Below are 115,343 nucleotides of genomic sequence, written 5' to 3' on the forward strand. Positions count from 1 at the left end.
AAATGAATTCAATATGTATAACAGCCTATTTCCTATATCTCTGTCTTTAGATATCCCTTCTATTCAATATAACACTTTCGGTTTTGTTAGATTCTTAGGTGATTCAAAGTTCAGTATTGAAGGAAACTTTTACGAATATAAAAAAACAAATTTTACATTTGATAGAGTTAGTCCTAATACAGGAATATTTAGCAAAGGAAATCTTGGAACTTATTACAGGTCTGAACAAAATCTATTTCTAAATTATCATTTAATTGAAAATAGGATTATACTTAACCTAGGATTACAAAGGTTCCAAAGCGACTTAAGTGATGGACGGTTTGGAAGCTACAATTACAATTTCTCTCAAAATTTCCAAGGAATTGCAGCTGGATTCTTACTTGAATCTCCAAGACTTTACGGGTTATATATTTCAGCAGGATATAGATATTCTATTTTAAATGGATATTCACACATTAATTATTCCGTTGTCACTTCAGGGAGAAACGTAGAAACTTTCGAAGCAAAAGATAACCCCTTCACTAAATCTTTTATTAATGAATTCAAAGTTATACTTGGATTTGAATTAAATGATTCCATTCTACTATCTCTTGGTTTCATTGACCAATCAGCAAAAGTTGTACAAAATAGAAGTCAATTAATGACTAGTGATCCTTTTTCTACAACATTAGTTAGATCAGCTATTGAATATACAGCAACAAATGAATATTTTAGTTCTACATTTGCATCTATTACTTATAAATATTAAAACGTCGTCTCCACTATTTTATTATGCGCAATAGATATGAAAATTTTATGAATAAAATATTAATCAAAAGTATAATTCTTGTATTGATAGTCAATTGTAACGATTCAATTATTCTGAAGCCTAAACAAGTTACTCTTCAAGAAGTAGTCGAAAAATCTGATCTAAGTGAAGGATCTGGATTTCACTCTCTACAATTAAAATTTACAAAACCTGACAAATTTGAATTCTACTATTCATCTGAAGGATGGAATTGGCTTACAAAAGGAAACTACCAAATCAAGGATTCTAAATTAGTTTTAATTGCAAATTTTTGCGAAGATAATTTTGGGAAACAAAATTGTAATGATTCTTTTGGCAATGGGCATTGTAATATTTCTAAGAATCAACAAAGTATCGAATATTTATACAAACTTGATTGCTACTCAGACAATAAATTCATTATTTTCAGCACTTCCGATGAAAAATCTAATCTTATTTCATTTGATATCAAAGAATTCAAAATTAATCCAAATACTGAATTGAGTTATTCAAATATTCCGATTGTTACTCTTGGAAATATTCAAGGGAAAGTATTGGAACCAGTTGTTTTGAGGGAAGGGCCTGGAATTGATTTTAAAAAATTAGATTATATTGTTAATAATTATGATGGCCCATTTTTAAGTAGCTTACCTAAAGACGAAACAGTTATAATTCACGCAAGGACTCGTGAAAAAAAACAAGTTAAAAACTGGAACAATTATTGGTTACTAATAAGTTCAGCAGACAGTAATAAAGTTTGGGTATTCAGTGAATTTATTTCCTATTAACATATCTACTACGCATAACAGCGCATTCTTTTATATTTATTCGTTTTAATAAATTTCATATTTTTTGCTAAATTCTATTAATTTAATTGCAAAATGGTTTCATTATTCATTTGCTACTACGCATAACAGTTTCTTAACGCTCGCTTCGACATATAGGCTTCTGGTAATTCCCTTGTCTGTGCAAGTGTTGTGGCCAGTCTACGTCGATTATCCTATTTCGTTATGCGAAATAGCTAAAATAAACTGAAGGAAAACTATGAAAAAGAAAACAAAATTATTATTAATAACTTCTCTCTTGCTTATTTTTTATTCTAAATGCTCTTTAATGAATGCGTCAGTTGAATATGAATATAAAGATCCTATTTATAACGCTGCACCTTCTCGAAATATCTCTATTTCTTTTACTAAATCAGATGACCATCCTGATGCTTTTAAAGATGGCATGTTTATCGAAGGAATGAAAAAAACAGGATTTGGAATTGACGGGGGATACGTTTTTACTAAACCTAGGGGTCCAGAAATCATTAAAAATGCTTTCATTACTGAGTTAAAAAACTTAGGTTTTCAAGTCTCTGAAGAATCCAAGTCAAATGTTCCAGATATTCAAATTCAAGTGAATCAATTCTTCATGGAACCTGAAGTCGGAATCTTTTTTATTGATATCATTTCAGTTATTGATATAAATGTTCATGTCATACACAAAAATAAAATTTACAAGCGTAGGTTTACATCTATAGGTGAAGTAATGAATATTCAGTGTTATGATATTTTATACCCTATTGCTCTTGATAGAAGTTTAAAAAACCTTTCTAAGAAAACTTTACCTGAAGTTGTAGATCTAATTAACCAAATACAAATGGAGAATAATTTTTTATGAAATTTGTAATTTTTAGTTTATTATTATTTTTACTACAAAATTGCTTCTATGATTTGAGACATATAAGCAGAGTCGATAAGACAGAAAGCCACTGGACGATTGAAGAGAAGAAAGCAGGTAAAAGTAAATAATGCTACTCCAATAAAAATTACGGCCTATAGACTTGCAAAGAAAACCGATATTCCCCAAACAAGAACCAGTCAAATTTTACTCTATAAAAGATCCGGTTCTGCTGATACGGAAATATGTTTATCAAAATTCTTCGGAACTACCTCTCAATTAGTTGTAATTACATAGTCAAGAGGCACATAACACCACCATGAAATACATCGCATTACTTAGAGGAATCAATGTGGGAGGAAACAGAAAGGTCGAAATGAAAAAACTTCGAACACTTTTTGAATCCTTCGGTTACACGGAAGTTTCCACTTATATCAATTCAGGGAATGTTATTTTTGAATCAGAAGATGATACAAAAACAGTTTTATTCAAAATACAAAAGAGTTTTGAAAAAGTTTTCAAATTTGAAATCCCCACTATCGTAAAGACAGAAAAGGAAATGAAAAAAATTGCAAATGCGATCCCAGCGGAATGGCAAAACGACGCCACTCAAAGGACAGATGTGGCTTATTTATTTCCAGAAGCGGATTTCAAAAATATCATTGAGGAACTTCCTCTCAAAAAAGAATTTTTGGAGATTCGTTATAGGAAAGGTGCCATCATCTGGAATATCAAAAGAGAAAATGTGAACAAAAGCCAACTGGCAAAACTCATCAGTCATAAATTATACAAGGTGATGACGATACGAAATGTAAACACAGCCAGGTTTCTAGCAGGAGAAAAAGAGTAAAAAAATCAAAAATGTAGACTTCCAGAGTATGTACGAATCAAGAAGAACTTTTTTGTTATACAATTCAAAGTAATCTAAAGTTTGGAAAAATTAAACATACCTTGTTTTTTAGTGAAAACTAGAAAGTTACGTTTCTAGATAAATCCATCTCAACCTAGTCCCTTCAATACCGCTTCAATCGTATCCACTAACAACGGTTCTCTATTTTCATCCGAATGTTGTGCCACAAGTTTCGGGTGCGTGAAAGCAGTCCCTGCAGAGATCAAAATTTCTGTAATTTGGTTCACATCTCGTTTTTTGATTTTCTTTTGGTTTATCGCTTCTGTGACCAAACTCGACATTTGGGTGTGCATATTGGATAAATGAGTTTGGATGAAAGGTTTGGACTCTTCCGCGGCCATATCGAATGCTTTATACAATTCTGGATCTAGTTTTACTTTTTCCAATTTCATTCGGTGGAGGTTTTGAAACCAAGTGAGGATCTTTTGGATGGGGTCTCGTTTTTCTTTTACAAGCAAATCCTGTTTTTCATCTAACTTCACAAGCCAACGTTCGGAAACAGCATCAAAAAGAGCTGTTTTGTCTTGAAAATGAGAGTAGAGGGCCGCGTGGCTAATCCCCATTTCTTTGGCCACATCTACCAATCGAACCTTTTCAAATCCCTTGGCCCTCATTTGGCCTATGGCAATTTCCACGGCTTTGTCTTGGATTTCCGAGGCTGTAAGACCGGTTCTTGGCATAGGGAAAGGATCGGATTCGGAACCGGGTGGTCAATCTCAAATTACAAAATGAAAAAAATGTTAGTTTTGAAACTTACGGACTTGACTTTTTGTAACTTACAAAATATACTTAATGTAAGTAAGGAAACGGTACAAATTGATGCAATTGAACGGAAATACAATCCTCATCACTGGGGGAACGAGTGGGATCGGTCTTGCTCTCGCGAAACGACTCTCTGATTTAGGAAATCAGATTTTAGTCTGCGGAACCAATGAAAAGAAAATGGAAGAGATTCGGAAATCTTATCCTAGTTGGGGGACTTACCTATTTGATATCTCTCGCCCTGAAGAGAGGGAAAAGTTGTTTGAAAAAACCACAAAAGATTTTCCAGAACTGAATGTATTATTCAACAACGCGGGTATGCAAAGGTATCCTAAACTGGGTGAAGTAGAACCTTGGGCAGATTTGGGAAAGGAAATCGATTTAAATTTTGGAGCTCCCATCCATCTTTCGATGTTATTCGCTAAACACCTGTTTGCAAAGAAAAATGCAGCGATTTTGAATACTACTTCTGGATTGTCACATATCCCTTTGGCTTATGCCCCAGTTTATAGTGCTACCAAAGCGGCTTTACATTCTTTCACATTGACTTTACGATTCCAATTTCGTAACCAACCCATTGAAGTGATTGAAGTTTCTCCACCGATGGTAGATACAGATTTAGGAATCCCTAACACACATACGGCGGGACTGAACTTAGACGAATATGCAGATACTGTGATGGAAGGATTACGAAATGGAGATTTAGAAATCACTACTGGTTTTTCTACCGTCTCCGCCAATGCTAGTCGGGAACAAAAGAATGAACTCTTTTTGTCTATGAACCAAGCAAGGAGTTCCTCAAACTAAAGAGCGACCCACAAAGGCACAAGCGATGGCATCCCAAGAGTCGTCGTGGCCTTTTAGATCTTTAAATCCCAAAATCATTTGGATCGCTGCCCGAACTTCCTTTTTGGTAGCGTTCCCTTTGGCAGAGATTCCTTTTTTGATCTGAGTGGCGGTAAGAGAGACTACAGGTATTTTTTCTTCACCGAGCGAAAGTAAAATGACCCCACGAGATTCCGAAACCTTCATTCCGGTCGTTGTGTTCTGAACAAAGAACAGTTCTTCCACGGCCGCAGCTTCGGGTTGGAATTCAGTGAGGATCTCCATTAGTTCCTTTCGGATTTGGATCAAATTGTCGGGAGAAGGAGTTTTCGGAGCCACTTCAATGGTTCCGTAAGTTAAAAGTTCGGGGTTCCGGCGCAATCCTTCGGGAAAGGACAAAATTGCGTACCCCACACGGTGGGAGCCAGGGTCAATGCCGATGATTTTCAATAATTTCTTTCCTTGGTTTCCACTTTCGCCCAGTTTTGACCTCCCGTACGCAAAACCTAGTCTAAAAATGAAAATGACAAGGTACTTTCCTTCCGTATAGTGGAAGAAAACCACCGCAGGAACGTTAAACACATGACCGCAACGGCAGTGAAACTCGAAAAATCCCAGGCGGAGAAGGCTCTTAGTGCCCAAGCCGCCCTCCTCAATGATGTAACCAAACGACTAGCTCAGAAAAATTCCGATAACGGCAAAGTATCCGTAAGCAAAATGGACAAAACACAACATGTGTTTTACCAATTGGCTTGGATGACGGCTCAACAACGTGTTGCTGAGAACTTTATCGTTTATGCTTGGGATGCTTCCAAGGGAACTGGCGAATTGGAACAAAAAATGGCTCTTACTTTTGTGGCCGAAACTGTTACTAACATTCGTTCTGAACTCGCAGCTCGCCCAGCTGAATATGAACTGACTTACCAAGAACTATTCTCCAAACTTTTTTCTGATGAGATCAATGCTTATGTAGAAGCAGCATCAAAAATGGAAAACTATGAAGCAATTGTAGACAAGATCGTTGATCTTGGACACTTCGGTGCTTACGGTCTTTCCGAAGATCACGAGAACTTTCGTGGAATCTTTAAAGATTTCGCTGAAAACGTAGTGGTTCCTCAAGCAGAACATGTCCATAGACATGACGATTTGATTCCGGCTGAAATCATCAATGGATTAAAAGACATGGGTTGTTTCGGACTTTGTATTCCCGAAAAATTTGGTGGTATCCAACCAGATGATCGTCCGGACAACATTTCCATGTTAGTGGTAACGGAAGAACTTTCTCGTGGATCACTCGGTGCTGCAGGATCACTCATCACAAGACCAGAAATTATGTCCAAGGCTCTCCTCAAAGGGGGAACGGATGAACAAAAAAACAAATGGTTACCACTTCTTGCATCCGGTGAAAAATTCGCTGGGATCATGGTAACAGAACCTAACTACGGTTCCGATGTTGCTGGTGTATCTGTAACAGCGAAAGAAGCAAACGGTGGATTTGTCATCAATGGTGTAAAAACCTGGTGCACATTCGCAGGTTATGCGAATCTTCTTCTTATCCTTTGCAGAACAGAATCTGATCCAAACCTCAAACACAAAGGTCTTTCGATCATTTTAGCTGAAAAACCATCTTTTGATGGTCATGAGTTCAGTTACAAACAAGAAGGTGGTGGAACAATCCAAGGGAAAGCAATCGGAACTATTGGTTACCGAGGAATGCACTCTTACGAAGTATCTTTCGAAGATTACTTTGTTCCAAAAGAAAACCTTCTTGGTGGTGATGCTGGACGTGGTAAAGGATTCTATTTCCAAATGGAAGGATTTGCTGGTGGACGTATCCAAACAGCAGCTCGTGCCAATGGTGTGATGCAAGCCGCTCTTGAAGCTGCTCTTCGTTATTCCCAAGAACGTAAAGTATTCGCAAAACCAATTTACGATTATACTTTAACTAAGTTCAAAATTGCGAAGATGGCAATGATTGTACAAGCAACTCGCCAATACACAAACTATGTAGCAACACTACTCGATAACCACAAAGGCCAAATGGAAGCAACACTTGTTAAGTTGTATGCATCCAAAATTGCTGAGTGGGTGACTCGTGAAGCAATGCAAATTCATGGTGGTATGGGTTATGCAGAAGAGTATCCAGTATCAAGATATTTTGTTGATGCTCGTGTATTCTCTATTTTTGAAGGTGCGGAAGAAGTAATGGCTCTTCGTGTAGTTGCGAAAGACTTACTTGACCAAGCATTAGCTTCTTAATTAGAAACTTAATTTTCTCTGTTGTTAGGGTTCACTCAAACAGCAGAGAATTTGGAAAGTAGAGGCCCGAATTTTCGGGCCTTTTTTTATGCCCGAACACAAACCCAAATTTTTTCACTACAAAAGGATCCATCCAAATAGAAAAAATAAAGTTGGAAACTTTGAATCCAGGGCTAGAAATTAACAGTAATCTATGATCAAAAAATCAATTCCTCAACTCCCATCTTTAGATCTGCAAAAGTCCCAAAAATTTTATGAAGAGAACTTAGGATTTAAAACTCTAAAAGAATATGATGATATTTATTTATTGGAAAAGGATGGATTTGAACTTCATTTATGGTTATGCGATGATCCATCCATCCCACAAAACTCTAGTGTTTACTACCATGTAGAATCTATAGATTCCATGTATGCCGATTACAAAAACAAAGGAATTGTCCATAAAAATGCTCACATTATGGATAAACCTTGGGGAATGAGGGAGTTTTATGTTGTCGATTTAGATGGCAATTTATTAAAATTTGGACAGAATATAAACATATAATTTTGTATCAATTTACAAATTTAATGTCTAATGTTAGTGATATAATCTTATCCATGTTAAGTGTAATTTTATTCTACCGATGGTTACACTGTTCGTTTTATTAGAGTTTAGAAGATTACCAATGGGAAGATTAAAATTTAATTAAATATGAATCTAAAACTAATTTCCATTTTTGTTATTTTTTTGGTTTTGAATCTTTCTTGTAAAACACCAATGCCTGAGTTAAGTTCAGAAGCAAAAATTTCCAAAACTAAAATGATTTCCATTCGATGGACTACTACAGATCCAATTTTAGCAAAAGTGTTTAATGAAATTTTTCCAGTGCCACCTGCCATTCTTTTGGATGAAAATGCGAATGTAGTTGATTTAACAGCAGTTCCTCTAGCGGAACCAAACCCCGATCATGCGCCCAAACCAAAAACAGAAAAACCCATCAATCCTAACGAATTACCAAGATGGGATCGTGGATTTGAGTTATCCAATATAGAAAACCTTACCATTGTCATCAGAAAAGAAAGTCAAAAACCCTTTTATAGTATTGGAGCCAGTCTTCTCGCATTGACTATGTTATATTATGGAACAATGGAAACAGAAGCAGAACTAGTTTGGACATCAGGTGAGACCAATTTACATAGAATTTCATTTTTATCTACTTATGAAACCATTTGGGCCCCCATGCCATTTTATATTGGGACTGTGTCGAGTATCCTTTCCCCTGCCTTAAATTCCAACCGTTACCCTTCCGTTTTACAGAGATATTGTACGCAAGAAAAACCAACAAAACTAAGAGAGTCATTAAACCAATCACAGGCAGAAAACTGTAAAGAATACGAATCTTTTCTAAAAAGATTACTCCTCCAAAATTATGACACCATCCATTTACAATTAAAGGAATGGGAAAAAAGAAACCAAGATTGGTTTCAACCATAAACAAGGAACTATCTCATTTGATTCAGATAAAAAAATTAGTTTCCCCAAACATTCGTAAATTTGTTCTGATTGGATCTTTCGTTTTATTAAGTACGGCTCTTCCGTTAAAGGATCTAAACTCAGTTTCTATTCCAAAAGAAAATTGGAACTTAGTGATGTATGGAGGGATTTTTACCACTACTGATTTGATCCCGATTGTGTTTCGTCAAAAAACTGACTATAAAGAATCGTATATAGGTAGTTTGGGAGTTTCACGACCTTTTGATTACCGAATTCGATGGTTCGATTTTTTATGGGAAGGAAATGTTACTAAACATTTTGGTGAAATGAATCATTGGGAAGTGAATGGGTTTTATATTGTAAAAATTGATCGGATGTATGGTTCTCCATTCAGTTTATCGTTAGGAGAAGGTTTGTCTCTTGCCTCGGAAAATCCAAAAATGGAAAATAAAGCCAAAGGATATTATCTAGATGGTTTACAAAAAAATGCAATTGAATCCAGAGCTTTACTGAACTATATGATGGTGGAATTTAGTTCTTATTTACCTTTCGAAAGAAAAACAGAAATATTCATACGAGTCCATCATAGGTCAGGAATTTTTGGTCTGTATTGCCCGCCCGATCCAAATTGTGGATCAAATTTTGTCAGTTATGGATTTCGAACTGCATTTTGATTCAGCAGCACAACAGACTCACATTGCACTGCAGAACCAATTCCGTCGATTGAAGATAGATAACTAATTTGAATTTGTTTTGATTGGTTCTTTAATCCAATCAAATTTTGCGTCTTTATGTTTCCCTTCCTCCACTAACTTTTGTACGTTAAGAAGTGATTCATAAGGAGTGTCTGTTAAAACCAAATTGATTACTGATTGGGGAACCGATCCACCTGGTTCAAAATGAGCTTGGTATTCGATTTTTAGTTTTCCATTGGCTTGTGGAATGATTCGCCAAACACCTTCAAAGTTTTCCATACGGGTGACACCGGAGGGTGTAGGTCGTGCATTGGAATCAAGTCGTTTGATTTTCATGACTGTTGCCAAAGTTTTTTCGTTCTGTTCAAACCCGCGGTCCATAATCAAATCACGGTCATTGACTGGCCATGGGGCACCGTTACGAAGATAAACCACTGATTTTTTTTCTGTCCCAGAAAGTACAGTGAGTTCTTTACATTGGTGGTACAGATTTTTGCAAGAAGCAGGGTCTGTGAGTAGGGCAATGATTTGAGAGATCGAGGCATCCACTTCCGTTCTACCTAAAAATTCATCTAGATTAGAACCAGCAAAGGGACGAGTTAGGACTTGGATCCCTTTTTTACGTTTAGACTCCGACCATTCTGATGACTGGGCAACAAGATTGGATATGTTAGATAGAAGGGAAACTCCTATCAATGTGAATAGAACAAATTGTTTTTTTGTCATGGTTACTTACCTATTTGTAAATGTATGAGAGGCCTTACTGTTTCTGCGAAGAATAATGAGGTTGAGGAAGCTGGTAACAAACTCAATCCATTTTTTCTTCCGATATTATTGACTGCTAAGATGGCCATATAACTTCGATTTTTATCCACCCATGGATAAAATCCATTGATTCCAATGCTATGAGAAATGAGATCTTTGTCACATTCTGCGGGAATCTCCGTATTGGTGCAAAATCTCCAGTTGCCGAGACCATACTGCCATTTGTATCCAAATGCAGAGAATTGGGAATATCCAATCTTCGCACCTTGGTATTGGTCTGCTAAAATTTCAGTCACCGAAGTTGTGGAAAGAAAGTTAGCAATGTTTGCACCTGATGCATTTTTTGCTGTTCCATTGGTCAGAAGTGCATTTAACATTCTAGCATAATGTTCTGGTGAGATAGAAAGACCAAAGGCTCCAGACAAACTTCCATCAGTGGCTTCAGTAGAACGAATGTTACCACTCCAAACAGCTTGGTTAACATCCCATCCCAAAGGAGTGACAATGAGTTGTGTGAAAATTGTATTCCAAGTTTTTCCACAAGATACCTCTAACATACGTTGTGCAACTGCCATGTGATTGGAATTGTATTGGAATAAAGCTCCCGGTGTTCCTGTGGATTGGTCCCGGATTTCATTCACACAGGTATCTTTTTGTGTACCTGTGGCACCGACGGGTAAGGTAGAAATACAACTGGCTTGCCCTGATCCGCTTGATCCACCAGCGTTAAGACCTGAAGTAAAAGATAATAATTGGCGAAGAGTGATGGTACCTTTGGTCCCAGTCCATCCAAGAATTTCACCAGTGGTTCGACTTAAGGATAAAGTCCCTCCTGTCGCACAAGTCCCTGTTGTCACGGTTCCACATCCAGCATAGGTTCCACTATTGGCATTACAATCAATCGCACGCATGGCGGTAATTGCAGTGACCCATTTGGATCCAGAAGCAATGGGACGGTAAGTATTATAATCTAATATAGATTGTCTCGCATAAATCCTGTTACCTGACCCATCAAAAACCTGGAAACTAGCACCTTCGTCTGTGGTTTTAGCATATTGATCAAAACAAGTATCCATACTAAAACAGGATCCAAAGATTCCTGCGGTAAGTATAGATTGTGCTCCCTTATCTGTTGAAACTGATTTTTGGCAATTCGCAAAAAGATAAAGCTGTAGAAGAGATACTAAAATTATAAAAAAATTAGATTTCATAAGGTTCCTCATTTAAAAACGAATTGGTTCGATGGTTATGATTTTTCCTGTTTTTTCTAAATCACAGGAGGCAAATTCAGGTAGTAACAATCCATCGCGAGTGACTCCCCCAACAGTTGTTAAACCATCGTAAACACTTCCTAAAACCAATGCACCTTTGGTACGAATGTCAGATTCACATTGTAAAACAGAAGATTCCATAAACGATTCGTTATCTTCGATGTTTGATAGATAGGAGTAGATGATTTTGGCCAAAAGTCCATTGACCAGTAGAAGAGGAGAGATTGGACCCTGTCCGCCCTTCATCCCTGTTTGGGCTAGCCAAAATGAGGAAGCAGTGGATTCGGCCTCAAATATAGCTTCAGAAATTCTTTTTTTGGCTTCTGAACCTTTGACGGCACCATAAGTCGGAATACCAATTCCTTCTGTTAGCATACAATTTGTCAGAAAGACAAAGAAAAGAATGGATAGAAAAATTTGTCTCATGAGAATTTTATCCTTAATAGAGAATGAAACGATCTGTAAACTTTTCCTTTCACCAGATGGTTCGGATTCCTGAACCAGAACTTATGGAAGACCCTACACAAGTAGAGTCTTATGCCAAAGCTGATTTTGAAACGGCTCATTCGTTTCTCATTCGCAAATTTCAAGATAGACTTCCCCAAAGGTTTACACCTGAATCCATTCTGGATTTAGGTTGTGGGCCAGGTGATATGTCTTTTCGATTGTATTCACAATTTCCGAATGCAAATTTTACGTTTCTAGATGGTTCCGAATTCATGTTGGATCTTTGTAAGAAGCGTATTGACACATTTGTGTCAAAAAAAAGAAACAATAAAATTGTTTTTAAAAAAGAACTCGTTCAGGGCTTTGTTCCCGAATCACCCTATGATTTAGTGTTTTCGAATTCTTTATTACATCATTTGTTAGATCCTTTTGAGTTTTGGGGTGCGATTCAAAGATCTATTCATAACGATAGTTTTATTTTCATCTCTGATTTGATGCGTCCTGATTCTCTGAACCAGGCAAACCACCTAGTTGAACGTTATGCGAATGATGAACCGGAGGTTCTCAAAACAGATTTTTATAATAGTTTGCTTGCTGCTTATCGGATAGAAGAAGTGAAAGAAATGTTAGAGATTGTTCGTTTGGATCAAAAATTAAATTTGGAACCAATCACAGACCGTCATTGGATTTGTTATTCTAAACCAAGGCTTTAAATCATAACTAAAAAAAGGAGACTCTCTACCTTGGTTTGGGAATAAAATTCTCGTTAAGAAAGATATTTTTTTTCGACTCTAACTTTGTCCATATGGTTGATTTTTAATTCGTTTGCTAAATCCTCTAAAAATCGAATTTCTTCCTGATTGAGAGAACCATCGGAGGCAACGATACAAACTGCATCTTCAAAAAAATTCAATGCATACTCATCGTTATCCGAAACTACCTTGGTAATGGTTTTCATGGGGAGTGGATTTTCAAATGTTTTTGATAAGATTTCTAAAACTTGTTTTTTCTGAGTTTGGAACCCACTTAAGAGGCAGTCGGGTTCAAAAAGTACGTTCACCAGTTCTCCCACGATCTCCCCTTCTTTCTTTTTGAACTGCCCGTCGGCATGGCAAGCATAGGACCATAAACTAAGAAGGACTTTGGCATATTCAATATGAAGGTCACTTTCGATGTCCAGAGTCGATTGGATGGATTCTGGATGTTTCTTTTTGTTTCCCTTGACTTGTTTCAAATTTTGAACGATTTTCTTTGCCATAACAAACAGAAATTTTATTGGTTTGAATTCTCCCGTAACTTCATTTTTTTACTCTTTTCTTGATTTTTCCCAAAAATGGGCTGAATTGGAACTTCGAATCAGGAAACTGGAATTAATCTATGCCGAAAAACATACTCGTTACAAGTGCTCTTCCCTATGCCAACGGTTCCATCCATCTCGGCCATGTTTTGGAAGCAGTCCAAACAGATATTTGGGTACGTTTCCAAAAGTTAGTTGGGAACAACTGTTATTTATTTTGTGCTGATGACACACATGGAACTCCCATTATGATTGCCGCTAAAAAAGCAGGCAAAACTCCTGAGTCCATGATTGAGGAAGTGCAGAAAGAACATTACAGGGATTTATCTTCTTTTGGAGTTTCGTATGATAACTATTATACGACTAATTCAGAAGAAAATAAAAAACTATCTGAATCCATTTATCTTACTTTGAAGAAAAAAGGACATATTGCTGCACGAAACATTGAACAGTCGTATTGTGAACATGATAAAATGTTTTTACCTGACAGATTCATCAAAGGAACTTGCCCCAAATGTGGTGCCAAAGACCAATATGGCGACTCCTGTGAAGTATGTGGTAGTAGTTATACTCCAAAAGATTTAAAAGATTCTTATTGTTCTATTTGTGGAACAACACCGGTACTCAAAGAATCCAAACATTTGTTTTTTAAACTCCAAGACTTCCAATCCCAACTCCAAACTTGGATTGAAGAGGGAAGTCGTATGAATGAAGGAGCACAGAAAAAACTAAAGGAATGGTTTACTTCTGGATTACAAGAATGGGATATCAGTCGCGATGGCCCTTACTTTGGGTTTGCGATTCCCGAAGAAGAAAATAAATATTTTTATGTTTGGTTGGATGCACCTATCGGTTATATGGCTTCCGCTCTAAACTTCTTAAAAGATGAGAAGAAGTTCAACGAGTTTTGGAAAGATGGGAAAGGTGAAATTGTTCACTTCATCGGAAAGGACATTTTGTACTTTCATGGACTTTTTTGGCCAGCAATGCTTATGGGAGCAGATTACCAAACTCCTTCCCAATTGAATGTTCATGGATTTTTAACTGTGAACGGAGAAAAAATGTCCAAATCAAGAGGGACATTTGTCAATGCTTCTACTTTTGCCAAGTATTTGGATGTAGAACACTTCCGCTTTTACCTTGCCTGTCGTTTGGGTTCAGGAATGGAAGATGTGGATATTTCTTTTGATGATTTTGTTTCAAGAGTCAATTCCGATCTTATTGGAAATCTTGTGAATTTGGTCTCTCGAGTTTCTACGTCCATCTTAGACAAAATGGACCGTAAATTAGGTAGTCTTTCTGCAGAAGGAAAATCCTTAGTTTCGGAACTATTATCCAAAGAAGAAGAAATTCGTGAAGCTTACGAATCACGTAACTATTCTAAGGTGATGAGAGAGATTACAGGGCTTGGTGATAAGGTTAATAAGTATGTAAATGATTATGCTCCTTGGAACCTTATCAAAACCGATGTAGAAAAAGCAAGAGAGGTGGTGACTACTTCTCTCAACTGTGCAAAGATTCTATTTACTTATTTAGCACCAGTAACTCCCAAAATAGCCAGTTCGGTTGCTCACCTGTTCCAAGTGGAAAATTTAAGTTTTTTAAATTTGAAAGAAACACTTGAGGGTAAGGTTCTTGGGCCATACCAAATGTTATCAAAACGTGTAGAGGAAAAAAATATTTCGCTTATGATAGAGGAAACTAAAGAAGCATTTCTAAAAGCAAATCCAGAGAAATCTAAATCGGAGCCAAATAAATCCACAACTTCGGAATCGAGCGCTTCTACGGTTTCAGAAGATGGATTCATCACCATTGATGAACTTTCCAAAGTTGAACTTCGTGTAGGGTTAATTTTGGAAGCTAATCCAGTAGAAGGCGCCGACAAACTTTTGTTTGTAAAAGTTAACCTCGGAGATAAAGGAATCAAAAATGTTTTTGCTGGAATCAAAGCAAGTTATACAGCGGAAGAGTTGGTTGGGAAAAAAGTAGTTGTGGTTGCAAATTTAAAACCAAGACAAATGAAATTCGGCCTCTCGGAAGCAATGTTACTCGCATCAGGAAAAGATAAAACGTTATCTTTATTTGTTCCTGACCGAGATGCAAATCCAGGTGATCTTTTAAAATAAACCAATGGCAACAAAGTCTGAACAAATTTTAAGGGAGAAGGAAATAGAAGGGATTAAATTTAGCCTATATGGAAAAATTATAATCTTTTCCCTTCTTACCATTGCCACTTTCTTTGTTGCTCAGACTCTATATGAATTGTTAACGATTGCCTCTATATCGTTAGCTCTAATCGTAGTTTTGTACATTTTGTCCAAGTTTTTGAAAAAAGGGAAGTTCGTTTCCTTTGTTGGATTGTTTTGTGTAGTCATTGATTTATTCATCATCACCATCCTTCCGTTCATTTGGTACAATGCGGTTGGGGGTGAGTCACAAGTTCCCAGAACTTATTTAATCAAAACCTATTTACATTTTATCATCGCAGCAACCTTGGTGATGAATGCCTTTAGTATCCAACCTATTTACCCAATGATTTATGCATTGGGAGTTGTTATTAGCCAAGCCGGGATTTTGGTGTATGCGCAACAAGATCCACGTTTTATCAGCACCGAAAATTTTAAAGAAGCCTTTCTTGGGCCTGCAGCCCATGTAAATAATTACATTATGTCCATGGGAATCATTGGTGTTCTTGGCTTTTTTTTGGCATACCTCACCTATCGTGTTAGGCGAACAGTTCTTATGGCTGTTACGAATGAGATCAAAATGTCTCAACTCTCGAGATATTTTTCACCCAATGTCGTGAGTCAAATGGGTCAGGCTGAGGATGATTTTTTCAAACCAGGAGGAAAGGAATCTACAGTAGCTGTTTTATTTTGTGATATTGCAAATTTCACGCAGATTTCAGAATCTTTAGGCCCTGAAAAAACTATGTCCTTACTTTCCGAATATCATAGTTTTATGTTGGATATTGTTTTTGATCACAATGGCACACTGGATAAATTTATCGGCGATGGGATGATGGTGACTTTTGGAACTCCACTCCCTTCAAAAGATGATGCGACTAGTGCAGTCAAAGCAGGAATTGCTATGTTAGAAGCTTTGTCTGTATGGAATCAAAAAAGGGAATCCAATGGCGAAAAATCTATATCCATTCGTTTGGGAATTCACTATGGACCAGTCATTGTTGGTAACGTTGGTGTAGAGAAACGATTGGAATACACAGTCATTGGAGATACGGTGAATGCAGCAAGCCGATTGGAAACCTTAGGAAAAGAATTAAGACGAAACTTTCTTATCTCAAAAGAATTGTATGATCAAATTTCTTTGGAAATGAAACAGAACTTAAAAACCAAATCTATGGGCACTTTGTCCCTTCGAGGAAAAACAAAAACTACAGAAATTTTATCTGTGGAGACAAATTTATGATCCAACTTCCGAAAGAAAAAGAGATCACAATCATATCCAAACCAACACTGAACTCAAAAGACGTAAGTTTAAAAGTAATGAGCTCTCCACTTGCGCAGGAATTTGTAAACCAATTTGATTTTGGCAAAAAACAATTATTTGTTGATTGTGATGAAGATGCCCTACTTGAAATCAATCCTAATTTAGACATTTCCAACAAACTTCTGTTATGGGAATCTGGAAGTTTGAAAATAACAGACGAAGAATGGATTTCTTTTCAAAAAACAATTCCCCCTCTTTCCCCATTTTTAGCCCAAGACATTTCAGGGAAAGATTTGATGTTGGCTTGGGGTAAAAAAGAAAGTTTACTTTCGGCAGTGGAATCAGGCCTTGGAACTTATTTCAGTAGATCCAGAAATGGAAAGTGGGTGAAGGGAGAAGAGTCTGGCCACCTTCAAAATTTATCTGCGATTTATGTACATTCTAATCCCTTTTTCATCCAGTATATTACAGGTCAAATTGGTGCGGCTTGTCATACAGGTTATTATTCTTGTTTTTTTCGTGAACTTGGTCTGAATGATTCTATTTCCTTCGTCTATCCTAACAAAGTAGGAGAGTAGTTTTTGAATCGTATCGTTATCATTGTTTTAGTTGTTGTTTGTGTTATTTTTATTATTTATAAATTAAAATCTGTACTTGGTGTAAACCAAACACAATTGAAAGAAAAAATTGATTCTGGTGCTTTGGTTGTCGATGTAAGAACCGTTGCCGAATTCCAATCTGGTCATTTCCCTGGTGCCATCAATATTCCTGTCGACCAAGTTTCAAAGCGATTGGATGAATTTGGAGATAAAAACAAATCCATCATTGTGTATTGTGCTTCTGGCGGTCGTAGTGGGAGTGCAAAATCATTTTTGGAATCAGTAGGATACTCTGATGTTACCAACGCAGGTGGACTTTCCAATATGCCAAATCCATAATAGGCATATAAAGTGGACACCAAATAGGGAAAACAATTTGGTATGAATTTGAAACCAATTTGAATTCCCTATTTCACCAACTAACAAACTACATACGTTTTCTTTTCATATACAATTGTAATCCAGTCACTGCTTCTTTACGAACTTTATTTCCAAGAGCCGGCCACCAACCGAGAAAATAACCAACAGGACCCATTGCCATGCCGAGCCACTTCCACATGGAAAAATGATCTTTGTGAATGAGGATCTTCCCATCCTTGAAAGTAAAATTTGCATGGATTTTGTTTTGAACTGTTCGGCCAGTTTTACTAAAACTATAATCGGCTTCCCAATCGGCGGAACCTTTTGTGTCATCTGCTTTGATATTAGAAAATCGAATCGTTAAGTTTTGACTTTTTTCGATTAACATAAGCCACATTGCGACCGCTTCTTTCCCTTTCAATTGACCAAAGGCAGGATCTTTGAATTCAATCTCGGGATGGTAGAGAGAGACCATGGTTTGTCCATCTTTGTTTTGGAAGGCCGTATAAAACTTCTGAATTAACTCTTCATTTGCATGCATTGTGGAAAGATTATGATTGATCAATCCAAGACTAAGCAAGAAAAAAAGTTATGAAACGAATTGTTCTTTTTGCTTTTGGAACCAGTTTTTTACTCATCGGTCTCGTTGTTCTTTTTTTAGCAGTAGGTTATTTCCAAGATCCGAAATTCCATTCGGAAACCAGTGAATGGTTGAAAGCAGAACCAGAAGACATCTGGGCTTACGTCACTGACGTTCGTGACCTTCCGAATCGTCGAAAGGAAGTGGTTGCTATTAAAATTTTAGAAACTAAACCCGATGGTACGATTACAAAATGGGAAGAAACACCAGATATGGGCGGGTACATGATTTTTGAACTTCGTGAATCCATTCCAAACAAACTTTGGAAAATAGAACTAACGGATGCGAGTTTTAAAATGCGTGGTTCTTGGACTTACACCTTGGCACCAAAGATTCCCGGAACCGTTGTGACAATTACGGAAGATTCTGAAATCACAAGCATCCCAGTGAGAGGGGCTTATTTCCTCGCCGGTCGTGATGCCACTCTCCAAAAAGAGATGGAACTTATTCACAACCGGTTTAGCGGGCGTTAGGGGAATGTTGGGATTATTTTAATCCCTGGATCCATTCATCGATCCCTTTACAAATTTTTCTAACAGTTTCTCCATGAAAGATGATTCCAAGGTGGCCCTGTTCGTAATAAGTGATCACCTTGTTTTCTGATTTGAGATCTTTAAGTTCTGTGAGGCTTTCTTCTGGAACAATTTTATCAACAGTGCCAACTACACTATAAATTGGCATATTGAAGTTGTTTAGAAAGTTTTCGGTATAATTGATTCGACCATCATTTGACCAGAAACTTCGTTCGTTGGAGATCTGACTTTGGAAAAATTGCATAATCACAGAGACAGATTCTTCGCAAAACACATCTTCCATGAGGAAATACCATTCAGGAGGAGTGATTTCTTTATAACCCACAAAGTCTTTGATGGTTAAAACTTTCGTTCCAATATTATAACTGAAACTTCTCAAACTGGAGTGAAGGTTCAAAATCAATTTAAAGAATTTTTTTAGGTCAATGGTTTGGATGGTGGCTTGCATGGAAAAACTAGCCATACTCAAAATCATATCCGATATCATTTTGTGTGGAAGCATACTAAATCCGCGTTTCAAAGTATCCAGGCCAATGAAGTTGGATTTTAAACTGATATAGTTAGGTGAAGTAATGGAAACAATCCCTGCAATATATTCTTCCGGTTGCGGTAAATTGAATTCTTCTTTGAGTTCTTTGATTTTATCGTAAGAAGATACATAAAATCGAGGAATCATTCCCCCCATACTGTGACCAAGAACCACTGTCCTTTCACTTGGGTAGTGCCAACGAATCCAACGAAGAATTTCTGGAAAGTCATCTTGGATGTAATTATCAACCGTCCATCCTTCTTTTTTTCCATGTTTAGGCATGGTTTGTCTGGACCTTCCTCGCATATCCATGAGGAAAACTCGGTATCCATATTTGAGTGCGAGTTCCTTTGCGAGTTTGTCCATTACGGAACGTCTGCAGAAAAATCCAGGAATGAGTAAAAGGTTTTTACCAGTATTGTTTAATTTTTCAGGAGTAAAACTTTTTAATGAGACCGCATAACCATCAGTAGTTGGGATGATGAAAGATGCATCCATTCTATATTCAATATTGTACTGATGGGATTTGAAGATAATGGACGTGACCGGTTCTTTTTGGTCTTTGGTGGTCGTATAAAACAAGTTTCTAGAATTAGAAACTGTATCTGCCTTTTCGATATTTTTTTGAGCAATATAATGGTCGTTACCCGATTCCATTTCTTTTGCTACCACAAACTCAATCACATCAAACAAAGAATAAAGTTGGAGGGTGAGGGGCCGAATTTTGTCTTCAGGAATTGGATCTTTGGTAATCCCCCACAAAATCCCGATAGGATTTTCGTTCACAAAGAGGGGAATCCCGATGGCATGGTTCATGGTTTCTGAGAGTAATACTTTTTTCTCAGGATGGATTTCTTCCTCTTTCAAATTAACAAAGGTAACTTCCGGTCTAAGGCCTTTATTAAAATCAATGATGGATTTACGGATAAAACCTGCGGATTCATTACGAGGGTCGGCTAGATGGATGGGGCGAGATTTTTTGATGTATTCTTCGATCCCAGGAATTCGACGGCGTTCCGCAATTTCTTTGAGTTTGAAGTGGGTGGCCGTGGCCACAATTTTCATTTCATCTTGGTCAATGACTTCAAAAATCGAAAAATTGAAAATGGGGTCATCGTTGAAATCCACGAGAGAAACCATTTTATTTGTGAAAGATTGCCAAATATTTTCCAAAAATTGGAACGTAGGTTTTGGTACCGGAAAAATATAAATTTTATCCGGGTTTACCATGAGACTTTTATTGCTGTCTCGGGAGGAAATTTTGATCAGACGATCTTCCTGTGAATTTTCTTCAAGTGCCATTTAGCATCCTTTCTATTTATAAGGCAATACAGTCCGTTATAACTCTATTTTCGACTTTTCATATGCCTGTGAACTAAAAAATAAAGCTAATATGCAACAATCTGATTTCGAATCCATTTCAAGAGTTTCCGTTCCCGAATTAGACTCCATTTTAGGAAAACCATTTCCGGTTTTGGATGATGGGTTTGTCAGACTCGTTGATTACATGGGATCTGATGAATCAATCGTTCAAGCAGCACGCGTTTCGTACGGAAAAGGCACAAAAAAGGTAAATGAAGACCGAGGCCTGATTCGTTATTTGATGCGCCACCGCCACAGCACTCCTTTCGAAATGTGCGAACTAAAGCTACATGTTCGAGTTCCTATGGACACTTGGCGCCAGTGGATTCGACACCGAATGGCAAATGTCAATGAATACTCTACGCGTTACTCCGTAGCCATTGACTCTGCACAAACCACTCTACCAGGTGAATGGCGAGTCCAATCCGTTGGTAACAAACAAGGTAGCGATGGATTTTTAGAATTATCCAAAGGTGACCACCTAACAAAAAGAGAAACTGAATTTCAAAAGTTTGCGAATGACCTTTATAATGAAAGATTAGAAATGGGTGTGGCTCGCGAACAAGCAAGGAAAGATTTACCACTTGCAACTTATACGGAAGCGTATTGGAAAGTTGACCTACACAACTTACTTCACTTTTTAGCACTTCGTATGGATGATCATGCCCAATTGGAAGTTCGTCTCTTTGCAAAAACCATTGGAGAACAGATTGTTAAAAAATGGGTTCCAAACGCTTGGGAAGCATTTGTCGACTACCGTTTGTCTGCGCTCAATTTGACTAAATATGACACACTAATCATCAATGCGCTCAACACTTCTGGCAAAGAAGGTGCTATAAAGAAGGCAATCGAACTAGGTTTGTTAGACGAACAAGGTTCCACAGCTAAAAAAAGCCGAGAACGTGAGGAATTGGAGTACAAATTGAAAGATATGGGTTTCGCCATTCCCTGGTAGGTAAACCCGCTGAAAACAAAATCAAATTTGATAAATTTGATTGATAATTTATTTCATCGTGTTTGTTAGAGGGATTATGAGCCTCAGAATCCTTCTAACAGTTTTTTCCATCCTCCTAACTTCCGTTTCCCTTTTTGCAGAAGAGTTTGCTGTAGCTACCTTCACTCGCGGTAAAGTCAGTTTTATCTCCGCTTCTGACACTTCCAAACTTTGGAAAACACTCAAAGTCAATGATGTGCTAAAACCAGGCGATAGAATCAAAACTGGGAATGGATCTAAAGTGGATTTTTTCTACAAAGAAACAGAGATACGCATCCAACCAAACACAGACTTTACGCTAAAAGAATGGGATTCCGATAAAAAAATTGCAAAAGCTTATATAGAAAAAGGAGCCGCTTGGTTCCGAGTCAGCAATTTTAAAAAAGGAAGTTTTGAGGCATCTACTCCCACAACGACAGCCGGTGTACGTGGAACCGCTTTCGGAGTGTTCTACGAAGAAAAAGAAAAAACAGGATACACTTGTGTTTGTGAAGGTCTCGTAAATGTGAATGGAACCGAATTTGCAAAAGGAAGTGGCGGTGCTATGAAAGTGGGAGCTACTGAAATTTCTAAAAACGATTACAAAGAACTCATCACCGAAGACGGTGCCACTCTCAAGTTTAAAGAAAAACGTAAAGACAATCCTATGTTATCTCGTTGCCTTCCATGCCATAAACCTGTAGGTTGGGAAGATACAAGTTTTACTCCGGATGAAACTTATGGTAAAAAGTGAAATTTTTTTTTAGACTATTTTTATTAACAATACTCATCACCAATTCTTTATTTGGTGATGAGGTCATCACCACAAAAAAAGACGAACCTGATGGTTACTATGGATTAAAACTAGGTGCCATCCTCACTCCAACACTTTCTTATCGAGTTCGAGACAAAGCCTCTGGAACCACTGATTTAACTCCTTCTGACAAAGCCGGATTTTCACTCCCTTGGACAATGATTACCATGTCGAAAGAATGGGAAGAAACTGGAATCAAAGCAGAGTTCTGGGGAGAAATCCTTCGTAACGATGCTCTTACAAATGACACTTTAGCAGGCACTGGTAATAAATCCAACCCATATGTATTTCTCGTTAGGCGAGCAAATTTAGCTAAAACCTTTGAAATAGGAAACACAAAACACCAAATCCAATTGGGAATGTTTGAATTGCCACATATGTTTTCTGTTTGGTCAGGGAACTATGATTGGCGTTATTTTGATAAATCTCCATTGGAGTCTATGGGTTTTTCCAAAGATCCTGTAGATCTTGGAATCAATTATATCCTTCGTTGGAATTCATTTTCTGTACAAACTGCTATCGTCAACGGAGAAGGGTATCGAAATACCCAAAACACAACCAATACAGGATACGATGTGATTGGAAAACTAGGTTGGGATCCAACCTGGTCAGAAAATCTTAAAACAGGGCTCCATATTTTAGGAAGAGCTTCGAATGCTTTTGGTTATGCGAGCGATGAATGTCGAGAAGGAAAAACAAGTTGTCTAGCAAGTGATGGAAATCCGCTCACAAGAAAACAAGGAACAGTTTCACTCAACCAAGAACAAGTTGTTGCTGTCGAGTCACACCTAGTTTGGAGAGAGATCCTAAACTTAGGGCTTGGCGGAATGGCAAAAAAACGTTTGGGTGGGGAAATTGTGGATCGGATGTCTCCTTATGCGCCTGCTACGAAAGTTCCAGAAGCAACTGGTCGAGGAGCCTACTTTTGGGCCGGCCTTGGGAACGGAACTTTGCGTATTGTAACCCGAGGCGAGATTGCCACTGGCGGACCGGCTCCTGGTCTCCAAGCTACGGAAACAGTGGAAAAGGAACCTTGGCTCTGGTTCAAACCTGGAACTGTAGACCCTCTCTATTCTAATCAATCTTATTACATCACTCGTCAAATCTTTGGGGAATGGTTAATCACCCCATCAGCACGACTTGCTTTGGGATATACGGAGGTACGTTCGTATGATTCTAAAGGAGACCCAAATAAATGGTATGTAGACAGTACCGGCGAGGCATCAAATCGTGTCGAATATATAGAACAGTTTTCAAAACCTGCAGTGCATCCGATCTCCGAATATGGTAGATTGGATCGGAGCATTGTTTTGAAAGCCACAGCTACGTTCTAAGACAGAGAGTATGGTATCTGAAATCCAAATCTTTATAGAATCCCAATTGTCTTCTGGGTCTTTTTCTATTTTTAGTTTTTTCTTTTTAGCCTTTGGCGGTTTGCTCGCGGGGCTATTGCCTTGTGTTTATCCTTTGTATCCCATCACTGCGGGGATTTTAAAGTCCCGTGTTTCGAAACACAAATGGTCGCATCCGCTAGTTTATTATGTGGGTCTTGCGAGTATGTACGCAGTATTTGGACTGGTCGCTGGATTTAGTGGAGGGGCGTTCAATTCTTTTTTACGTTTCCCTGAAACCCAAGTTGTACTTTCCGTTTTATTATTTATCTTGGGGCTGAGTGTTGCTGAATTTTTATATTTTCCTTTTTTCTCTGGTGACCTTAGAAATTCGGTAAACGTAAGTTATGCGAATACTTTTTTTCTGGGTGCAGGGGCTGGGTTACTTTCTTCTCCTTGTGTTGGTCCCGTAGTTGTATCCATTCTTGTCCAACTGATAACCTACCAAACCGAAGGGTTTAGTATTCTACCTATTCTATTCACTTCATTAAAAATGTTCGTATTTGGATTGGGGCTTGGGATTCCTTTTCTCTTGATTGGTGTATTTGGTTTTGCCTTACCAAAATCTGGAAAGTGGATGAAGTCGATCCAATGGGTTCTTGCTTTGATGATTTTGTATTTTTCATATACTTATTTAGAAAAAGCCTTTGGTCTTTGGGGATTTGATTCCAGACTTTCTATCAAAGTATTTCTCATTTGGACTTTGACTTTGGTCTTTTTGTACTTACAAAAGAAAGAAGGCCTTCCTTATGAGAAAATGAAACTCTCTCTTTTACAATTGGGTGTCTATACATCGCTACTTGTTTTGATCCTACTTTTACAATCGGGAGTTTCTAAATTTTCCTCAGCGTCACCTGGTGCGGGATTAAGTTCAATTCCCATAGAAGTTCATGGAAATTTAGAATGGCAAAGGTCAGAAAAGGAAGCATATCGGATTGCTAAAGAAACCGGAAAACCGATATTCATCGATTTTTATGCGGACTGGTGTACGAATTGTAAAGAGTTCCAAAAACTAACTCTCACTCATAAGGAATGGAATGAAACCTTTAAAAACAAGGCTGTCCTTTGGAAGGTTTATGATACAGATCCCATTTTTGAAGAGTTTGCAAATCATCCCAATTATCCTGAATTGAAGATTGGTTTGCCATTTTTTCTAATCTTAGATGCAGAAGGAAAGATGATCTATAAATCGAATGATTATTTAGATATGAAAGGAATGATCGAAGCCGTTCGAAAATGATAAGATTGTTAATTCAATTTTGAATTGGTTGATTTTGCTTAGAGAACCGAAAGAAATTTAAATCCGTTTTAAGGCTTCCTAATGCGAACCGATTTGTCTAATCGATTCGCATTATATTTGTTTAGCGAGGAAGATTGTTTAGAGTGGCCAAGTATTCACTGGCAATTTCTTTTACAATTTCTCCGGCAGGTTTTACTTCTTCGATCTGTGCTACCCCTTGGCCAGCAGACCAAATATCTCTCCAACGTTTGTATTCTTGTTCGATGGCTTTTTCCCCGCCGGCATGACCAGCAGCAATTTTTTTAGGGCCATCTTCTAGAATTTCAGGAGATCGTTCTACGGATTTTGCCAACCAATTGGCCGGAATTCCTGAAATTTTTTCTGTATAAACAATTTCGTCTGGATTTGAATCAATTAACATTTGTTTGTATTCGTTTTGCGCTCTTGACTCTGGGGTGGCAATGAAACGAGTTCCAATGTAAACTGCATCTGCCCCTAAAGACAAAGCCGCAGCCATTTGTGAACCGGTAGAGATGGCACCAGCAGCGATCACCGGTAGTCCTACTTCTTTTTTTAAATAAGGAATGAGAGCAAAAGGGGTAATGGCTCCAGCATGCCCGCCAGCTCCTTGGGAAACAGCAATGAGAGCATCGGCTCCCGACTTTGCTACGATGTTCGCATGTTTCAGTGTGGTCACATCACAAAACAATGTGGATCCATTGGATTTGATTTCTTTCGCAATGGTTCGTGGAGTTCCAAGACTCGTAATGATGAGTTCTACTTTTAAATCCATAACCACTTCGAATTGTTTTGCCCAGTTCGGGTTGTGTTCTTTGTGTAGGATCAAATTGACTCCGATGGGTTTTTTGGTTTTGGAACGAATTTCAAGGATTCCTTCCCGCAATTGTTCTGGCGTCCTGTAGTTCAAAGACGGGAAACAACCAATCCCCCCAGCCTCGGAAACTGCCACCACTAACTCCGGATAGGATACGAGGAACATAGGTGCTGCGATGATCGGTAGATCAATTTTCAACATTTCACTGATTTTTGTTTTGATTTTCATAAATCTCCTGTTATACGATTATGGTTGAGTCGGTTTTGGAATCAGATTGGGCATTTCCAGAGGGTATCTTCCTGTACGAGGAATACAACTCATCGCAAAACCTTGGATAATGTAACAGATGGAATCTTTAGAAATACATTTTAAAGATTTCTGGTATTCTTGTCCGTCAATGTCCGTGGCGATGGAATAACATTCCAGTTTGTCTTCCACGAATAGTTCTTGGGGAGTTTTCTCTTGGGCCATAAGCGCCGTAAGAGACAATAATAGAAAGGTGAGTAGGTAAAAAAATGATAGGAATCGATTGCGATTCATTGAACGTATCCTGCTAGTCCTATAGGAATCAAATTTTGAAAGAAGTCAAATCATATAAATCGATTCATACTCTCTTACGGTTTGTTCTTTATTTAGGGTTTGTGATTTTCTTTTGCGGATGTTTGGATTTACATTCGGAAACCAAATCGGATGAGAAATTCCAACAATCCATTTATCTATTGGATAGGTATTATTTTTGGTCTTTAGAGGAGATACCAGACCCAAATTCGATTCCAAACAATGTTTGGCGAAAATTGGAACCCAATCAGTTGGGATTAAACCCACAAGAGAATCAATTTCTCTATATTAAATTTAGTGATCAGTTTGTTAGACAACTGAAAATCCCTGTCCTTTCTATTGGGATTGCCTTGGAACAATTTAAACTTTTTCAAGGAGAGGAGTTGATTTTTGAATCAAAACTTCAGGATCATATTTTTCCTTATATCATTCCACTCCATCAAAACCCTTCTGGTTCCATTATCATCCAGTTCCAATCAAGATACAAAAGTTTTATTGGAATGGATCGTGAAGTATATTTTAAAGACCATTCGCAAGCTTTAGTGGATTTGTTTTTAGATAATTTTTCGGAAACTTTTTTTGCTCCAATACTCCTTATCCTTTCTGTTATTTTTTTTGGATTTTATTTTTTAAGAAAAAGGGAAATTATTTTTCTTAATTTTTCGATTCTGTTATTTTCTGCCTCATTGATTGAAGTTTTGAATGGTTTTGTTGGTTTTTCATTGAGTCAGTTTTCTTATTTTGTGATACCACTTACCTTTTTTAATTTTGCATTTTTTCCTTTTGCCCTTTTATTATTTTTAATTGGAATTTTTCCTCCATTCTTTCGGAATTTATTTAAGATACTCGCAGCTCTTCATCTATTTGTATTTTTTATCTCCCTAGTGAATAATTATGAAAATGGAATCTCTTTTCTTAATAGTGAAAATGATTATGATTGGATCATTATTTTTGAAGGGATTGTGGCAATTTTTTCTTCTGTTTATGTTTTAATCAAAGGAAACAAAAATCTTCGCACCATTACTTTAGGATTACTTTTCATCGTTGTTGGCGGACTTCATGATATTTTAGTGGATCTTGAATTTTTAGATTATGGTGTTCGACTCATCCATTATAGTTTTATAATGATGATGGTATTGTTTGGGTTTTATGTTTTCAAACATTATTGGCAACTTCTACAATCCATCAGCCGGATGAATGCCGAATTACGAAATAAAAATAAAGAACTACAAAGGTTAATCCAAATCGATAAGGATTTGGCTTTGGCTCACGCACTCCAAAAATCATTGTTATCACCGAAATACAATGAGGATGAACGAATTCGGATCATTGGTTTTTCGCAAAACTTAGAGTCGGTGGGTGGTGATTATTTTGACCATACAAAAGATAGTATGGGAAATTGGGCCATTCTCATGGCAGATGTTTCTGGGCATGGAATTTCTTCTGCTATGGTCGCTGCTATGTCAAAAATGGCCTTCGTTGGAGCGAGTGCTTATTTGCAGTTTCCTTCGCGTGTTTTTCATTCGATGAATAGGCATTTGGTTGGAAAAACAAAAAATCTTTTTATCACAGCCTCTTATGTATTCATTGATACAGAATCTTATACAGCCACATTCAGTAACGCAGGCCATCCTGGTTTTTTTCTGATTCGAAATTCCGAACCAGATATCATTCATTTGAATGTAAAAGGAAAACCATTAGGATTATTCTCTCATATACCTTATGCCGAGGAGATGGTAAAACTCGAACCAGGTGATAAAATTTTACTCTATACAGATGGAATTTTTGATCTATTGAATGAGGATGGCGATAGTTTTGGTGAAGAAAGACTCAAAGCATTGTTATGGGACAATCGATACCAAAAATTTCAAGACCTGGCAAAGGTAGTTCAAGATTCTCTGTTTAAATTCTCAGTTGGATGGAAATACCAAATGGACGATTTGAGTTTCCTTCTCGTGGAAATAAAATAAATTAAAACTTCAGAATCATGAAACCAACAAAGGAATCAATGTTTCAACGATTCAAAAATCCAAATTCAGTAAATCTGCCATCAATCCAAAATTTATAATTCTGGATTGATGATGAATCGAATTGGGTTTCCTTTTTTTTCTTCCAAAGCATGTAAAAATTCATTAGTATCTTCTAGTTTATGAATCCCACTGATGGACTTGGTAAGGCTTAACTTTTTATCTTGATAGAGTTGGATGAGTTCGGGGATTGCTCTTCTATCAGAACCATAAGAACCTGTGATACGAATTTGTCTTTCGATTAGAAAAAACGGCATAGGAATTTCTAGTTTGTTTCTGCCAATTCCCACAAGGACAATGCGGCCCCCTCGGTTCATTGCGCGGACCGAATTTTCGATGTTAGGCATATATCCAGAAAAGTCGCATAACAGATCTATACCGCCCGATTTTTCCTTTAATACCTTACCCACTTGCATATTTTTTTCAACAAGTATCAGTTCATCGGCTCCATATGCCTTAGCATTTTCCAAAGAACCACTATCAATATCGACAGCAAAAATTCGGCCAGCTCCTAATGCTTTTGCAATAGCGACTCCATGGATTCCAAGTCCTCCACATCCAATGATAGCAACACTGTCACCAGGTTTGATTTCTCCTTGGTATTTGACGGCGTGGTAAGGAGTGGAGACTGCATCCGCAAGAATGGCTCCTTCGGTAAATGGAATTTCATCTGGTAACTGATGAAGGTAACGTTCTTCGATTTGTAAGTATTCCGCAAACCCGCCACGTTGATTGAATCCAAGAACCCCTATCTCTTCACAAAGGTTTTCTCGTCCCACTAAACAATGTTTACACTTTCCACAGGAAGTTCCCGCGCTAACGACCACTCGGTCGCCTTTTTTGAATTTGGTGGTTTGTTCTCCAATTTCTTCCACAACTCCAGAAGTTTCATGTCCTGGGACACAAGGACTGTAACTAGCTTTCATTTTACCATGAAGAACCAAATGGATGTCTGACCCACAGATACCACAGGCTTTGACTTTGATTTTTACTTGGTTGGGAAGAAGAGGAGGGAGATCTAATTCTTGAATTTCAAGAGATCTTGACCCTTGTGGAAGAACTGCTGCTTTCATTGAAAGATTCCATCTAACTCTGATAACATGTCGCTCGCATCCGTTTCATTTAATTGTTCTAACGTGATTTCGATTGTATCAGTGAGGTAGTATTTATAATTTTTATAAGTAGATAAAAACTCTTTTAGTTTTTCTTTTTCATCATCGGAAAGTCTATTTTCCATATTGAGTTTGCATAGAGCTAAAACTCCAAAGGCAGACTTAAGTTCATCTGTGTTCGAAGCGATGATAAACAATTCGCGGATGTCCAATTCTTCAAATGTAGGAAGTAAATCGGAAATGAGTTCCATGGCACCGATAGGAATGGCTCGGTCGAGAGATTTGACATAATTCAGTAAAACGCGATAACTTTTTGAATCACCTACATAGGATAGAAGGTAAACCATTCCAGAAAGTAAAGATTTATGATACCCCCAACTCAGTCGACCAGAGTCGGCTTCTCGGATGATTTGATAGATCAAAGTCCATGTATTTTTATCACCATCGGCAGCAAGTTTCATCAAATCTAAAAGACGTGATTCCCAGACCGGTTGGTTCATTTCGGATTTAAGGAGGTCAATGGCTTCCAAGGGGGAAGTTGGTAGTGATCCTAACTTTTGCACAGGTTCCTCTCGACATAATTCTAGAATATGAGACGTATGTGTCTTTTCTTTTTTATCATGCTAATGTTTTCTGTGTACGACCGAAACTATTTTCATAGATGAAACGTTTTTCGGTAATACTATTACTCTTTCTCACTGCAATCGGAGAGATGACACCGGACCAGTCCAGTTCCAAAGCGACTCAGTTAATTCGTGTTAGCTATGGACTTAAGGATAACTACGAGTTTCTACGCATTTTGAATTCCACAATCAGCAACAGAGGAACGGAAGACCAAAAAAAATACTTCAAACGTTGTGTTCAACACCATATCGAATCAGAAATTCTCCATTTGCAAATGGACTTGGGAAGATCCTATTCAGAACTCAGAAGGACACAAGGGCTTCTCATTCAACTTTATATTTATGTTTTAGAAGATGAAATTGAAGAATTGGAAATTGAATTGGGTCGGCTTGCTCGACTTGCCAACGGAAAAGAAAAAACAGAAACCAAACTCTATCTTCGTTTGGGGTATCGCGAAATTGCTGTTGCCAAACAGAAATTACTCGTGGGTAAAAATATCAGACCTTATTTATATCTAATGAAACTCCAAGAGTTGGCCTATTCTTTAAAATCACTCAAACAATCCGAAAAGTATATTGTCCTTCTCGGGTTGTTACATGATTCCGTTGATGAATTTGATAAAGAAACTCGAACTTTTACAGATATGGTGCATGAAGTAAATCGTATCATTTTTAATGATCGTGAAAAGTATTTACGTTTGCTTTATGATAGTCATTTTGATTCCTATGGATCCTTGGACTATTACGAACTTATTTGGAAACAACCAGATTTACATGAATTGGCGACAGGGATTCCCGGATTCGATCCGTCTTATGTAAGAAACCCAGAAGAAGCCACACCTCCTAGTTTTAAATAGTTATGCGATCATTCATTTGGGAATTTCCCCTCACCGCCGGATTTTCATTATTTCTTTTTGTTTTGTACCCTGTTGTTTCTATTTTTTTTCCAGATTTGATTGGTGTTTATTTTATAGCAACACCCGGTGAATTCGAACCCATCAACTGGATACTTTCTACTTTCTTTCACGGATCAGGCGCCCATTTACTTTCTAATCTATTTTTTCTATTACTCCTCGGTAGAGTTGTGGAAAATCGAGTTGGTAAAGAGAAATGGTTATTGTTTTATTTTATGGCAGGAATATTGTCCGTGTTAGGTGATGCTATCGTTCGGGGTTTGATTTTAGGTGATCGAACTCCGATTGTAGGAGCCAGTGGGGCCATTTCTGGTTTGGCATCAGCAGCAACATTACTTTCTCCTTTTCGTTTTCCAATATCAAAAACAAAATCCATTCCTTTTCCCGTATTTCTTTTCGGTTGGATGATGGTATATTCTGATGTGACCAATTTGTTTGCTAGGGATCAGGTGGCGCACTGGGCTCATCTCGGTGGTTTTTTCTCGGTCTTCGTAACGAGTTACTTACTCGGTGACAAAGAAAGGCGAGAAATCAGACAGGGCTTTCTTCTAAACTTTACCTTTTTTACATTGACTATCATTCTTCTTTTTTTTATCAACAATAGGTAATGAACTTAAAATTTCGAGCGAAGGATTACACATCCGATGACTCGTTTGAATCAGCAGAATACGAGTATTTTGGGAATGAAACTGAAGGATGGGAGATCAAAAGGAATGGTACACCTTACCTACATTTAGGCCCAGGTTACATCCCTCTCAAAACCATTTCTTGTGGTGTTTGTTCCACTGATATAGACCGACGTTTTTTACCTTTTCCTTTGCCTCAAATCATTGGGCATGAAGTCCTAGCGGAAGGTCTCGGTGAAAACCAAGGCAAACAATTTGTAGTCGAAATCAACGATACCTACGAAGCTCGCGGAGACCAAAACTCAGACCAATTTTGCAAAGAAGGAATTCCTACGCATTCCCCAGAAAGACGAGTGCTTGGAATTGACAGACTTCCTGGTGGGTTCGGACCTTATATTCTCGCCCCAGTCCATGCGGCAATTTCACTCGAGGGAGTTTCTCCCAAAGCAGCGGTTCTGATGGAACCTTTTGCCGCCGCCTTACAGGCCATCCTTGCTTCTCCTCCAAAACCAGGAGACCATGTGGCGGTTCTTGGCCCCCGTCGTTTAGGTAGTTTGATTTTAGCAGCACTTGCATCCTACCGAAAAACCAATAATTCTGATTTTCGCATAACGGCCATCACAAGACATGATCATTTGGTGGCCTTATCTAAGTCTATGGGAGCTGATGAAGTTGTTGATCTTCGCAAAACGGACATTAGTCAGTTGAAGAGTCAATTTGATATTGTTTACGATACTACTTCTACGACTTCAGGATTTGAATCTGCTTTACAAATTGCCAAAAGGGAAGTCCATTTAAAAACCACGAATGGCCAAGTAATGGCCGGGATCGCCCATTTGACAGAACTTGTAGTGGATGAACTTTCCATCCTTCCTTACACAGAATCAAATGTTTTGTTTCATTGGAAAAAGGAAAACCGAACCAACCAGAATGTATTTGTGTTTGGTGGTGTTTCAGAGTCCGTTAAAGAAAATCTAAAAAAACAATTCACAGTTTTTGAAGGGAGTGTTTCTGAAGCAGAGAACATTTTAAATTCAGAAAAATTTTCCAATCATTTGCCTCGATTTGATCTAGTGGTTGTTTCCAACCCAGAAGAATTGAGTTTGGCAATTCGTCCGAACCCAAACCATGAAAATTCTTTGGTTCGTCCTAGAGGAGCTATTCTTGTGGATTCTAGTACTGGAAACTTATGGTCAGAAGAGGCAAACCTTGTGGCAAAGTTTTTTATCGACGGAAAAGAAATTCATAGTTCTCGTTGTGGAGATTTTCATATGGCAATCTCTTTACTTCGTGACAATCCCGATATCACAAAGGCATTAGAAACCAATTTGATTTCTCATCGATTTCCTTCTGACCAGTTGGAATTGGCATATACAACAGCAAAAGATCCATCAAGCGTTAAGGTAGTAGTCGACTTTACATAAGTTTATGACAGAAGAGAAACAAATCCACACCTCCCTTGGTCCCGTCCTCGTTCCCGTAGAAGCTGGACTTTGGGAGATTGACCTCACACATCTTAGGATCTTTTTTGGGCTTTCCATTTTATCTCGCACCATTGGGGAAGAGATTGGAAACCAGTTACATTCCCTTCCTGGTGATTTGTCTTTCACATACAAAATCAATCCTAACATCAACCATGAGTTGGTGGATATGCACATCCAACATGTGCAAGTGTTTGCAAGGGCAGGGATTCTAAAAGATTGGGTTTTGTTTCGCGAACAATTTGAAGAAAACTTACGTTTTGTATTTGGTTCTTTCCAACAACAATCAGTTGCTAAAAAAATTCACCCAGAGTTTTACGGAGAAGATCCTAATCGAAATTCCTCGGTAGCATTATTATTTCCCTTTGAAACTGAATTTGTTCATGATTCTGGTTATTACATACTCATGGAAAGAGTCGCTAGCCAATATAGGATCGGTGATTTTTTTCTTCGCATAACAATTGATACTAGAGAAGATGGATGTTTGAATTTAAATAATATCAAACATGAAATCATTAGTGATGCGCATACAAGAACTTATATCGCCGGTGCCTCGAAAATCAGTGAGTCACTTAGCACTGGAATTATCAATGCGGCCCAAAAAGGGGAAACTTTTTACGAAGAGGAAAATAGTCATTTTAGTAAGGTATTTTCGCAAATTGAAAAAACTCCATTAGGAAAGCTAACGAATATTAGTTTTTATTGGGAAGAACAATACCGAAATTTAATTTTGAGTTCGGATCCTAGTGTTCCATTATCCATTCTTAAAAAACTTTTTCTTTTGTTGGAAGATTCCTCAGCTTCAAAAAAAATCAAAGAAGGAAATACCATCCGTGCCGTGATCGGAAAGGTTTCTGTTTATGTGGATCTTTCCCGTTTGGATCGTGTTCTCAATTTTAGTATCAACCAAAAAAGAACCTTACTTGATTCTAATTTTTATTTAAAACGGATGCCCCTTTTGGAAGAGATTGCCAATGGAAAGGGACATACTTTTAATTTTGATGGTGTTCATATTTTTTTGATCCATCATATTACTTCGGAAATCATTTCGTTGATTGAAACATTCAGAAGATTAAAAGTTAGTTCGTTGGACGTCGCCTTTGTTAAGTATGGTGGTAATATTCCGCCTGTTTATTTAGACATTTTATTAGACATCCCAACGGAAACGTTTTTTATGGCAGGTCTTGAATTCAAACTCACGCAAAACAATACTCCTTATTATGGCGTATCTCCTTTGTACAGTGACTTTGAAAACCATTCTACGTTTCGCCACAAACTCGAAGATGCTAAATTAGGATTTTTTGATGCCATGAGAAGGTTGGCAATATTTTTGTTTTTAAACAAACTATTGTCTATCATATCCAAAAATGAAAAATTACTTTTAATTGAAGATGGTGGTTATGTAGCACCAATATTAAACGAACGTGCATTAGATGGTATTTCGTTTGGTGCTGTTTTGGATGAGTTTTGGGTAGAATCTAAAGATAGTTCGTTAAGAGACAAACCATTCGGTGAAATTCTAAAATCGTATGTGATCGGAACTGTTGAACATACACGAAATGGATACGATCGTTTGGTCAAAGTGAAAGAAGAGAAAAAAACATTATTTTTACCGGCTTTTTCCATTGCCATTTCGAATGAAAAAACTAAGGAAGAATCTAAGGAAGTAGCTCGTTCTATTTTGAATGCCTTAGACAATACCCTGCATGGAATTGGAAAGGTATTGTCTAAGAGAAAACTTCTTCTACTTGGATCCAAAGGGAACATCGGTGGGTTTTTAAAAAAATACCTAATCGGTGGATTCCTTCACGAAAACAATTTAGATATTTTAGAAGTAGATCGAAAGTTCGAATTAAAATCCGAAGGGAAGTTTGTCAAATCTGATTTCAATCGCGTATCTGAACTTGAATTTGCCGAAATAGATTTAATCATTGGTGTGACTGGAGAATCTATCATTTCGCCAAAAACATGGGAATCTTGGATTCTGAATAGTAAACACAAACAATTGTTTATTGCTTCTGGTTCTACAAAAACAGTTGAGTTTGCAGATTTTATCAAATGGACAAATGAACTCAATCTTTCAGCGAATCCAAAGTTAGGTGGAGAAAATTTAAAAGTTTCCTTTCATCGGATTTTAGACCCGCAAACCCAGATGGATTTAGGTTCTAAGATCCTTTTTCAATTACCTGAAAAAAACATTCAAAAGGAAGTGTTTCTGGTCAGTGATGGGAGTCCGGTAAACTTTTTGTTTTTTGGTGTTCCTACAGAATCAATGGATCCAATCATTTCACAACTTGCAAGTGTCTCTTTGGGAATGGTCAATTATTATAAATCTAAAAACCTCCCAAACCCAGATTTATATGCAGTTGATCACCAAATCAATGTTTGGGGAAATTTTTTGTGAGCAAACACGGTTTTTTTCAAATCACCCAGAAATTGTTTCTTCGTAATGGCGAAAACTTATTGGTTATGCGAGATAGAAAGTCTGGCCATGGTGATTTACCCGGTGGCAGAATGAATGAAGACGAATTCTTTTCTGATTGGTCAGAAAGTATCTTTCGTGAAGTAACAGAAGAATTAGGCGAAGAAGTTAAAGTTACCGTTAATCCTGAACCAATTTTTATTCATAAACATCTGGTAAATGAAGGAAATATCCCCTGCGTAATCATCGCATATACCGCAAATTTAGTGAGTGGTGAAATTCAATTATCAGATGAACATGACTTTATGGACTGGGTAAATATAAGAACCTTTGATCCATCAAAACTTTTTTCGGAGTACATGTTGGATGCAGTCCAACTCTATTTAAAGAAATATGCATAATTTATATGTTCCACCTTATAAAATTCTTCTTTTTATTGTTTTGTTTGGATTTGGTTTTTTTTCTGCTTCTATTCTCAAAGACGACCAAACCACCTTACCAAAGTTTGATATACCAAAACCGGATATCAGTTTCGATTTTAATATAAATTTAGATTTCAATTTTAGTAAACCAGAGGTTGATGAAGAAATTCAAAAACCCAATAAACCTTGGAACGAAGTTTTCATCCAAACAAACGGAACAGATCGTAAATATGGTAATTTAGTTGGGATTCAATTGGTTTTACAACCGGAAGACTTTGTAAAAGAAGAATGGTGGAAAGAAAAAATTGAAGAAACTCTAAATAAAGGAAAATCATCTGGGATATTTGACCGAAAAACAATTGTTATATTCCCTGAACATACAGGAACTGGATTAGTATTTTTAGATGAAAAATCTAGATTTTTGAATGCAGAATCTTTGGAAAAAGCACTAAAAACCAAAGGTGAGAATTTTTCAGTTTCAGATTTGATTTATTTGAAATCGGAAAAAATGGCAGAAGTTTATGTTAGAACTTTTTCTGAATTAGCAAAACAATACAATGTCCCTATTTTGGGTGGTACCATTATTTTACCGAATCCAAAAATTGTGAAAGGTAACTTGGTTCTTGATCTGAAAGGTCCATTGTACAATGTAGCCATTCCTTTTTCAGCTGATGGAAAGTTAATGGATCCACTCGTTAAAAAATCAGTTCTAACAGAAGAAGAAGTTTCCATTCTTACGCCTGGGGAACCAACTCAGGATCGTGTTTGGGTGGTTCCTGGATGGAAAGTTGCTATTTTCATTGGGCAGGAAGTTTTTGATTCTAATCTTTATAACCGCCTTGCCGGAAAACCGATTGATGGTTTGATTTCCCCTTCTGCATCCTATCCAAATATGAAATGGCAAAACCTTGATTTAGAAGATTCTAATGTTTGGAAAGGGGAAGGTTTGCCAAAATATATAAAATCAACAAAAGCCCAAGACCTTGTCCAAGTGTTTATGTCTGGGCATTTATTTGGGAAAAGTTGGAACGGAAAAACATTTAACTTAAGAGACTTTTCCAATGAGGATCAGGTGGGATCGGTAGAAAGCCCTACAATCTTAAATTTGTACTTTTAGTTTTCTCGGGATTGTTCTGGTTTTTCGAATTTTTAATTTTGTGGTCAGGCCTAAAATCGATTTGACAGGGCGTTCCTTTCCTCAAAAATTTTCAGAGTTATGCCACAGAAGTCCCTTCCAAAAAATGAGTTCTATGTAAAATGCCCTTTGTATTCTAAAGGACTCTCCATTTGTCCTAGTTCCAAAGATCGTTTACAAACGGAAGATCTGGAAAGGCTCACTTCCCATTGTATTACTGACACTTACAAAACTTGTGATATCTTTTCCGCGAAAAAAGAAAAGGAACAGGCTGCTTAACCATCATTCATTTTTCTAACTTTTTTGAAATAATCGTAAATCATCCAGTCATCTGCTGAAAAATTAAGATCATCTAACACAAGTTCCCCTCGTTTACTTTCGTAAACGATTCTGTCACCTGCGACTCCCCACAACCTTTCGATAAAAAATGGAAAATGTTCCTTTTTCCCTGAGACCTTCCATTTCATAGGTTGGTTGGGATCATTCTGGTTGGTGGCAATAAATTCGTCTTTCCCACTCATCCGCCAGGAAAAAGCTTCACGGGTTACAATGGGAATCCCTCGATTGATGGAAGGATTTTTACCCTGATGGTAAACGACTTCTTTTAGATAAAGATCACCAATTTTTCCCCCAACAACATATCCTGAAATACCGTTGTTGTAATAAAATCTTGGTAATACTATGTCTTTGGAAAGAAGTGCCACTCGTTTGGATTCTAAGTTTAAAAAGAATAAATTGTATGATCCTCCAATTCCAGACCAGACCAAAAATTCATTTCCAATCGATGTTATATGATAATGTGTTTTTAATTTTGGATAGGGAGTCGGAAAAAGATCTCCAACTATGTACTTTTCTGGTTTGGAATTATTTCCTGTTTTTTCAACGAAGAGTTGGTTTTCAAAAAAATATAATAACAAATCACCTGAATTGGTAATTGCCATTCCTGTTTTACAAGGGATATGTACAATGGATTCATGTTCCAGCGATGAGTCTGTGGTTGAATAACCAAACAAAGCACAACCACCGTATTGTTTGAGTGGGTATTGAACCGCCACAAAATTTCCGTTAGCTGAAATTTGAATCGAATCAGGTCTTAATTTTAGTTCAATAGAATTTCGACTGTCGTTTACTAAATCTTTGAAAAATAGTGTTTTGTTTTCTGTCCAAATGATTTTGGTTCTGTCTTCTGAAAGTGCAAATAAACGAGGTTGGTTTGGTTTATTTTTGGAAAGTATTTCTGAAGTGGGACGATTGGATGACAGTCTATCTTGTAAAAGAGCAAGTGCTTTTTCGTATTTTTCTTTTGAGATTAAATCTTCTATCTCTGAGACTAACGATTCATGTTTTGATTGGCAAGAGAAAAGTAATAAAACTAAAACTGATATAAAAAAAGAAAATAATTTCACTGAGACTCCAAAAACTCTCGAATTTCTTCTGCATGGATTTCTTTAGAAAAAAGTTCCATCGCGGTTTTGCCAACACGTTTTGTATCATAATAGGCGAAGGTTCCAGTCACTACGGCCCCACCGATCGGGATCCAACGCGCAAATTGTTTACGAATGATAGACTTGGAAATCAATAATCCTAATTTTTCCAACATCGTTTGAAATACTCTAACAGTCGTTGGGCGAATCAAAATTTTTAAAGAAGATTCTTCAATAATTTTCCGGAACACTTGAGATCCGCCATGTTTAAACAGACAGTAAAGTAACAATTCCTTTGTGACTTGCACTTCCTTTCCGTACAGAGCAGCAATGTCTAAAATTAAATGCCCTTGGATACGATACACCAAAAGTAATTCGGGAAGGATACTAAGAATTCCCAGAGGGCCAGGAGGGAGGGAAAAAGTGGCGCTGATGAGTCCTGATTTAAACGATGCGTTTTGAACCAAATCTTGGATTAGATTGTCTGGAGGTTGGATTGTGGGTGCGTAGGGACTTCTGTAATCCTCTAAGCCGGCAAATAATTCGATAAGGCCGTCTAAAAAACCTTCGGATTTGACCTGAGATGGTGTTTCGTTCACGGGTTTCTGAAATCCTCGTTAGATTTTGGTTTATCAAAAACAGGCATTCTATATCCTTTCCATAGACATGATAGATAGATTGAAAAAAATTCAAGAAAAATACCTGCGTATCGAGGATGAGCTCGCCAAAGCCACCGCATCCGATACTTTGAAGAATCTATCGAAAGAAAGATCTCGCCTAACGCCAGTATATACAAAAGCAGATGAGTATTTAAAAATAACTAAAGATTGTGAAGACGCAAAATTACTCTTAGAGTCCGAAAATGATCCAGACATGCATTCCATGTTGAAGTCAGAAATTGAAGAGGGTGAAAAAAAACTCGAGGAACTTGCGAAAGAACTCGAAATCATGTTGTTACCACCAGATCCAAATTCTGGAAAAAGTATCCTCGTAGAAATTCGTGCTGGAACTGGTGGGGAAGAGTCTGGATTATTTTGTGCACATCTATTTCGAATGTATAACAAGTATGCAGATAAAAAAGGAATCAGAACAGAAATTATCGATGCAAGTCCCACTGGGATCGGGGGTTTCAAAGAAGTTGTATTTTCTTTAGATGACGATAAAGCATACGATTTATTTAAATTTGAATCTGGAACCCACCGAGTACAAAGGATTCCTGAAACAGAATCTGGGGGAAGGATTCACACTTCTGCAGTAACTGTTGCTATACTTCCTGAAGCAGAGGAAAAAGAAGTAGAAATCAGAGAAAGTGACTTAAGAATTGACGTTTATCGGTCGTCAGGTGCTGGTGGTCAGCACGTTAACACAACTGACTCTGCGGTTAGGATTACACATATTCCTACCGGTATTGTTGTAGCTTCACAGGAAGAACGTTCTCAAATCAAAAACCGTGACAAAGCAATGCGAGTTTTACGAGCAAGAATTGTTGATCAAATGGCAGATGCCGCAAAACAAAGCGCAGATGCTTTGAAAAAAGCACAAGTAGGGTCTGGGGATAGATCAGAACGAATTCGAACTTATAACTTTCCTCAAGGACGTTGTACAGACCACCGAATTGGTTTTACGAGTCATAATTTACCTGCCATTATGGAAGGTGATTTGGACGAATTGATTGATGCTTTAGTACAAGAAGATAGATCAAAAAGATTGGCAGAAGCAAAAGCATAAAAAGTTTCTAAATTTTGTAGGAATTCGATTGATTCAGGCCGTTCGAATGTTATAAAAAATAGGTCAGGAATTTTCTTCAAATGAATCAATTGAAAACTACAGTTTCCATTCTCCTTTTCGTAAGTTTTTTATTTGGAAATTGTAAACCAGTCGATGATAACGATCCGCTAAGCGACAATCTATTTTACATTTTATTGTTTTCTGCCCTAGCCAATGCGAAAGAGGAATACTGCTCTTTTTCTCCGAATACAAACGGAGACGTTCTTTATAACGACCAGTGGCATTTACGAAACTTGGGTCAATTTGGGGGAACGATTGGTGAGGATGCCAACGTTTTTCCTGTTTGGAACCAAGGAGCATCTGGAAATCAAGTTATTGTCAGTGTTGTGGACGATGGCCTTGACATTCGGCATGAGGATCTCTCCTCAAATATTTCTGTCACTGCTCGTGGATTAAATCTTTTAAACAATACTATATATCCAACTCATACTTATTCGACTAGTTTCCACGGAACTGCTGTTGGAGGAGTGATTGCTGCTAGAGCGAACAATGGAGTTGGTGTTCGTGGAGCTGCCCCCTGTTCAAAGTTAGTTGGTGTTAATATTTTAGAAAAGTCTACAATTTATACTTCTGATGAATATAGAGCTATGGTCAACGAATCGGCTCGAGTTTCTATTTCCAATAATAGTTGGGGATCTCCAGATGGATATGGTTGGCTTTGGCCTTCCAGTTCCCTTTGGCAACAAGGTGTGAAAGAAGGTCTGCAAACAGGGAAAGCTGGAAAAGGATCCGTGTATGTTTGGGCTGCCGGAAATGGCGCGAACGGGGGGACAATTTCTGCACCAGTTCTCGTAGACAATGCAAATTACGACGGTCAGGCGAACTATTACGGAGTGATGGCAATTGGTGGAATTGGTGAAGATGGTAAAAAAGCAAATTATTCAGAATCTGGTGCCAATGTATGGGTAGTTGCTCATACCCAAGGTAACAATACAACATCTTATACGACTGCTATTTCTACTACGGATGCTTCTGGATCCTTTGGACTGAATACAGGAAATATTGCTGGCGATTATTCACAATCTAGCTACACAAAAAGGTTTAATGGAACATCATCATCTACTCCGTTAGCAGCAGGAGTCATTGGATTATTGTTAAGTCAATATCCAAATTTATCTTGGCGCGACGTACGAGAGTTAGTTGCTTATTCTGCAAGAAAAAACGATCCAGCAGATGCTGATTGGTCAGTAAATGGGGCTGGTTTAAATATCAATCATAAATACGGTTTTGGTGCAGTCGATGCGACAAGTTTACTCTCAATGTCCAATAATTGGCCTCTCATTACCGCTAGTCAAATTATAGATACAAGAAATGCACTTACACCAAATGTACCAATTCCAGACAATGATCTAATGACTGGTGCCACAGTGAATTATTCTGTGACTTCACCAATTTCTTATATTGAATATGTTGATCTTGAATTTACTTCGAATCATACTTATTTTCCAGAATTATATATACTTGTTATTTCCCCTAATGGAACCATTAGTTTCTTAGCAGAACCACATGGATGTGCTAATCCTTATAGTAATTCCTTTTGTACATCTGGTAACACCTCAATTGCTGCTATGACAGGATCTTCAACCTATCGTTTTGGAATGGCACGTAATTTAGGAGAAAATCCGAATGGAACTTGGATCATCAGAGTTTATGACGCAAGTGCCACAGATACTGGATCTATTAACTCAGTTCAATTAAGATTTTACGGTAGGTAAACAATGAACAGACATAAAAAAGGAAATTCTTTCAATCGTATCTACTTGTTAACGTTAGTTTGTTGCCTATCTGTTTCTGTGAGTGCAGAACCAAAAGAACCACCAAGTTCTATTACTTTTGTAGAGGGTGGAGTAAAAAAAACTTTCTACAGAAATCCAAATGTAATGGCAGAATTCGTTAACCCACAACAATCCTTGGCGAACCAACAAAAAAATCAGGGAAAACAAGGAATCAAAACAGGATGGAACGTACGGCCCGCAGGAAAGGAACTGTTTCCAAAATCGACGAAATCCTCACTGACTGCTAACGTAACAGAGGTGTACTCTACTTCGTTTGGTTCAGGTCCGAGTATAGTTTTACCAGGGATCATCATTGTGACTTTTTCTAGTGATCAATCTCAAGATTCATTGGAACGAATTTCTAAAAAGTATGGAATTCAAATTCAGAATAAATTTTCTCCAAGATTAGTGAGTTTTCAAACAGAACCAGGGTTTTTATCTGTGGAAAAAGCAAATGAAGTTCTTACGGAATCGAATGTATTGGAAGCTTATCCAGATACAGCCGTTGAAAAAAGTTTAAAGTAAAATTCGCATAACAAGTGTAGTTGATTACATCGCTAGAAAAAAATATATCAATTTTAAGATTTCCTGTTTCCTCACTGGTTTAGAAAGATAAGATGTAATTCCTGCTAAAAAACTTTTGCTGATATCTTCTTTTTGTACGTTTGCTGAAATTGCAATGATAGGAATAGAGTTTGTGGCACTAGTTTGATTGGCCACTTCCATTTTTCGTATTTCCCTTGTCGCTTCTAACCCATCCATTTCAGGCATTTGCATATCCATTAAAATGATGTCGAATTTTTGTGTTTTGTAATTTTCTAAAGCTTGTTTTCCATTATAAGCAGTAACAATTTCGATTGGGTATTTTCGAAAAAATGTTTTAATGATAAAAATATTTTCTTCTGAATCTTCTGCTAATAGAACTCTGCAGGTTGGGAAATTTTCTGGTTCAGGGAGTTCTAAATTCAACCAGTGTTGGTTGATTCCCGAAATGCGTTTGATAAAACCTTCATAGGGAATTTCAAAGATAAAATTAGATCCTAAACCAACTTCACTGACTACAGAAATATCTCCACCCATGAGTTGGATTAATTTTTTTGTAATTGTGAGTCCAAGACCGGTTCCACCATACTTTCTAGTGGTAGAACTATCTACTTGTGTAAAACTTTCAAAGATTGATGTTAGTTTTTCTTTCGGTATTCCAATTCCGGTATCTTTTACTGAAATTTTTAAATTTTTCTTATTTTCGCATAACGAAGCAGTTACGGTTATTTTTCCTTTTTCCGTAAACTTCATTGCATTACCTAATAAATTGATGAGAACCTGTTGTAATCGTGTAGAATCTCCAGCTATACTTTCCGCGATATCGTCTTCCACATGAAATTCAACTTCGATTCCTTTTACTTTTGCTTTCATAAAAAACAAAGAAATGGTTTCCGTCATTAGGTTTCGAATCGAGAAATGGATATGTTCCATCTCAAATTTTCCAGATTCGATTCTCGATAAATCCAAAATATCGTTTATGATGTTGAATAGGGCTTTTCCGGAGTTGCGAAGTACAGTTAAGTATTCTTGTTGTTCTTCTGTTAACTTCGTTTCATTTAGTGTGTCAGTCATTCCGAGAATTGCGTTTAAAGGAGTTCTGATTTCATGACTCATGGATGCCAAAAAATCAGTTTTTGCCTGTGATGCTTTTTGTGCTTCACCTTCTCTTTGATTTGCTAAAGTCATTTGTTCTCGCAAAAGTTTTTCTCGAACCACTTGTTGTGAGACATCGGAAATTTGAATCATACAAAAATGATCTGTTTCGTTTTCGATAGTAATTGGAATGATATGTAGGTATTGATAAATTCTTTCGTTTAGTTCTCTTTTTTTTTCGTTATCATAAAGTGGAAACGGAAATGGATTTAGAGTATGGGTTAATATAGAATATTGAGAATATTGTAAACAAAGTTCAATGGATTGGAATGTTCTGGTATCTTTTAATTCGGGGAATTTATCTAAAAAAGAAGAATGTGTTAGTTCAGATTCTTGGAATCCTGAACTTTTTAAAAACCAACTATTGGCTAAAACAATATTGAGATTTTGATCTAGAATTAAGATCCCTATTCCAGATTTTTTCACAATTGCCAGTAGATGTTTTTCGCTTAAAGAATTCACTGTTTCAACTTTTCAATCAGCACTCTTGAGAGATTTTTAATACTATCGAAATTCAGAATAAAAAAGATATACCCTTTGATATCTTTACCTTTCAGTTTATAATCGATAAAAACTAAAAGGATTGAGTTGTCTTTTTGAGGACTTCTTTGGATGATTAGATCCTCATATTTACCAGCGAAAAATTCTGGAACATGTGTTTCTATTTTATAATTAGAAAGTTTGGCTAAATTGGATAAAACCGCATTTAGTATGATGTTTCCAATTTCACTCAGTGCATCTTTTTCGAACTGAGAAACTTCGTTTAATGCAATATAGTCTTTCATCATCATTTTGACTATTTCCAAACTTGCACTTTTATGAAACAAAAGAAACGCAGAACCATCTCCAATTTCGCCGATAAACTTTTGTTCGATGGTGCAAACGTCATGATTTGCAAGATGGGCTATGTTTTTTGCTTCTTCCGCGGTAATGAGTTGTAGGCTTGGGACTGTGAGTAAAATTTCATCGGAAATCATTTCCCCCATTAATTTTGCGGCACCACCCAAACTGATATTGAATAGTTCGCATAACGAGTCTTTTTCTAGTGGTGATAAGGAATTCATATTAGTCCAAATGTGGGAGAATTTTTTCTGGAGATACAGGTTTTTCTACAAAATCAATTCCTAATGATTTTGCTCTATTTTTGATTGCATCTTGAATGTTAGCAGTAATCAAAACTATCTTTGTGTCTTTGTAATTCTTTTTAAGTTCTTCTGCCAAATCCAATCCAGACAGATTTCCTGGCATATTCTGGTCTAAAGTGAAAAAATCGATATCTTGGTGGTCAGTCAAAATAGATTTAGCCGCATCAGCAGAATCAGCTTCTAGGATTTCCCAATTAGGGAATTTTTCTAAAATTATTTTTCGGATCATCAAACGAGTGACCGTGCTATCGTCTACGATTAGCGCTTTTTTTTGTGACATATAGATTGCCTTAAATTCGAACTAGATTATATATGAAATTGCACCTATTAACTGACGGAAAAAACTATCTAATCCCCGACCATACATGCGATCCAAATACTTTATATTTTTATTTTTATACATTTTTTGCTTCTGCAAGTCGAACCAAAAAATCTGCGAAGGAGAAAATTGCAGAACTGGAAAATTTCAGGTAACCTACAAAAATGGTGATCATTTCGATGGAGATTTTTTAGAGGATACGAAACACGGATCAGGAATTTATCAATATTCTAATGGTGATATTTTCGAAGGTGAATACCAGTTTGGATATAAAGAGGGGTCTGGAACTTATCGCTATGCTAACGGGGATAAATTTACCGGATTGTATTCCAAAGGGAAAAGAAATGGTCCTGGAAAATACACTTTCGCAGATGGACTTGTTTTGGAAGGGAATTGGGAAAACAACCAATTGCAGGGTCAAGCAAAGATAGTGAATGCAAAAGGTAGTTTGGTACTCGAAGGAATTTGGAAAGACAGTCAGTGGACTGGAATCACACCGACTTCTGCTTCAACCAATGGTATCGAAATTTCGAACCCCGAGTGATTCGTAAATTTTCCTAGTCGCCTTAGATTTGTTAAGTGTATACATGTGAATGCCCGCAACTTTATGATCTAACAAATCCCTGACTTGTTCTGTTGCCCAATGGATTCCCACATTTTCTGCATAAGAATCATCTTCTGCGCGGGAAAGAGATTTTAATAATTTTGCTGGGAAATTGGTTCCTAAAGACAACTCCGCCATTCTTGCCATTCCTTTTCGGGAAGTGACAGGCATAATTCCGGCAATGATGGGAACTTTGATTCCTGCAATTTCACATCGCTCTACAAAATCATAAAAGTAGTTATTGTTAAAAAACATTTGAGTGCAAATGTAATCGGCACCTTGGTCTACTTTCCATTTTAGGTATTCAATTTCTTTTAAACGATTGGGAGTAGAAGGATGTCCTTCCGGAAATCCAGCGATTCCAATTCCCATTTCAGGATATTCTTTTTTGATAAACGATACCAATTCACCAGCGTAAGCAAAACCGTTTTCGGTTTGTTTGAATTCTGTTTGTCCTTTCGGTGGATCTCCGCGTAGAGCCATGATATTGTGGATTCCACTTTTTTCGTATCGTTTGAGGATTTCTTTAATTTCATCTTTGGTAGAACCGACGCAGGTAAGATGACTAACAATCGTTAAACCAGTCTCTTTTTGGAGTTTTACAACTAAGTCATGGGTGAGGTCTCTTGTTGATCCACCAGCCCCATAAGTTACACTTACATAAGCCGGGTTCATTTGGGACAATTCTTGGATGTTTTGGAACAAATCCGCCGAGGCTTCCTCATTTTTTGGAGGGAAAAACTCGAAGCTGATGGTTGTTTGTTTTTTACCGAGAATCTGAGAGATATGCATAAAACCTATCCTCTAAACAGGAATATTTTTCTCAAGTCCCTTGTTTGCCAGAAGCCAACCTTTTGATGCTTTTGTTTTCACCGCCAACCACAGGGAAAATTTTGGAAACAAGGCTGGAAGGATGACAATCGAAGCTCGTAAATAAGAAGGAACCATAACTTCTCCAGGATTCTTTTTGATGGCATAAACAATGGCGTCTGCTACCTTAGGGGGTTCAATGACAGGGGTGAAAAGAGAAGGTTTGACACCATCAATCATCCTTGTATTTACCATTGTCGGACAAATCCAACTAACACCGATTTGTGTTTCATAAAGTTCCATTTTCAGAGCTTGGGAAAATCCAACCATTGCATGTTTGGTTGCGGAATAGGTTACCGTTCCTTCTGTACCAAATTTACCTGCGATACTTGCTAAATTGATAATTGCGGCTTCTTTCTGATTTTTTAAGATGGGTAGGGAAAGATAAACCAATTTCATCGGCGCATTCACATTGATTTGGATGGCCTTACTCCAAACAGAAAAATCCTTTCCTTCGTAAAGACCACTTGGTGCAATCCCTGCGTTGTTGATTAAAATTTGATATTCTAAACGTTTTTTTTGGATTTGTTTGATTAGAGATTCGATATCAGATTCTTTAGAAAGATCACAAGCAAATCCGTAAAATTTCCTTCCGAGAGATTCGACTTTGTTTTGGATTTCTTTTAATAACGGTAATTTAATATCAACACCAATGATATCATTCCCTTCTTTTGCCAATCGTTCCGCCGTCAAAGCACCGATTCCCATACCACATCCAGTGATTAATATTGTATTTCCAGAAAGTTTCATATCTTAAAACTAAGTGATTTTTTACTTTCGTCAATCGGAATCGAATGAGAAATAGACCCATGGAATATAGATTGTTAAAAACGGAATTGGGTCACAGGCTTGTCACTGTCACTTCCACAAACGAATGGATTCGTGATCTGTCCATTCCCTTTGGTTCCTGGGTAATTGCTGATGAACAAACGGCAGGAAAAGGTCGTGGGCAAAATGTTTGGCAATCGTTAGGCGAAGATCCTTTAATTTTTTCAGGTAAAATAAGGATTTCTGCTGCGGAAATTTCCCTGCCCCTGTTATCTATTTTTGTTTCTTCTGCTGTATTAAAAACAATCTTTCATTTTTTCCCAGAACGAGAAACCGATACCACAGTGAAGTGGCCCAATGATATCTATCGCGGTGATAAAAAAGTCGGAGGGATTTTGGTTCAGTCCGAGTTTATCAACGGTGTTTTTGATGTGGTTGTGGGGATTGGTCTTAATTTTTTTGGAACTAATGTTCCTGAAACCTTAAAAGACAAAGCAACTTTTTTATGTGAGAAACCACTCGAGGAAGGAGTTCTAGAACGATTTGCAAATCAGCTAATTCTTGATCTAAACCAATCAGTGATTTCGTTACTCGACCAAGGACAAGTATTGAGAGATTTAGTTTGGATTGAGGATCATTCCTTATTAAAACACAAAGTCATTGAAACGGAATGGCAATCCAGAATGGTTCGCGGTCGTGTTTTGGGAATTGATGAATTAGGATTCCTTCTCATTATGACGGAAACCGGCGAAAAGATTGAACTCATGGACACTTCACCAAAATTTCGGATTATATAAATGTCAGAATCACCATTATTATTAGTTATAGATGTGGGAAACACCAACACTGTGTTTGGTGTGTTTCGTGAGGGAGAAGACACTCCTGATTTTCATAAAAGAACCGTAACTCGAAAAGACCGAACATCAGATGAACTCGGACTTTTTCTAAAAGGATTTTTAACACAAGAAAATGTAAAAGCAGATCGTGTAAAAAAAGCCATCTACTCGAGTGTTGTTCCATCGTTAAATCCGATCGTTGAAAGAATGTTAGAAGATTGGTTTGACGTAAATCCTCTTCGTGTTCACTACCAAATGAATCTCAACTTTGGAATTAGTTATCCAAGACCTTTTGAAATTGGTGCAGATCGATTGGTAAACGCAGCTTATTGCGCCAAAACATATCCTGGAAAAAAAGCCATTCTTGTGGATTTAGGAACTGCTACCACCTTTTGTGTGATCAGTGAAAAACCGGAATATGTCGGCGGTGTGATTGCGCCAGGCCTTAAAATTTCAATGGATGCCTTAACTCGTAATACAGCGCAACTTCCTCCTATCGTCTTTGGTTCTCCGAAACGAGTTTTAGGCGAATCAACGGTAGAATCCATCCAAGCAGGATTTTTCTTTGGTTGGATTGGTCTTTTGAAAGAAATCGTTCGAGCTATCAAAGAAGAACACCCTGGAGATTACGTTGTTGTTGGAACAGGTGGGCTTGTCACAACCATTCACGCTTCGCATAACCAAGTGTTTGACGAAATAGATCCTATGATGACCTTAAAAGGACTCAAAATCCTCGCCGATTTAAATTCCTAATATTTTTTTGTGTAAACAATGGTTTTATAGTGTAACCAATGATTGCCGGGAACCGGAATTTCCCATTCTTCTCGATTCCAAGATGATTTTTTTAAATAATCTTTTATGACTGAGTTCATCAATTGGTCATCATAAAAAACAAAACTATCTCTTGACTGAATGGTTTGGATGTATGATTCGGAAGGAATGTCTAATTCCCCTGGAATGAATTCTAAAATATCGAGATCAGGTCTTTTGTTTCTTAAATCGAAATAGGGATCGGGTAAAGCTTGTAAATAAACTGATTTTGAGTGAGCCAAACTCATTTCTAAATGTTGGAAATGTGATTCGAAAACTTTTTTAGAATCAGTTTGAAACCAATGGATATGATTTGTATAGAGCAAACTAGAAAGAGATAATAATACTCCGATGATTGCGAACTTCCAACCATTTCCTTTGGTGTCGTATAACAAGGCCATTCCGAATGCTAAAGGAAATAAAATATGAAAGACATACCATCCTTCCGAAGAAGTGTAAAGAGACAACAAAACCGAAAGAATCCAAATCCAAAACAAAATCCATTTTTGGTTTAGTTTTCCCGAGTTTTTCCATAACTGATAGGAAAGGGAAATGAGTAGAACGATTTCTGCTAGGATCAAAATCAAACGAAACTTTGCAAAACCAAACCCAAAGGAAAATACTTTCACTTTATCAATTAGTGTGAAGTTTCCGAGTAAATTTCGTTTCCTCGTGAGTTGGGCTCCAAATTGGATTTCAAACCAATTCCAATCAGGATGGATGTAATAGAACCAACATAGTAAGGGTAAAATTCCACCTAAGATGAACCAAGGAAATGATTTAAGGCCAAAGTTTTTCCAAACTAAAAATGCGGTGACAAGTCCAAAGGAGGCACCTATAGGATGCGATAAAGAAGAAAGAGAAAGTGAGATTCCCGTCAAAAAAACAAAGTATAGTTTCGATTTATCTTTGTTAGTTGCAAAAAGTAGACTGATGATAAAGAAAAATGCTGTCAGACCTTCCATTCTGGCAGCAGTTCCAAAACGAAAGAGGAGTGGTTCCCATAATACACTTGCAAAGGCAATTTGGCTTGCGATTGGCGAAATTGATTCTCGACGCAGCAGCATATAAAAACCAATTGCTGTTAGGTAAACGATCAAAACATTTGCCAGGCGAACTGTTGTTAGAGTGTCAGGAAAAACGGATAAGGAAAATCCAGAGAAAAGGAAATATACTGGTGGCATCCAGAGGGTTTTGGATTCCATTCCTGGAATGAGGCCTTTCAAAACATCGGTTTGTAAGCGACCGTCATTGGCAAAAGATAGGGCAGGTGAAAAAAACAAAACTTCGTCCGGCCAAACAACAGGGAATACATCCAAGTTGATCCAAACCTGGAAAAAAAACAAAGCGGAGATAATGAAAAACGAGGCGTAAGCCACGTGAGATTTATTTAGAAAGGGAATTAACGGCTTCTTGTTCCGTTTCAAAGACTTCAAACAAATCCAAAAGTTCCACTACATCGAATACCTTTTTGACAGGTGGTGTGATGCAGCAAAGTTTTAACTTTCTACCTTGTTTGTCTAATTCTCGAACCATCCCAACAAAGATGCGAATTCCAGAAGAAGAGATGTAGGAGATGAGCTCTAGGTTGATGATGATGTCACCTTCACCGTTTTGCACGTCGTCGGCCAATTTGGCCTCCACTTCATCCGAATGGGTAATGTCCAAACGACCGTTAAGGTGAACGAGTGTGTGCTTTCCGATTTTTTTGGTCTTTATTTCCAAAGCGAGCCTACTTGGTGACTAGAATCTCTGAAAACACCAAAGGTTCAAGAAATTTTTACGCTGCCTGGTTTTTGTTTCGGTTAAAAAGTCGCGGATCTGTTCGTTCTTCGACCGGAATGTGTAATAATATTCGTAGCTTGGTGGAACGAGCAGTTCTATGTCCCAAAAACTCTTGAATTTCCCACACAGGAAAACCTTTTTTAAAAAGGTCTAAAGCAATGACATCTCGAAGGAAGGGAATATGAATTTCTTTTGAGATCAGGCGGCTTGCAGTCTTCAGAATTTTTTGAATGGTTCTTGTTCTGAGTTTTCCATAACGACCAGGAAATAGATAATCGGAAGGTGAAAATTCTGAGGAATACCGATAGAGTTCTAATGCTAAATTAGGTTCGAGGAAGATTTTGCGTCTACGCAAGCGACCACCGTTCTTTAATTTGAATAGTGTTCTTTCTGGATTAAAGTCGGAGACTTTAAGGTGAATGATTTCGGGGAGTGATAGACCCGTACAGACTAAAAATTTGATGATTAAATAATGCAGGTAATTTTTCGCCCGAAGTCGAAAGAGCAAGGTGCGTACTTCCACTTGGTCAATCAAACGATTGTCCAGTGTCATGGCATCAACCGTTAATACTTGTGGGAGGAGGATTGGTAGATTCAAATCTTTATTTAGCATATTTTTTCTCGCAGGAATGTATCAGTTATAACAATCTATGCAATCAAATTGTCACCAAACTGTGGTTTTGGATCAAAAATTCTAAGAAATAAATTTACTTGTTCATGTTTTCACACCTTACCGTTTTCTGCTTGATTCATATCCCAAAAACGATCCTATCTTTGTGAGAAAAGGTAAAGGATAGATAAATATGGACTCTTTGGAACTGAAAACGAATGACCCGGAACTGCAACTGACAAAGGAAGATTTACAAAAAGTTGAGGAACTGACTGGGCAGATACAACTCAACAATCCCAATGATATCGTTTCTTATGGAGCCTCGGCCCAAGCTAAAGTTTCTGAATTTGCAGATAAAGTTTTATCAGAAATCAAAACCAAGGATTCTGGATACGCTGGGGAACTTTTAAATAATCTTTTATTCAAAATCACTGATTTGAATTTGGATAGTTTTGCGGGAGAAGGGAACTCTTTGTCCAAAATTCCGCTCATCGGTGGTCTTTTTGACGCTTCTCGGAAATTTCTAGCTAAGTTTGAAGACTTACAAACCCAAATCGAAAAGATAGTCGAAGAACTTCACACTGCTCGAACCAACCTAACAAAAGACATAACATTATTACAGGCATTATACGAAAAAAACTTGGAGTATTTTAAAGAAGTTCAAGTATACATTGCTGCCGGTGATAAGAAGGTTCAAGAACTAAGAGACAAAATCCTTCCCGATATGCTCGAAAAGGCAAAAGCACAAGGGGACACTCTTGCTTCCCAACAGTACCAAGATATGGTGCAAATGGTGGATCGGTTTGAGAAAAAAATCCACGATCTAAAACTCACCCGCATCCTTTCCTTACAAACAGGACCACAAATTCGACTCATCCAAAACGGGAACCAGGTTCTTGTTGAAAAAATTCAAAGTTCGATTTTGAATACAATCCCACTTTGGAAAAATCAAATCGTAATCGCATTAGGTTTGTTACGCCAAAGAAAAGCATTGGAAGCGCAAAAACAAGTTTCCAAAACAACAAACGATCTAATCCAAAAAAATGCAGAAATGTTAAAAACGGGAACTGTTGAAATTGCGAGAGAGTCCGAAAAAGGGATCATTGAAATTGAAACTTTAAAAACAGTAAACCAACAGCTGATCACTACGATTACAGAAACTCTAAAGATTCAAGAAGAAGGTCGTCAGAAACGAAAAGTTGCAGAACAAGAAATGATCAAAATCGAATCTGAAATCAAACAAAAACTTTTGGAATCAAAATAGAATGACTGAAGTGCAATTAGAACAAAATCAAGAGGAGAAAAAATGGGCAAGACGTGCCCATCTTTCTACTATTTTAACGTATCCTATGGCATTATTGCCATTTCCATTTTTTATCTCTTCTCTTGGGGCAATGGTTTATCCCTTTGTCATGTGGCTTTCAAGAAATAAGTCTTCTTATTCCGCCAAACAATCGCTAGAGGCAATGTACTTGCAGGCTTTGTTATCGCTTGGATTCTTTGGGTTTGGAGCAAAGTTTGGAGAGGATCGAGTTTTACTTGTGTTTTCCTATGTGTTAATGGCATTCCTTCATGTAGTTTTTTTGGGAATTGCTATTTATCGAACTACAATTGGAAAAGCTCACCACTATCCATTTAGTTTTTTTCCACTTCTTTTTTCCTCTAACCAAACAAAAGAGAATTGGAATGAACTAAAGAAAAAATTTGAAGATAAAGTAGAATTCACCGAATATAAATCCCAAATGGAACGATTGGATGGATTTCGTCTATCTACTGAAAAAGAATCCAAATCTCTCTCGGATGGATCACTACAAGGTTTATGTAATGAATACTTACATTCTTTATCTGATCTACGCGTGAACCTTGCGGAAGACCCGCTATCTTATAGAAAGGCAAAACAGTTTTTAAATTATTTTCCAGAGACTGTTTCCAAAATTTTAGGCCAGTACAATAAATTGAGTGTTGGTTCCCCGGAATCAGAAAAAAGAAAAACGGAATTAAATTCCTTACTGAGTGAAGTGATCAAAACCACGGAACAAGTCAGAAATAAACTCAAAGCAGATGAAACCCTAAATTTAGATGTTGAGATCACCGCGATGAAGAAAAACATCGAATTTGGTGGGTATTGATGCAATCTGAGTTACTGGATAGATCTTATCATTTTCTAAATTTCCTTCCGACAGTTTCCGACTTCCTTGTGCAAAAACACAAAGAGTCCGGCCTCAAGGTAGATGAAAAAAGTTTATACAATCTTGTGACGGAAGCGGATTTAAAAGCAGAGTCTATGATTTTGGATGAGATCCAAAAAAACTATCCAGGAGATGGAATCCTATCGGAAGAACGAGGAAAAATTGACGGTAACTCAGGATACACTTGGGTTGTGGATCCTTTAGATGGAACTACCAATTATACCCATGGACTTCCGTTATACGGTGTTTCTGTTGGGGTTGTCGAAACAGATACGATGACCCCACTCATAGGGATGGTTTTTTTTCCAGAGTTAAACACTTATTATCATGCCATCAGAGGCCAAGGGGCTTTTCGAGAAAAAACTCCCATCCAAGTTTCTCGGACAAGTTCTTTGAAAGATTCGTTATTTGTTACAGGATTTCCTTATGATCGAAATTTATCTTTAGACACACTCATGCAATATTATAAATCCATATTGCAAAAATCTAGAGGCATTCGCAGAACAGGGGCAGCAACACTCGATCTATGTTGGTTAGCCGAAGGGAAGTTTGAAGGATATTATGAACTTGGCCTTAAACCTTGGGATATGGCAGCGGCTGGTCTTATTGTTTTAGAGGCTAAAGGAAGAATCACATCCATGGATGGTAATGATTTTTCAATTTTGATTCCGAGTTTACTCGCAACCAATGGTCTTGTGCATGAATATCTTTTAGCAGAATTTGAAGGGCAAATCAATCGAGTAGTTTACTAACCATTTGATTTAGTTTTTTTCGAATTACGTCTTTGGTAAAGTTTGCCAAAACATATTCCCTTCCATTTTTACCAAGCCTTTGGGATATTTCACGATTTTCTAATAAAAAATCCAAAGTTCGTTGGAAAGAGAGAGAATCTGAATAATATAACCCACCTTGGCTTCGTAAACAATGTCCTCGCATAACAGATGATTTTGCATTGACGAGTACAGTTTTTTCCTGAATCCAAGCTTCCATAATGGAAATCGAAAAACTTTCAAAAGCGGATGGATTGAGTAGAAGAAAAGATTTTTGAATTTCTGAAAGTTTTTCTTCTTCGCTGACAAAACCAGTAAAACAGATCAAAGGATCTGTTGGTACTTCCATAGAAGAAACTGACCCCAGAGATTTTATACTAACATCTGTTCTATGAGAATATAGTTTCCAATCTCTAAAATATTGAAAAAGTTCTGGATATCCTTTTGCAGGTTCAATTCGACCAACAGTGATCAATTGATTCGAGTTCGAGTTCGAGTTCGAAAGTTTGGGATCTAGGTTTGCAAAATGATCATTAATATAAGTACCAATTAAAAAGTAAGAACTAACTTTTTGTTTTGTGTACGTTTCATAAACAGAAACTTCTTCTGGCGCATTGAAACTATAAATATACCGGTTTGAATATGTTTTGCGATACATGGGGAGACGAAATGGTGGTTCGTCATGAAATGTTGGCACAATGACAAATGGAATTTTTAAATTAGGGATACTTGCAACAACTGGGTAATATAAATATCCGATAAGGATCGCTAAATCATAGGAGTTTTGTTCTTTGGAAATGTATTTAACTAATTCGGGACAATAAGGTCCTTGTTCTTTTAGAAATTCAAATTGTTCTTTGTCTGAAACGGAATCCCCTTTTTCCAAACATTGATTTAGAATGTGATTCATCTTAGTGATGTTTCTTGTTTGTGTTACTGGAAATCGTAGAATACGAATGGAGTTTTCTTTGGATTCTCCTTTAGGTAATTCGTTTTTCCAACTTACATAATCTTTAGCGGAAGATGTACAAACCGTCACATCATTTGATTCTGATAGAATAGAAGCATAGTCGTAGGCTAATTTTTCAGCTCCACCGGAAGCATGTTCTAAAAACCGTGCAGTGATGATTAGAATTTTTGCCACAACTAACCTCTCACGACTTCAAGAAGTGGTAAGATACTCGTTGATTGTAAATATTCATCCAGCCTAATATTTTGAGCTCCAATGATAGAATTTCTAAAGTCTTGTTTTTTAAAAACGGAATCAACCAAGGGAACTATGGAATCAAAGTTTTTAGATTCAAATAGGATTCCAGAATGATTTAGGGTTTCAGGTACGGCACCGGCTGCAAAGGCAACCACGGGCAAATGAAAATAAATGGCTTCCATAAGAGGAACACAAAAACCTTCATGTTCACTCATCGATAGAAACATATTACTTTCAGAGTAGATCTTTTTTAACATCGATTCATCAACATAAGAAATGATTTTTACTTCATTTGTAAGATCCAAGTGGTGGATCATAAAATTGAGTTCATCAAGGTAGGATTGTTGGTTGGGATTACAGAAACCCAACATTCGCATAGAAAATTGGTTTCCCATTTTTGATTTCCATGTTCTGGCAAAACGAATCAAATCATCTTGTCGTTTATTTGGCGCAATGCGACCAACAAATAGGAAAGAAGGATGATCAAATGATTTAGATTTGAAATCTCTTGGCACATCCTTCCATTTTTGGAAATTCAAATGTAGGGGAAGTAACCTAGCATGTTTAAATCCTATTTCTTGAAGTTCATTCAAATTAAAATTAGAAACAGCAAAGGAATGATGGAATGTATCACGAATGGTTTCTAAGTCTTCACGACCCTTACGTAACAAATAAGAAAACTTAAGATCGTATCCGGAGAAAAAATCCTCAGGTGTTACGTTATGATAGATAAGAATTTTTCGATTGGGAAATTTTAAAACAAAATCTAAAACATCACTATGAATAGAGTGGTGGTAAACCAATACGTCGTTTGGTTTGATTTTTGCTTTAGTAAGTTTTTCTGCATATTTTCTATCGTAAGAAAAAACGTTTTCTGTAAAAATTTTTCCGTTATAACCCTCTTTGGCGAGTAAACGTTTTATCTCTAACATTTCTTGAGAGATGGCATCGCCTAATTGGAATCCTGCAGAAAATTGATGTATGTTCATTGGATACCAGTATTCAAAATTCCAGAAACCACTTCCGAGAAAGGAAATTGATTGTATGATTCCAATACTTGGGATTGGTGAGAAATCAAGGAAGTCCGTTTTTCTTTATCAGATAAAATCTCTTTCATTTGTTTTATAATTTTTGGAAATTCCTTTGAATCGAACAGTATACCTGCTCCTTTCATTGTACCAGGAATCGCTCCTTTTGCATAAGCAAATACGGGAATCTTCGATCCGAATGCTTCCAAAATTGGCAAACAAAAACCTTCATGTTCACTCATCGAAACAAAGGCTCCCGATTCTTTTAAAATCGATAAAACTTCTGCATCGGATTTGCCTGTTAAAAACTGAACCTTACCTTCCAAATCAAACCTTCGCACAAGATTTGTTAGTTTATCAAAATATCCATCAAAAGCACCAATTACAGATCCAATACAGATACATTTGGCATCAGGGAATTCTTTTATCCAATAGGAGAATAATTCAATGAAATCTTCCCATTTTTTTTGTGGAGAATATCTCCCTACAAAGACCAAAGATGAGTTTCGTAACTCTGATTCTAATTTTGTATTAGTTACATAAGATTTACAAATAGGGATCACATAAGGATTTTTGAATTGGTATTCTGAAATGGTTTGAAAATTAAATTCTGAATCACACCAAATGGAATCACAAAAGACTGATAAACTGGCAATTTCCAAATAAGACAAAGATTCGAATTTTTCCATCGCTGAAAAAATATCAGGAGTTGTTGTGTCTTTATAATAAGAGGCAGGGGTAATGTTATGAAATCTTAAAATTTTGCGGCCAGGTAAATTTTGGAACAAGTGGTAGGGGTAACCGGCTCCACCATAATGTAAAATGTGAATGTCCTCTGCTGAGGTGGGATGTTGAAAGGAATTTACCAAATGGAACTGGCTTTCCAAGGGTTTTCCTTTTCTTTCAATCCTGGTAACAAAATGAGATTTGTAACCTAATGAAATAAAAACTTCAGAAAGACCTATTGCATCATTTCCAACACCATCAGAATCTTTTAGTTCATCTAAATGTTGGAAAACATTCATGTAGCGAGTTTTGTGTATCTGTAAACTTTCGTATCTTCCGTTGCAGAAAGATCTCGAACTTGTTTGAAACCAAGTGTTTCCAAATAGTTTGGTAATAGTTCCAAATTAATTTCAGAAACTTGTAGATCGCGGAACGGACGATTGGCGTTTGTCGGTTTTGTGGAAACGGAAAAATACAAATGTTTTCCATTTTGTATGGAATTTGAAATTTCAGCAAAAATTCTTTCTATCCAAAAAGAAGGAAACCGGTTGAGAGGAAGGTAAACTAAGACATCGGCTGATGGATTTAGAATTTGTTTTAATGGAAAAAGTCTTTTTTCCAACCGAACGGTTGTTGTGATTTTGTTTTGAATGAATCTGAATTCATCTTCATGTGAAGTGATACATTGAAATGGAATTTGACTTATGGATAGTTGTTTGAGAATATCTCCCCACTCAGGAAATAATACCGTTACTGCATTAGATTTAGAAAAATCTTCTAATGCAAATTTCCAACTAGGGTTTGATCCAGCATCTGTAAAATAAGAATTTACCGCCCAACCAAAGTTAGGCAGTTCATTGGAAGATCCATGTAACAAATGGTCTCTATAAAATCCATCAAATCGATTTTCTATTTGTTCGATTCTTTTCCCCAAACGAACAAGTTCATGCAAAACTGAGAAAAATGCTCGAATTCTATTTTCCGAAAGTTTTTTGTCGATTAATCCATAAACAGAAATTAGGCGATTGACGATGAATTTAACTGGTCCACGAATGAACCAAAATTTTGGGTTTGAGAATTTGGGACTAGAAATCCCTTTTTCAAACAGATGAGCAGTTCCTGCCGGGTCAAATTTTCGAAATCCTTGGGGGGATTCTGGTTTATAGCTGATTTTTGTGAGTTCTAACCAATTGGGAGTCTGAGATGGATCCAAGGGGATCTTGGATTCAATTTTTTGTATCAATTCCGATACATTTAACTGTGGGTCTCGAACTTCGACAAAGGGGGAGGGATTGAATTTCTTTTTGTCTTCCACAGTTTTCTTTCTTTTGTTGAGAGGATTTGAAAAATTGGAAGAATGGCAACTAAATCTTAGGGCCGAATCGGAAATTTCCCTTTTCTATGAAAAAAAAACAAATTTTAGTCACTGGAGCCAGCGGATTTGTCGGAAGTTATCTACTTCCTGCTCTGGAATCCCAAGGTGAATCCCAAATCCATTGTTTTCAAGGTGACATTCGTGACCGGAAGGCCGTCACAAGAAATTTAGAAGCAGTGCAACCTGATGTCCTCATCCATTTGGCAGCCCAAGCATTTGTTCCGATAGCCATTGAAAATCCTTGGGAAACTGAAGAAATCAATGTTGGAGGAACACTTAACTTTCTAGAAACTTTACACCGTCTACAAAGGCCTTGTAAAATGTTGTACGTTTCTTCAGCAGATGTCTATGGAAAACAGGATCCTTCTCTTCTTCCTTTAAAAGAATCATTTTTGCCCAATCCAGTAAATCCTTATGCTGGTAGTAAATTGGCAGCCGAATCTTATTGCAGGCAGTACGCACAGTATAGTCAGTATGTATCGGTAGTGATTGCAAGACCTTTCAATCATATTGGAATCGGACAACGTAAGGAGTTTGTCATTCCTAACTTTTGTTCTCAAATCATCGAGGTTAAATATTCGGGAAAGTCAACTATTGCTGTTGGTGATTTAGAACCTACTAGAGATTTTTCCCATGTTGAAGATATTGTGAGTGGGTATTTGACCTTAGTGGAAAAGGGGCAATCAGGCGAAATTTATAATATCTGTTCTGGTGAAGAACGAAGTATCCGTTATATGTTAGAAGAATTAGTTAAATTTTCTGGTAAGGACATTCGATTTGAAGTGGATGCCGGTCGAGTTAGAGCGTCTGAAACATCCAAAGTTTATGGTGACAATTCCAAACTAAAAAATCTAGGTTGGAAAAACAAACATAGCTTAAGCGAAACTTTACAACAAATTTACAATCACTTAGAATCTGATTTTTTAAAATCCAAACAAACAGACTGAACTTCTTTCCAAGTTTTATCTGAAACAATTTTTTTGATGGATCCTTTTTTGCCAGTTCGAATGAGAGATTCTAAAGTTTTCATTCTTTCATCGGTAGCAGGGTGAGTACTTAAAAAATCGGTAATTGATTTTGTTATCACTTGATCGTCCTTGGCTTTTGGATCAGGTGATTTTCCTTCAGGTTTCAATATTTCTTTCTCTAATTCTTGCATTCTTTTAAAAAATGTAAGGAGTCCTGATGATGAGATATTTTGGTTTTTTAAATATTCTATAGAAGTGATGTCAGCTTCTGTTTCAAAATCTCTAGAAAACTTTAATACCAGAATTGTAGAACCAATCTCCGTAAACGTTTCTAAAAATTCCATGTTTCCGAGTCCAGGACCAACCACCAAACTGATCGCAAGCGAAGTCCCTCCTGCTTTCACAAGATTTCTCATATGGTGTCTTTTTTCCACGTGTGCAATTTCGTGTGCTAAAACCCCAATCACTTCTTCTTGTGATTGGGCATCATTGAGAAGTCCGGAAAAAAAATAAATTTTGCCGTTAGAGAGAGCAAAGGCATTCGGAATGGTAGAAGCAATGACAGAAACGGAAAATTCGTGAGGACTACCTTTGGGTACGATTCTTTTAAGAGCTTCTGCAAAGAATCTGTCTGTGGCTTTGGTATTACAAGCTTCAAACTGAGCATCCATTTTGAGTTGGACAGATTCGCCTAACGTTTTGTCGGCGGATAAGGGAATGAAGTTCGTTACAAGCTCTAGCCCTTTAAAATAGAAAAAACCAATAATAGCAACAATGAGAATGGATAGAGTCCCAAGGACAAGGGGATTCATTTCTCTGATGGAGTAAAAAAATGCATGGGTTTTGCTTTGTGATTTTTTTGTTTGGATCCAAATGGATTCTATTTTTTTTGCTTCTTCTTTGGAGCAAAAAATTTCCAAAACAGGACTTTCTTTTACTTCGTCCGGCAGTAAAACAAGCTTACAGCCATTATGCGTTAAATTAAATTCTGTAAATTGGGAAATTACAAGTTTGTGAGCGGTTTCTCTAGAAGAAAACTCAAGAGATTGACCATGGATCAGAATAGTCCCCTCTTCGGGGACCGCTGATACTCCGTTAAAATATCGGGATGTAAATGTTTGATTTTGAAACAATGTTTATGATAGGAAGGCTTCTAAAGTATCTGCAAGTGCTTCCAATCCTTCTGCCGTAGCGTTTGCAGTTGAATCTGTTTGTGCTGAGATGGAAGAAAAATCAACTTCTGCCTCCAAACTAACCGACTCAAAAAAAAGTTTGGTCAATCGGACTACAGCCCAAGCAAATCCAATTCCTAAAGTAAATATGATAATTAAATAGGCGATGATAAAATTTCCAAAAATTTTTCCACCTGTGATATCTGATCTAAACTTTTTCCCTTGGAAACTAGTTCGGTTCCAAATGTAATTTTGAACATCTGCTAAAAACCAAGAATAGTAAATTCCAAGAGTCACAATGCTTAAAAAGAATCCTTTTAAGTAGAGGAAAAAAATCTCCTTACCTTCTGCTGAAAATCCAAAGTTTGTATTCCCGTATCTTGTTTTACTTTGTATGTAAGCTTCTTTTTCAGCAAAAAACCATGGATAGTAGATTCCCAGTGTAATGATAGTTAGGAGAATCCCTTTGCCGTAAAGTTTTGCTACTTCTAAAATTTTTCCATCAAATCCGAAACGAAGGTTGCGGTATCCAGTACGCGAAGTGAGGTATTTTCTGCCACCTACCAAGATGATAGGAACAAGAGCCAAAATTACTGCTAAAGATAGAAGAGACCCTACGATTGATGCAAAGTATGGGATCGGAATGAATGTCAGGATGGTCTGAATGATGTAGATCCCTATATAAAGAACTATGAATATTCCTAATGCTTTGAGAAATCCAATGAACCTCTCTTTTCCTGTTCCGTGGAAGGAAAAACGTTCTCCTGCCCATTCTAAGTTCTCTGCCATAAATTTTTGGACATTGGTTCTGGCCCAAAAGCTATAAATCCCTAATGTTACTACGGTTAGAAACATATTCTTCAGTAGAAGAATGAAGAGTTGCCCTCCCGTTGCGTGGTATTGTAGTCTCGTATTGTTCATTGATGTCCCCGAATGATGATTAGTGGAGAGATTATATAGATTTAACAAATGGGTAAAGAAAAATATTTCCTATCCATTAGAAATACAGATTGCACGATTGATCCTACGTCATCAATTTTAGAGGAATCACTGAACTTGTCCATCACTCAGTCTGTCTATTTATATAGAATGCGAACTACCTTCCTAATCTTCTTGTTTTTTCTGATCTTTGTATCAGATGGGTTTGCTGATTCACGACAAGAATTACCTCCTACATTGGGGGATTTGAAAGGGCAGGACAAATCGGTGCGGCAACCTCCCGATAGAAAGGACAAAAAAGGATGTTGTAAAATCAAATATCCTGCTGGTGGATATGATTTCTTTCTTGCGACAGAAGACGATTGTCGTGCTAGTTTATACTTTGACAGATTTTTAGGAGAGAACAACACTCTATGCTTTCGATGGGAAGGGGAATAGAATTTGTCGATTTTATGGGCGTTAGAGAACAAGTTTTACAAACATTAGTTAAAATATTTCCTTCTTATGATGTTTCGCTTGCGATTGCTGGTGGTGGTTGTAAGGCCTTTTATGCATTAGGTGTTGGGAAAACCCTTCGGGAATGGGGAGTGCGTTTTACAGAACTTTCTGGTGTTTCTGCCGGCGCTGCTATGGCACTTTGTATCCTTTCCCAAACAGAAGAAGAATCCGTAGAATACTTTGAAGAAATCACAAAACGGAATTCGCGTAACTTCCATTTTTCGAACTTTCTTCGGGGAGAGTCTACTTTCCCTCATGAAGATATGTACCGTCGTACCATTCGTTTTGGAATGAAGTTTGATAAGGTTTTGGAATCAGGTGCCAAAATCTGGATCCATTCGGTAAAGGCTCATCCTAAGGAAGACTCGTTAAAGAATAAGTTCCGTTTGGCGAGACTCATTTCTGAAACCGGACGAGCTTTTATTTTGGATGATCGGGACCGGTCAGAAGGAATTCCTGCCAATCGAACCGCCGAAATGATTAAAAAATGGAATATGGAAGATGTTGATTTTACAGAAAAAGATTTTGTGAACTCAGAAACCATCGAACAATTCATTATGAACTCTTCTTCCATTCCGCCTATCGTTGACTTTCAGTCGGTGGGGAATGAATATTATTTGGATGGGGGACTAACCAATAATATGTTTATTGAAGCTTTTTCCTCGAAGGCAAAAATTATTGGAATTCATTATGAACACAATACCATTGTGGGCAAAGATCCAGAACTTTTAGCCAAGTCGTATTTGATCACTCCTTCAAAACCGTTACCAATCACCTCTTTTGATTATACAAATCCCAAAGGGGTTAGAGAAACTTATGAATTGGGTAAAGCCGATGCTTTGGCACAAAAAACTGCCATTATAGATTATTTGAGAAAGGATTGAAGAGCCGAAAGTCCACTTCGCAAAACTTCTTCATCGGAAATCAAACTAATCACAAGAATACACCTGTTATGCGAAAATCCATACCATGACCCAGGGTGGACAAAAACCTTGGTTTGGGTCAAAATTTCTAAAACCATTTCTTCGTCCTTTTTTTCCAAATCCAATTCGAATAAAAAATACCAACCGGCTTCCACTGCCGGTTTGTTTAGGATTTTAGGATTCTCTTCGGAAAATAAAATACACTGCGCCAAGTTTCGCATAATTCTTGTTCGTATTCGATTTTGAACCATGGTTTTCCAAGGGATGAGTTCTAACGTTGCTAATTGTACTGGTGCGTTGACGGAAAGGTATGTATCGGCAATGAAACTTAAATTTTTTTGAATTTCTGATCTATATAGTTCTGGGCTTTGGATGAGAATCCATCCAAGTTTGAGTCCAGGAAGGGCCAACATTTTGGAAAACCCATTACAAATCAAAAGAGGGAAACTAGGGGAAACTGGAATTTGGTGTGGTTCACCAGAGAACTCATAACCTACAAAAACTTCATCTAGTAGGATGGGAATTTTGATTCCGAGTGCCTCCCATTCTTTCCAAAACTGGGCGGTGGTTCTAGAACCTGTTGGGTTTGCGGGACTGACTAGAACAATGAGTTTTGTTTTTGTGCTGATACAATTGGCTATGGTTTCAGCAGAATATATCCATTTTCCCGTTTCTTTTTCTTCCTGCAGTGGATAATGCACTTCTTTTAGATTTTCGAGTCCAATGAGAAAACTAAATAACGGATAACCAGGATTTGGTGTTAATACTTCATCGCCGGGGTTTGTAAATAGTTTGAAAATATAGGAATAAGCTTCTGAAGTACTCGCCGTCAAAACCAAATGGGACAAGTCGGTTTGGATGCCTCGATTTTTGTAATCAGAAATAATTGCCTGTCTAGCGGATTCCAACCCTTCGGCTTGGGGTTCATATTGGCTAAGATCCAAATTTGAAAATATATGAGATAAGGCAGAAGGTGGAAATTCCAACCCTAGTTTTGTAGGATTGGAACCAGTAAGATCAAAAATCTCAAGTCCTGTTTTTTCCAAATTTTGTTTGGTTTGGTAAATTTTGTTTTCTGAATTCAAATCACCTAACAACTGAAATCGATTGGAAAATAAAAGATCTGAATTGGTCAAATTAAGCTGCTTGGTGTAAAAATTTTGCAATTTTACGAACGAGAAACTTAGGTGAGAATCGAACCGATTGTGCGACGAGAAAATTCATAAAACCTGGAATTTTGACCACTTTTTTACTAAATAAAGCATCGAGTCCAATATCCACCACTTCTCTAGATTGCATAATGAGAAAGGAAGATTTTACTAAATTGATTTTAGTCATATTGGCTCTTTCAAAAAATTCAGTTTGAGTTGGTCCTGGACAAAAACATGTTACTGTTACACCGTAATCTCTCACTTCTTCTGCAAGCCCTTCACTAAGAGAAAGAACATATGCTTTTGATGCATAGTAATTTGACATCAGTGGACCTGGTTGGTAGGCAGCAGTGGAGGCAACATTTAGGATGTATCCGTCTTTTTCAGCAACCATATCTTGCAAAAACAAATGGCAAAGTTCTGCGAGAGTTGTGACATTCAATTGGATTAGTTGGGATTCTTTTTCAAAAGAATTTTTATGGAATTCTCCGTTGAGACCAAAACCAGCATTGTTCACCAAACAGTGAATCGATAACTTTAGTTTTTTGACTGCTTTGTATAAAACTTCACTTGAGTTTGGTTTTGCTAAATCTTGAGCAATGACGACACTTTGTAGTCCGTGTTTGTTTTTGATCTCTGCGGCCAAAGCCTTCAATCGATCTGCGCTCCTTGCAACTAAAACAGGAGTGTATCCCTTTTCAGCCAATGCAAAAGCAAAATCCTTTCCGAGTCCAGTGGAAGCACCTGTAATTAACGCGTATTTCATAGAGGGAAATTTATTACGGAATGTAAAAGTTGGCAATTCGAAACTAAATAGTTTTGGAAATTTTGAATGCCTGGTCAATATTAGTTTTATGAGCCAACCTCTCACCCATCCGCTTCATACCATCCAAAAAGAAAGAGCCATCATCTTCATCCTTGCTGCCCTCCAATTTTTACACATTTTGGATTTTGTCATCATGATGCCCCTGGGCCCGGTATTTATGGAGAGCTTCAAAATCAATTCCGCCGCTTTTGGATTACTTGTTTCTTCTTATTCCATTAGTGCTGGATTGTTTGGACTCATTGGTGCATTGTTTTTGGATTCATATGATCGCAAATTAAGCCTTCTCGTCTTATTTTTTGGATTTTCCTTTGGAACCTTACTTTGTGCATTTGCTCCCAATTATGGATTTTTACTTTTTGCTAGGGTTGTTGCCGGTGGATTCGGCGGAATGATCGGCGCCACTGTCCTTTCCATCATCGGAGACATCATTCCTGTTTTTAGAAGAGGAACTGCTACTGGTGTTGTGATGAGTTCGTTTTCAGTGGCTTCCGTCATTGGAATCCCAATTGGTTTGTCTTTGGCTAATAAGTTTGGATGGCATTTCCCATTCCTTTCTTTGGCAATTGCAGGTTTTTTAATTTTACCAATTGGTTATAAAGTATTACCTTCGATTCGTTACCATTTGGATTCAGATGTTCATCCGAAACAATCTCAACTTAAATCTTTACAACAAGTGATTACCAAAAAAGATCATTTTGCCCCCTTTATTTTTATGGTGTTTTTGATGTTTGGTGGATTTACCATCATTCCTTTTCTTAGTCCATTTCTAGTGTCTAACGTTGGTTTAGCGATTGATGAACTTCCTTATATTTACTTTTTTGGTGGATTGTTTACTTTTTTTACAAGTCGATTCATTGGAAAATTATCAGATCGTTATGGAAAATTGAAAGTTTACCAAATCATTTCGATTGTGGCAGTGATTCCCATTGTGATTGTTGTTACTTTGACAAAAACTTCATTACCTGTTGTGCTTACTGTCACAACATTATTTATGATTTTGGTTTCAGGGCGAATGGTTCCTGCATTTGCAATGATCACTTCTGCTGTGGAACCAAGAATTCGTGGTAGTTTTATGTCTGTCAATTCTGCCATCCAGCAGATTTCTTCGGGTGCTGCTTCGTACATTGCGGGATTGATATTGGTACAATCTGCTGATAACCAACTCATCAATTACGAACTCGTAGGAATGATTTCTGTATTTAGTTTGTTGTTTAGTGTTTACTTAGCGAAAAAAGTTAAAATTGCAGGATAAATATGAAATTCTGTAGAATAAACTGACGAACGTTAGCTTATTCTACAATTCTAATTTACCGGTGTCAAGAAAATCGATGATCATTAGTTTTTGAGATATAGTGATCATCTTTTTTTCGAGAAGTTGGTTTAAAATTTCTGCAGCGGTTCCAATTTCCATACCATTCAGTTCCGAAAAAATGTATTGGAAGTTTTTATCGATTCGATTTTCACCAATATAGTTAATCAATTTTTCACTTGTTTCTAAAATCAATTGTTGTCTATGGATGAGCCCTTCCATTGTGGAAAGGATAATTGAAACTTCTGGATCTTCTGCAAAGAGTTGCATCATATGATCATAGATTTTTGGTGATTGGAGCGGTAGTTCGTAAATGGAATCCCCAAGTGCGGTATATAAAGATTTTTCTTCTTCGAAATCTAGGCCGGTGTATTTATTCAGATTGGAAACAATTTCTGACGGTAAAATTACAATGAACTGACAGCCATATTCTGGTTCTTTTAAGTAACGAACAAAATATTGAATCAAATCACAAATACGTAAATAACTAACAAAAGTCCAGTATTTGAAACTTCGAATATCAAACATATGTTTGATAGATTTTTCTCTTTTGATTGATTCTCGAATGTTCATATAGTTTTCGAAATCACATTTAAAAAGATAACTGAGAGTATGATTTGAAAACGATTCGATGATTTCCCTTACGAGTGTTGGTTCACCAATATAAAGAAAATAAGAAATTAATTCTAAATTGTCTTTGGAAGTCCAAATAAACTTTTCTAAAGTTTTTGCAGGGATCTGCGAAAATGCAGAAATACCAATTTTGAATGTAACCTTATCTTGTAAAAATGCTTCGAGTTTTTCCTTGGCAATACAATCTTCGTCAACGTCTTGTTTTGCGAATGATAGCCTGCAACTAGGGGGACAGGCTTCATATAAGGATGTACCGAGAAAACATTTTGGCATAGACTACTGTAATAATTCTCCACAATCTCTCATTTCAGGAGCGTATGGATTTTTTACTTCTTTTCCTGTCATTAACCAAGATTTATCAACCATTGGACAGTAAAATCGATTGTACTTAGATTGGTTGGGAACTTCTGTTTTGATTTGAATCAATATTTCTTGAATTTTAGAAATTTTTTCATAGTTAGATTCTAGATCTGCACCCGCAACAGGGAGGAGGGGACGTAAAGTCTCAGACCAGGCCTTCAATTTCGGATGTCCGCTGGTTACGAAAGCATCAATTGCTTCTGAAAAAGTTTTCCAATTGGGTTTTGGATCGTCTTTTAGATACTCTTCCAGAAGAATTTGGTTCTCCGCCAGGAGTTTTGCCGCTAGGTTTTCATGGGCAGTTTCAAATGGAACGACCTCTTCCTTACAAGAAAGGGCAAAAATGGCTAAAACGATGAGTGAAATCCGAAATACATTCATATTTTGATTCTTTTTACCCAAGTGGGAATTGGAATTCAAATTTTAGTTTCGAGTTTGTTGGAGGACGTTGCTTTTTTCTCGACAAAGCCGGTTTTTCAAGCATGATGACAGAAAAGTTCACGAAGGTGTAATTCCATTATGATTATTGTAGAAGGCATTGGCCACGTCAGTATCCCCGTCTCCCAACTCGACACCTCTATTGATTTTTACCGGGACATTTTTGACTTCGAAGTGGAGACAAAGAAGGCTACTGAGGCAATTCTTTCTCTGGATTCCTTTCGTATCCGATTGGTAAAAGCAGAAGTTTCCGACAGATCTCTTCCTCTCCTTAGTTTTGTGATGGATGTGGATGATTTCACAGAAGCTATCAGCGAACTTGAGGAAAAGAACGTAAAGATCATCAAAGGACCAGAAGGAACAGATTCTGGAGAGTGTTTAACCTTTGCAGATCCTAGCCAAAATTTAATCGAGATTTTCTATTCCAATTAAATCCTGTTGATTTTTTAAAAATCATACTTACTATCCTCTTGGTATGTCTGTAGAGAACCAAGGGGATGGGAACGAATTAGAACAACTTACCGATTTTAAAAAAGGGTATGTTTATTTCCTCACCAGCTTCCAGAATTTGGTGGGAAGTTTCCTCCAATTTCTTAGCACCGGCCTCACTGAAGCCAACAAACGCGAAATCCTTCCATTTCGAAAGAACCTCGATCAAGAATTAGATAAAGCACAAAAAAAAATCAAAGAGATCATCTTTAATTTAGATGAAAAACATATATATGCCCAAGTGCGGAAGGAATACTCTCGCTACTTTTCACGTAACTTAGATGAGGTGAATCGGGATGATTTTATCCAATTTCATTTAATCTTTGAAATGCTTCGTTACTTCTATATCGAAAGTAAAGAAGCTTGGGTTTATTTACGTGAAGCAGTTTTAAATACAAAGTTTAGCGATCCAGATTTCCAAACTAATGCTTTATTAAACTACAGAATTTTACCCGCTTTGGAAAGATTAAACCAATTAGAAATTTTTCTCAAACGGATGTGTTTTATCTTACAAATTGACAATCCAAATTATCTAACTGAGTATAAACCCACCAAACCAAAGTTCCGTGATCGTATTATTTATCGTTTGTCTTCCGTTTTTGATGAATCTTTATATAATAAACCGACTTCTGTAGAACCAGAAGATTCGGGAATTGTATACAAAGCAGATGAAGTAATCCAAAAAAATGCTGAAGATCCGAATCAAAAAAAAGAATGGGCCAATCAAAAAGCCAAACTGAAAGAAGAAAGTGCGGCAAATTACATCCAAGCCTATGGTAAGTATACTTGGAACTCAGACCAACATTATTTCTTTAGATATGAATTGGATAAATTCTTAGCTGAAAAAAGTTTGTTTAAGTCTGCAATTAGTTTGGATTTACATCTTGGTGCTGATGAACAAGTGCTTCGTGCGGAACTCATTCGATCCATGACAAGTACGGAAAAGAAAAATAAATCAGCGGAAGATTTTGAATTGGAATACCAAAATTTCCTAAAACAATTCTTTCAGTTTTGTGAGAACATTATCCTCATGAACATGTCAATTCCTAACCAAGTAAAATATGTATTTTTATTTCACTTAGGACCCTCCCATTTTTATATGATTGCTAAAAAGTTCTTAATGGAAGTGAATACTGGGTATATCCATGCACGCGGAACAGATGGTAAAAAGGTAATTCGTGTGATACCTGGGGAATATGTAAAAAAACACGTCATCGACTACTGGAACGAAGTTATTTTGCCAAATGTAGGTGAAGAAAAAAACAATCTGGCTTTATTAAAAAAATTAACGGAAATGATTGAAGAGAAATATAAAGAAATCTCTAAATTAACCATTCAAAAGTATGATGAATTGGATGAGGAAATTAAAAATTCAAAACCAAGAGATCTAATCTTTCGAGAACATATGAATGAGTGGATGGGTGCTGCAAATATAATTATATTCAAAAGATTTGTAAAAAATAAATCTTATTAAAGAGCTAAACTGCAGGTCGCAGCATTTGCTGTTAGATAAAACTGTGTCGCAACTCCTACCGGAAACGGAATGGCAGGATCATTTTGTAATACATAATCAGTGGCTTTACAAGACCGATCAAAAACTCTCACGGTCACCGTACTTTGGCAACCAATCGTCAGAGTACGAGAAGATAATAATGTATCTGTATGGAAAGCTTTCGTTTCTTGGCCGTCAAATTCAACAGACAAACTTTGTCCTTGTTTTAATTCAATCTCTGGGCCATATTGTTTGTTTGTTACCGCATAACAGTCAATAAAGTATTCCATTCCGGCACAATTGACTCCTGTTTTTGAATTCGGCAAACAAGAACCACCTGATTTGGAAACGGTGATAAATCCAGAATAAGCGCCATCGGGAACCTTTGTATAGAGTTCGGTTCCAGTATTTAAGGTGACCGCTGCAAGAATATCATTGAACCGAACCACAGGTTCGATACCAAAGTTTTCCCCTTTGATCACAACTTCTGTGGCAGAATATAATGCATTGGAATTGTTTTGTGCAGGTGTTCCGATTTGTGGGGTCACTGACGAAACCACTGGTGGTGACGTGAGGAGCGCTGCTAGAGGATCCTCAGAGGAAGAAGATATGCAGGAAAAACTGCTTCCAAGTACTAGTGAGAATCCGATTGTGTATAAAATCCTTCTCATGACGGCTACTTCCATTATCGGAAATTCAAATCTGTTTTCATTTCTATTTTTTTGCCCAGAGGAAATTCTATGAACACTGTCACTCTTCAAACTCACCATACTTATGTAGCATTAATCGAACTAAACCGTCCTGAGGCAAAGAATGCGATCTCCATCCAGCTTCTTTCCGAACTAAGAGAAAAAATCCAGGAAGTAAAAAGGAGTTCGGCACGGGCACTTGTGCTGATTGGAAAAGGAGATTCTTTCTCTTCTGGTGCTGATTTAAAAGAAAGAAAGTCAATGTCTGATTTGCAGGTAAAACACTTCCTAAAAGACATCAATTTATGTTTTTCTGAACTGGCAAATCTTCCCATTCCCACAATTGCGGCCATCAATGGATTTGCTTTTGGTGGAGGTTTGGAAATGGCATTATCATGTGATATTCGTTATGCGAGTGATTCGGCACAAATGGGACTCACGGAAACCAAACTCGGAATCATTCCGGGAGCCGGGGGAACACAAAGACTTTCTCGAATTGTAGGGGAGTCAAAAGCCATGGAATGGATATTTTCTGGAAAAAAACTTACCGGAAAAGAAGCTATGGCTGGTGGTTTGGTTTCACAATGCTTTGAACTAGATCGTTTAAGGGAATCTTCTCTTGCCTTAGCACGAGAGATATCGGAATCTGCACCTATCGCTGTTTCTGCTGCCAAAAAAGCAGTTCGTCGTGGAATGGAATTACCGATGGAATCCGCTCTTGAATGGGAAAGATTGTGTTATTTTGAAACAATAGGCACTAAAGACCGAATAGAAGCCTTGCAAGCGTTTGCTGAAAAAAGAAAACCTAATTTTAAGGGAGAATGATCCGTGATTTTAACCGGAAAAGAAATTTTAAAAAGACTAGGAAATGATATCAAAATCGAACCTTACGATGCGAATTTATTAAACCCAAATTCGTATAACTTACGTTTGCACGAAGACCTTTTGGTGTATTCAGAATTTCCTTTGGATATGAAAAAACCAAATCCTGTACAGAATCTAAAGATTCCAGAAGAAGGTTTATTATTAGAACCGGGTAAACTCTATTTAGGAAGAACGATTGAATTTACCGAAACGCATAACTTAGTGCCAATGTTAGAAGGTCGATCTTCCATTGGACGACTTGGAATGTTTGTTCATATCACTGCTGGGTTTGGGGATGTAGGATTCAAAGGATTTTGGACATTAGAAATCCAAGTAACACATCCACTTCGTGTGTATTCTGGCGTTCAGATTTGCCAAATTTTTTACCATACGGTAGAAGGGGAAATCAGCGAATACAAATCAGGAAAGTACCAAGCAAACCAAGGCATCCAACCTTCTTTGTTGTACAAAGACTTTGAAAAGAAATAAATTCTAAGAATTTTTTGAAGAAGTAAAAAGATAAATTGAGAACCTGCTTCCGACTTGGAAGCAGGTTTGTTTAAGAATGATTATTTTTTAGCTTTGAAAGTACAGTCCCATTTCGGGTCATCAAGATTCAAACCACCAAGTTTCACCCAGTTGTTAGTTTTTCCGATAAAGGTAATGGAACAAAGAGTACCTTTTAAATCCAAACGGTTTCCACCTTCAAGAGAAGTGAATTTTCCACAGTAGGTTTTTCCATCACGTGGGTTGTAGATTGTTCCATTTTTATAAACACCTTCTCCAACATAATCAAATCCATTGATAAACACCATACCAAGGTTTGGTCGGTTCCGTAACTTTGGATCTTCGTTGTTATGGTCTAGATAAGGAGTTCCTGGAACACCTTTGTCTTTTTCTTTTTCCTGGTAAGCATTGTCTTTGATACAAACTGTTTTTCCGCAGTATTTATTACCACATTTGAAAATCTCGATGACTGAGTCTTTTTCAGGTGGAAGGTATTTTCCCACTGCAACGTCAGCCTCTTGGGCAAGTAGAGAACTTCCTGTGAAGAGGATGGCCGTCCATACACTTAAAACAAGTTTTTGATTCATATAGATCCTTATTCTATAAAATTGGGTTCGCTCATTTTGACAGAAATTTTTTCTCTGGCAAGCTGGTTTTTTGAAATTCTCAGCAACAATTCAGGAAAATACCAAATTGAAACAAAATGGTAAAAGATATAAAAGTATTATGTTTCTTATTCGATCGAAAGATCCTGTTAGAGTATTTCTAACAGGAAGGTAGCAGGAATGTAGAAGTTCTGTGGACTAACCTCAATTAATTGAGGCTAGTCGCTTTTTCTAACAACTTGGAAAGTTTGAGAACGTTTTTGTTTGTTGGATCGATGGATTGTGCTCGAGTTACATAAGTAACAGCGCGGTCCACATTTCCAAGTAGTCGACTAACATCCGCAAGGTTTATTAAGTTTTGAAAATTTTCAGAGTCATACTTCAGAGCTTCTTGAGCAGCTTTCAGTGCACTTTCGTAATTCCCAAGTTTTTTCTCTGACATTGCTAAGTAATACCAGTATTCTCCTGAACCTTCGTTTTCTTTTAGGAACTCGGTCAGAACTTTTGCGGCAATATCGTATTCTTTCCCTTTGTAACTGACAAGTCCAAGAAACTTGTTGAGTTTTTGGTTGGATGGATCTCCGAGGAAGGCTTTTTTCATCACAGTGATGGCCCTTTCAATTTCACCATTTTGGTAAAGAATCTTTCCTTCTTCAAAGGCACCAGTTGCGGTGAGGGCTTCGTCCCAATCATCACCTGGAGTATCAAAGAAATCATCAACGGGTTGTTGTGAAAGATCGTCTTTTTCTGGACTATGTGAAATAGGAGATTTTTCACTTTTAAAGATAACACTTAACATTGAGATATCATCTGTGATATCGCCAGTTTTTTTAACGAGTTTCTCAATTTCGTAAATATCACCGTCAGCCTCTTCAACAAATCGAAGAACCATCGTTTCATCTTCATTGATGGTTCTTACATCTTCATCTGGAGTTAAATCGATATCATCACGTCCATCGGAACCAAGAATCAATTGGTCACCAGGAAGGAGTTGGAAGGTTTGCACTTCAAACGGATATTCAGAATCCAATCCTAGTTTACGTAGTTTCAATTCTTCTTCAATGAAACTAGCTTTTCCATCTCGGTAAAGAATACTATAAGGGTGTTCGGCGTTGAAATACCAAGTTTTTCCTGATTCATCTTCAATCAACATTACAGTTGCTGAGATCACCATTGTACCACTAAACGATTTGAATACAGCATTCACTTCTTCGTAAACATCTGTGAGCCATTCTTCTGGAGTTCGATTGAGAATTCGTTTGTTACCAGCAGAGCGAGCCACAATTGAATTCATAACCACACCCATAACAAGGGATCCACCAGCACCTTGCATCGATTTTCCCATGGCATCGCCGTTCATCACCATGGTGTAACGACGGAAATCATCAGGTTTTCCTAGTTTTAGATTTCCTGTGATACAAATATCACCACCAAGATCGCCGGTTTTGTTACGGAATTCGAAGGTTTTCTTTTGGTGAACAAAGAAATCACAACGGATGTTATCTGATTTATTGGCATTAAAAAATAGAGGTTTTGCAAGTAGAGATGTAAGGAAGTAGTCACCATCTTGTTGCACTTTCAAACGATGGATCTCATCCATCTTTTCTTGAAGTTCTTTGGTTCTTTCTTTAACTTTTTCTTCCAAATTTTCTGCGTAGTCTTGGAGTTCTCTTCTCGCATCGCGAATGGAAGATACCATCCCGTTAAACGATTCTGCTAAATAACCGATTTCATCATTTACTTTGATGGGAACTTCTACTTCTAAATTTCCTTGGTTTACTTTTTCAACCCCCGCAAGCAATGCATAGAGTGGATTGACTAGTGCTGACCTGAAGAATAAAGGAAAAATGATAAGCAAAACAAACATCACGATAGCAAGAATGATAAGTTCTAACTTTGCAGACTTGTGCATATAAGCGCGGTAGTCGCGGTAATTAAAACCAACTTCTCTGTTGATTTTTTTCTTCGCATCATAAGTCATGTAAGCAATGTAATGCGAAACTCCATCTAAATCTTTTCTATAGTGTCTTGTTAGGTCTGGTTTGAAATAACGGAAGAACTTCAACATTTCAACCCGAAGATCCCTTCCCGAAATTTCCTTTCCGTCCCATTTACAATCATTCACATGTTTGAGAATGGCATCACGGAAAGTATCTACGTTTTTGACTTTTTCAACGTATTTGACACCTTCTTCACAAAACTGTTCCGGTAAAATGTCCCCAAGTTTGTTTGTATTAATGAAGGTTCTACGGTTGAGTTTTTCGATGAGTTTGGAAACTTCTGATTTTAGTTCCGCACCTTCTGAATCTGGATTTTCATCCAAAAACTGAATGATCGCGTTTTTATAACCTTCAAAATAATAAGGTGTTTTTGCTAAACTAGATCTAAGTGAATTTCTATATTCCGCTTCACTAATGGTAACCACTTCGTCGTACAAAGCTGTGTTATAAAGATCTGCCTGGACTAGAGGTAAATCCACATTTACGGAGGAAGGTAAATACGCTTTTTTGAGATTCTGACTCGAAAGATCATATTCGATGACAAATAATATATCCTTCGACCTTTCTCCACCTTCGGCAACACGAAGAGCCTTTTGGATGGCAGTACTGTCATACGAAGTTTCTTTTTCTTGGTCCACTAAGTAACTGAAAGCTTGCATGATGAGTAGAATTGTTACAAAGGAAATTCCTACAATTTTCACCATAAAGGTAGTTCGTTCACTACTATTGTTGATAAAGGTAATTGTAATAATGAAAAAGGTTAAAGTGAAAAGTAATACAAGTGCTGTGAGGTAAGTGGAACGTTCCATCGCTCCATCACGACTCATCACGTTAGTAATGTTTGGTACAACAGCTGCGATGAGTGCTGCAATCAACATAATAAAAAGAGTTCCTCGTTTATCTTTCTTTAAATGGAGAATTCGATAACCCGGTAAAACGAGGAAGTTGATGAATGAATATGCTGCGATGAATAAACTTAAGATTCGACTGGCACCTTCGGAGTTAAAATCCCAGTGGTGCGCTGTGAAGTGGTATTTTCTTTCACCTTGCGATACAGTAACAAGAAACCAAAGAACAACTACAATGGCGATTGCATGAAGGATCGCAAGCATGATGGATGCTGCTTTTTTATCTTCGTTGTCAGGAAATCGAAAGAAGAACTGACCAAAGTGGGTGATCCCAAAGATAATAAATCCTCCGGTGATCCAACGATGGTAGGATGCAATGGGATGGTAATAAAACGCACCGAGTAGATATCCAAATTGGAAAAGGCACAAAAACAAACAGGCAAGAGCCATATGTTTAGTGGCGACAGTTTTGTCTTTTAGTGTGAAAAAGAATGTAGTCAAGACCGCAAGGAGGACAGTGACAATTAAACTACCGAATGTATAATAATTTGTTAGTATGTGGTCAACGGATAATATGCTTTCACTCATAGGGTCTTCTAGTTGCTAATTTAATACAGAATCGTAACAGGCGCAAGTAACGAAATCAATTCATTTTCCAACCTTTCCGAGCAATTCGGTGGAACCACCAAATGCCCGGAAAAAGAGGAATTCTAACGATTTGCAATAAAACAATCAATCCCATCGTACTTCAATTTTGATTTGAGAGATTCTGCTTTTGTGCGGTCTGCAAAATCCCCAACTTGAACTACGAACTTTCCATCTCTAGGAGTCACGAACACAGCTTGGTTGTATTCGGATTTCATGTTTTCTTGGTATTTGATTGCTCTTTCTTTTTCCTGAAACACTCCCACTTGCACTGTAAAACCTTTCCCAGCTGCGATTGGTTTTACGGCACCAGGTTTTACTGGTGTGAGTTTTTCTGGTTTGGCTGGAGCATCATCCAAAAGGTCAGCGTCATCCAAATCATCTGCCAGATCGTCTTCCCCTTTTTTGAGAACTTTGATTCCGACTTTTGTAATCCCTTTGTCCTTAAACTCTAAAAGCTCAGCGGTTTTTTCAGATACATCAACAATCCTTTCATCCACAAAAGGTCCACGATCATTGATACGGACAACGGCTTCTTTATTGTTTTCTAAGTTTTGGATTTTGATCACACTTCCAATAGGGAGCGTTCTATGAGCACCAGTCATTTTCATTCGATCAAAAGGTTCTCCACTCGCAGTAGGGCGACCTTGAAACTTTTGTCCATACCAAGATGACAATCCAACTTCATCAAACTGATCCGCTGGTTTTTTTGTTGGAAGCGCCGCTGCCGTAACAGGTGCTGCTGTTTTGGAATTGGAATCTAAATCATCAATAATAGAGCGGGCAACAGGGTCTTCCGACTTACCGTTACTCGCTGGTTTTGACTTCTGAGAGCGTTCAAAAAATATATCTTCCGGATCGCCGGAAGCGCTATAATCTCTTCGGGTAGCATCTGCCGAACTGCAGGACGCTAGCCACAATATCATGGATATAAGTATGAGTCTTTGCATAACTTTCCCCTTTCCTCTGGACTCTTGTGTGTACCTTTCGGAAGGTTTTTCCATTCTCCTGATAAATTTTCTTTGGGGAGATTCATTTCTGAAACGATAATGGGTCTGTATGGCACAAGAAATCCAATCTCTATTCAATGAGGCTGTCCGTTTGGAGCGAAACGGAGAGTGGGATCGTGCCGAGGCCCAATACAAGGTTTTACTAGAAAAAGATCCTAGTTATCATTTGGCCTTACAAAACTTAGGGGTGATTTACGCCAAACAAGGAAAACATGCAGAAGCCATTCCGATGTTTTCTAAAGCTTACAAACTCCATACAAATGTTAAAAATTGTTATAATTTAGCTGTTTCCCTTTACAAACATGAAGAAACAGAAAAAGCGATTAGTTTTCTAAAACAAACACTCACTTTTGAAAAGAAGTTTATTTCTGCACATCTACTGCTCGCGCAAGCCTATCAGAAGTTAGGCAATGATGAAAAAACCGAAGTATATCTCACCAATGTCATTAAAATCGAACCAGACCACAAATCAGCTTTAGGAGGGCTTGCGATGTTTTATTATGAAAGGAATCGTTTTCCAGAAAGTTTAAAAATGATTGAACGTTATTTGATTCTTTATCCTGGAAATGCACAATTAAAAATCATCCAATCCGAAATCCTTTCTAAACAAGGAAATTATAAAGCATCTGCCACTTTACTTGCTACCATGGTAAAAGAAGATGTAGGATTTACAAATTTTAATGATAGTTTGTCTGCTGCTTGGAAAGAAGAAGATGGAGTGGCTCACGAAAGTTTGGCTCGAATCCAAACCAAAGCAAAAAAGAAATTAAAAGAATTTCAAACCAAATTAGAACTTTCGAAAGAGAACCCAGAAGAGTTTTCTCCTCCCGATGCACAGGAAGCTTTGGATTTAAGTTTGTTGTATCTTTTCAACGGCAATCCAGAAAAAGCGATGCAATATTTGGTATTTGCGCAAAAGATGAAGGAAACCACAGATCCCGACAGGTCATCCTAGATTGAAATTTCGTATTTTCTCTATTCTATTTCTTTGTTATCTTTTGTTTTTATTTGGATGTAGATATCCTATTGTCAAACAAGATGAATTGGAAACCGACACTTTGTTTTTAGAAGTATCTGGTTCCAAAGCCAGCGATTGTAATGCGGAAGGGATTCGGCTTTCCAAAACCATTCAGTTGGACCAAGCGGAAACAGTTTGGGATCAGTGTATCCAAACCAATCCAAACGAAGTGGTTGTTCATTTGAACCGCCTTCGGTTTTATTTTTTATTAGATGAATACGAAATCCTGAAACAAAAAATTACTAAAGAAGCTCCTTCGCGTTCCTCAGTAACCTATACAACAATTTTAAAAGAACTAGAACTGCGATTGCGAAACGAGGAAAGGATTGTATTGTTAGATGCACTTTCTCGGTTGAAAGGTTGGGAATTGTATTCCTATGAAGAACTTGCTAATTACTATTTACAAATAGGTAACTTTGCTTATGCGGAAGGTTATTTTAATCAGATTTTAGAAGTGGTTCCTTTTCACGAAAATGCTTTGTATGGAATGGCAGACATCCAAGTCCAAAAAAATAATTGGTATAGTTTGCTTGATTATGCAAAATCTCTAGAAGTTGCAGCCAAAAAGAATCAGGATTTTCATTTTTATTTTGTAAAAGCCAATTATGAATTAGGACGTTACGAAACCGCACTCAAATGGGCGGAGTCGGCGACACCAAACGAAAAAACCCAGATTAGTTTTTTAGAAGTTTGGCGTGATACATTACTTGTTTTAAAAGATTTTCCGAAATGGGACGGCCTTTTGCCTTACTACCGTAAGGCGGTTGAAAAGGGATATGCGGTCCCTGAATCGGTTTTTTTCCCCACTTTGTCCAAAGAAGGAAAAGATATTCGAAAGGCCTCTCGTTCGGGAAGAAGTTAATCTAATACCTTTAAATTCGGTTCTAAAGAAAGAATTTAATCCTTTTCCTGACATAAATTCCAAATCTTTTCGGCTTGTCTCAGCTTCAGTACGTTATGCGTCCGAATGAATGGAATTTTGTATCTTAACAAATGAAGTTCACAGGCCAAAGTGGCAAACTCTCGATCTGCGATTGGTAATTCTCCGAGAACATTTCCAAGAAAAGATTTTCTAGAAACTCCTACCATAAGTTGGGGGAATTCTAGTTTTAAAATTTCTAATTCTTGCAGGACTCTAAAAGAAACCATTGGATCCTCACTCAAGAAAAAACCCATACCTGGATCGAAATAGAGAATGGATTCTGGAATGTCCATGGCAACTAAATCAGAGCGGCGATCCCGAAAGAAAGTTTGAATTTTTCTGACTACTTTTTCGGGTGTTAGATTGGATTTACTTTTCGCAATATTTCTGTTATGCGAATGCATGATGATGAGTTTTAGTTCTGGGTGTTTTTTTACATAGGAACTGAGAAAACTTCGGTCACCTTCATAGGTAAATCCAGTGATGTCGTTGATACACCGAACTCCTGCCTCAATCCCTTTTTTCTGCACTGACGGTCGGAAACTATCCAAACTGATCCGAACACCCTTGGGAACAAAATGTCGGATCACTGGTTCCACTCGTTTCCATTCTTCTTCTTCGGAAACTAAACTTGCATTGATGTTAGATGACTGGCCAGATACGTCCAACCAATCCGCTCCTTCTTGTAAGAGTTTGGTTCCTTGTTGGATTGCGTCGTCTGGGTTCAGGAACTTTCCCCCGTCACTAAATGAGTCTGTGGTAATGTTTAAGATTCCGAAGATTTCGGCCATGAATGAGAAGGATTATCGGTAAACCTACCCCTAAAAGCCTTATTTTTCCCTTGGCAGAAAATTCCGATTGGCCGATACATAGGAGAGACGGCAGATGAAAAAATACCTTATTTCCTTAATCATTTTGGCATTCCCAATTCTGGCCCAACCTTTACCGAAAGTGAAGGACGTAAGGTTTTATCAGCCTCTTAACACTCAAAATGTGGAATACAACCCCGTCATTTCTCCAACGGGACGGTATTTAGTATTCCAATCCAACCGCCCAGGTGGTGAGGGAGGGATGGACATTTGGATTTCAGAAAATTTAAGTTTTCCTGACCGAATGAAATTGCCTGTTTGGTCTCCTCCCAAAAATTTTCGTGAACTCAACACTACCAATTTTGAAGGCATGTTTTCGATCCTTTTTGATGAAGAAGAGAAGCCGTACGAATTGTACTTCACTTCTGTTCGTGATAAATCACAAGCCGATCCTAAAAAAAACCGTGAAGGATATGATGGCCTCAACTTATATTATACAAAAATAAATCCTAGAACTGGGCTTTGGTCCGTACCCATTCATTTGAATGAGGTGAACTCTCATTTTGAAGATAAAATGCCTGCCGTTTCGCCTGATGGTTGTTCGATGGTATTTTCATCCAACCGCCCTGGGGGGATAGGAGGATTTGACCTTTGGATTTCCAAACGAGAGCCAACAACGGTAACAAAAGAAACGAACCCGGATAAACCTAAAATTAGATGTAAGGATGGGGTTTGGCAAAAACCTATTTCTCTGGGAACGACCATCAATACAAAAGATGATGAAATTAGTCCTAATTACCATTGGGATGGTTTACGATTGTATTTTAGTTCCAATCGGGAAGATAAAAATCGTAAATTTAGTTTTTACTATAGTGAGTACAATAGTTCGCAAAATTATTTTGAAACACCAATAGTTTTGGGTTCACCATTTAATACCAAACAACAGTTGTCAGGCGAATCAACGGGGTTTCCTTTTGATACTCCGGCAGATTATTCTACTTATAGCCTTTGGGAAGAAAGTGATAATGAAGGAATTTCTGTCACTTATGATGATCTATGGTTTTATTTTTCTTCTAACCGCCCTGGGGGAGAAGGCCAATTTGATATTTATAGAACCATGGTTCCCGAAGATCTGCGTCGTACTTATGAATTTGTTTTCCGTGGTCTAGTTTTGGATGGATCTGAAGCCATTATGATTGGTCTGGATTCCACACTCAAAATTTATGATGATACAAGACCCATTCAAGTGATTACTTCCAAACGGATTGGTGGGGATCTTAGCACAGCTGATGCAGAGAATTTTAGAACCACAATCAAAACTGGGAAATTGTACCGAGTGGAAGTTTCTTCGCCTGGATTCCATCCAACAGAAGTTCTTTTGGATTTGAGAGGGAATGTAGGAAAGGATAAAGAACAATATTCTCAAATCATCCTACAACCCATTCGTCCTACGAAAGACGAACGACCAGACAAAACCATCCAAGGAATTCGATTTATCGTAAAAGATAAAAAAACGGATTTGGTGATTCCGAATGCTATTTGTTATTATTTTGATGACCTAACTCGAAAAGGAAAATCCTTAGAATCGAAGGATAGCCGATTTGATTTAGAAAAATCTCCGACCATGGATTTTGAAATTTTAGTAAGGGCTAAGGGATTTAAAGAAGAAACCTTTCTCTTTTCGAAAGACAAAATTGCCAACATGGAAGGGAAAGAAACTGTCCTTTACCTCAGAAATTTAAATGACTTTGACAGTTTGTACAATACAATTATTTATTTCCCGTTCAATGAACGAACGTTGAGTGATGAAGATAAGAAAAAATTGGATCTTTTAGCCGACTTCCTCATCCAACATAAAAATGAAAAAGTTGAAATTGGTGGACATACTGATAATGTAGGGAATAAGGAATACAATATCAGTTTGAGCGAAGATAGGGCTCTTTCTGTGTATCAGTATTTGAGACAGAAAAGTGTTCCAAAGGAACGGATGAAGGTGCAAGCATACCATTATTCGCAGCCGATCGCAGAGAACGAAACAGAAGAAGGAAGATCACGAAATAGACGTGTGAATTTCAAAAAAATAGATTAGTTATGATCAATCGCGTAAAAATTCATTTCGACCAAGAAAGAGAGTACCTTCCATTAGAGGCAGTACGGGCTCTACCTGAATTTTTTAAACAAATGATGGGTGGAAACGGATTGTTTCTAAAAGGTTATGATACTTTGATCCGCGTAAAGTTCAAAGGGGAACGACCGGACGGGGCACATATTTGGGAATTGGAAACCATTCCTGAGTTAATCGAAACAATTTTTACAATCCAGGCAACGACAGAATTTCATGTCGAAGTGGATTATGAACTGATCAATCAAAAAGACAACCTTCTTCTTGGCAAAATCATTGATAGAAGACAAACCTATGCAACTAGGCAAGACCCACGAAATGAAAAGGTTCGAGGGAATGCTGTGGCGTCCAACTTTTTAGTTGCAAAAACGGATATTGATTTCTCAAAACTAACGGGAGTTAGTTCTCAGGTAATTCTTTCCGATATCCAACGTAATGTTTTAAAAAATTATCCACAATCAAAAGTGATATTTCTTTCGGGATCAACTCACAGTGATGAAATTGATTTGATGAAAGAACATAAAAAACCAATTTTTATTTTAGATACAGAAACATTTGAATCTTTCTCTTCTGAGGATGTATTCGATCCTAAAAAAACTTTTGAAGATGAGTTTTTGTTGGATGATAAAGTCCAAGAATACAAAAAGAAAAAAATAGGTTCCTATATTTATTATCCACTATTCATCCAAATGAAAGACATGCATTTTTTTGCATATCTTTCGTTAGAAACGGAAAGACCAGGGATTCCTAGTGAAGTATTGGATTTGTTTAAAGAGGTTGAACGTACGTTTCAAGAAAGAATTATGGATTCAAACACCCATATTCTTGATATCAAACAAAATGTACTCAACGTTTCCAGGGGTGGAGTTGCCTTGGAAGTTAACGATATGGAAATTATCAAAGCACTGAAAGTGAAACCAACGTTTACCCTGGATATCAATTTCAAATTGCAGGCACCGATTCGGATGGCGATAGAATTACGACATCTAGAAGAGGTGAATGATTATTATCGATTGGGTGGAAGGATCACAGGTGTCAGCGGAGATAAAAAAGCCAAAGAGATTTACCACAGTCTCATTGAATTTTTTGGCTGATCTCACGCGGGTTCAATAGGGGCCAAGATTGAAAGAACAAAAACTAACAACAGAAAACTATAAAGGCACTCGGGATTTTTATCCTGAGGATATGCGCCTTCGCAATTATCTATTTTCGGTGATGAAAGATGTCGCCAGATCCTACGGTTATGAAGAATATGATGGCCCCATGGTGGAATCTCTAGACCTTTATAGAGCTAAAACTGGGGAAGAAATCGTCGGAAAACAAATTTATAATTTTATCGATAAGGGTGATCGCGAGGTTGCAATTCGTCCTGAAATGACACCAACGGTTGCAAGGATGGTTGCTAAAAAATTGCGGGATCTTCCTCGTCCCATTCGTTGGTTTTCCATTCCTAACCTTTGGAGATATGAACAACCAGGTCACGGTCGCCTCAGAGAACATTGGCAACTGAATGTGGATATGTTTGGTGTCACAAGTGGCAGAGCCGAATTAGAAATTTTATCTTTAGCATGTGATATACTTTTTGCATTCGGTGCTCCCAGAAATAGTTTTAAGGTAACAATTTCTCATAGATCACTTCTCGATGAATTTTTGTTAGATGGTTTGAAAGTAAATCCTAATCAGGCACATGAAGTTTCCAAAATTTTAGATAAAAAAAATAAAATTACGGAAGATGAATATACCGCACTTGTCTCGAAAACCATTCCTGACGATTCAACAGCTGTTTCTAAGATAAACTTATTTCTTGCCGCAACTACAGAAACTCTCGGCCAAATTCCTGGGATCAAAGAAGAAACAAGAAAAACAATCCAAACATTGTTTGAAGAACTAAAAACCATTGGATTAGAAGATATTGTATATTTTGATCCTTCTGTGGTGCGAGGTTTTGATTACTATACTGGTTTTATTTTTGAAATTTTTGACACTTCTCCGCAGAATAAACGTTCGTTATACGGTGGTGGAAGGTATGACAATTTGATTGGTTTGTTTTCCAATGAAGAACTTTCTGGAATTGGGTTTGGGCTTGGTGATGTTACCCTTCAGAATTTTTTAACCGCACACAATTTGTTACCAAATTTTGTGAATGATTCCACCGTTTACATCCCTCTCTTAGATGAATCTTCTTTTGCAGAGAATCATAACTTTGCAAGGGAACTTCGAAAGGAAAAGATTGCCGTCGAAGTATCTTTACTTTCTCAAAAAATGGGAAAACAACTTTCTTATGCAGAGAAAAAGGGATACCGCTGGATTTTACTTCGTGGTGAAGACGAAATCAAAGCAGGCACTGTGACATTAAAAGATATGGCCACTCGTAATCAATGGACTTCCTCTTTTTCTGAAGCACTTCAAAAGATAAAAGAAGAGCTTTCTAAATGAATTTGATTTCTGCTATTGATTTAAAGTTTTCGACTTGGATCCAAAAAAATCTTCACCACCCACGTTTGAGTTGGGTTTTGTCTCGGGTCAATCGTGGGGAAATGTTTGCCCTTGTTTTGTTGCCACTTATGTTTTTAAGTGATCTATACAAGCCGGTTTACATTAGTTTGCCCTTTGTTTTGGTTTTTACTTATCTAACCGATCGATTGGTTTTGGTTTTAAAAAAGTACTTCGCTAGAAAACGTCCCCTAGTCAGTGTTATGGGAAAAGTGGATTCCAATCCAGATATGAAACATTCCTTTCCTTCGGCACATAGTGCAAATTCCATTGTTGTATCTACAATTTTAGTTTTTGCCTTTCATGAGACTCCGTATTTCTTTTTCTTCAGTTTGTTTGCTGGTGTGGGTAGACTTGTTACCTTACATCATTTTGTGAGTGATATTGTGGGAGGATGGATCATTGGTTTTGGAATTGGACTCAGCGCAGTTTTAATTCATTATTATCTTTGGCCTTTTGTTTTAACGTTATGAAACAGATTGGATATTTTATTTCATTTTTAATTGTTTATTTGTTTTATTTTCCATTTAAGGTTCTTCCGTATAAATGGTGTTTGGCGTATGGAATCTTTTTAACCAAACTCATTTATCCTCTTGATAAAAAACATAGAAAGGTTGCTGCCGATAACATTCGTTTTGCCTTTCCGGCTTATACTGAAGAACAAATTTTTAACTTGGTGAAGGCTCACTATCGTCATTTGGGTATCCTTCTTGCTCATACACTTTGGGCACCACGAATGACTCGAAAGTGGTTACAAGAAAACTTAATTGTTGATGCTGAAAGTTTACAAATTGAAGAAGAAACTAAAAAACAAGGAGTCGGAGTGATTTTGATTTCTGGTCACTTTGGCACTTGGGAAATTTTAGTTCAATTTTTAGGAATTCGTATGAAGGGTGGGGGAATCTACAAAAAAGTAAGAAACCCTTTTGTAGACTGGTTACTCCGTCGGATGAGATCCAAAAATGGTGTGGTTCTTGTTCCTGTACAAGAGTCCACGCAAGTCATCAAACTTCTCAAACAAGGATATTGGATTGGATTTGGTGCCGACCAAAATGCAGGTAAGGCAGGAATCTTTGTTCCGTTTATGAATAGACAAGCATCTACTTTTGTTGGCCCGGCCCTTATGGCTTACTTAACTGGTGCTAAGATGTTGTATTATTCTGTGTTAGCTGGCCAGGATGGGAAGGTGATTGTTCGTGTTAAGGATTTGGGTTTTGTAGATAAAAAACTATATCCATCAAAAGACGATGTGATTCGACATTATACAGAACTTTGGACGAAAACTTTGGAAGAGGAAGTGAAATTGTTTCCAGAGCAGTACTTTTGGGTGCACCGTCGTTGGAGAACCCAACCGCAGGCCATCGAAAACAATCAGTAATGGAAAGATTAGAAATTTAAAAGTAAAAGCCTAATCTTTCCAATGTTAATCTTAAATCTCGGAGTTATTCTCCGAGAAGTGCTAGTGTAGGTTTGTGACGAACCGCTCCATTTTCTGCAATCATACATGCATTAATGATTTCGTCTTCTAAGTTGATGTTGAATTGTTTTTCCTTATTCACAAAAAGTTTTAAGAAGTTCACAATATTCTTAGCATACATTTTACTTGCGTCCATTGGTTGGGTACTTTGAAGATTTGAATTTCCAATCACTGTGATACCTTTATAAACAATAGTTTTATCGTTTTCAGTCACTTCACAGTTACCACCATTTACGGCTGCTAAGTCAACAATCACAGAACCTTGTCTCATTTTATCTACCATATCTTTTGTGATGAGTAGAGGAGCTTTTTTTCCAGGAATGAGTGCTGTTGTGATAATGATGTCTGCTTTTTCAGCATACTTGGCAATGGCTTCTTTTTGACGGCGTTGGTAATCTTCTGATTGTTCAACCGCATAACCACCGGTATTTGATGCATCGGCTGCACCTTCTACTTCCACAAATTTTGCACCAAGTGACATACACTGTTCTTTGACTTCTGGTCTTGTATCAAATACGTCTACCACTGCTCCTAAACGGCGAGAAGTTGCAATGGCTTGGAGTCCTGCAACACCAGCTCCCAAAATAAGAACTCTTGCTGGAGTGATCGTTCCCGCAGCAGTCGTTAACATTGGGAAAAATCGGCTATAGTTGGAAGCGGCAAGTAAAACTGCTTTATATCCAGAAACAGTTGCTTGGCTACTGAGAACATCCATGGATTGTGCCCGAGTGATTCGTGGGATTGTGTCCATTGAGAAAATTTTAAAAGAAACGTTTGCGATTTCTTTTACTTTTTTAGGGAAAGCAAGAGGAGAAAGTGTAGCAATGTAGATTTTATCTTTGCCAATTTTTTTAGCGCTGGCTTCATCCAATGTATGGATGGATACAACGATATCTGATCCAGATAAAATTGAATCTCTTGATTCTACGGAAGCACCAACATCTTTATAATCTTGGTCGGAGAAAAACGCATTGTCCCCTGCAGTAGTTTCAACTGAAACAGTGAAACCTAACTTTTTTAGAGGGTCAACAACATCCGGAGTGATTGCCACTCTGTTTTCGTAAGATGGTTCTTTGATTACGCCTATTTTCATTTTATACTCTTTTGCTAAAATATTCGATGGTTTTTTTTACGCCTTCCACAAGAGGGACGGTCGTTGAATAATTCAATTTTTCTTTCGCCAAACCTAGGTTTGGTTTTCTTCTGGTTGGATCATCTTGCGGAAGCGGAAGGTAAATGATTTTAGATTTACTTCCAGTTTCTTTGATCACAAGTTCAGCCAATTCCTTTACAGTAAATTCTCCGTCGTTTCCTAAGTTGACTGGTCCAATGAAGTTGTCTGTGTTCATCATGGTAATGATCCCACGAACTAAATCATCTACATAACAAAAGGAACGAGTTTGGCTTCCATCACCGTAAATGGTTATGTTCTCTCCGCGTAACGCTTGTACAATAAAGTTACTCACAACACGTCCATCATCAGGAATCATTCTTGGCCCATACGTATTAAAAATACGAATCACTCGAATGTCTACCCCATGTTGGCGGTGGTAATCGAAACATAAAGTTTCGGCCACTCGTTTTCCTTCATCATAACAACTTCGAATGCCAATGGTATTTACATTCCCCCAATAGGATTCCGTTTGCGGGTGTTCAAGTGGATTTCCATAAACTTCCGAAGTACTTGCCTGGAGGATCCGAGCTTTTACTCGTTTGGCAAGACCAAGCATGTTTGTCATACCTAATACATTGGTTTTGATCGTTTTGATAGGGTTACTTTGGTAGTGAACAGGGGAGGCAGGACATGCCATATTGTAGATCTCGTCTACTTCCAACTTGATGGGATCCGTAATATCGTGGCGGATCAGTTCAAAATTCGGATGGGAAAGAAGGTGAATTAAGTTTTCTTTTCGTCCGGTGTGGAAATTGTCCAAGACGATGATTTGATTCCCCTCGTTCAGAAGTGTTTCTGCGAGATGGGAACCGATGAATCCGGCTCCGCCTGTGATAAGGATTCTTTTTGCCATTGAGATTCTATATTTATGAAGTCGGTGTCCTCGGCAAATGAAAATTTGCGTAAAGGACTAGGGGCCGTTGTCTTTAGGAGGGAAGTCTTGGAACAAATTTGGGGGCAAAACAATCCCACTTTCGGGATCTACGCCGCGTTTTTCCAACCAAAGTTTTGCTTCTGGGGAAAGTTCACCAGGGAACCTTTCAAATGACTCCTCCATTTCTGGAAAATCATGGGTTTCTTCATGACTAAGCGAACTTCGTAGAGACATAAAGATAATTCCGATACTGAGGAGAGACCAAAGGGTAGCAATCATGTAACCAAGGACTACAACAACGGTGGGAACTTCTTGGTTTTGCAAATCTTCGGGACCAAGACCCGCCATCCAGAACGCAAGGATACCTGCATCCGTTTCTGTTAATCGTTCTGCAAAGTCAGAAAGGTCATACAAAGAATAAAGAGAAATGCTCGTTCCTAAAAATACCAAGGAAAGGATTGAAATCGTTTCGCCTAACATTCCTGTGACAAGAATTCCCACACCCCAAAAGATTCCGGTAAGATAAGCAAGGTCTCCTAGTTTGGAATATAAAACACTGACAGAAATGAGAAACAAACCTAACAAAATCATTGTTTGGCGAGCGTGACGGCCTTGGAATCCGAGGCGAAGTAAAAATGCTCCTACAAGGGAAGAACCAATGTAACCCGCCGAAACGACTAAAATAAAGGAACCTCGAAAGGAAGCAGGGATGGCGATGGTTTCCCCACCTTCATTTCCATGCAGGGTGATTCCTTTGACAACGCCCCCACTAAATAGAGCAGCCGTTGCGTGACAGATTTCATGGATGAGTACAACAAACTCTTTGAGGTAAGAAGTGAATTGGTGATCCCAAAACGCCACTAAACTCAAAATCAAAGAGAGAAAAATGACAAACTTAACCGGTTTTTCTGCCATCATCGATTTAAATATCGGCTAGTTGGGTGTAAAAGAAAGACCAATAAATGTAATATCATCCGATTGTTCGCGGTTCCCGCGAAAATTTGTCATTTTGGTTTCTAACAAAGTTGGGATTTCTTTTACAGTTTTTTGTGCATTAAAGTGTAAAAATTCAATGAGAGTTTCTTCACCAAAAATTTCATCTCGTTCACTAAAGGCTTCGGTGATCCCATCCGAATAAAGGAAAAGTTTTGTTCCCGGAAGTAATTTCAATTCTTGGGCATGGTAATCAGTTTCTAAAATTCCAAGAACTCGTTGTGTTTTGGAATGTAATTTGATTTGTCCATCGGCTCGCATTTCGATGAGAGAAAGATGTCCTGCGTTCACATATTTAAATATATTTTCTTTGGAATCAAAAATTCCACCGAGAAGAGTCATAAACTCGTTTCCTTTATAACGTGCACGGAAAAACGAATTGATTTCTCGAAACAATCCTTCTAAAGATGTTCCATTTCGCAGTTGTTCCCTTACAATTCCTTTGATGGCACTGACTAAAAATCCAGTTCCGAGTCCATGTCCGGCAACGTCACCTAACAAAACAATCATTTTCGTTTGAGAAATAGGGATGATGTCTAAATAATCTCCAGAAATACCAACTGCTGGTTTAGAAATATAACCATAATCAATCCCTTTGACTTCACTTGGTAAAATAAGCCTAAGTGTGTTGTCGACAATGGATGCGGTTTGGATGTCCCGAACAATTTTACGTTTTTGGATTTCATCTTCTAACAAACTATAGTTTTCGAGTAACATTCCTGAAATTTTGACAACTTCATTGATAAATTTTAATTCTCCAATGGAAAAATATTTTTTATCTAACTTCTCACCAATGAGGATCATTGCTTGGATGTTTTTTTTGTTCGAAGAAGAATCATAAGCGGGAAATGCTAATTGGACATTGAGTCCTTTTAGAAAATTATATAAAGTTTCTCTCAGACCAATTCCATATTCAAGGTGGGAAGTTACTGTCACACGATCGGTACTTGTGAAATAATTCCAAATTTCTGATTGGGGTGAGATCCTTACAAAATCAATATTTTTGAGATCAGTACTTGCGAATTGGTCACCTGGAATTAAGATAATAATATTGGAAACATTCACTGTATCTTTTACAGTTCGGTTGATTGTGAGTATGGTTTTCCGCATTGAGAGTGGAGAAGATAAAAGTGCGGTGATTTGATTAATCCCTTCGCTTAACTTTGGATTCTGTTCAAAGAACCAATAATCAAAGAATTCTTTGACTCGTAGTTTGAGAGGAATGAGATAAGCCGTTACTAAAAAAAGATAAATAAGATTAAAAACCCAACGATCTTTCAGATATCGAATGGGTAGAACAAAATCTAAAACGAAAACGGTACCAATATAGGTTCCCAAAATGATTAAAACTAAAATGAGAGTTACGATACTTGGTGTAAAAATTACCAATGAAGGAACAAAGGTATAACGGTATGTTCCATAAAAGAAGGAAAGGATGAATAAAAGATAAGTTACGATAAAGAAGGATCTATGGACAAAAAACCAAGGATATCCATCAAAAAAGAGAATACTAAAGGGAAGGGCGACATATAGAAATATCGAAATTACCAAAACAATTCTTTTGATTAGAGCTTCTTCTTGAGGTTTGGATTTAACAATTTCGTAAATGTTTGCAATGATATTGATGGAACCAAATAAAACTGTGATTGCATGAGCCACTAACACAACTCTTTCGACAAGTAACATATCGTATTTTTCTTGTGAGGCAATCATTGCCATGATAAATGAAATGAGGACTTGAGGTAATAACCATTTTGAGTTTATTTCTTTTCCCCGAAGCCTATAGATCAAATGGTATTGAAGGAAACTTCCCAAGTAGAGAGTTAAAATAAACAAAAAGGTAGAATTTTTAAATGTGAGAACAAAAACATTGGAAAGGATGACCAAACCAAAGTTTAGAAAAAATCCAAAGATCAAAGCATCTCGTGTGGAATAATAAAAGTATACTGCGATTGCTAGACTAAAAAATGCTAAAAAAAGATCTGAAAAAAATACCCCTAAAACATCCGTTTTGCGAACTGTCGTTAACCTGAAGTTTTCTTCATAAACAACATTGTTTGAATCTTTGATGTGTAATTGGAAGGAGTCAATATTTGTAAAATCGGTTATGGATTCAAATTTTTCTAAGTCTTCTTGGACTACTGAGTTTCCCCAATGGGTACGATTTCCTTCCCCGATATTGACAATCAGTCCTGAAGGATAATGATAAAACGGAAGTCTTTTGTTGTTGTTTTGAAATCCAATAAAAGCGAGAAGAAGAATCAAAAAAAACAACAGAGAAGAGAGTATGGTGATTGTTAGTTCTCTCATGTTGTTTCAGTCTCTTCAAAACTAAATTTGAGTACGGGTTCGCCGCGTTGTTGGATGATGATTGGACCTTTGTCCATATTGATCATGTTTTTCCAACCCATACTAGCAACAACTTCCTCGGCATTTCTTGTGATTCGAAATTGTTTTCCTTCCTGCACAATGTAAAGTTCCGATTGGCCAATTTTTCCTATGATCATCTCATAGTTTTCTTTCCAATCTAATTTTTGAAAAGTGGATTGGATTAGTGTTTTGATATCAGAGAATCCTTTTAAAATACGAAGGCGGGACTGCGAATAAACAACTCCTAAAATATAGGAAAGAATGATTCCGATATGTTGGTAAGATTTTCCTGCATTTAAAATAACAAAAAACCAACTTCCATCTTCCACTTGGAAAAATTCGATTAAGTTTCTACTTGTCCTTTTGAAAGCTGTGATTTTCCAACCTTGTAACTCAGGGATGGTTCCCGTTTCCAAAAGGTTTTGTACGCGAACTGCATACTCTGCTTCCTTTTGGTATTTTTTATTTTCCGAAATATGGTAAGAGAGGATATGATTATGAATGGTGAGTGCTGATTGGCCAGCAAGTAGTGACAAACTATGTGTTGCTTCTGAGTTTGGAATGTTGGATACAGCAATGAAACCAAACAATTTTTCCCTAAAAATAAAAGGGTAAATATAGTTTGCATGAAGTTCCATAAAGTCATTGTTTATATTTTCATAAGAATAAGTTTCTGCTACGGAAGCGCCATTTCTTTTGCTTAATAAAAAAGATTGAAAACTAGTTTTTACAGTGATGTCTTTTGTTGGACTTAATTTTTTTTGCCGTCCACGGAAATAAGAGTGAAAGGCAAAGGTTCCATTTTGTGTGAGAACAGCCATAGTTCCAGAGTGGCTTCCTGTAATTTTTACCATATCTGGAAAAACGTTTTTAATCAACGCATCAAAGTTAAATCGTTTGATGGCCTGTCTGTACGATTCTGCATCTTCTGTTAAATATTCTGATAAAAATCTTGTTCGTATGTACCGAGACAATCTTTCAATAATTGGTAAATATAAAATCAATGCGAATGCACTGGTCAGTAGTAAAGCAAGTTCCAAATGATAAGACATCTGTTCTGGAATTTGAGAAAGAATCAAAAAATAGGAAAGATAAACTAGGAAAATAAATAAAGTACGCGTAAAGATATTAGTAACCGTCAGTTTTAATTGATAACTTGAAGGTAAAAAATATTTTAGTGAACTTTTGAATTTATTGGAATTCATGTTGTGTAGTAAGCATTTTCCTGGATATAACCTTCTGTAAAATCACAACTCCAGAAAGTTTTTTGGAATGTACCAGTATTTAAGATGACTGAAATTTTTATTTCCTCATTCGATTTTAGATACTCGGCTAACTTTGTTTTGGTGTCATTATCGGCACCTTTAACAGAGATTCCACCCAATTGGATTTCTAAGGAATCGTAAGGAATTGGTTCATCAAAAACTTTTCCAATTGCCATCACAAATCTTCCCCAGTTGGGATCTCCACCGTAAATCGCAGTTTTTACAAGGGGAGAGTTGAGAATAGACTTTCCGATTTTTGTTGTTTGCGAATCATCTCTTCCATGCGAAACAGTGAGTTCAATCAATTTGGAAGCCCCTTCACCATCGCGAGCAATTAATTTAGAGAGGTCGGTTGCAATTTCCCTTAGATGGGATTCAAATACATCATCAGGAATGGATCCTAGAATTCCTGAACACATCAATACAACTGTATCACTTGTAGATGTGTCAGAATCAATGGTGACACAATTATAAGTGACATCCACAACTCGTTTCAAAATTCCTTGAAGGTCTCCTGATTCCGGTAAATAATCAGAAAGTATATAAGACAACATCGTTGCCATATTGGGTTCAATCATTCCCGCACCCTTGGCAATCCCAAACATAACACCTTCACCTGCTTGGTTTGTCATCGTTCGGTAAGAGATTTTTTTACGAGTGTCGGTAGTCATAATGGCTTCTGCCACTTCTTCCAAATTTCCTAATTTTAAATCTGCTTTTGCCATAGAACAAGCGTTAAGGATTTTTTCGATCGGAAGGGGAACACCAATGACTCCAGTGGAGGAAGGGAGAATGTCTTCTGCCGGGATTCCTAAAGATTTTCCGAGTTCCGTACAAATGGCATAAGAATTTTTGATTCCTTGTTCTCCAGTAGCAACATTGGAGTTTTTAGAATTGATGACAATTGCTTGGAGATACCCGTCTTTGATATGGTCACGGCCTACGTAAATAGGGGCACCTGGAAAATTGTTACGTGTGAATACGGCCGCCGCCTTACATCGATTTTCTGAATATATGACTGCAAAATCTAAGCTTGTGTCTTTGATCCCTATGTTTTTGCCGAAGGAATAAAATCCCAATGGAAACTTCATAAATACACCTACCGGATACCAATATTCTATCCGGTGACTTCCCTTACGAGAATCTATTTTTTAGGAAATTCAAAGGTAAAAATGGAGCCGCCTTTGGGGTTTTGGGAGACGGAAACTTCTCCAGAATGGAGTCGAGCAATGTGTTTGACTATGGAAAGGCCAAGGCCCGTTCCCCCTTCTTTTCGGGAACGGTTGGTATCCACTCGGAAAAAACGTTCGAAGATTCGTTCTGCATCTTCGGCAGATATTCCAATCCCATGGTCAACGACTTGGATTTGGTTTTTGTCCTCTGTGGAAAGAGCCCGAACGACCACGCTAGAACCTTCTGGGCTATAGGCTGAGGCATTGGAAATCAAGTTTACGAGTAAGTCTTCTAAAAGTAACCGGTCTGCATTTACGCGAAAATCTAAAGGAATGTCTAAAACCAAATTTTGTTTTTTCTGAGAATAGATCACACCCAAAGATTCAGATACATTCTTTACCAGATCCGATAGAGAAAAATCAGTCAGGTTCAAAACAGTTTTGTGATTTTCAAGGCGTGAGACAGTTAACATATCTTCCACAATACGAATGAGTCGATCCGTATTTCTCAAAATGGCATCTAAAAATTTCCTTTCATTTGAATCTGGTGTTAGTTTGAGTTTATACTCTAAAGTTTCGGCATAACCTTTAATCGATGTTATGGGAGTTTTTAATTCATGTGAAGCATTTTGGAAAAATTGTTCGCGAATGAGTTGGTTTTGCCTGTCTTCAGTGATGTCTGACAACACACCAATGTACAATTGGATCATGGAATCAGATTTGATAGGATAAATGCGTGCTGTGTAAAAATGAATTCCATCTTGAAATTCTGTTTTGCCTTCTACTCCATGATGGATTTTGTCCCTAATGAAGGTTAGGAGTTCTTTATTTTTGATGGAAGGAATGTAATCCTTAAACTGAGAATTTTTTAGGATTAAGGTATCCGAAATATTTCGATTCAAAAATAGAAATTTTTCATTTCTATCAATGGCAAAAACACCTTCTTTTAGGTTTTGTAATAAATAGTTAAATTTTTCTTTTTCAACTGTTAAATCCAAAAATTGGACTTTTAACCGTTTTGCCATTTCATTGATCGATAAAGCTAAGGTAGCTAGTTCGCGAATATCAGGAGAAGACAACTCAACACCAAAATCCCCAGCATTGATTTCTTTTGTTTTTTTCTCAACTGTTGCCAATGGATCTGTGATTCGCATCGCAATATTAGTGGAAATATAAAATGTACCAAAAATAGAAACTAAAACAAATCCAAATAAAATAAGCGGACGTACTGCGGGTACAACTAGATCGTAAATATAAAACACACCCAAAGCTAGGGTCAGTAGAACAAGTAAAAGACCCCAGTTGAGTAGAAGTAATGTAGAAAAAAAACTACGCATCTCGGAATCGGTAACCGACCCCGCGTATCGTTTCTAATCTTTCTTTTTCGGAAAGTAATTTGTCACGTAGTCGTTTGATGTTCACATCTACCGTTCTGTCAGTTACAAAAACATCTTTTCCCCAAATTCGGTCGAGTAGTTTGTCTCGAGAAAAAGCAACTCCCGTATTTCCAGCAAACAGTTGTAATAGTTTGAATTCGATAAGAGTTAAATCAATTTCAGTTCCTTCGACAAAAACTTTATGAGCCGTTGGATTGATTTGGATTTTTCCAGTGGATATGGTTCCTTGAACTTCTTGGTTTGGATCTGTAGTTCTTCGTGTAACGGTTCTTACGCGAGCGACAAGTTCCCGAATATTAAATGGTTTGCGAATGTAATCATCGGCACCAAGTTCTAGACCAAGGACTACATCTGTTTCCCCAGTTTTCGCTGTTACCATTAAAATAGGAATGTGGGGGTATTTTTCTTTAATGCGTTTGCAAAGATCCATCCCACCAATTCCCGGTAACATCAAATCTAATATGATCCCATCCGGGAGATGTTTTTCTAAACGGGGGAGAACTTCCATCCCATTGTGACATACTTCAGTTTGAAATCCTTCTTCCTCTAAATGGAACTGGATCAGGCCTGCAATGTCTTCTTCGTCATCTACAATTAGTATTTTCATGAATTATTCCAAAAGTAACAGGGATTCATTACAAAAAGAATACAAAATGATTACAATGAAACGATATCTATCTATTTCCCAAGCATTTGGTTGATGTCTCGGATGGCTTGGCGCTGTCTGAGTAACAAAAACCCAAGGAACCCAAAAAACAAAAAGAAGGCTAGGCCATACACCCAAAGTAGGGAACGAAGGCGGGCTTGTTCTTTTTCGATGGCTTGGATTTCTTCCAAGTGGGAGATTAGAAAATAGAAATGATCTGCTTTCGGATAGGATTTTTTGATTTCTGTTCGGAGTTCCGATACGAGAACTTTGGAGTCCTCTTTGGAAAGTGATTCGACAAGGGGTAGAGTTTTGTCCAAATCCATTTTTAAAAATTCTTCAGCAGACGGTAACGCCTCGGCAGAAAGGGAGACGGCAAAACAAAGAATGGGGAGAATAAATAAACCTTTCACGAATACTCTAGACCTCTTCAAATCCAAGTTTCTCTTTCCATTCATTCAGAAAAGGAATTCTTGTGTTGAGAAGTAAAAAGCCAAGCACGAGAGAGTAAAAGCAGAAAAACAAACTGGAACTGATCAAAATGGGCATAAGTAAACCCGTGTTTTCTTGATAAAAAACAGATAGGAACATAGTGCCCATTGGGATCAAAAATAACAAAATAGAAAGACCAACAGAAGAGAATAAAAACTTGAGAGGCAAAATTTGCCCTAACACTCGCAAGCGGATCACTGGTGGTGCTTCAGAATGTTTTAAAAAAGGATCGGGATGATTAAAAACATCGACTCCTTTTTTGGAATGAGAATCAACTTTCGATTTCATGTGACCACCATTTTCTTAAAAGATCCTTCCCTCTGGAGATATGGCTTTTGATCGTACCCATTTTTATATTGAGATCGGCGGCAATTTCTTTGAGGGGTTTGTTCTCGAAGTAGTGTAATAAAATCGGCATTTGGTATGATTTTGGTAATCTTGCGATCAGGGATCGTAAATTGTGGCTAGTTTCTTCTTTGTCCAAAATTTCCACAACAGAAGGTTTGGAATGATCAGCTACAAAACTAATATCTTCTTTCCAATCGGTAATAGGCAGTTTTTTCTTTTTAAAAACTTTTGTTAGGCGAAATCTCGCAATCTGATATAACCAAGTAGAAAATTGTGACTCACCTCTAAACTGGCTGAGTGATTCATAGGCTTTTAAAAAAACTTCTTGGGTGAAATCCTCTGCTTCCTCTTCGGTGAGGAAAGCTTTCTTTGCTTGGGAAAATACCATACCTTGGTATCTTTTCATAAGCACTTCGAATTGGGACACGTCACCCCGCAGGATCGATTGGACAGAATCCCAATCCTCCTCATTGCAGATACGTTTTGTCGACTCTACCGACTCATTTTGTAAAAGGTCAAGAGACCGAGTCCAATTGCGAATGGGATTAACCCTCCTAACATCGCCATAGAAGAACCTAAGACGAGTATAAATACAAACGATAAGGCAAAACCAGTGAATGTCAACAAAAGACCTAGGAAAAATGAATACAATCTGATGTCAAAACTCCAAGGTTTGTACTGACCTGATTGGATGAGTGCCATCTTTTGTTTATGCCACCACTGAAACAAAAAAAACAAAAGTGTGGTGCCGAAGATGATCCCTACATTGGGAACTAAATAAAGAACCAAACGATAAGGATCGGATCCTCCCGATTTTTGGATTTCTGTTAATAGTTTTATAATTGTTTCATATTGTTCTGGAGTCATACACAGCTTCTCCAATTAAATTAGATGCGTAAGTACTCAGTAAAGACATCCCTTCTGGTTTGTCACATTGGAAAATTTGAACTCCAATATTTGTTGTATTCGATTCTCCTTTTTTTAGACTCCTGAGACTGCCGTAAAAAGTGTAGGGAGAGGAATTGATGACCATTTGGAAAGATACAGGAGATCCTAATGTTCTGTTTTCAATATTTGTTCCAGCTGGCAAAGTCATCGCAATCCCACGTCCGTCTTGGCTAATGTCTCTAACGGATGTTGTGCGAATCACAGTTTCCCAATCTTTCGCATAAACAAATTCTAGTTGGAAAATAAATTCTTCCGCTTTTTGTTCTAAAAATGTGAGTAAAGGACCAATTCCTTCTGGTCCTTCAATATCGGATTGTAAAATGGGATTTCCTAAATCTGGTAAATTGCTGATGATTTCAAAATATCCAAGTAATACTTTCCCATTCGAAAAAAATGGAAAAATGAGTGTGGATTTGGTATTGTTGAGCAGAAGGGAATCTAAATAAGAGCGAATATAAATTTCGCTAAGTTTTTTAGGGCTATAAAAACTTCTGTCTGTATAAAAAATTCTACGATTCGCATCACGCACGTAATATGGCGCTTTGGAGGCTGCCAGAGCTTCCATTAGTTGGGTATCCACTGCATAATAAAAACCAATTTGTACTTTTTTGATAAAGTAACCGTAGTTTGTCAAAGTTTGTTCCAAGTGGACTTGCCATTGGTTTAAGGTTTGATTGATGATAGAGGTTTTTCCATAAATTGAGATGACAGTTCCCAAATCAGCGGTTTGTGCCATTTTGATTTCGTAGGCAGAGATGTCTTCGATGGCTGCGCGTTTGGCCGAACGTTCCAAAGGTTCGATGAGAATTTCATAAACTTGGAGCAAATCGTCTTGGTAGGGGTTTACTGGTTTGACTCGAAGTTCGACTCTATTTTCTTTGAGAACACAGATGAGGGATTTCGGTCTGGAAATCAGTGGCTCCGAGGCCACTATTGTAATATGAACTGACTTCATGATATCGTTCACAGCAACCGGATTTTGGAGGGTGAACTTCTGTTGAGAATCACGCTCTTGGAGGACAGTGGCAGTGAGTTTGGAAACGATCCCTAAAAGTGTCCTTTGGTCAGTTAGTCTGTATTTTTTCATGGTCTAAGCAGTATGATACGTAGAATCCTAATTTTTGCCATAGTTTTTCCATCTTTTTTACCTTTATGGGCAGAAAAACCAAAGTACCAATATTTCGGTAAGGCATACGACCTGAGTACTGGGAAATACATATATTCTGACAATCATAAAGAATATTATAATAATGGAAAACACATCTATTCGGATATCCAATACAAGGATGCAGAGGGAAAGGTTTTTGGCACCAAACACATAGAATTTGATAAAAATGCAGAGGTGCCCAGTTTTAAAACCGAAGACTTTCGGGATGGTTATATCGAAGGAGCAGATGTAAAAGGAAAGTCTGTTCGTTTATTTTCAAAACGTAAAAAAGAAGATCCTCTTTCCGAAAGAACTTACATACCTAAAACACCCGCGGTGATGGATGGAGGTTTTGATTATTTTGTACGAAACAATTGGGAGCCATTAACAAAAGGAGAAAGGTTATCTTTTCATTTTCTAACACCCATCCAATTGGATGATTATAAATTTGCTGCTGAAAAAATTAGAGATGGTGAGTGGAAGGGAAGACCTGCTTTGTATTTACGTTTAGAGATTGATAATTTTATTTTGAAACAGGTTGTGAAACCTTTTCTTTTGGTTTATGATGTCAGGACCAGACGGATTTTACAATTTGAAGGACTATCTAATATCAATGATGAAAATGGTAAAAGTTTGAAAGTAAAAATTGTTTATGATTATCCCAAGGAAGTGTTGGACCCTTGACACAAAGGAGTTTTGATCAATTCTTTAAAAACCCACGGACTTGGAAAGAAGATCTAATTGCCGTGGGTGGGGATTTTTCCGTAGAACGTTTGCTATATGCATATCAGCATGGAATTTTTCCTTGGTCGGAAGATCCTGTAAGATGGTATTGTTTAGACCCTCGTGCTATTTTTGATCTACAAAGAGTTCATTTTTCCAAAACAGTGCAGAGAAAAGTAAAACAAGGAAAGTTTCGGATCAGTTTTAATGAAGCATTTCCTATTGTGATGCAAGGTTGTTCTTATCGTGAAAAAGATAATACTTGGATCACTCCAGGTTTTATCGAAGGTTATGTGGATTTACATAAGTTAGGTTGGGCCCATTCGGTAGAAGTTTGGAATGCAGAAAATGTCTTGGTCGGTGGGGTGTATGGGGTTGCCATTGGCAAATTTTTTGCTGGAGAAAGTATGTTTTCTTTTGAATCAGATGCCGGAAAGGTTGGTTTGTTCCATTTATTCGAAAAATTAAGGATGTCTGGGTTTGAACTTTTTGACACCCAACAACTCAATCACGTGACTTGGCAGTTGGGTGCTTATGAAATTCCAAAATTGTCTTATTTAGATCGTTTGGAGCGCGCGTTAGGTGACGCGAATCCTTGGATCATTCCAACTTAACCCTACTAAACTCATCCAATTCCACTTTCCACAATTTCTGAATTTCGGTTGTGATTTTCTCCCATTCTTTATCTCCGATTTTGGGAGCTATGTAGGGATCAAAGTTAGGATGATTTTCCCAAAAATTATCAAGTTCCAATTTAGAAATGGTAGTTCTAAAAATTTCGGCTTCTTGGATTTCCGTATCAGGGTTGTTTTCTCCCTGAATGAAAAACGGTTTGGAAAGACTGAGTGATAGTCTATGGAAATGATGGAGAGAGAGAGCATAACCAGTTCTAAGCAGTACCAAACTATGGTATTCTGTTCCTGTTTTTCGGTAATCAGATGTGTCATTGAAGGTGAGTGCTGAGTTACTACCATAGGTGATGTTTACTTCGCTTTTTTGATCTTTGTCCAATTCCGAATCAAATCGTTTGAGTTCTGATCCCAGAATTTTAGGTAAAATCAAATTTGCATAACTTACTAAACTCTCGTGGTTTCCATCACGAATGGTAGTGATCTCTTGTTTGGTGATTTCTTTGGGACTACAACCAATGAATAAAACAAAAGTTATAAGCAAGTTGAGAACAAGTTTCATCTTAACCTTTATTTGACTTAATTTTGGCAAATTCTACATCAATGCGACCAGTTAACATTTTGAAATACATGATCCAATCGGAGATAAAAGAATAAAACGGATATGTAAACGTTGCTGGTCGGTTCTTTTCTACGAAAAAATGCCCAATCCATGCGAAGAAATACCCACTAACAAGAGCAAAGGCTAAGATATAGAATTTACCAGTAGATAAAAATCCAAGGATACATCCTAATGCTAGACTTGATCCAATAAAGTGAAGAGCACGGTTAAATGGATGACTATGTTCCTCTAAATAAAATGGGAAAAAATCTTTGAGTGATTTGTATTTCTTTTCCATACTTGGCTCCTATCATTTGATCTTAATAGATATTTTAACTCCTGCCAACACAAAAATGATTCTAAATATTAGAGTTTATCCCTAGTTTTTTTGTCTATATTCGTTAATTCGGATATGATTTCAAAATTGTGTTGCGCGTTAGTGGGTATTAACTAATGTGCATTAACATTTAGAATCTAACAGAGAGTTAAATTTAGCAAGAAAGCAGGAGAATGTATGAAACCTAAATCGATAAAACCGGATGAGCTGAGTAAAATTTTTGCCGAACTAAAAAAAGGCGAAGAGACTGCCATCGGAAGCTATTTGGTAAAAGGGGTTCGCCTTCAAATCAGTAAATACAATCTTTCCGGTGCAGAGCGAGTTCAGTTGTTATACAAACGAAGAAGAGCCCAAGGAATGTGTATTGTATGCGGAAAAAAAGTCACAAAGAAGAATCCATCTACAGACCAACTCTATAGATTGTGCGAAGAACACCGCAATAAGATCGATAAAGGTACTAAATAACCAATTTACCTGAGAGAGTTTCCCGCCTTTCTTTGCGGGAGCTCACTCCAAACTTTTTCTCTCTCTTCCTCGGTCATCACCGACCAATTTCCAATCTCCTCAATGGTTCGATAACATCCCGCACAGAGCCCTGAATCCGGGTCCATCATACAGACTTTGGTACAAGGCGATTTTAGTGACATAGGCCTTAAAATAGTAAATTTTTATAAATTTTCCTAAGCTAGTTTCGGAATCCGTCGATCCTTCCCATAAGGGAAAAGGAATTCGCATGTTGGATTGGGTAGAATCACTTAGAAGTTTATTTACTAATGAAATAGACTGTTACAAGCGCCTTCTGGAATTGGAAGGCAAAAAAAGAGCGGCCATCCATTCTGCGGATGGAAAGTCCTTGGAGTCCCTTGTCAAAGAAAGTTATCATATTATGGTAGAAGCCTCCGAATTGGAACGAATTCGAATGAAGGCCATCGAAGATGTCTACGAAAAAGAAAAATTCAAAAAAGACGAATCTTCCATCACACTTACCAGTTTTTTAAATCAAATGGATCGTGATTCCAATTTTAAGTTAAAAACCTTTGCTTTAGAATTAAAGAAGGTAGTGGCAGATTTAAAAGATGCCATCATCACGAATGATAAACTCTTAAAAACAAGAAAAGAGTTTTTGCAAACAACTGTTGACTCTTTGCAAGAGTTATCCAGAGAAAAAGTTTATACCTCACACAAACAACCGACAAGGCGTGGGCAGGGCCAAAAAGGCGCGATCATTTTGAACGCGACTGCCTAGGAGAATCGTATGGGATCAACATTCCAAGGAATTGAAATAGGAAAACGAGGACTTTCGGTCCACCAACAAGCGATCCAAACCACAGGTCATAACATATCCAATGCGGATAACAAACATTATGCTCGCCAACGAGTGGTGATGAATAGTATGGATCCCCTGTATGAACCAGCTTTCAACCGAGCAGAGGTTCCAGGACAAATTGGACAAGGGGTAAAAATTTCCGAAATTGAAAGAGTTCGCGATAATTTCATTGATGACCGTATCATTGATTCTTCTTCTCTCAAAGAATATTGGGGGAAAAAGAATGATTACTTATACCAAGTAGAAACTGTTTTTAACGAACCAACAGGAACCACCCTTCGTTCTATGATGGATCAGTTTTGGTCTTCTTGGGAAGATCTTTCTAACTATCCAGAAGAAACAGCACATAGAGCCGTAGTCCAAGAAAAAGCGGAAGCACTTGGTTCGCGAATGGAAGATGTGTATCGCAAACTCTCTCTACTTCGTGACCAGTCCAATCGCGAGATTGAATCCAAAGTCAATCATTTGAATACAGTGGCAGAGAATATTAAATCTCTGAACGAAAAAATCACAAAATCACAGGCATTAGGTGATAATCCGAATGACCTTTTGGACAGAAGGGATGAACTGTTGCAAGAACTTGCGGGGATGGCGGACATTACCATCGGTCGCAGTGACGAAGATGAACTGATGGTTTTTATTGGCCAACAGATCCTTGTCCAAGGCCAAAAGGTTCATAAAATCGATTTGGTTGGAAATCCAAATAACGATGGCCTTCTGGATTTAAAATGGTCAGAGACTGGAGATACAGTTTTACTTCGAAAGGGGAGCATCCAAGCTCTCTATGAAATCAGAGACCGAATCCTTGTAGAAAAAATCAATGCTGTGGATGCCCTTGCTATCAATGCGATGGATGTGATCAATGAAATCCACAAAGATGGATTTGGTTTGAATGGAAAAACCAACCTTAACTTTTTTGAAAGCCGTGCTCTTGCGACTAATACCTTTGGTGAAATTGATACCGATGGGGATGGACTCAACGATAAAACGGCTGTGTTCCGTGTGACAGGTCGTACCTCAATCGATGCGGATCGTCCGATCGGAATTTCTGGAACCATGCGTTTTCTAAAAGCAAGTCCTGGTGGGGAAACTGAAATTTTAGTTCCTTACTCCAAAGATGATACTTTGAATGCTGTGATCAAACGAATCAATCGTTCGGAAACTGGTGTTGTGGCTTACATGTCGCATGACAACCAGTTGGCGCTAAAAGCAACAACCAACCCACTCGATAAAAAAGAAAACTTTATGATTCGTCACTTGGAAGACTCCGGGGAACTTCTTGTAGGTCTAACAGGAATCTTAACGGCTACGGGTGTGGCTGGATCTTTTGATTATCGCAAAGTAGGTGAAATCAACAAATTCCAAGCCAATGCGCAGGACATCACTCTGACTCCGATGTATCATCCTTCTTCTTTCTTTAAAATGTCAGAAGATGTCAGAAACAATCCGGCAAACATTGCAGCAGCTCGTGGTAAAGATGTGAATGGGTCTGGGGATTACAATTCACCGAATGGTCAAAAAGATGGATCCAATGCACTTCTGATTGCAGCGGCCCTTCGTGAAAAACCGGTGATGTTTGATTATTCCAAAACAACGGATGATTTTTATAACTCACTCATCTCTAGACTCGGAACAGAAGCAAGAGAAGCAAAACAAGAGTATACCACTCAAAATGAACTGATGGTGGAACTTGAGAATATGCGCCAGTCGGTCATGGGTGTAAACTTAGATGAGGAGATGGCCAATATGGTTCAGTTCCAACAATCTTATAATGCTTCCGCAAGAATGATCTCAACACTCAATGAAATGTTAGATACCATCATCAATAGGTTAGGTGTATAATCATGATCAGAATCACTAACATGATGCAAAACAATTCCTTGGTGCGGAACTTAAACCGTCACCAAGTAGCTATGGACGAAACCCAAACCCAACTAGGTACAGGATTAAAAATCCGTAAACCATCCGATGATCCGGGTGCGGCTACAAACCAAATGTACTTTCGTTCTCGTCTGAATGAACTTTCTCAATACGAAGAAAATATTGGGGATGGATACCAAAGGTTGCAACAGATTGATGGTGTCCTAGACAAAATGGGAGAGATTTTCCAAAGGGCTCGTGTTCTTACCGTTCAGGCCGGAAACGGAATTTACCAAGGGGACAAAGGATTTGAATTGGAAGTGGCGATCGGTAAAGAGATCGACCAACATTTACGTGCGATTGTGGATCTTGCGAATGCTCGTGATGCGACCGGACAACCTTTGTTTGGTGGTCATGTGATTGAAAGACCTCCTTTTGAACCAATTGAATCTAAAATTAAAGGTCTGCAAGGCCTGGAACTCAAAAACCAATACGTGGGTGTGGAGTATCGCGGTGATATCGGAGAACAACTCCGTGAAATCGAAAAAGGCGAATACATTCCCATTACCATTCCTGGAAACAAAGTGTTTTGGGGAACGAACGTCAGTGTCACCTCCAAAGTGGATAACTCTGCTTACCAAGCCACTTCCGACCAAAAGTTCAAAATTGATGGAGTGGAGATTCATATCTCTGTGGGTGATACGATTGATGATGTGATTGATAAAATCAATAATTCACCATTGGAAGTTAAGGCGAGTAAACTTGCTCAGGATAACATTTCTATTTCTTCTACAGCACCTCACCAAATTTGGCTAGAGGATGTGGATGGAGGGACTGTACTTCGTGACATTGGACTCATTGAACCAAGTGCGAGCGAACCACCGAATAACTTTTCTAAGTCGGCAACGGTCACTGGACTTTCTGTATTCGATGTTCTCATCCAACTTCGAAATGATTTGATCCAAAAAGACCAAGAACGAATTGGCGGTAGGGATTTGGGTGATTTGGATTTGGCATTAGAAAATATCCTTCGTCATCGTTCTACCATTGGTGCTCGTATGAATCGATTGGAACAACATGAAGAACGAGTTTCTTACGATAAAATGTATATGACCGAACTTCTTGCTAAAAATGAAGGAATCGATTTTCCGGAAACAATTATGAATATGAAGTGGTTAGAAACAATTCATAGTTATGCGCTCAATGTCGGTTCTAAAATTATCAAACCAACTTTGATGGATTTCCTTCGGTAACGGAAACTAAATGACGGTTATATTAGAAAGAAAAGAAAGTACAGGAACTAGAATGTCGGTAACGATTCACACAAAACCTTTCGGAACCATCCAAGTGGACGCAAAACAAATCCTAAAATTCCCGCAAGGGTTACTTGGATTTGATGAATTTGATGAGTATGCTCTCATTGAAGAAAGTCCAGAAAGTCCTTTCAAATGGTTGCAATCTACGAAAGAATCGGGACTGGCTTTTATTGTCATCCAACCTGAACTTTTTATGAATGATTACAAACCCGCCATTTCTGATGAGGAACTTCATGATATAGGACTTACCACTTGGAAAGACGGCCTTATTTTTCTCATTGTTACCATTCCCCATGATAACCCAAAAGGGATGACGGCCAATTTACAAGGCCCGATCATTTTGAATGGAAAAGAAGGAAAAGGGAAACAATGTATTTCTCGAGATGAAAATCATCCTATTCGTAAAAACATCATCGAGTCTATGGAAGAAATGTCTTCCGAAAAGGTATAATCCGTGTTAGTTCTTGCAAGGAGGAGCAACCAATCGATTATGATCGGTGACGATATCGAAATTGTGATTGTCGATATCAAAGGGGATCAAGTAAAGATTGGTGTCAAAGCTCCCAAAAATGTTTCTGTCCACCGCGCAGAAGTATATAAAGAAATCCAGGAAGAAAATAAAAAAGCCGCCGGGACCAATATCAAACCAGAAGATTTGGGCAAACTCGGTGATTTGTTCAAAAAGAAAACTTAACTTGATCTTTCTTTAGATTTGTCTTTCCCTGGAATCTAATCTCTAGGGAGAGATATTTGATTTGAAACGTAGATTTTTAGTTTGGTTGTTACCACTCATCGCCGTTTGGTTCCAACGTTTGATTGGCCTAACTTCCAAGTTTCGTTTTTTGACAAACGAACACTACGAAGAATTATTCAAAAACAAAAAACCATTTATTTATTCTATTTGGCATACGAACGTTTTGTACTCTCCTTATTTGCACCGAGGAAAAAACGTAGCTGTTTTAATTTCTGAATCAAAAGACGGAGATTATATCAATCAAGTCGTTCATCGGTTTGGAAATACGAGTGTTCGGGGCAGTAGTTCGAAAAGTGGCTCTAAAGCATTAAAAGCTGTGATCCAACATTTGAAAAAAGGATTACCAGCAGCCTTTACACCTGATGGACCTCGTGGTCCTGCCTTCATTCTCCAACCAGGAATCATTGCCGCAGCGCAAGTCACACAGGTTCCTATCGTTCCCTTTCATTACGAATGTAGCAGACAGTGGATACTTGAAAGAGCCTGGGACAAACATAGGGTTCCAAAACCCTTTACCACTTTTGTTGTTTCATACGGCGAACCCATTTCGGTTCCTCGCAATTTAAATGAAGAGGAGTTTGAAGGAATGCGTCTAAAAGTAGAAGATGCAATGTTAAAGAATCGTGACCTTGCCATAAAAGAAGCCGAACGAATTCAGAAAGGAGAATCCAAATGACAGCAGTATTTGATGATAAGGTGGTAGTATCTACCGCTAAAACAAAATTCGAAACAAAAATCACAGTAAGAAAACATAGTTTGGTTGCTGACGAACCCCAAGCCAAAGAGGGAACGGATTTAGGTCCAATGCCAACAGAATTACTGGCTTCCTCTCTCGGTGCTTGTACTTCTATCACTGTTCGGATGTATGCTGATAAAAAAGAATATCCTTTGGATTCTGTGGAAGTTCATGTAACGATTGATAAACGATCAGCAGAAGATCATAAATTCACTAGAATTGTAAATCTTTCTGGCAATCTAACAGGAGAACAACGAGAAAGATTACTCGCTGTTGCCAATGCTTGTCCGGTTCACAAACTTTTGTCGGGAAAAATTGAAATTCAAACTAGCTTAGGTTAGTGAATGGTCGCTAAACCCAAAGGGGAATCACCGTGGCAGAACCACCGTCCCATTCGATCTTTGTATGGAAATGTTTTCCTTCTCTGATCCTTGGGACTTTGGCTCCGTTGACATAGAAGGTTCCGCCAGTGTATTCATGGGTTTCTCGTTCTTTCTTTTTGCTAATGGAATGATGCATATGACCTGAAAGAACCAAGGGAACTTTTTTCCCGATGGATTTGGCATAACTAATGGCTTCGGTGAGATCTACATCTCCCCAGTCCCCACCTTCTTTTTTAAATTCTGCCCCATACATTGAATTTTTTGCGGCACCCAAACCAAAAGGTCCGTTATGCGAAAGAAAGAATAAATTTTTTTCTTTGGTTCCATCAATCAGTCTTTTGTATTTTTCAATCGATGCATCCAGATTGGAAACCATATAGGTTTTTTTCATATTGGGAGCAAAACTTAGGCCTCCACCCATTGCATGAGGGCGGCCTACAATCAGACTAAGGTCTAAGTCTTGGGATAAAACTAAGGAACTATAACCAAGTAAAGAGATTGGTTTTACTAGTTCTGAAAGTTTACGCATCCTGCTACTTTGACCGAGTTGTCCAGATTGGATGAGAATTTTGGATTGGATCACCTCACCAATGATGGAGGTGAGGCTCATCCCATCCCAATTTCCAGGGATCATATACGCACGTTTGGTGAGTCCTTGGAAAGAGAGTTTACCTAGTTTCGGATTACCACGGAGATCTCCTGTAAAAAACAAACAGTCGTAATCCGAAGCATTGAAATATTCGATATCTCTTTGGTTCCAATATCCATGGATGTCTCCGATCAGTGCAAATTTCATTTGGGATGTCTCCGTAATTTAGTTTTTGTTCCGAACAGAACTAATGGAAGAACGAATTAGGCCTTCCTGTTTTCCTCCGATACGAATGAAAGCAGGAGGTTTTCCAATGGGTGCAGGGACTTGTACTTTTCTGTAACCATCATAAGTGGTTCCTGTCCAAAGGTGTTGCCATCTGCCACGAGGGAGGTATACTTCCTGAACAATTTCTCCACTTTCCACTACGGGAGCCACAAGAAGGTCATCCCCTAGAAAAAATTGGTATTTGTATTTTAATAAATTTTTGTCTTCAGGTTCTACAAGATAATTGTGTCGAACCACAGGGATTCCCGTTTGTGTCGCTTCTTCCACCAAACTTTGAATATATGGTTTGAGTGCAAAATGGATTTTGGCAATTTTTGCAAATAATGAAACTGTGTCTTCATCACCGAGAGAACTGGTTCCATCTGGTTTGGTATAGGTATAAACTTGCCAGTTCTTTAGAGGTTTGTTTCCTTCATGTGTACGGAAAACCGGTGTGAAGGCAGAGGCTTCTGCCCATCGTAAAAGAAGTTCTTTGGATCTATGGTAGTTGCGGAGTGGATTGGAAATAGTAGTATAACCACCAATATCACTATGATTTAACGCATAACCGCTGATACCTGAACTTGTCAGTCCAATGATGGAAGAAGGAAGACCATCGTTGGTTCCAAAACTCACCATTTGGTCTCCTTCCCAAAAGAGAGTGGAATGGGCATTGGAATAACTGTATCCAGCTCTAGTGAAAAAAACAATTTTTCCTTCCATTCCAGCTTCTTTGATGGCTTCTCGATTGATCCTTGCCCAATCTACCGGATAACGGTTGTGATAGATTTTAGAATCGATTCCAGAATACAATTTTGCATCATAAGGCAACCACTCTCCAAAATCAGCCATCCAACCAGAAAGACCCATTCCAATCATATTTTTTTTGATGAGATCTTTGGTCCAACGAACCGCTGCCGGATTGGTAAGGTCAATGAGGTAAGCGGGAAATCCAACGGTTTGGATAAGATAGTCTTCCCCGTTTTGATTTTTTACAAGGTAGCCTTTTGATTTTGCTTCTGCTAAAAGAGGATTTGTAAAATCATCTCCTGGTTTTTTAGGATCTGTATCAGCTAAAAAAGAATTAATATAACCCAATACTTGTACGTTTTGGTCATTCATCGACTTTACAAATTTTTTAAAGTCAGGATAAAGACTGTCATCTGCATACCAACGCCATTTGAGTTGGTCTCCAAAATTGGTCACACGACGCCCGCACCAGTCTTGGATCCAAAGTGCAGTGACAGGATTGCCAGCGTCTTTTGCTTGTTTGACGATTGAGGAAACTTTTTCTGATCCTCCTTGAACACCGAGCCAAGTTCCATAAGCCCAATCAGGGAGTTTCGGAAATCTTCCTGTTTTTTTTGTATAAGCTTCAATGAGTGATTTAGGGGAAGTTCCGATCCAAATGGTTCCGGTAAGTGATTTTTCGGATTGGAAGTCCCAGAACTCCACTTTTGTTTTTTTAGAATTGCTGAAGTCAAAATTCGCATAACCGCTGTTTTCGAAAAATATGGAGCGGTTTTCGGAAGTGATATAGTGGGGGATGGGTGCGTAAGTTGTATAAGCATTTCCACCGGCACCAGCAAGTAAGTTTGCACCGGTTGTGATGGGTTGATCCCCTCGACCCACTCCTTGTTCTTCTGTAAAAAGAAAGGGAGTTTTTCCTTTGAGTTCATCATAAGTGAATTGTTCGCCGAGCCCAAAGATTTTTTCTTCTAGAGAAGAACTGTATTGGAATTGGATTCTGTTTAAGTTTGGGTCGGACAAAGTGATTTTGAATTCTACTTCGGTATCTGATTTAGTTTGGAAAAGAATTTGGTAATCTGTGGAACAATCAGTTCCGGTTAACTGTCCTTTGATGGTAACTTTTCCCGATTCTTTTTTAATTTCGTCTATTGATTGTTTTGTGCAGGATTTTAATAAATTCTCTTTGAATTGAAACGATGCCATTCTGTATTTGGCAGTAGTTTCTTTGGCGAAAGACATAAGGAAAGGTTCAGTCAGGGAAAGTTTAATGAAATCTTTTCCCAAAGTTTGATTTCTTAATGTGAATTCATTTGTCGATTGAATCCATTGGATTTTTTGTGTGACAGGAAAGGTTTCTTCCGAAATGGGAAGATTGGATATGATGCGAGACGCACATTCCAAAAAGAAAATTGAAAACGAGAGAAAAAATAAACGAGAAACCATCGACCCCTCCAGGCAGGAGTAAGTGGATCGATGGTTTTGTGTTTCGTAAATCCTTTTTTAAACTTTCTTGCGATCGACTCCGCCCACACGAGGTGCAGCGGCAGCCCCTTGTTTGGCACCGAATACGGCGACCGCTTGTTTCGGTAGGCTCGACTTTCTCCATTCAAACCAAGAACCTTGGTAGGTTGTGATGTCGATATAACCTGCTTCACGAAGCATGAGTGCGAGTAAACAAGACCGAGCCCCGTTGTAATCATAGATCACAGTGGGTCTTTCTGGCATAAAAGGAAAACCATTCAGGCGTTTTTTGAATAAAGAACGTTCGATGAGGTTGGCTTCCCCATCATACAAATTTCTCCAATCCCATAAAAAAGCTCCTGGCAAACGACCACAAAGAGTTCCCTCTTCTGGAGCCGTAAGGCGTGGCAATCGGCCTTCGTATTCTTCCATGGTTCTTGCATCAAAGATTTGGAGTTTTGTAAGATTTCGCTCCATAAAGGCTTTGTCCACGACACCTTCAATGGGTTTTACTTTATCAGCAATCGGAGGTTCTACTTTTAGTTCCCCTTTTGCTTTATTTCCCGTAGCAGGCCATTTTTGGCCTAGGACATAGGCATCTTTGATCCCCATTCCACGAAGTAAATAGACCATACGAGTGGAAAACATTCCCATTCCCTCATCGAAAACGATGATTCGAGTCTTTTTTGATTTTTGGAATTCTTGTACGACAGCAGTCATTGGCCCGTACAATTTTTTTTGGGATTCTGGATCGGATCCAAATGCTTTTTTGATAAATGGATAGTAGTAAGCACCTTCTAATGTTTCTTCTTCATATGCTGATTGGGAACGACAATCGATGAGGAAGTCACCAGGTTCTATTTCGGTTTTAAGAAAGTTCCAGTTCAAAAAAGTATTCTCCTATTTCTTACATTACTTTTCCACCCCTCGAATTTTTGAAAGTCTGAAAACCAAAAAAAAAGTTCGTCCTCGGTTCGAGACATAATGAGAAAAGAAATCAAAGGGAGGCCAGTTGATTCTGTAGGGTAGACCAGCCGATAATCACTATAATCGGTATTCCATGATCAGGCAGTTATCTATATACTTCGGATTGATTTTGTTTCTTTTGGGGACAGGATTTGTTTTTGCAGAGCACACAAGTACAAACCCTTCCTTACAATTGCTAAAAGAAGAGGTAAGTGCATGGAAAGAGAGAAAACCTTCCTCTGAAATTAAAAAACAGATTCGAAACCATCGCAGTTTTCCTATGGATGATGGTACTTGTCGATTGGAACCAGCCTCACGTATTTCTTCTGTTACTTATTTTCGATTTAGTTGTCAAAATGAATCAGAACCTATGCTCATCCAATTTCAATCCCATCAAAAAAGGAAACTGGCTCCTGACACTTTTCGATTAAGAGCCGTTCATCGGATTGGAAAAAAACAATATTTAGAAATTGAAACTGGACTTGTTGTGAATGAAACTAAGGCATCTTCTGTATCACCAAAGTTGAATACAGATGATACAGAATTGGATTATCCATCTAAAAAACAAATTCCAGTTGTTACCGAAGGGAAACAAACAATCAGTTCTTATAAACCAATTCAGAATCCCAATTTATTTTATTTTAAATCCATCACACAAAATCCGCGTAGAAGAAAAGATGTTCCATCGAATATCGAAGTGTTTTTTGATTCGTCTTGTCCTTTAGAATTTATTGAAAAGGATGAGAGTTTCTATTGGGACCAAACAGTATCTTTTGTATTTCGTATCACATGCATTCGTGATTCTGCTTATAGTTTGATCCGTGTACCTTCTTCCTCATCAGGTGATTTGTTTTCCTCCAATACAATTTGGAAAGATCCAAAACCTGGTGACCGAGTTTTAGGAAATGCAGTTTTAAAAAAAATCACCGAAACGCAAACCTTTTGGGAGAAAATCGTTTTATATTATGAATAAATTATTTAAATTCAGTTTTTTCTTTTTTCTACTTGGTCATTCTCTTTTGGCTCAAGTTGATCCTGAACCAGCTGTAGATTCTATTTTTCGTTCTGTGGTTCTTATTCGTAATGAAGGATTCAATACGGAAAATAAAACACAACCTTGGATGAAAAAGAATTTATCCACAGGATTTGGTTCTGGACTTGTTTTACCAGGCCAAAGCATTTTAACCAATGCACATGTTGTACGTGATGCCAAAAGAATCCTTGTTAAGAGTAGTTTTACAAAAAAAGAATATTTAGCAGATGTTAAGTTTATTGGTTATGATTGTGATTTAGCATTATTACAAGTAAAAGATCCCGATTTTTCAGAACAAACAAACTCTCTTTCATTTTCGGAAGGTATTCCCAATTTAGGATCGGATGTATTACTCCTTGGTTTCCCCAATGGGAACGATAGCCTATCTGTGGAAAAAGGATCCGTTCTTCGATTTGAAAAAAATCGATACACCTATTCTGGGTTAGATTATCGAAACGTATTAAAAATTAATGCCAATATCCAACCAGGAAATTCAGGTGGCCCAGCCGTTCAAAATGGCAAAGTGGTGGGTCTTGTATTTCAAATCAGTACCTTAGAACAAGGAATTGCTTATTTGATATCAAACGATATCATTCGTCACTTTTTAGAAGATATAAATGACGGGAAGTATGATGGATTTCCTAATATAGGTTTTACCTTTCAGAATGGAAATCCTAAAAGTTTAAAACAAGCGATGAAGGTTCCACCGGATCAATCGGGAATTTTTGTGAATCGAATTTATCCTTCTTCCACTTTTTCCAAAGTTTTAAAGGAAAAAGATTTTGTAACTGCCATTGATGGTTTACCACTCACGAATGACGGTGAAATTTCTCAGGCCAACAAAAAAGAATTCATCATCGATTGGATCGAAAACAAACAACTGAACTCCAAAGTTACAGTCAGTTATTACCGAGCCGGAAAACATTACGATGCAGAAGTAAATCTCCAAAAAAACTATGCTTTGGATTTGTATCGAGATTCTACTGAAGATTATTTTTTACAGGCAGGGTTTGTATTTCAACCCATCACAAGATCTTTTTTCCATTCAGAAGATGGAGACTTAGATAGTTCTCTAAAATATCATTATAGTTATTTCATTCAGGATTTGTTGTACAGGTACACAGTCAGGGATATTGTTCTCAGTTATACATTCAACGATCCTGAAACTTCAAAATTTAAAAAATATAAATACAAAGTTGTTGAATCAATTAACGGGCGTGTACCGAAAGATTTGAATGAATTTAAATCCATTTGGAAAGATGGCAAAAAAGGATTTGTTGTCCTTAAGTTTAGAGGAATGGACTTACCTATTGTTCTTAGGCCAGAGTCAATTTATCAAATGAACCAACGTGTGAAAAAAAGATATGGTGCGAATTATGAAGAGTTTTAAATTTATTTTTGTCATTATTTCGATTTTTGCCACCTTACTACCTCTTGGTGCTGAAGAGTTTGAAGACAAACGTGTTATTGAATCAAGAGTTACATTTCAAAAAACAAGCCATCAAAATCCTTGGCTTGTTGGCGAACCATTCTCTCGAAAGTTAAATTTGATTTATATCGGAAAAGGACTTTTTTTCGGGGTTACACTTCCCAAACAAAATCCAGTTTTTGCAGAATTTGAATCTTTTGATTATTCCGTTCCCAAATTAGGAATCAAATCTTATGATGAAGAAACTGGATTTCTACTTTTAGAAACAAAAGAAATGCCAAAACTTCCGAAAGCGGTGGCTTTAGATTCCAAATCTATAAACAAAATTTGCCCGACCGGAAAAACTCGTTATGTATTCCTTCCATTTTCTAAAACACCAATCAAAGTTTTATTATTAGATAATAAAACATCAGAAGAACCTAATTTTTTCTTCAAAAATCAAATGTTATGTGGGATTACTATTTCTGAATATTTGATTCCAACTGAATATGTGGAAACTTTCTATCGTACCGAGGGAAAACCATTTCCACATCCTGGACTAGTTTTTGATGTAAACTTAACTCCCTCTGAACGTGAATATTATTCTAAAACCATCACCAATCCACTATTAGTAACAGAAGTGATTCCCGGGGTTGGACCCGCATACAATTTGTTTCCAGGAGATTTGGTAACCGAGGTTAATTCTATTCCACTTTCTAAAATAGATGATTGGGATAGGGCTGATAAGGTTTATGATTTGATTTTGCGAAAACCAAATGGCGTTTTGCGTGGATTAGGTGAGACAGTTCAGTTAAAACTCCACAGAAACTTTCAAAACCAATCTGTGAGTTATGATTTACGTGCTTATGACTCCAACGACTTTTTGATTCCAGAAGAAGCCAAAAAAAGAAAACCTTTGTATTTGATTGTGGGTGGGTTTTTCTTTACGGAGCTAACCAATGCCTATTTAAAAGAATTTGGTTCAGAATACCGAGTGAAGTCAGAAAAAAAATTGGTTTATCTTTCTGATTATTACCAGAAAAAAGTGCACCCTGTTCGTGAAAAGATTGTGATTTTGAGTCGTGTTTTTCCCCTAGAAGGGAACCTAGGTTACCAAGAATTCCAAGATTTAGTTCTAGAGAAAGTAAATGGAACTAGAATCACATCTCTCAGTCAGTTGAAAACCCTTCTCCAGTCGGAAGATACCACCTACTATGCGTTTGAGCTTTCTGGTGGGAAAATTGCATTTTTTACACGTAAG

General features: G+C 37.6%; 120 protein-coding genes (2 of these 120 cut by a window edge). 64 read left to right on the plus strand and 56 right to left on the minus strand.

Going from position 1 to position 115,343, the window contains the following annotated elements; translation table 11 throughout:
• The 4 genes from EHQ70_RS16485 to EHQ70_RS16505 all read left to right on the plus strand — a co-directional run.
• Window positions 1-748, plus strand: partial view of an LA_2444/LA_4059 family outer membrane protein gene (locus tag EHQ70_RS16485; protein ID WP_135588221.1) — the 3' portion only. Its footprint begins 140 nt before the window's first position; only the last 748 of its 888 coding nucleotides appear in the window; its start codon lies beyond the left edge, outside the window; it ends in the stop codon at window positions 746-748.
• Window positions 749-795: 47 nt separating this feature from the next.
• Entirely contained in the window at window positions 796-1,554 is a 759-nt protein-coding gene (locus tag EHQ70_RS16490; RefSeq protein ID WP_244288379.1) for an SH3 domain-containing protein, read from the plus strand.
• A gap of 256 nt (window positions 1,555-1,810) precedes the next feature.
• Complete coding sequence (locus EHQ70_RS16495; protein ID WP_135588225.1) at window positions 1,811-2,431, plus strand: YajG family lipoprotein; 621 nt, start codon at window positions 1,811-1,813, stop codon at window positions 2,429-2,431.
• Window positions 2,432-2,750: 319 nt separating this feature from the next.
• The gene (locus tag EHQ70_RS16505) at window positions 2,751-3,281 is read left to right on the plus strand and encodes a DUF1697 domain-containing protein (RefSeq protein WP_135588227.1); all 531 of its coding nucleotides are present in this window, start codon (window positions 2,751-2,753) and stop codon (window positions 3,279-3,281) included.
• 149 nt (window positions 3,282-3,430) lie between these two features.
• On the opposite strand, the gene EHQ70_RS16510 is transcribed toward EHQ70_RS16505, so the two are convergent.
• Entirely contained in the window at window positions 3,431-4,021 is a 591-nt protein-coding gene (locus EHQ70_RS16510) for a TetR/AcrR family transcriptional regulator (protein ID WP_135588229.1), read from the minus strand.
• Window positions 4,022-4,160: 139 nt separating this feature from the next.
• Here EHQ70_RS16510 and EHQ70_RS16515 point away from each other — a divergent pair, with 139 nt between their 5' ends.
• Window positions 4,161-4,910: an SDR family oxidoreductase gene (locus EHQ70_RS16515; RefSeq protein WP_208729573.1), complete on the plus strand. Its 750-nt coding sequence runs from the start codon at window positions 4,161-4,163 to the stop codon at window positions 4,908-4,910.
• Here EHQ70_RS16515 and EHQ70_RS16520 read toward each other — a convergent pair.
• Window positions 4,902-5,378 (minus strand): crossover junction endodeoxyribonuclease RuvC, encoded by a 477-nt coding sequence (locus EHQ70_RS16520; protein ID WP_135588233.1) that lies wholly within the window; start codon window positions 5,376-5,378, stop codon window positions 4,902-4,904. The two genes, EHQ70_RS16515 and EHQ70_RS16520, sit on opposite strands and share 9 nt — an antisense overlap.
• A 132-nt stretch (window positions 5,379-5,510) precedes the next feature.
• Between EHQ70_RS16520 and EHQ70_RS16525 the strand changes: the two genes are divergently transcribed.
• The 4 genes from EHQ70_RS16525 (at window position 5,511) to EHQ70_RS16540 (ending at window position 9,335) form a co-directional block, all read left to right on the plus strand.
• The gene (locus EHQ70_RS16525) at window positions 5,511-7,187 is read left to right on the plus strand and encodes an acyl-CoA dehydrogenase family protein (protein WP_135588235.1); all 1,677 of its coding nucleotides are present in this window, start codon (window positions 5,511-5,513) and stop codon (window positions 7,185-7,187) included.
• A gap of 193 nt (window positions 7,188-7,380) precedes the next feature.
• On the plus strand, window positions 7,381-7,731 hold the full coding sequence (locus tag EHQ70_RS16530; protein ID WP_135588237.1) for a bleomycin resistance protein: 351 nt from the start codon (window positions 7,381-7,383) through the stop codon (window positions 7,729-7,731).
• Between the two features lie 147 nt (window positions 7,732-7,878).
• The gene (locus EHQ70_RS16535) at window positions 7,879-8,661 is read left to right on the plus strand and encodes a hypothetical protein (protein WP_244288380.1); all 783 of its coding nucleotides are present in this window, start codon (window positions 7,879-7,881) and stop codon (window positions 8,659-8,661) included.
• A 17-nt stretch (window positions 8,662-8,678) separates the two neighbouring features.
• Window positions 8,679-9,335 carry a hypothetical protein gene (locus EHQ70_RS16540; RefSeq protein WP_244288381.1) on the plus strand — a complete coding sequence of 219 codons (657 nt, stop codon included), beginning with the start codon at window positions 8,679-8,681 and terminating at the stop codon, window positions 9,333-9,335.
• Between the two features lie 63 nt (window positions 9,336-9,398).
• Here EHQ70_RS16540 and EHQ70_RS16545 read toward each other — a convergent pair whose 3' ends face one another.
• Genes EHQ70_RS16545 through EHQ70_RS16555 form a run of 3 tightly spaced genes read right to left on the minus strand, consistent with a single transcriptional unit; the run spans window position 9,399 to window position 11,818 of the window.
• Complete coding sequence (locus tag EHQ70_RS16545; protein ID WP_135588241.1) at window positions 9,399-10,082, minus strand: START domain-containing protein; 684 nt, start codon at window positions 10,080-10,082, stop codon at window positions 9,399-9,401.
• A gap of 2 nt (window positions 10,083-10,084) precedes the next feature.
• On the minus strand, window positions 10,085-11,332 hold the full coding sequence (locus EHQ70_RS16550) for a serine hydrolase (protein WP_135588243.1): 1,248 nt from the start codon (window positions 11,330-11,332) through the stop codon (window positions 10,085-10,087).
• A gap of 12 nt (window positions 11,333-11,344) precedes the next feature.
• Window positions 11,345-11,818 carry a TIGR04452 family lipoprotein gene (locus EHQ70_RS16555; RefSeq protein WP_135588245.1) on the minus strand — a complete coding sequence of 158 codons (474 nt, stop codon included), beginning with the start codon at window positions 11,816-11,818 and terminating at the stop codon, window positions 11,345-11,347.
• Between the two features lie 23 nt (window positions 11,819-11,841).
• Here EHQ70_RS16555 and EHQ70_RS16560 point away from each other — a divergent pair, with 23 nt between their 5' ends.
• Complete coding sequence (locus tag EHQ70_RS16560; protein ID WP_208729574.1) at window positions 11,842-12,552, plus strand: class I SAM-dependent methyltransferase; 711 nt, start codon at window positions 11,842-11,844, stop codon at window positions 12,550-12,552.
• Window positions 12,553-12,605: 53 nt separating this feature from the next.
• Here EHQ70_RS16560 and EHQ70_RS16565 read toward each other — a convergent pair whose 3' ends face one another.
• Window positions 12,606-13,097: a TerB family tellurite resistance protein gene (locus tag EHQ70_RS16565; RefSeq protein WP_135588247.1), complete on the minus strand. Its 492-nt coding sequence runs from the start codon at window positions 13,095-13,097 to the stop codon at window positions 12,606-12,608.
• A 119-nt stretch (window positions 13,098-13,216) separates the two neighbouring features.
• On the opposite strand from EHQ70_RS16565, the gene metG reads away from it, so the two are divergent.
• Genes metG through EHQ70_RS16585 form a run of 4 tightly spaced genes read left to right on the plus strand, consistent with a single transcriptional unit; the run spans window position 13,217 to window position 17,524 of the window.
• Window positions 13,217-15,262 (plus strand): methionine--tRNA ligase, encoded by a 2,046-nt coding sequence (metG, locus tag EHQ70_RS16570; RefSeq protein WP_135588249.1) that lies wholly within the window; start codon window positions 13,217-13,219, stop codon window positions 15,260-15,262.
• Window positions 15,263-15,266: 4 nt separating this feature from the next.
• Window positions 15,267-16,565, plus strand: a complete 1,299-nt coding sequence (locus EHQ70_RS16575) for an adenylate/guanylate cyclase domain-containing protein (RefSeq protein ID WP_135588251.1) — start codon at window positions 15,267-15,269, stop codon at window positions 16,563-16,565.
• Window positions 16,562-17,164 carry a phosphoribosyl-AMP cyclohydrolase gene (locus EHQ70_RS16580; RefSeq protein WP_135588253.1) on the plus strand — a complete coding sequence of 201 codons (603 nt, stop codon included), beginning with the start codon at window positions 16,562-16,564 and terminating at the stop codon, window positions 17,162-17,164. Before EHQ70_RS16575 ends, EHQ70_RS16580 begins: the two co-directional genes overlap by 4 nt.
• A gap of 3 nt (window positions 17,165-17,167) precedes the next feature.
• Window positions 17,168-17,524: a rhodanese-like domain-containing protein gene (locus tag EHQ70_RS16585; protein WP_135588255.1), complete on the plus strand. Its 357-nt coding sequence runs from the start codon at window positions 17,168-17,170 to the stop codon at window positions 17,522-17,524.
• Between the two features lie 88 nt (window positions 17,525-17,612).
• Here EHQ70_RS16585 and EHQ70_RS16590 read toward each other — a convergent pair whose 3' ends face one another.
• Window positions 17,613-18,086 (minus strand): nuclear transport factor 2 family protein, encoded by a 474-nt coding sequence (locus tag EHQ70_RS16590; RefSeq protein ID WP_135588257.1) that lies wholly within the window; start codon window positions 18,084-18,086, stop codon window positions 17,613-17,615.
• A 50-nt stretch (window positions 18,087-18,136) separates the two neighbouring features.
• Here EHQ70_RS16590 and EHQ70_RS16595 point away from each other — a divergent pair, with 50 nt between their 5' ends.
• On the plus strand, window positions 18,137-18,658 hold the full coding sequence (locus EHQ70_RS16595) for an SRPBCC family protein (protein ID WP_135588259.1): 522 nt from the start codon (window positions 18,137-18,139) through the stop codon (window positions 18,656-18,658).
• Window positions 18,659-18,671: 13 nt separating this feature from the next.
• Here the strand turns inward: EHQ70_RS16595 and EHQ70_RS16600 are convergent, their stop codons facing one another.
• Window positions 18,672-20,549 carry an alpha/beta fold hydrolase gene (locus EHQ70_RS16600; protein ID WP_135588261.1) on the minus strand — a complete coding sequence of 626 codons (1,878 nt, stop codon included), beginning with the start codon at window positions 20,547-20,549 and terminating at the stop codon, window positions 18,672-18,674.
• 91 nt (window positions 20,550-20,640) lie between these two features.
• Here EHQ70_RS16600 and thyX point away from each other — a divergent pair, with 91 nt between their 5' ends.
• From thyX to EHQ70_RS16620, 4 genes are all read left to right on the plus strand, one after another.
• Window positions 20,641-21,564, plus strand: coding sequence for an FAD-dependent thymidylate synthase (gene thyX / locus EHQ70_RS16605; protein ID WP_135588263.1), 924 nt, complete (start codon window positions 20,641-20,643; stop codon window positions 21,562-21,564).
• 76 nt (window positions 21,565-21,640) lie between these two features.
• Entirely contained in the window at window positions 21,641-22,336 is a 696-nt protein-coding gene (locus EHQ70_RS16610) for a FecR family protein (protein WP_208729575.1), read from the plus strand.
• A complete protein-coding gene (locus tag EHQ70_RS16615; protein WP_135588265.1) occupies window positions 22,333-23,730 on the plus strand; it encodes a hypothetical protein in 1,398 nt (465 codons plus the stop codon). Before EHQ70_RS16610 ends, EHQ70_RS16615 begins: the two co-directional genes overlap by 4 nt.
• Before the next feature lie 10 nt (window positions 23,731-23,740).
• Window positions 23,741-25,027, plus strand: coding sequence for a protein-disulfide reductase DsbD family protein (locus EHQ70_RS16620; RefSeq protein ID WP_135588267.1), 1,287 nt, complete (start codon window positions 23,741-23,743; stop codon window positions 25,025-25,027).
• 121 nt (window positions 25,028-25,148) lie between these two features.
• On the opposite strand, the gene EHQ70_RS16625 is transcribed toward EHQ70_RS16620, so the two are convergent.
• Window positions 25,149-26,090, minus strand: a complete 942-nt coding sequence (locus tag EHQ70_RS16625; protein ID WP_135588269.1) for an NAD(P)H-dependent flavin oxidoreductase — start codon at window positions 26,088-26,090, stop codon at window positions 25,149-25,151.
• Between the two features lie 18 nt (window positions 26,091-26,108).
• Window positions 26,109-26,402, minus strand: a complete 294-nt coding sequence (locus EHQ70_RS16630) for a hypothetical protein (protein WP_135588271.1) — start codon at window positions 26,400-26,402, stop codon at window positions 26,109-26,111.
• Between the two features lie 35 nt (window positions 26,403-26,437).
• Here EHQ70_RS16630 and EHQ70_RS16635 point away from each other — a divergent pair, with 35 nt between their 5' ends.
• A complete protein-coding gene (locus EHQ70_RS16635) occupies window positions 26,438-28,390 on the plus strand; it encodes a PP2C family protein-serine/threonine phosphatase (protein ID WP_135588273.1) in 1,953 nt (650 codons plus the stop codon).
• Window positions 28,391-28,482: 92 nt separating this feature from the next.
• Here EHQ70_RS16635 and EHQ70_RS16640 read toward each other — a convergent pair whose 3' ends face one another.
• On the minus strand, window positions 28,483-29,520 hold the full coding sequence (locus EHQ70_RS16640) for a zinc-binding dehydrogenase (protein WP_135588275.1): 1,038 nt from the start codon (window positions 29,518-29,520) through the stop codon (window positions 28,483-28,485).
• Window positions 29,517-30,059, minus strand: coding sequence for a hypothetical protein (locus EHQ70_RS16645; RefSeq protein ID WP_244288397.1), 543 nt, complete (start codon window positions 30,057-30,059; stop codon window positions 29,517-29,519). Before EHQ70_RS16645 ends, EHQ70_RS16640 begins: the two co-directional genes overlap by 4 nt.
• A gap of 161 nt (window positions 30,060-30,220) precedes the next feature.
• Between EHQ70_RS16645 and EHQ70_RS16650 the strand changes: the two genes are divergently transcribed.
• The 7 genes from EHQ70_RS16650 (at window position 30,221) to EHQ70_RS16680 (ending at window position 37,461) form a co-directional block, all read left to right on the plus strand.
• Window positions 30,221-31,039, plus strand: coding sequence for an adhesin OmpL37 family surface protein (locus EHQ70_RS16650; protein ID WP_135588278.1), 819 nt, complete (start codon window positions 30,221-30,223; stop codon window positions 31,037-31,039).
• A 2-nt stretch (window positions 31,040-31,041) separates the two neighbouring features.
• Entirely contained in the window at window positions 31,042-31,704 is a 663-nt protein-coding gene (locus tag EHQ70_RS16655) for a rhomboid family intramembrane serine protease (protein ID WP_135588280.1), read from the plus strand.
• Entirely contained in the window at window positions 31,704-33,146 is a 1,443-nt protein-coding gene (locus EHQ70_RS16660; RefSeq protein WP_135588282.1) for an MDR/zinc-dependent alcohol dehydrogenase-like family protein, read from the plus strand. The genes EHQ70_RS16655 and EHQ70_RS16660 overlap by 1 nt, the downstream gene beginning before the upstream one ends.
• 4 nt (window positions 33,147-33,150) lie before the next feature.
• Window positions 33,151-35,607: a hypothetical protein gene (locus tag EHQ70_RS16665; protein ID WP_135588284.1), complete on the plus strand. Its 2,457-nt coding sequence runs from the start codon at window positions 33,151-33,153 to the stop codon at window positions 35,605-35,607.
• Window positions 35,604-36,026: an NUDIX domain-containing protein gene (locus EHQ70_RS16670; protein ID WP_135588286.1), complete on the plus strand. Its 423-nt coding sequence runs from the start codon at window positions 35,604-35,606 to the stop codon at window positions 36,024-36,026. Before EHQ70_RS16665 ends, EHQ70_RS16670 begins: the two co-directional genes overlap by 4 nt.
• A complete protein-coding gene (locus EHQ70_RS16675; RefSeq protein WP_135588288.1) occupies window positions 36,019-37,164 on the plus strand; it encodes a carbon-nitrogen hydrolase family protein in 1,146 nt (381 codons plus the stop codon). Before EHQ70_RS16670 ends, EHQ70_RS16675 begins: the two co-directional genes overlap by 8 nt.
• A gap of 99 nt (window positions 37,165-37,263) precedes the next feature.
• Window positions 37,264-37,461: a hypothetical protein gene (locus tag EHQ70_RS16680; RefSeq protein WP_135588290.1), complete on the plus strand. Its 198-nt coding sequence runs from the start codon at window positions 37,264-37,266 to the stop codon at window positions 37,459-37,461.
• On the opposite strand, the gene EHQ70_RS16685 is transcribed toward EHQ70_RS16680, so the two are convergent.
• Together EHQ70_RS16685 and EHQ70_RS16690 are read right to left on the minus strand one after the other, a co-directional pair.
• Entirely contained in the window at window positions 37,458-38,588 is a 1,131-nt protein-coding gene (locus EHQ70_RS16685; protein WP_135588292.1) for a hypothetical protein, read from the minus strand. The genes EHQ70_RS16680 and EHQ70_RS16685 overlap by 4 nt on opposite strands.
• Window positions 38,585-39,205, minus strand: a complete 621-nt coding sequence (locus EHQ70_RS16690; protein ID WP_135588294.1) for a hypothetical protein — start codon at window positions 39,203-39,205, stop codon at window positions 38,585-38,587. Before EHQ70_RS16690 ends, EHQ70_RS16685 begins: the two co-directional genes overlap by 4 nt.
• 67 nt (window positions 39,206-39,272) lie before the next feature.
• Between EHQ70_RS16690 and prfA the strand changes: the two genes are divergently transcribed.
• The 3 genes from prfA (at window position 39,273) to EHQ70_RS16705 (ending at window position 42,694) form a co-directional block, all read left to right on the plus strand.
• Window positions 39,273-40,334, plus strand: a complete 1,062-nt coding sequence (gene prfA / locus EHQ70_RS16695; RefSeq protein WP_135588296.1) for a peptide chain release factor 1 — start codon at window positions 39,273-39,275, stop codon at window positions 40,332-40,334.
• An 80-nt stretch (window positions 40,335-40,414) separates the two neighbouring features.
• Window positions 40,415-42,109, plus strand: coding sequence for a S8 family serine peptidase (locus tag EHQ70_RS16700; RefSeq protein ID WP_135588298.1), 1,695 nt, complete (start codon window positions 40,415-40,417; stop codon window positions 42,107-42,109).
• A gap of 3 nt (window positions 42,110-42,112) precedes the next feature.
• Entirely contained in the window at window positions 42,113-42,694 is a 582-nt protein-coding gene (locus EHQ70_RS16705; protein ID WP_167481725.1) for a hypothetical protein, read from the plus strand.
• 24 nt (window positions 42,695-42,718) lie between these two features.
• Here the strand turns inward: EHQ70_RS16705 and EHQ70_RS16710 are convergent, their stop codons facing one another.
• The 3 genes from EHQ70_RS16710 to EHQ70_RS16720 are packed head-to-tail and all read right to left on the minus strand — an operon-like array spanning window position 42,719 to window position 45,292.
• Entirely contained in the window at window positions 42,719-44,329 is a 1,611-nt protein-coding gene (locus EHQ70_RS16710) for an ATP-binding protein (RefSeq protein WP_135588300.1), read from the minus strand.
• Window positions 44,326-44,931: a chemotaxis protein CheX gene (locus EHQ70_RS16715; RefSeq protein ID WP_135588302.1), complete on the minus strand. Its 606-nt coding sequence runs from the start codon at window positions 44,929-44,931 to the stop codon at window positions 44,326-44,328. The genes EHQ70_RS16710 and EHQ70_RS16715 overlap by 4 nt, the downstream gene beginning before the upstream one ends.
• 1 nt (window position 44,932) lies before the next feature.
• Complete coding sequence (locus EHQ70_RS16720) at window positions 44,933-45,292, minus strand: response regulator transcription factor (RefSeq protein ID WP_135588304.1); 360 nt, start codon at window positions 45,290-45,292, stop codon at window positions 44,933-44,935.
• A gap of 85 nt (window positions 45,293-45,377) precedes the next feature.
• On the opposite strand from EHQ70_RS16720, the gene EHQ70_RS16725 reads away from it, so the two are divergent.
• Window positions 45,378-45,875 (plus strand): MORN repeat-containing protein, encoded by a 498-nt coding sequence (locus EHQ70_RS16725; protein WP_135588306.1) that lies wholly within the window; start codon window positions 45,378-45,380, stop codon window positions 45,873-45,875.
• Here EHQ70_RS16725 and metF read toward each other — a convergent pair.
• Window positions 45,840-46,727 (minus strand): methylenetetrahydrofolate reductase [NAD(P)H], encoded by an 888-nt coding sequence (gene metF, locus EHQ70_RS16730; RefSeq protein WP_135588308.1) that lies wholly within the window; start codon window positions 46,725-46,727, stop codon window positions 45,840-45,842. The genes EHQ70_RS16725 and metF overlap by 36 nt on opposite strands.
• Before the next feature lie 12 nt (window positions 46,728-46,739).
• Window positions 46,740-47,555 carry an SDR family NAD(P)-dependent oxidoreductase gene (locus EHQ70_RS16735; RefSeq protein WP_135588310.1) on the minus strand — a complete coding sequence of 272 codons (816 nt, stop codon included), beginning with the start codon at window positions 47,553-47,555 and terminating at the stop codon, window positions 46,740-46,742.
• A gap of 44 nt (window positions 47,556-47,599) precedes the next feature.
• Here EHQ70_RS16735 and EHQ70_RS16740 point away from each other — a divergent pair, with 44 nt between their 5' ends.
• Entirely contained in the window at window positions 47,600-48,370 is a 771-nt protein-coding gene (locus tag EHQ70_RS16740; protein ID WP_244288382.1) for a biotin--[acetyl-CoA-carboxylase] ligase, read from the plus strand.
• Complete coding sequence (locus EHQ70_RS16745; protein ID WP_135588314.1) at window positions 48,371-49,162, plus strand: type III pantothenate kinase; 792 nt, start codon at window positions 48,371-48,373, stop codon at window positions 49,160-49,162.
• Here the strand turns inward: EHQ70_RS16745 and EHQ70_RS16750 are convergent.
• From EHQ70_RS16750 to EHQ70_RS16760, 3 genes are read right to left on the minus strand one after another with little or no spacing between them, the layout of a single operon-like run.
• Window positions 49,159-50,598 carry an ArnT family glycosyltransferase gene (locus EHQ70_RS16750; RefSeq protein WP_135588316.1) on the minus strand — a complete coding sequence of 480 codons (1,440 nt, stop codon included), beginning with the start codon at window positions 50,596-50,598 and terminating at the stop codon, window positions 49,159-49,161. The genes EHQ70_RS16745 and EHQ70_RS16750 overlap by 4 nt on opposite strands.
• Window positions 50,599-50,605: 7 nt before the next feature.
• Window positions 50,606-50,944 (minus strand): STAS domain-containing protein, encoded by a 339-nt coding sequence (locus EHQ70_RS16755; protein ID WP_002975971.1) that lies wholly within the window; start codon window positions 50,942-50,944, stop codon window positions 50,606-50,608.
• Between the two features lie 55 nt (window positions 50,945-50,999).
• Window positions 51,000-51,617 (minus strand): site-specific integrase, encoded by a 618-nt coding sequence (locus EHQ70_RS16760; RefSeq protein ID WP_135588318.1) that lies wholly within the window; start codon window positions 51,615-51,617, stop codon window positions 51,000-51,002.
• Between the two features lie 190 nt (window positions 51,618-51,807).
• Between EHQ70_RS16760 and EHQ70_RS16765 the strand changes: the two genes are divergently transcribed.
• From EHQ70_RS16765 to EHQ70_RS16775, 3 genes are read left to right on the plus strand one after another with little or no spacing between them, the layout of a single operon-like run.
• Entirely contained in the window at window positions 51,808-52,878 is a 1,071-nt protein-coding gene (locus tag EHQ70_RS16765) for a toxic anion resistance protein (RefSeq protein WP_135588320.1), read from the plus strand.
• Between the two features lies 1 nt (window position 52,879).
• Complete coding sequence (locus EHQ70_RS16770; RefSeq protein ID WP_135588322.1) at window positions 52,880-53,743, plus strand: magnetosome magnetite crystal formation protein family; 864 nt, start codon at window positions 52,880-52,882, stop codon at window positions 53,741-53,743.
• Window positions 53,743-54,555, plus strand: coding sequence for an inositol monophosphatase family protein (locus EHQ70_RS16775; protein WP_135588324.1), 813 nt, complete (start codon window positions 53,743-53,745; stop codon window positions 54,553-54,555). Before EHQ70_RS16770 ends, EHQ70_RS16775 begins: the two co-directional genes overlap by 1 nt.
• Here EHQ70_RS16775 and EHQ70_RS16780 read toward each other — a convergent pair.
• From EHQ70_RS16780 to EHQ70_RS16795, 4 genes are read right to left on the minus strand one after another with little or no spacing between them, the layout of a single operon-like run.
• Window positions 54,536-55,717 (minus strand): glycosyltransferase, encoded by a 1,182-nt coding sequence (locus EHQ70_RS16780; RefSeq protein WP_135588326.1) that lies wholly within the window; start codon window positions 55,715-55,717, stop codon window positions 54,536-54,538. The genes EHQ70_RS16775 and EHQ70_RS16780 overlap by 20 nt on opposite strands.
• A 2-nt stretch (window positions 55,718-55,719) precedes the next feature.
• Complete coding sequence (locus EHQ70_RS16785; RefSeq protein WP_135588328.1) at window positions 55,720-56,769, minus strand: glycosyltransferase family 4 protein; 1,050 nt, start codon at window positions 56,767-56,769, stop codon at window positions 55,720-55,722.
• Window positions 56,766-57,833: a glycosyltransferase family 4 protein gene (locus tag EHQ70_RS16790; protein WP_135588330.1), complete on the minus strand. Its 1,068-nt coding sequence runs from the start codon at window positions 57,831-57,833 to the stop codon at window positions 56,766-56,768. The genes EHQ70_RS16785 and EHQ70_RS16790 overlap by 4 nt, the downstream gene beginning before the upstream one ends.
• Entirely contained in the window at window positions 57,830-58,849 is a 1,020-nt protein-coding gene (locus EHQ70_RS16795; RefSeq protein ID WP_135588332.1) for an LIC_10202 family protein, read from the minus strand. The genes EHQ70_RS16790 and EHQ70_RS16795 overlap by 4 nt, the downstream gene beginning before the upstream one ends.
• Window positions 58,850-58,935: 86 nt before the next feature.
• Between EHQ70_RS16795 and EHQ70_RS16800 the strand changes: the two genes are divergently transcribed.
• A complete protein-coding gene (locus EHQ70_RS16800) occupies window positions 58,936-59,856 on the plus strand; it encodes a GDP-mannose 4,6-dehydratase (protein ID WP_135588334.1) in 921 nt (306 codons plus the stop codon).
• Here EHQ70_RS16800 and EHQ70_RS16805 read toward each other — a convergent pair.
• Together EHQ70_RS16805 and EHQ70_RS16810 are read right to left on the minus strand one after the other, a co-directional pair.
• Window positions 59,814-61,010, minus strand: a complete 1,197-nt coding sequence (locus EHQ70_RS16805; protein WP_135588336.1) for a M48 family metallopeptidase — start codon at window positions 61,008-61,010, stop codon at window positions 59,814-59,816. The two genes, EHQ70_RS16800 and EHQ70_RS16805, sit on opposite strands and share 43 nt — an antisense overlap.
• A 3-nt stretch (window positions 61,011-61,013) precedes the next feature.
• Window positions 61,014-61,970 (minus strand): YjgN family protein, encoded by a 957-nt coding sequence (locus EHQ70_RS16810; RefSeq protein ID WP_135588338.1) that lies wholly within the window; start codon window positions 61,968-61,970, stop codon window positions 61,014-61,016.
• Window positions 61,971-62,018: 48 nt separating this feature from the next.
• On the opposite strand from EHQ70_RS16810, the gene EHQ70_RS16815 reads away from it, so the two are divergent.
• Window positions 62,019-62,426 (plus strand): LIC_11321 family protein, encoded by a 408-nt coding sequence (locus EHQ70_RS16815; RefSeq protein WP_244288385.1) that lies wholly within the window; start codon window positions 62,019-62,021, stop codon window positions 62,424-62,426.
• The gene (locus tag EHQ70_RS16820) at window positions 62,402-63,370 is read left to right on the plus strand and encodes a patatin-like phospholipase family protein (RefSeq protein WP_135588340.1); all 969 of its coding nucleotides are present in this window, start codon (window positions 62,402-62,404) and stop codon (window positions 63,368-63,370) included. Before EHQ70_RS16815 ends, EHQ70_RS16820 begins: the two co-directional genes overlap by 25 nt.
• Here EHQ70_RS16820 and EHQ70_RS16825 read toward each other — a convergent pair.
• Both EHQ70_RS16825 and EHQ70_RS16830 read right to left on the minus strand, forming a co-directional pair.
• Window positions 63,352-64,545: a pyridoxal phosphate-dependent aminotransferase gene (locus EHQ70_RS16825; RefSeq protein WP_135588342.1), complete on the minus strand. Its 1,194-nt coding sequence runs from the start codon at window positions 64,543-64,545 to the stop codon at window positions 63,352-63,354. The genes EHQ70_RS16820 and EHQ70_RS16825 overlap by 19 nt on opposite strands.
• A 1-nt stretch (window position 64,546) precedes the next feature.
• Complete coding sequence (locus EHQ70_RS16830) at window positions 64,547-65,326, minus strand: SDR family NAD(P)-dependent oxidoreductase (protein ID WP_135588344.1); 780 nt, start codon at window positions 65,324-65,326, stop codon at window positions 64,547-64,549.
• A gap of 88 nt (window positions 65,327-65,414) precedes the next feature.
• Here EHQ70_RS16830 and EHQ70_RS16835 point away from each other — a divergent pair, with 88 nt between their 5' ends.
• The gene (locus EHQ70_RS16835) at window positions 65,415-66,638 is read left to right on the plus strand and encodes an MFS transporter (RefSeq protein ID WP_135588346.1); all 1,224 of its coding nucleotides are present in this window, start codon (window positions 65,415-65,417) and stop codon (window positions 66,636-66,638) included.
• A 42-nt stretch (window positions 66,639-66,680) separates the two neighbouring features.
• On the opposite strand, the gene EHQ70_RS16840 is transcribed toward EHQ70_RS16835, so the two are convergent.
• Together EHQ70_RS16840 and EHQ70_RS16845 are read right to left on the minus strand one after the other, a co-directional pair.
• Window positions 66,681-67,601 (minus strand): hypothetical protein, encoded by a 921-nt coding sequence (locus tag EHQ70_RS16840; RefSeq protein WP_135588348.1) that lies wholly within the window; start codon window positions 67,599-67,601, stop codon window positions 66,681-66,683.
• A 3-nt stretch (window positions 67,602-67,604) separates the two neighbouring features.
• Entirely contained in the window at window positions 67,605-68,108 is a 504-nt protein-coding gene (locus EHQ70_RS16845) for a DUF3347 domain-containing protein (protein WP_135588350.1), read from the minus strand.
• A 99-nt stretch (window positions 68,109-68,207) separates the two neighbouring features.
• Between EHQ70_RS16845 and EHQ70_RS16850 the strand changes: the two genes are divergently transcribed.
• Window positions 68,208-68,558: a VOC family protein gene (locus EHQ70_RS16850; protein ID WP_135588352.1), complete on the plus strand. Its 351-nt coding sequence runs from the start codon at window positions 68,208-68,210 to the stop codon at window positions 68,556-68,558.
• A 43-nt stretch (window positions 68,559-68,601) separates the two neighbouring features.
• Window positions 68,602-70,089: a hypothetical protein gene (locus tag EHQ70_RS16855; protein ID WP_135588354.1), complete on the plus strand. Its 1,488-nt coding sequence runs from the start codon at window positions 68,602-68,604 to the stop codon at window positions 70,087-70,089.
• Here EHQ70_RS16855 and EHQ70_RS16860 read toward each other — a convergent pair.
• Window positions 70,086-70,778 carry an LIC10067 family putative lipoprotein gene (locus EHQ70_RS16860; RefSeq protein ID WP_135588356.1) on the minus strand — a complete coding sequence of 231 codons (693 nt, stop codon included), beginning with the start codon at window positions 70,776-70,778 and terminating at the stop codon, window positions 70,086-70,088. The genes EHQ70_RS16855 and EHQ70_RS16860 overlap by 4 nt on opposite strands.
• Window positions 70,779-70,847: 69 nt before the next feature.
• Between EHQ70_RS16860 and EHQ70_RS16865 the strand changes: the two genes are divergently transcribed.
• Together EHQ70_RS16865 and dcd are read left to right on the plus strand one after the other, a co-directional pair.
• Window positions 70,848-71,621, plus strand: coding sequence for an enoyl-CoA hydratase-related protein (locus EHQ70_RS16865; protein WP_135588358.1), 774 nt, complete (start codon window positions 70,848-70,850; stop codon window positions 71,619-71,621).
• 3 nt (window positions 71,622-71,624) lie between these two features.
• A complete protein-coding gene (dcd, locus tag EHQ70_RS16870; RefSeq protein ID WP_135579734.1) occupies window positions 71,625-72,149 on the plus strand; it encodes a dCTP deaminase in 525 nt (174 codons plus the stop codon).
• Between the two features lie 80 nt (window positions 72,150-72,229).
• On the opposite strand, the gene EHQ70_RS16875 is transcribed toward dcd, so the two are convergent.
• The 3 genes from EHQ70_RS16875 to mpl36 form a co-directional block, all read right to left on the minus strand.
• The gene (locus EHQ70_RS16875) at window positions 72,230-72,754 is read right to left on the minus strand and encodes a DUF2147 domain-containing protein (RefSeq protein WP_135588360.1); all 525 of its coding nucleotides are present in this window, start codon (window positions 72,752-72,754) and stop codon (window positions 72,230-72,232) included.
• A gap of 226 nt (window positions 72,755-72,980) precedes the next feature.
• Window positions 72,981-76,208, minus strand: a complete 3,228-nt coding sequence (locus EHQ70_RS16880; protein WP_135588362.1) for a SpoIIE family protein phosphatase — start codon at window positions 76,206-76,208, stop codon at window positions 72,981-72,983.
• A gap of 122 nt (window positions 76,209-76,330) precedes the next feature.
• Window positions 76,331-77,215, minus strand: coding sequence for an RlpA family plasminogen-binding lipoprotein MPL36 (gene mpl36 / locus EHQ70_RS16885; protein WP_135588364.1), 885 nt, complete (start codon window positions 77,213-77,215; stop codon window positions 76,331-76,333).
• Between the two features lie 109 nt (window positions 77,216-77,324).
• On the opposite strand from mpl36, the gene EHQ70_RS16890 reads away from it, so the two are divergent.
• Window positions 77,325-78,230, plus strand: a complete 906-nt coding sequence (locus EHQ70_RS16890; protein WP_135588366.1) for a tetratricopeptide repeat protein — start codon at window positions 77,325-77,327, stop codon at window positions 78,228-78,230.
• A 1-nt stretch (window position 78,231) separates the two neighbouring features.
• On the plus strand, window positions 78,232-79,155 hold the full coding sequence (locus tag EHQ70_RS16895; RefSeq protein ID WP_135588368.1) for a tetratricopeptide repeat protein: 924 nt from the start codon (window positions 78,232-78,234) through the stop codon (window positions 79,153-79,155).
• 35 nt (window positions 79,156-79,190) lie between these two features.
• Here EHQ70_RS16895 and folP read toward each other — a convergent pair whose 3' ends face one another.
• Window positions 79,191-80,006 (minus strand): dihydropteroate synthase, encoded by an 816-nt coding sequence (gene folP, locus EHQ70_RS16900; RefSeq protein WP_135588370.1) that lies wholly within the window; start codon window positions 80,004-80,006, stop codon window positions 79,191-79,193.
• A gap of 94 nt (window positions 80,007-80,100) precedes the next feature.
• Between folP and EHQ70_RS16905 the strand changes: the two genes are divergently transcribed.
• From EHQ70_RS16905 to EHQ70_RS16925, 5 genes are read left to right on the plus strand one after another with little or no spacing between them, the layout of a single operon-like run.
• Window positions 80,101-82,113, plus strand: coding sequence for an OmpA family protein (locus EHQ70_RS16905; RefSeq protein WP_135588372.1), 2,013 nt, complete (start codon window positions 80,101-80,103; stop codon window positions 82,111-82,113).
• 2 nt (window positions 82,114-82,115) lie between these two features.
• Window positions 82,116-83,240 carry a DUF1577 domain-containing protein gene (locus tag EHQ70_RS16910; RefSeq protein ID WP_135588374.1) on the plus strand — a complete coding sequence of 375 codons (1,125 nt, stop codon included), beginning with the start codon at window positions 82,116-82,118 and terminating at the stop codon, window positions 83,238-83,240.
• A gap of 28 nt (window positions 83,241-83,268) precedes the next feature.
• Complete coding sequence (gene hisS, locus EHQ70_RS16915) at window positions 83,269-84,582, plus strand: histidine--tRNA ligase (RefSeq protein ID WP_135588376.1); 1,314 nt, start codon at window positions 83,269-83,271, stop codon at window positions 84,580-84,582.
• Entirely contained in the window at window positions 84,579-85,112 is a 534-nt protein-coding gene (locus EHQ70_RS16920) for a phosphatase PAP2 family protein (protein WP_135588378.1), read from the plus strand. The genes hisS and EHQ70_RS16920 overlap by 4 nt, the downstream gene beginning before the upstream one ends.
• On the plus strand, window positions 85,109-86,017 hold the full coding sequence (locus EHQ70_RS16925; protein ID WP_135588380.1) for a lysophospholipid acyltransferase family protein: 909 nt from the start codon (window positions 85,109-85,111) through the stop codon (window positions 86,015-86,017). Before EHQ70_RS16920 ends, EHQ70_RS16925 begins: the two co-directional genes overlap by 4 nt.
• A 64-nt stretch (window positions 86,018-86,081) precedes the next feature.
• Here EHQ70_RS16925 and EHQ70_RS16930 read toward each other — a convergent pair whose 3' ends face one another.
• The 13 genes from EHQ70_RS16930 to EHQ70_RS16990 form a co-directional block, all read right to left on the minus strand.
• On the minus strand, window positions 86,082-87,209 hold the full coding sequence (locus tag EHQ70_RS16930; RefSeq protein WP_135588382.1) for a Re/Si-specific NAD(P)(+) transhydrogenase subunit alpha: 1,128 nt from the start codon (window positions 87,207-87,209) through the stop codon (window positions 86,082-86,084).
• A 1-nt stretch (window position 87,210) separates the two neighbouring features.
• The gene (locus EHQ70_RS16935; RefSeq protein WP_135588384.1) at window positions 87,211-88,143 is read right to left on the minus strand and encodes a UDP-glucuronic acid decarboxylase family protein; all 933 of its coding nucleotides are present in this window, start codon (window positions 88,141-88,143) and stop codon (window positions 87,211-87,213) included.
• A gap of 57 nt (window positions 88,144-88,200) precedes the next feature.
• Window positions 88,201-89,079, minus strand: a complete 879-nt coding sequence (locus EHQ70_RS16940) for a M50 family metallopeptidase (RefSeq protein ID WP_425270053.1) — start codon at window positions 89,077-89,079, stop codon at window positions 88,201-88,203.
• An 18-nt stretch (window positions 89,080-89,097) separates the two neighbouring features.
• Window positions 89,098-91,467 (minus strand): PP2C family protein-serine/threonine phosphatase, encoded by a 2,370-nt coding sequence (locus tag EHQ70_RS16945; RefSeq protein WP_135588388.1) that lies wholly within the window; start codon window positions 91,465-91,467, stop codon window positions 89,098-89,100.
• Entirely contained in the window at window positions 91,464-92,732 is a 1,269-nt protein-coding gene (locus tag EHQ70_RS16950) for a hypothetical protein (protein WP_135588390.1), read from the minus strand. Before EHQ70_RS16950 ends, EHQ70_RS16945 begins: the two co-directional genes overlap by 4 nt.
• Entirely contained in the window at window positions 92,729-93,883 is a 1,155-nt protein-coding gene (gene argJ / locus EHQ70_RS16955; RefSeq protein WP_135588392.1) for a bifunctional glutamate N-acetyltransferase/amino-acid acetyltransferase ArgJ, read from the minus strand. The genes EHQ70_RS16950 and argJ overlap by 4 nt, the downstream gene beginning before the upstream one ends.
• A 53-nt stretch (window positions 93,884-93,936) precedes the next feature.
• A complete protein-coding gene (locus EHQ70_RS16960; protein WP_135588394.1) occupies window positions 93,937-95,301 on the minus strand; it encodes a HAMP domain-containing sensor histidine kinase in 1,365 nt (454 codons plus the stop codon).
• Complete coding sequence (locus EHQ70_RS16965; RefSeq protein ID WP_135588396.1) at window positions 95,294-95,968, minus strand: response regulator; 675 nt, start codon at window positions 95,966-95,968, stop codon at window positions 95,294-95,296. The genes EHQ70_RS16960 and EHQ70_RS16965 overlap by 8 nt, the downstream gene beginning before the upstream one ends.
• A 71-nt stretch (window positions 95,969-96,039) precedes the next feature.
• Window positions 96,040-96,420: a hypothetical protein gene (locus EHQ70_RS16970; protein ID WP_135588398.1), complete on the minus strand. Its 381-nt coding sequence runs from the start codon at window positions 96,418-96,420 to the stop codon at window positions 96,040-96,042.
• Between the two features lie 7 nt (window positions 96,421-96,427).
• Window positions 96,428-96,787 (minus strand): hypothetical protein, encoded by a 360-nt coding sequence (locus tag EHQ70_RS16975; RefSeq protein WP_135588400.1) that lies wholly within the window; start codon window positions 96,785-96,787, stop codon window positions 96,428-96,430.
• Entirely contained in the window at window positions 96,771-97,274 is a 504-nt protein-coding gene (locus tag EHQ70_RS16980) for an RNA polymerase sigma factor (protein ID WP_208729576.1), read from the minus strand. Before EHQ70_RS16980 ends, EHQ70_RS16975 begins: the two co-directional genes overlap by 17 nt.
• Before the next feature lie 65 nt (window positions 97,275-97,339).
• Window positions 97,340-97,714: a hypothetical protein gene (locus EHQ70_RS16985; protein WP_135588404.1), complete on the minus strand. Its 375-nt coding sequence runs from the start codon at window positions 97,712-97,714 to the stop codon at window positions 97,340-97,342.
• Window positions 97,695-98,882, minus strand: coding sequence for a hypothetical protein (locus EHQ70_RS16990; RefSeq protein ID WP_135588406.1), 1,188 nt, complete (start codon window positions 98,880-98,882; stop codon window positions 97,695-97,697). Before EHQ70_RS16990 ends, EHQ70_RS16985 begins: the two co-directional genes overlap by 20 nt.
• Before the next feature lie 12 nt (window positions 98,883-98,894).
• Between EHQ70_RS16990 and EHQ70_RS16995 the strand changes: the two genes are divergently transcribed.
• Window positions 98,895-99,626, plus strand: coding sequence for a hypothetical protein (locus tag EHQ70_RS16995; RefSeq protein ID WP_135588408.1), 732 nt, complete (start codon window positions 98,895-98,897; stop codon window positions 99,624-99,626).
• Window positions 99,623-100,279 (plus strand): leucyl/phenylalanyl-tRNA--protein transferase, encoded by a 657-nt coding sequence (gene aat, locus EHQ70_RS17000; protein WP_135588410.1) that lies wholly within the window; start codon window positions 99,623-99,625, stop codon window positions 100,277-100,279. The genes EHQ70_RS16995 and aat overlap by 4 nt, the downstream gene beginning before the upstream one ends.
• Here aat and EHQ70_RS17005 read toward each other — a convergent pair.
• On the minus strand, window positions 100,266-100,856 hold the full coding sequence (locus EHQ70_RS17005) for a hypothetical protein (RefSeq protein ID WP_135588411.1): 591 nt from the start codon (window positions 100,854-100,856) through the stop codon (window positions 100,266-100,268). The genes aat and EHQ70_RS17005 overlap by 14 nt on opposite strands.
• Window position 100,857: 1 nt before the next feature.
• Window positions 100,858-101,193, minus strand: a complete 336-nt coding sequence (locus tag EHQ70_RS17010) for an Mpo1-like protein (protein ID WP_135588413.1) — start codon at window positions 101,191-101,193, stop codon at window positions 100,858-100,860.
• Window positions 101,194-101,409: 216 nt separating this feature from the next.
• Between EHQ70_RS17010 and EHQ70_RS17015 the strand changes: the two genes are divergently transcribed.
• On the plus strand, window positions 101,410-101,697 hold the full coding sequence (locus EHQ70_RS17015) for an LIC10235 family protein (RefSeq protein WP_135588415.1): 288 nt from the start codon (window positions 101,410-101,412) through the stop codon (window positions 101,695-101,697).
• A 5-nt stretch (window positions 101,698-101,702) separates the two neighbouring features.
• On the opposite strand, the gene EHQ70_RS17020 is transcribed toward EHQ70_RS17015, so the two are convergent.
• Window positions 101,703-101,879: a DUF1289 domain-containing protein gene (locus EHQ70_RS17020; RefSeq protein WP_135588416.1), complete on the minus strand. Its 177-nt coding sequence runs from the start codon at window positions 101,877-101,879 to the stop codon at window positions 101,703-101,705.
• Window positions 101,880-101,965: 86 nt separating this feature from the next.
• Here EHQ70_RS17020 and flgN point away from each other — a divergent pair, with 86 nt between their 5' ends.
• From flgN to EHQ70_RS17055, 7 genes are all read left to right on the plus strand, one after another.
• Window positions 101,966-102,478: a flagellar export chaperone FlgN gene (flgN, locus tag EHQ70_RS17025; protein WP_135588417.1), complete on the plus strand. Its 513-nt coding sequence runs from the start codon at window positions 101,966-101,968 to the stop codon at window positions 102,476-102,478.
• 9 nt (window positions 102,479-102,487) lie between these two features.
• On the plus strand, window positions 102,488-104,401 hold the full coding sequence (gene flgK / locus EHQ70_RS17030) for a flagellar hook-associated protein FlgK (RefSeq protein WP_100718711.1): 1,914 nt from the start codon (window positions 102,488-102,490) through the stop codon (window positions 104,399-104,401).
• A gap of 5 nt (window positions 104,402-104,406) precedes the next feature.
• A complete protein-coding gene (locus tag EHQ70_RS17035) occupies window positions 104,407-105,672 on the plus strand; it encodes a flagellar hook-associated protein 3 (protein WP_231292547.1) in 1,266 nt (421 codons plus the stop codon).
• Window positions 105,673-105,724: 52 nt separating this feature from the next.
• Window positions 105,725-106,186 carry a flagellar assembly protein FliW gene (gene fliW / locus EHQ70_RS17040; RefSeq protein ID WP_208729585.1) on the plus strand — a complete coding sequence of 154 codons (462 nt, stop codon included), beginning with the start codon at window positions 105,725-105,727 and terminating at the stop codon, window positions 106,184-106,186.
• 3 nt (window positions 106,187-106,189) lie between these two features.
• Entirely contained in the window at window positions 106,190-106,429 is a 240-nt protein-coding gene (csrA, locus tag EHQ70_RS17045) for a carbon storage regulator CsrA (RefSeq protein WP_012390131.1), read from the plus strand.
• 61 nt (window positions 106,430-106,490) lie between these two features.
• Window positions 106,491-107,165: a lysophospholipid acyltransferase family protein gene (locus EHQ70_RS17050; protein ID WP_135588419.1), complete on the plus strand. Its 675-nt coding sequence runs from the start codon at window positions 106,491-106,493 to the stop codon at window positions 107,163-107,165.
• Window positions 107,162-107,566 (plus strand): OsmC family protein, encoded by a 405-nt coding sequence (locus EHQ70_RS17055; protein ID WP_135588420.1) that lies wholly within the window; start codon window positions 107,162-107,164, stop codon window positions 107,564-107,566. The genes EHQ70_RS17050 and EHQ70_RS17055 overlap by 4 nt, the downstream gene beginning before the upstream one ends.
• A 10-nt stretch (window positions 107,567-107,576) precedes the next feature.
• On the opposite strand, the gene EHQ70_RS17060 is transcribed toward EHQ70_RS17055, so the two are convergent.
• From EHQ70_RS17060 to EHQ70_RS17070, 3 genes are read right to left on the minus strand one after another with little or no spacing between them, the layout of a single operon-like run.
• Entirely contained in the window at window positions 107,577-108,404 is an 828-nt protein-coding gene (locus EHQ70_RS17060) for a metallophosphoesterase (protein WP_135588421.1), read from the minus strand.
• An 18-nt stretch (window positions 108,405-108,422) separates the two neighbouring features.
• Entirely contained in the window at window positions 108,423-110,657 is a 2,235-nt protein-coding gene (locus tag EHQ70_RS17065; protein ID WP_135588422.1) for an alpha-glucosidase, read from the minus strand.
• 57 nt (window positions 110,658-110,714) lie between these two features.
• Window positions 110,715-111,563, minus strand: coding sequence for a sulfurtransferase (locus EHQ70_RS17070; protein ID WP_135588423.1), 849 nt, complete (start codon window positions 111,561-111,563; stop codon window positions 110,715-110,717).
• A 172-nt stretch (window positions 111,564-111,735) separates the two neighbouring features.
• On the opposite strand from EHQ70_RS17070, the gene EHQ70_RS17075 reads away from it, so the two are divergent.
• The 3 genes in view from EHQ70_RS17075 to EHQ70_RS17085 are tightly spaced (each overlapping or abutting the next) and all read left to right on the plus strand, a layout consistent with a single transcriptional unit that may run on beyond the window.
• Window positions 111,736-112,614, plus strand: a complete 879-nt coding sequence (locus EHQ70_RS17075; protein ID WP_167481726.1) for an LIC11113 family protein — start codon at window positions 111,736-111,738, stop codon at window positions 112,612-112,614.
• Window positions 112,607-114,064, plus strand: coding sequence for a S1C family serine protease (locus EHQ70_RS17080; protein ID WP_135588424.1), 1,458 nt, complete (start codon window positions 112,607-112,609; stop codon window positions 114,062-114,064). Before EHQ70_RS17075 ends, EHQ70_RS17080 begins: the two co-directional genes overlap by 8 nt.
• Window positions 114,051-115,343, plus strand: the 5' portion of a protein-coding gene (locus EHQ70_RS17085; protein ID WP_135588425.1) for a PDZ domain-containing protein. Its footprint extends 72 nt past the window's final position; 1,293 of the gene's 1,365 nt are visible here — the first part of the coding sequence; it begins with the start codon at window positions 114,051-114,053; its stop codon lies off the right edge, out of view. The genes EHQ70_RS17080 and EHQ70_RS17085 overlap by 14 nt, the downstream gene beginning before the upstream one ends.

The sequence above is a fragment of the Leptospira congkakensis genome, from assembly GCF_004770265.1.
Taxonomy (GTDB): domain Bacteria; phylum Spirochaetota; class Leptospiria; order Leptospirales; family Leptospiraceae; genus Leptospira_A; species Leptospira_A congkakensis.

Excerpts from the sequence above, each read along its gene's own strand:
- EHQ70_RS16490 (WP_244288379.1), top strand. The coding sequence starts at position 796 with ATGAATAAAATATTAATCAAAAGTATAATTCTTGTATTGATAGTCAAT.
- EHQ70_RS16495 (WP_135588225.1), top strand. The coding sequence starts at position 1,811 with ATGAAAAAGAAAACAAAATTATTATTAATAACTTCTCTCTTGCTTATT.
- EHQ70_RS16505 (WP_135588227.1), top strand. The coding sequence starts at position 2,751 with ATGAAATACATCGCATTACTTAGAGGAATCAATGTGGGAGGAAACAGA.
- EHQ70_RS16510 (WP_135588229.1), bottom strand. The coding sequence starts at position 4,021 with ATGCCAAGAACCGGTCTTACAGCCTCGGAAATCCAAGACAAAGCCGTG.
- EHQ70_RS16515 (WP_208729573.1), top strand. The coding sequence starts at position 4,161 with ATGCAATTGAACGGAAATACAATCCTCATCACTGGGGGAACGAGTGGG.
- EHQ70_RS16525 (WP_135588235.1), top strand. The coding sequence starts at position 5,511 with ATGACCGCAACGGCAGTGAAACTCGAAAAATCCCAGGCGGAGAAGGCT.
- EHQ70_RS16530 (WP_135588237.1), top strand. The coding sequence starts at position 7,381 with ATGATCAAAAAATCAATTCCTCAACTCCCATCTTTAGATCTGCAAAAG.
- EHQ70_RS16535 (WP_244288380.1), top strand. The coding sequence starts at position 7,879 with ATGAATCTAAAACTAATTTCCATTTTTGTTATTTTTTTGGTTTTGAAT.
- EHQ70_RS16545 (WP_135588241.1), bottom strand. The coding sequence starts at position 10,082 with ATGACAAAAAAACAATTTGTTCTATTCACATTGATAGGAGTTTCCCTT.
- EHQ70_RS16550 (WP_135588243.1), bottom strand. The coding sequence starts at position 11,332 with ATGAAATCTAATTTTTTTATAATTTTAGTATCTCTTCTACAGCTTTAT.
- EHQ70_RS16555 (WP_135588245.1), bottom strand. The coding sequence starts at position 11,818 with ATGAGACAAATTTTTCTATCCATTCTTTTCTTTGTCTTTCTGACAAAT.
- EHQ70_RS16560 (WP_208729574.1), top strand. The coding sequence starts at position 11,842 with ATGAAACGATCTGTAAACTTTTCCTTTCACCAGATGGTTCGGATTCCT.
- EHQ70_RS16565 (WP_135588247.1), bottom strand. The coding sequence starts at position 13,097 with ATGGCAAAGAAAATCGTTCAAAATTTGAAACAAGTCAAGGGAAACAAA.
- metG (WP_135588249.1), top strand. The coding sequence starts at position 13,217 with ATGCCGAAAAACATACTCGTTACAAGTGCTCTTCCCTATGCCAACGGT.
- EHQ70_RS16575 (WP_135588251.1), top strand. The coding sequence starts at position 15,267 with ATGGCAACAAAGTCTGAACAAATTTTAAGGGAGAAGGAAATAGAAGGG.
- EHQ70_RS16580 (WP_135588253.1), top strand. The coding sequence starts at position 16,562 with ATGATCCAACTTCCGAAAGAAAAAGAGATCACAATCATATCCAAACCA.
- EHQ70_RS16590 (WP_135588257.1), bottom strand. The coding sequence starts at position 18,086 with ATGCATGCAAATGAAGAGTTAATTCAGAAGTTTTATACGGCCTTCCAA.
- EHQ70_RS16595 (WP_135588259.1), top strand. The coding sequence starts at position 18,137 with ATGAAACGAATTGTTCTTTTTGCTTTTGGAACCAGTTTTTTACTCATC.
- EHQ70_RS16600 (WP_135588261.1), bottom strand. The coding sequence starts at position 20,549 with ATGGCACTTGAAGAAAATTCACAGGAAGATCGTCTGATCAAAATTTCC.
- thyX (WP_135588263.1), top strand. The coding sequence starts at position 20,641 with ATGCAACAATCTGATTTCGAATCCATTTCAAGAGTTTCCGTTCCCGAA.
- EHQ70_RS16610 (WP_208729575.1), top strand. The coding sequence starts at position 21,641 with ATGAGCCTCAGAATCCTTCTAACAGTTTTTTCCATCCTCCTAACTTCC.
- EHQ70_RS16620 (WP_135588267.1), top strand. The coding sequence starts at position 23,741 with ATGGTATCTGAAATCCAAATCTTTATAGAATCCCAATTGTCTTCTGGG.
- EHQ70_RS16625 (WP_135588269.1), bottom strand. The coding sequence starts at position 26,090 with ATGAAAATCAAAACAAAAATCAGTGAAATGTTGAAAATTGATCTACCG.
- EHQ70_RS16630 (WP_135588271.1), bottom strand. The coding sequence starts at position 26,402 with ATGAATCGCAATCGATTCCTATCATTTTTTTACCTACTCACCTTTCTA.
- EHQ70_RS16640 (WP_135588275.1), bottom strand. The coding sequence starts at position 29,520 with ATGAAAGCAGCAGTTCTTCCACAAGGGTCAAGATCTCTTGAAATTCAA.
- EHQ70_RS16645 (WP_244288397.1), bottom strand. The coding sequence starts at position 30,059 with ATGAACCAACCGGTCTGGGAATCACGTCTTTTAGATTTGATGAAACTT.
- EHQ70_RS16650 (WP_135588278.1), top strand. The coding sequence starts at position 30,221 with ATGAAACGTTTTTCGGTAATACTATTACTCTTTCTCACTGCAATCGGA.
- EHQ70_RS16655 (WP_135588280.1), top strand. The coding sequence starts at position 31,042 with ATGCGATCATTCATTTGGGAATTTCCCCTCACCGCCGGATTTTCATTA.
- EHQ70_RS16660 (WP_135588282.1), top strand. The coding sequence starts at position 31,704 with ATGAACTTAAAATTTCGAGCGAAGGATTACACATCCGATGACTCGTTT.
- EHQ70_RS16665 (WP_135588284.1), top strand. The coding sequence starts at position 33,151 with ATGACAGAAGAGAAACAAATCCACACCTCCCTTGGTCCCGTCCTCGTT.
- EHQ70_RS16675 (WP_135588288.1), top strand. The coding sequence starts at position 36,019 with ATGCATAATTTATATGTTCCACCTTATAAAATTCTTCTTTTTATTGTT.
- EHQ70_RS16680 (WP_135588290.1), top strand. The coding sequence starts at position 37,264 with ATGCCACAGAAGTCCCTTCCAAAAAATGAGTTCTATGTAAAATGCCCT.
- prfA (WP_135588296.1), top strand. The coding sequence starts at position 39,273 with ATGATAGATAGATTGAAAAAAATTCAAGAAAAATACCTGCGTATCGAG.
- EHQ70_RS16700 (WP_135588298.1), top strand. The coding sequence starts at position 40,415 with ATGAATCAATTGAAAACTACAGTTTCCATTCTCCTTTTCGTAAGTTTT.
- EHQ70_RS16705 (WP_167481725.1), top strand. The coding sequence starts at position 42,113 with ATGAACAGACATAAAAAAGGAAATTCTTTCAATCGTATCTACTTGTTA.
- EHQ70_RS16715 (WP_135588302.1), bottom strand. The coding sequence starts at position 44,931 with ATGAATTCCTTATCACCACTAGAAAAAGACTCGTTATGCGAACTATTC.
- EHQ70_RS16720 (WP_135588304.1), bottom strand. The coding sequence starts at position 45,292 with ATGTCACAAAAAAAAGCGCTAATCGTAGACGATAGCACGGTCACTCGT.
- EHQ70_RS16725 (WP_135588306.1), top strand. The coding sequence starts at position 45,378 with ATGCGATCCAAATACTTTATATTTTTATTTTTATACATTTTTTGCTTC.
- metF (WP_135588308.1), bottom strand. The coding sequence starts at position 46,727 with ATGCATATCTCTCAGATTCTCGGTAAAAAACAAACAACCATCAGCTTC.
- EHQ70_RS16735 (WP_135588310.1), bottom strand. The coding sequence starts at position 47,555 with ATGAAACTTTCTGGAAATACAATATTAATCACTGGATGTGGTATGGGA.
- EHQ70_RS16740 (WP_244288382.1), top strand. The coding sequence starts at position 47,600 with ATGAGAAATAGACCCATGGAATATAGATTGTTAAAAACGGAATTGGGT.
- EHQ70_RS16745 (WP_135588314.1), top strand. The coding sequence starts at position 48,371 with ATGTCAGAATCACCATTATTATTAGTTATAGATGTGGGAAACACCAAC.
- EHQ70_RS16760 (WP_135588318.1), bottom strand. The coding sequence starts at position 51,617 with ATGCTAAATAAAGATTTGAATCTACCAATCCTCCTCCCACAAGTATTA.
- EHQ70_RS16765 (WP_135588320.1), top strand. The coding sequence starts at position 51,808 with ATGGACTCTTTGGAACTGAAAACGAATGACCCGGAACTGCAACTGACA.
- EHQ70_RS16770 (WP_135588322.1), top strand. The coding sequence starts at position 52,880 with ATGACTGAAGTGCAATTAGAACAAAATCAAGAGGAGAAAAAATGGGCA.
- EHQ70_RS16775 (WP_135588324.1), top strand. The coding sequence starts at position 53,743 with ATGCAATCTGAGTTACTGGATAGATCTTATCATTTTCTAAATTTCCTT.
- EHQ70_RS16785 (WP_135588328.1), bottom strand. The coding sequence starts at position 56,769 with ATGAACATACATCAATTTTCTGCAGGATTCCAATTAGGCGATGCCATC.
- EHQ70_RS16790 (WP_135588330.1), bottom strand. The coding sequence starts at position 57,833 with ATGAATGTTTTCCAACATTTAGATGAACTAAAAGATTCTGATGGTGTT.
- EHQ70_RS16800 (WP_135588334.1), top strand. The coding sequence starts at position 58,936 with ATGAAAAAAAAACAAATTTTAGTCACTGGAGCCAGCGGATTTGTCGGA.
- EHQ70_RS16810 (WP_135588338.1), bottom strand. The coding sequence starts at position 61,970 with ATGAACAATACGAGACTACAATACCACGCAACGGGAGGGCAACTCTTC.
- EHQ70_RS16815 (WP_244288385.1), top strand. The coding sequence starts at position 62,019 with ATGGGTAAAGAAAAATATTTCCTATCCATTAGAAATACAGATTGCACG.
- EHQ70_RS16820 (WP_135588340.1), top strand. The coding sequence starts at position 62,402 with ATGCTTTCGATGGGAAGGGGAATAGAATTTGTCGATTTTATGGGCGTT.
- EHQ70_RS16830 (WP_135588344.1), bottom strand. The coding sequence starts at position 65,326 with ATGAAATACGCGTTAATTACAGGTGCTTCCACTGGACTCGGAAAGGAT.
- EHQ70_RS16835 (WP_135588346.1), top strand. The coding sequence starts at position 65,415 with ATGAGCCAACCTCTCACCCATCCGCTTCATACCATCCAAAAAGAAAGA.
- EHQ70_RS16840 (WP_135588348.1), bottom strand. The coding sequence starts at position 67,601 with ATGCCAAAATGTTTTCTCGGTACATCCTTATATGAAGCCTGTCCCCCT.
- EHQ70_RS16850 (WP_135588352.1), top strand. The coding sequence starts at position 68,208 with ATGATTATTGTAGAAGGCATTGGCCACGTCAGTATCCCCGTCTCCCAA.
- EHQ70_RS16855 (WP_135588354.1), top strand. The coding sequence starts at position 68,602 with ATGTCTGTAGAGAACCAAGGGGATGGGAACGAATTAGAACAACTTACC.
- EHQ70_RS16860 (WP_135588356.1), bottom strand. The coding sequence starts at position 70,778 with ATGAGAAGGATTTTATACACAATCGGATTCTCACTAGTACTTGGAAGC.
- EHQ70_RS16865 (WP_135588358.1), top strand. The coding sequence starts at position 70,848 with ATGAACACTGTCACTCTTCAAACTCACCATACTTATGTAGCATTAATC.
- EHQ70_RS16875 (WP_135588360.1), bottom strand. The coding sequence starts at position 72,754 with ATGAATCAAAAACTTGTTTTAAGTGTATGGACGGCCATCCTCTTCACA.
- EHQ70_RS16880 (WP_135588362.1), bottom strand. The coding sequence starts at position 76,208 with ATGAGTGAAAGCATATTATCCGTTGACCACATACTAACAAATTATTAT.
- mpl36 (WP_135588364.1), bottom strand. The coding sequence starts at position 77,215 with ATGCAAAGACTCATACTTATATCCATGATATTGTGGCTAGCGTCCTGC.
- EHQ70_RS16890 (WP_135588366.1), top strand. The coding sequence starts at position 77,325 with ATGGCACAAGAAATCCAATCTCTATTCAATGAGGCTGTCCGTTTGGAG.
- folP (WP_135588370.1), bottom strand. The coding sequence starts at position 80,006 with ATGGCCGAAATCTTCGGAATCTTAAACATTACCACAGACTCATTTAGT.
- EHQ70_RS16905 (WP_135588372.1), top strand. The coding sequence starts at position 80,101 with ATGAAAAAATACCTTATTTCCTTAATCATTTTGGCATTCCCAATTCTG.
- EHQ70_RS16910 (WP_135588374.1), top strand. The coding sequence starts at position 82,116 with ATGATCAATCGCGTAAAAATTCATTTCGACCAAGAAAGAGAGTACCTT.
- EHQ70_RS16920 (WP_135588378.1), top strand. The coding sequence starts at position 84,579 with ATGAATTTGATTTCTGCTATTGATTTAAAGTTTTCGACTTGGATCCAA.
- EHQ70_RS16925 (WP_135588380.1), top strand. The coding sequence starts at position 85,109 with ATGAAACAGATTGGATATTTTATTTCATTTTTAATTGTTTATTTGTTT.
- EHQ70_RS16930 (WP_135588382.1), bottom strand. The coding sequence starts at position 87,209 with ATGAAAATAGGCGTAATCAAAGAACCATCTTACGAAAACAGAGTGGCA.
- EHQ70_RS16935 (WP_135588384.1), bottom strand. The coding sequence starts at position 88,143 with ATGGCAAAAAGAATCCTTATCACAGGCGGAGCCGGATTCATCGGTTCC.
- EHQ70_RS16940 (WP_425270053.1), bottom strand. The coding sequence starts at position 89,079 with ATGGCAGAAAAACCGGTTAAGTTTGTCATTTTTCTCTCTTTGATTTTG.
- EHQ70_RS16945 (WP_135588388.1), bottom strand. The coding sequence starts at position 91,467 with ATGAGAGAACTAACAATCACCATACTCTCTTCTCTGTTGTTTTTTTTG.
- EHQ70_RS16950 (WP_135588390.1), bottom strand. The coding sequence starts at position 92,732 with ATGAATTCCAATAAATTCAAAAGTTCACTAAAATATTTTTTACCTTCA.
- argJ (WP_135588392.1), bottom strand. The coding sequence starts at position 93,883 with ATGAAGTTTCCATTGGGATTTTATTCCTTCGGCAAAAACATAGGGATC.
- EHQ70_RS16960 (WP_135588394.1), bottom strand. The coding sequence starts at position 95,301 with ATGCGTAGTTTTTTTTCTACATTACTTCTACTCAACTGGGGTCTTTTA.
- EHQ70_RS16965 (WP_135588396.1), bottom strand. The coding sequence starts at position 95,968 with ATGAAAATACTAATTGTAGATGACGAAGAAGACATTGCAGGCCTGATC.
- EHQ70_RS16975 (WP_135588400.1), bottom strand. The coding sequence starts at position 96,787 with ATGAAATCGAAAGTTGATTCTCATTCCAAAAAAGGAGTCGATGTTTTT.
- EHQ70_RS16985 (WP_135588404.1), bottom strand. The coding sequence starts at position 97,714 with ATGACTCCAGAACAATATGAAACAATTATAAAACTATTAACAGAAATC.
- EHQ70_RS16990 (WP_135588406.1), bottom strand. The coding sequence starts at position 98,882 with ATGAAAAAATACAGACTAACTGACCAAAGGACACTTTTAGGGATCGTT.
- EHQ70_RS16995 (WP_135588408.1), top strand. The coding sequence starts at position 98,895 with ATGATACGTAGAATCCTAATTTTTGCCATAGTTTTTCCATCTTTTTTA.
- EHQ70_RS17005 (WP_135588411.1), bottom strand. The coding sequence starts at position 100,856 with ATGAAACTTGTTCTCAACTTGCTTATAACTTTTGTTTTATTCATTGGT.
- EHQ70_RS17010 (WP_135588413.1), bottom strand. The coding sequence starts at position 101,193 with ATGGAAAAGAAATACAAATCACTCAAAGATTTTTTCCCATTTTATTTA.
- EHQ70_RS17015 (WP_135588415.1), top strand. The coding sequence starts at position 101,410 with ATGAAACCTAAATCGATAAAACCGGATGAGCTGAGTAAAATTTTTGCC.
- EHQ70_RS17020 (WP_135588416.1), bottom strand. The coding sequence starts at position 101,879 with ATGTCACTAAAATCGCCTTGTACCAAAGTCTGTATGATGGACCCGGAT.
- flgN (WP_135588417.1), top strand. The coding sequence starts at position 101,966 with ATGTTGGATTGGGTAGAATCACTTAGAAGTTTATTTACTAATGAAATA.
- flgK (WP_100718711.1), top strand. The coding sequence starts at position 102,488 with ATGGGATCAACATTCCAAGGAATTGAAATAGGAAAACGAGGACTTTCG.
- fliW (WP_208729585.1), top strand. The coding sequence starts at position 105,725 with ATGTCGGTAACGATTCACACAAAACCTTTCGGAACCATCCAAGTGGAC.
- EHQ70_RS17055 (WP_135588420.1), top strand. The coding sequence starts at position 107,162 with ATGACAGCAGTATTTGATGATAAGGTGGTAGTATCTACCGCTAAAACA.
- EHQ70_RS17060 (WP_135588421.1), bottom strand. The coding sequence starts at position 108,404 with ATGAAATTTGCACTGATCGGAGACATCCATGGATATTGGAACCAAAGA.
- EHQ70_RS17065 (WP_135588422.1), bottom strand. The coding sequence starts at position 110,657 with ATGGTTTCTCGTTTATTTTTTCTCTCGTTTTCAATTTTCTTTTTGGAA.
- EHQ70_RS17075 (WP_167481726.1), top strand. The coding sequence starts at position 111,736 with ATGATCAGGCAGTTATCTATATACTTCGGATTGATTTTGTTTCTTTTG.
- EHQ70_RS17080 (WP_135588424.1), top strand. The coding sequence starts at position 112,607 with ATGAATAAATTATTTAAATTCAGTTTTTTCTTTTTTCTACTTGGTCAT.